The sequence below is a fragment of the Jeotgalibacillus aurantiacus genome (assembly GCF_020595125.1).
GTDB lineage: Bacteria > Bacillota > Bacilli > Bacillales > Jeotgalibacillaceae > Jeotgalibacillus > Jeotgalibacillus aurantiacus.
In genome coordinates this window covers 633779-749121 of record NZ_JACNMS010000002.1, presented here as the reverse complement: position 1 = coordinate 749121, position 115343 = coordinate 633779, and the positions used below count along the sequence as shown (strand labels likewise).

The following is a 115343-nucleotide window of genomic DNA, read 5'->3' as shown; positions in this document are numbered from 1 at the left end:
GCTGAATTTCTGCTTCCATGACTTTAGTATAGGTCGGGTACGGGTTATTGGAGTCTTCATTCATCATTTGCAGGAAACCGGAAATGACGGTTAACGGATTTCTGATCTCATGTGTAACACCTGCCGCAATTTCTCCTGCAAGAGACAATTTTTCTGATTGGATCATATACTTTTCGGTTTCCACTTTATAAGAAACATCACGAATGATGGCCGACATGGCAATCACCTGATCATCGTCATCGAAAATCGGTGATAAGGTAATTTCGACATCCACAAGCGAGCCATCGCGCCGCTGATCTTTTGTTCTGAAGGTCGAGAAGCTTTCTCCCTGCATCATTCGCTGTGTTCGATCAGATGCTTCCTCCAGTCTTTCTTTTGGTACAATCGGCAGGCGTTTTCCGATCGCCTCTTCTTTTGCCCATCCGTAAATCTTTTCAAATGCAGGGTTAACTTCAACAATGATCTCCTCAAGGTTATAAACAATGATGGCATCCTGGGCATGCTCAAACAATAAATTCTGATAGCCTTTTTTGGAGGTCAGTTCTTTTTTTGCCTGCGTTTCTTCCTGCTTGAGTCTTTTATGGATCTGCTGAATATAGGATGTATAAATCAAAAGAAACGTGGTCAGTAAAATAAGAAACAACAGCAGGTATAACAGATCTGCGCGGCGGAAGCTTTCAGAGATCTCATTGAAATGTGTCAGGAAAAAATAACTGATTAAAACAGAAGAGAGACTGCTCGAAATCATCAGCACTTTTCTGTTTAAATAAAACGACGACGCCAATATCCCAAAAAAGAAAAAGAGTATATTAACCAATAGCGGGTAATTAAGATTGAAGTACAAAATGTATAAATATAGTCCGCCAAGCACGATCCACATCCCAATAACCGGCTGTTTGATCAACAGGACGAGTGCGGTTGTGAATGAAATGATGATAAACCCATGAGGCTGAAGGGATTGTTCGATCCGCTGGTCAACTATAAAAAAAGACAGTACTTGAAGACCGTAAGCGATCCATAATATAAAAAGCATTCTCTTATTTCTTTCTGTAATAAATTGCTCTTCAGACATTTTTTCACCTCTCTTAAAACAGGATGATTCGACCACCCTGTGCAGATTGTATTTTATTTTGTCTATAGTACACTATACTAGAATATAGTAATAAGCGAAAAGCCTAACTCAGGGGGATTCTTATGTATACACCAAATACCAAAGAAACAATGAATTTATTAAAAGACCTGGTCTTAATCCCAAGTCCATCCGGCAATACATACGACATTATTCAATTTATACAAAAATGGCTTAAAGAACGTCATGTTCCGTCGAGGATCACTAATAAAGGCGGGCTCATTGTGACGCTTCATGGAGAGGATACTTCCCTCCACAGAGTGCTGACGGCGCACGTAGATACGCTCGGCGCTATGGTGAAAGAAATAAAATCAGATGGAAGACTGAAGCTTTCAATGATCGGCGGCTTTCGCTGGAATGCGGTTGAGGGAGAATATTGCTCAGTCGAGACCACGACAGGAAATCGCTTCAGAGGAACGATTCTGATGCATCAGGCATCCGTACACACATATAAAGATGCAGGTTCGGCTGAAAGAAGTGAACAGAATATTGAAGTGCGTCTCGATGAAGTCGTCCACTCGAAAAAAGATACAGAGGATCTTGGGATTTCTGTGGGGGATTTTGTTTCATTTGATCCTCGTCCTGAAATCACCAAAAGCGGATTTTTCAAATCTAGACACATTGATGATAAGGCAAGTGTTGCCATGCTTTTAAAAGTCATCGAATCTATTGTGGAAAATAAAGAAACGCTTCCTTATACAACCCATTTTATTATTGCGAACAATGAAGAAATCGGTTACGGTGGAAACTCGAACATTCCTGTTGAGACCGTTGAGTATCTGGCGGTTGATATGGGTGCACTCGGTGATGGACAGGCTTCAGATGAATTTACGGTTTCAATCTGCGCAAAAGACAGTTCAGGCCCATACCATTACGGACTAAGGAAACATCTGGTCAGATTAGCCGAGGAGCATCAGATTGATTATAAAATTGATTTGTATAACTATTACGGCTCAGATGCTTCAGCGGCAGTCCGTTCAGGTGCAGATATTAAGCACGCATTGATCGGTGCTGGGGTTGATGCTTCCCACGCAAATGAACGGACGCATGAAAAGTCCCTTTATCATACTGAATCACTGATCAGCCGGTATGTATTCTCACAATTGGCTGAATAACAGGAAACCATATTAAGACGAGCGAGGATTACTTATGAAAACGACAACACTTTTTCATTCATTAAAGATAATTAAACAAATTGGAGAGCTGCCTGAAAGAATTACGTCTCTTGAAACTGACTCAAGGAAGGTGCTTGCAGGTTCAGTCTTTATCTGTATTAAAGGATATACAGTGGATGGACATGACTATGCACGCCAGGCTGCAGAAAATGGAGCAGCAGTTATCGTTTCTGAAAAGGAGCTGGATCTTGAAGGAGCTGCCACTCAAATCGTTGTAAAAAGCACTGAGCGGACGCTAGCTATTTTGGCTGACCGGTTCTTTCAGTCACCTTCAGAAAAAATGACCGTCTTTGGTGTCACAGGCACAAACGGGAAAACATCCGTAACGAATCTGATCCATGCATTGCTGAAAGCTTCCGGGCAAAAAGCTGCACTATCTGGGACAATCGGCTTCAACCTTGACGGTGAGCTGCACCAGAGTGCAAATACAACGAGCGATCTTCTCACGACTCAGAGAATGATGCAAACAGCCATTGACCACCGGATTCCAAATATGATTTTTGAAGTGTCTTCACACGGTCTGGTGGAAGGCCGGCTCTGGGGTGTTGACTTTGATGTAGCGGTCTTCACAAATCTAAGTCATGATCATCTCGATTACCACGGGACGATGGATCATTACGGCTATGCCAAGGGACTCCTGTTTTCACAGATGGGGCAGGATTTATCCAAAGATAAAGCAGTTGTCCTTAATCTTGATGATGAGTGGTTTGAACGTTATGCCCAAATGACACCATTTGATGTGATCAGCTACAGCATGGAGAGACCTGCTGACTTTTATGCTGAAAATATAGAGTACTTATCAGACCGTACGCTATATACACTTCATTCTCCAGACGGCGTGTATCAGCTTGAAACACAGCTTCTTGGAACCTTTAACGTTTCAAACACACTGGCAGCAATTGCAGCACTCTATGCAAAAGGCTATAAGGTCAGTGAGCTGGTTGAACACCTTCGTACCATTGCCCCGGTTTCAGGTAGAATGGAGAGGGTACCAACGGATGCGCCTTTATCAATTTATATTGACTATGCCCATACACCTGATGCCATTGAAAAAGCCATTAAATCGGTTATGCCGTTTAAGAAAAACCGGATCCTGTTTTTAATTGGTACCGGAGGCAACCGCGATAAATCCAAGCGGCCGGCTATGGCAGAAATGGCCTCACTCGCAGATTACGTTGTTCTGACAACAGATGACCCGCGCTATGAGGACTATGACAGCATCACAGGCGATCTTGAAAAAGGAATGACTCACAATCAATACGCATGCATCGGTGATAGAGGAGAGGCTGTCCGTCACCTCATGCAACAGGCAGAACCGGACGATATCATTATCTTCGCAGGAAAGGGTCACGAAGACTATCAGATTATCGAAAACACCAAATACCCACACAGTGACAGTGGCATCGCACTTGAAGTCATAAAAGAACGCTTCTGAATTCAGTCATATATTTAGTAGACTTTATATTAAAAGGACCGAAACTAATCTGGTCCTTTTAACTACCTGCAAAAAACATCCGCATGATTATTGACTTAAAAAGGGTCAGGGACATCCGCAGACTCCTACGGCAGAGGAGCGACAGGTGAGACAGTGCAGTGCGTAGCGCAAGCTGGCTCACCGCGCGGCCACAGAAAAGCGAAGGCGACTCGTCCAGCCCCGACAAGCATAAGGCGAAGATGAAAAGAGGGCTGATCTTCGCCCTCTTTCATCTTTGACTTATGACCTCGAGGGGCTAGTCGCCGCAGCTGGACAAAGGAAAGCGGAGGATGTCCCTGACCCGATTTATAATAACCCGCTATTTAAAAAAGCGTCACAACCTTATGAGTTGTGACGCTTTTTCGGTACATATCTGTAAAAAAATAACCTCTGAGAATTAGAAGAACATACCTGCAATCGCAGCGGATAGCATTGAAGCAAGCGCTCCGGCTGCAACAGCACGAATACCCATACGCGCAATATCAGGACGTCTGTTAGGTGCAAGGTTACCAAGACCACCCAATAGAATCGCAAGTGAAGAAATGTTTGCGAATCCACAAAGAGCAAACGTAATGATTGCAACTGACTTTTCAGAGAACTGATCAATCTCAGGTGCAAAGCTCGCATAAGCTACAAACTCATTCAGAACAAGCTTCTGTCCAATGAAGTTACCCGCACGGATCGCTTCATCCCAAGGAATACCAATCGCAAACGCAAGTGGTGCAAAGACATAACCAAGGATCAGCTCAATAGAAAGCTGGTCAAATCCAACAAGACCACCAATTCCACCTAAAATACCGTTCAGCAAAGCAATGAGAGCGATAAAGGCAATAAGCATCGCACCAACATTTAATACAAGCTGCAGCCCAGTTGCAGCACCGCGTGCAGCCGCGTCAACCACGTTCGAAGCTTCTTCATCGGCTTCCATATTAAAATCTTCAGGGTCAGGACGATTATCTGTTTCAGGTACAAACATTTTTGCCATCACAAGACCAGCCGGAGCGGCCATGAAGCTCGCAGCTAATAAATATTCAAGTGGTACACCAAGCAATGAATATCCAATCAGAACAGAACCTGCTACCGAAGCAAGTCCACCTGTCATAACGGCAAACAGTTCAGAATCAGTCATTTTAGCAATGTAAGGTTTAACAACAAGAGGTGCTTCAGTTTGTCCTACGAAGATATTTGCAGCAGCAGACATGGACTCAGCTTTTCTTGTGCCAAGTAACCATGATAGTCCGCCACCAAGAATTTTAATGACAAACTGCATGATCTTTAAGTAGTAAAGAACCGAGATTAAAGACGAGAAGAAAATAATAATCGTCAACACGTTAATCGCAAATACAAATCCGCCTTCCTGCTGCTGATAAGCAAATCCGCCTAATACGAAGTCAATACCGGCATTCGCATAACCAATGATGTTATTGACACCAAAAGTTAATGCTTCAAGGAAGCTCGCTCCAATACTCGTTTGGAGAACGAGAAAGGCAAATGTCAGCTGAATTGCAAGCCCGACTAATACCGGACGCCACTTGATGCTCTTACGGTTATTAGAAAAGAGGAAAGCGATTCCAAGAATGGTCACAATACCAGCTAATCCCCAGAGAATATTCATTATTTTACAGCTCCTATCTTATTTATATGCGCATTCTTGTCAAAATGCTGATATCATTCTACAATGCAAATGCAAGCGTTTCAATATCCGTCACAGAAACGTCAATAAAAGTATGATGTCTGACATCAGAGGAGATGAACTACTTGAAAATTAGAAAAAGCTATGGTTCAAACGGACAAAGGTCCGTATTTATTCATGAAAACAGAAAAGAGGAAACGATCCTGATCGCGATACCATCTGTCCATTGGTCCTACTTGTACAAATACGAGGAATCTGGTGAAGAAACCAGCCGGAACATTAGAGAATCATTAGAAAAGGTCATGACACAGGAAGAAGCAAGTGAACTGAGCCAGAGAATTAAGCAGTGGACGTCTGAAATGTAAAGTTTCTTAAAACAAACAGACCTGCACCTGCTATCCGTGAACGGGTAGCAGGTGCAGGTCCGTCACATTCTTTGAAAATGCGAAATTACTAAGCTGCTGAATCTGATTTTAATTCAGTATACACAACCATCCGGTCAACATAATTTCTTATGTCACGATCAAAATAACCGGTACATGTAATCAGGTTCAGTTTTTCTTTAGAGGATACGCCGAATATTTCCTGAATTGGCGCTTCATTGCGGTCATAAATTTCGGTTTTCGTTACAACGTAAGTGAGCATTTTTCCCGATTCATCGTAAACATGAATTTCGTCACCTTCAGTAAGTTCCTTCAGATCCCAAAAGACAGCAGGTGCTTTTTCGCTGTCTACATGTCCTGCAAGGACTGCGTTCCCTTTTTGCCCCGGTTTATATCCAGGTTCATACCAGGCGACTTCTTCACCGTTATCAGGTACTGCCATGCCACCAGACTCCGGATCTAATCCATAAGGGTTAATGACTGCATCAACGTTGATAGCCGGAATCACTAATCTTGAAGGGGTAATCGTCTGTTGTTGAGCGGCAAGAAAAGGATTGGGTGCATCTGAAACCTGAATCCGGTTTTCGTTCTGCTCCTGTTCTTCCTGAACAGCGGTTGATTCTGTCTCACTTTCTGCAGCCGGAGCGGTTTCAGGTTCTGCAGAAAAAGGTTGATCGCCTGCTGAGCATGCACTCAGCAGGAAGATCAACCCGATTAATAAAGCTTTAATTTTCATTTAATTAGTTATTGTGAGCACGTCTGCGTACTGCGAAAACAATAACCGCTCCACCCATTAATGCAGCTGCTGCAGCATATAGCATGAATGAATTGTTTTCCTCAGCAGCCATTCCACCCATACCTGTTTCAGGCATTTCAGATGGCATAGCGTTTGCAGCTGGTGCAGTTAATACTAATGCTTCAATGCTGTCAAGTGTGTTTACAGCATATACACTGTAAGCCATTCCAGCTTCAAGCTGAGTTCCTGAAAGGTCAAGAACCTGGTCACCTTCTGGAGTACGTACTTCAAGGTCATAAGATCCAGCTTCCAGCTCAGCAAAATCAGTTACAGCAGGGAATTCAGCTCCGCTGAATACAGCGTCTCCACCGATTAGACCTACATCAACTGCAGGTGCATCAGGTGAGAAGTGTCCTGCACGAACTTTTGTCATGCCTTCGCCAATTGTCAGATCGTCCTGAGTTACGTTAAGTGAAATGCTGTCAAGAGTTCCGATTGCAGATGCAGTGTAGTACATTCCGCTTTCAACAGTTAATGTTTCAGAAATAACAGCCGTTTCTGTGTCGCCTGCCGGGAAGATTTCCACTTCATGGTCACCAGCAGGTAGTGCTAAGTAATCTGTGTAATCTTTGAATGCCGCGCCTTCAACTACTGCTTCACCATTTACATAGACGTCAACAGCCGGTGCGTCTGGAGATGCGTGAAGGATTCTAACCCAACCTTCTCCACCTTCATGGTTGTCAGCAAGAGCTGCGCCTCCCATCATAGCCATCATCATGACAGCCGCTAACAATGAGCCTAACAATTTCTTCACATTTTCCACTCTCCTTGTTTTTTTGTTCGTACAGCTTTTGTACAATTTATTTATACAACGTGTACAGTTTTTCTTCAATTCTGAATGTGCTTTTTTCTGTTGACTGAGTGTTAGTATGTGCTGAAAGTGAGATTGCATTCTCTTCTTTGAACTACTATTATGGATGAAGGAATGAAATGAAGAGAGGAAATAAAATCATGACATTAAAAGAAGAAGTTTTATCCAGAAGGACTTTCGCGATTATTTCTCACCCGGATGCAGGGAAAACGACATTAACTGAGCAGCTTCTATTGTTTGGTGGAGCCATCAGGGCAGCGGGAACAGTAAAAGGGAAAAAGTCAGGAAAGTTTGCCACTTCCGACTGGATGGAGATAGAAAAGCAGCGTGGCATTTCAGTAACATCATCTGTCATGCAGTTTGATTATAATGGAAAAAGAATTAATATCCTTGATACACCCGGACACCAGGATTTCAGTGAGGATACGTATCGTACTCTAATGGCGGTTGACAGTGCTGTCATGATTATTGATGCAGCAAAAGGGATTGAAGCACAAACACTGAAGCTTTTCAAAGTATGTAAAATGCGTGGTATTCCGATTTTTACATTTGTCAATAAGCTTGACCGTCAGGGAAGAGAGCCGCTTGAGATTATGGAAGAGCTTGAAGAAGTCTTAGGAATTGAATCATATGCGATGAATTGGCCGATTGGAATGGGGAAAGAGTTTTTAGGCATTTACGATCGTCATCATCACCGTATTGAACAGTTCCGAACGGATGAAGCAGATCGTTTTCTTCCATTAAACGAAGAAGGTGAACTCGAAGGAGATCATACCATTAAAGAATCTTCATTATATGATCAGGCACTTGAGGATATAATGCTGCTAAATGAGGCTGGTAATGAATTCACGGAAGAAAGACTTGCCAATGGCGAAGTAACACCGGTGTTTTTCGGGAGTGCCCTCACAAATTTCGGTGTTCAGACATTTCTGGAAACCTACCTTGAATTTGCCCCGTCACCGCAGCCGCGTGAAACAGATATCGGCAGCATAGATCCTGTCAGTGAAGAATTTTCAGGTTTCATCTTTAAAATTCAGGCAAACATGAACCCTGCCCACCGTGACCGGATTGCTTTCCTTCGTATCTGCTCCGGCCAGTTCGAAAGAGGAATGCCTGTCCAGCTTAGCCGGACAGGAAAAACGATTAAACTGAGCTCATCCACATCATTTCTGGCAGATGACCGGAACACAGTCGATAATGCAGTAAGCGGAGATATTATCGGTATTCATGACACCGGAAACTACCAGATCGGTGATACGCTGACCGGCGGTAAAAGAAGCTATCAGTTCGAAAAGCTTCCTCAGTTCACTCCTGAACTCTTCATGAGGGTAACGGCGAAAAACGTGATGAAGCAAAAACATTTTCATAAAGGAATCAATCAGCTCGTTCAGGAAGGTGCCATCCAGCTCTACCGCACACTCAGAACAGAAGAAGTGATCTTGGGAGCAGTCGGTCACCTCCAGTTCGAAGTTTTCGAACACCGCATGAAAAATGAATACAACACGGATGTTATGATGGAAAACATCGGATCAAAGATGGCAAGGTGGATTGAAAACGAAGAAGACATTAAAGACTCCATGTCATCTCAAAGAAGCCTGCTCGTAAAAGACCGCTACGACAAACTCGTCTTCCTTTTCGAAAACGACTTCGCCATGAGATGGTTCTCAGACAAACACCCGGAAATCAAATTATACAGCCTGCTTTAATCAAGACTGAACTTTAAATTATTTTGAATGATAAATTTACATGCATAGTGCCTTGGTCATCCCTTTCACTTTCGGAAGGATGGCCAAGGCATATTTTTTCGAAAAACAAAATTTATTTCAATAAATCAAAGTGGAGGGGACATCCGAAGACTCCTGTGGCGGAAAGGGACAGGTGAACCCGACTGTGCGAAGCGCAGGCGGGTTCACCGCCCGGCCACGGAAAGCGTAGGATGTCCCCTCCACGATTTTAAAAAACTATGCATTTTGAAGTTGAAACATTTCATTAAAGAGTTGTTTCAACTTCAAAATGCATATAATCAAATTTACTCACCTCAAAAAAATCCTGAAAAATTCACAAAAAAAGTATTATCATTTTACTAAATAGGAATAAAGTATGTATATATAGGGTAGATGTATAAAAGTTAAAGCAATAAATAAGGGATGGGGAGTGACAGTAAAGATGAAATCACAATGCGTTCACTGTGGAGTATCTGTCAGCTTTGATGACAAAGGAACTTTTTACGTTAAGGCTAATGAAAGTGAGATCTCAAGACTGAGCTTCGACTTTGATCATGATAAAGGTATTTTTTACCGCGACTATACAAGCCTGAAGGAAATAGAAATGATACTCGCAGAAATGGAAGAGAAGCTTGACGCTGAAATTCAATGTGGCGTTTCAAGCAATGGTCATCTTACACGCTTTATGCCTATGCACTTATTTTCAGTAAGGCTGAGACATAGAAATACAGTACATTTCATTCAGCATGGCAAAATGGTCAGCCATCTGCAGCCAATTATGGATATTAAAAATGGAGAGCTGTATGGCTATGAATCACTGCTGCGTGCTGATAAAAATGAAAATCCTATATCTCCTTACGAGCTGTTTCAGGTGGCAAACGCCGCTGAAATGCATTCACTCCTGGATCAAAGAGCAAGAGAAGAAGCCATTAAGGCAAGAAAAGACAAAATTGACCCTGGCGTAAAGAGCTTTATCAACTTTCTGCCGTCAACCATTTATAACCCTGAATTCTGCCTCCGCCACACGTTTCAGATCGTCAATAAATATCATGTGGATCCGAGAGATCTTGTTTTTGAAGTGGTAGAAACAGAAAAAATCAAAGATGTCGATCATTTAAAGAAAGTTTTTCAGACTTATAAACGTGAAGGAATGAAAGTAGCGCTTGACGATGTTGGAGCCGGCTTTTCAACAATCGAAATGTTAGAGATGCTGGAACCTGATTATGTGAAAATTGACCGGTCATACGTTTCATTCTGTGATCAGGATCATCAGAAGCAGGATTTTCTTCACCGTGTGTACCAAACTTCTGAACAACTTGGTATAAAGGTGCTTGCTGAAGGCATGGAAAGAAATGAAGAACTGGAAGTGTGTAAAAAAATCGGTTTTGATCTCGGGCAGGGTTACCTGATCGGAAAGCCTTCAGAAAAAGCGATCATACCGGAGCTTAAAAAACCGTTTGCATCCTAAAAAGACTTGACTGACCGTACAAATATGTTAATATAGCAGTATTCTTTATCGCTTAAAAGCGTTTAAGTGAAACAGTATATTGCGATGATCCGGCAGACGGAGTAGATGTAAACAGGCAAAAAGCAGAGACTGAGTGGCTGGTGGAAACTCAGGCCTTTTTATCATCGAATTACACCTGCTATAATGGATGTACGATTCAGTAAAGAGAGCGAAAGCTAATTTGGGTGGTACCGCGGAGAAACCTTCGTCCCAGTGTTAAGGGATGAGGGTTTTTTCTGTATTTTAAGGAGGATGTTTTATGGAGAAAATTAAAGGTGCAATGACACCAACACTTGGAGAAGCAATAGGATTGATTGCAGTTATTATAGGAGTGATGTCAGTTTCAATGATCGGATTTGGGGCGGTTCCACACATACCGATGATTGGATCTATCATCATCTTATTCATATATGGATTAGTTAAGAGAGTACCGTTTAAGCAAATGCAAACAGGGTTGGCTGAAGGTACTGCCTCGGGAATTAATGCTGTCTTTCTCTTTCTTTTTATCGGGTTACTGATTAGCGCTTTATTAATTTCAGGTGCAATTCCTACGTTAATGTTTTACGGCCTTGCCATGGCAGAATTGCCTTTTTATTTTGCCATTGTATTTGCCGTTACTTCTATCATTGGAATTAGTATTGGAAGCTCGTTAACGACAGCTGCAACACTTGGCGTTGTATTTATCAGCATTTCTTCTGCGCTGGATGTCTCGCTTGCCATTACAGCAGGTGCAGTTGTGTCAGGTGCATTTTTCGGGGACAAAATGTCACCATTATCTGATACGACCAACCTTGCTTCAACGGTAGTGGGAGTTGATCTGTTTGAACACATTAAAAATATGTCATGGACAACGGTACCTGCTTTTATCATTTCTATTGTCATGTTTATGATTCTTTCTCCCGGACGATCAGCTGCAACGAGTGAAATTGAGCTGATCAGAAGTGCCCTGGAGCAGTCCAATCTGATCCATCTATACAGTTTGTTGCCGATTATTCTGCTGTTTATTCTGGCTCTTCGGAAGGTGCCTGCACTGTTATCTCTGATCATGACAAGCCTTTTCAGTATCGCACTTTCTTATATTCATACCTCAACTCCCGCTGAACAGCTTTTCGGCATTTTGTTCTCAGGCTATTCTGCAGATACGGGAAATGAAGCTGTTAACTCATTGCTTTCAAGGGGCGGACTGGAGTCTATGTTCTTTACAATTTCACTTGTTCTGTTAGCACTTGGCCTGGGTGGAATGCTATTTAAAACGGGTATTATCCAAAAAATGTTTTCAACCATCCGCTCAGATGGAAACCAGGGAAAGGTTCTGCTGCAGGCGGGTACAACAGCTGTTGGCACAAATGTGCTTGTAGGAGAGCAGTATTTATCCATCCTTTTAACAGGTGAAACATTTGCCAAAAGAGTGGATGAATCGGGACTGAAACGAAAAAATCTTTCAAGAGTACTGGAAGATGCGGGTACGGTCATTAATCCGCTTGTACCATGGGGTGTTTGCGGTGTGTTTTTAACAGATGTTCTCGGAGTGGCGACATTGGATTATCTTCCGTTTGCCTTCTTTTGTTTGATCTGTCCGCTGCTGACAATCGTGTTCAGTGTAACAGGCTGGACCCTGACAAAAGCTGATTAATTAAAAGCATTTGATCATATTGTGAACAACCGTATTTAAAATTGATAAACGACACACGAGTCAGTATAGTGAAAGATAGAGTAAAATGCTGGTTTTGTGTAATCAGCGGAAGGGGCGTTAACCGTTGAATCTAAGTCAATTTTCAATTAAGCGGCCGGTGTTCACCATTGTCACAATGCTGCTTGTTATTTTACTGGGAACCATCTCTCTTACAAGGATCCCAATTAAACTGATCCCGGACATCAGTCCGCCTGTTGCGGTGGTCGTAACCTCATATCCAGGGGCTGGACCGACAGAGGTACTTGAAAAAGTAACGAAGCCGATTGAGTCACAGGTCGCGCTGCTGCCGGGTCTAAAAAATGTTTCATCTACATCTGAAGAAGGATCAAATCTGGTCTTTTTGGAATTTGACTTTGCAACGGATATAGATGAGATCGAAAGTGATATCCAGCAGGCTGTCTCTCAGGTAGAGGTGCCTGAAGGAGCAAATGATCCGCGGGTGCTGAAATTTGATCCATCTCAGTTTCCGGTCATTCAGCTCAGCCTTCGTTCTTCTGATACTGAAACAGATATCAGAGAGCTTGCTGAAGAACTTGAACTTGAGTTGACCAGAACAGAAGGTGTCGCAAGTGTAGACATTTCCAATTCACTTGCAGAAGAAGTCCGCATTCAGCTCGATCAGGATCAGCTGCAGGAATTCGGTCTTTCACAAAACGATGTTCTGCAAACGATTCAATCAAATAATGTATCCTTCCCGGGAGATCCCGTTGAAACAGACGGTAAAAATCTCACTACCCGTATATTAAGTACGTTGACGTCTGTTGAGGATATTGAAGCATTGCCTATTACCGTAGATCCGGTTTCCGGTGAAGATATCACGGTCGCTGATGTTGCGGAAGTGACGTTTGGTGAGGCGGAGCAGAACGTGATTACACGGGCCAATGATGAACAGGCTGTTTTGATCAGCGTACTGCAGGAATCAGATGCAAATACAGCTGACGTGTCCACAGCTTTTAAGGAATCACTGGATGAATTACTTGCTGAAGACCGATATGAATCAATCACAGCAGATGTGTTGTTTGACCAGGGGGATTATATACAGCTGGCAATCGGCAACATCGGAAATTCACTGATTGTCGGTGGACTGTTTGCCATGATTGTCCTGTTTCTTTTTTTAAGAAATGTAAAAAGTCCAATCATTATCGGGGTTGCGATTCCTTATTCAGTAATCGTAACGTTTGTGCTGATGTTTTTCTCTGACTTTTCATTGAACATCTTTACACTAGGTGCATTAGCACTCGGAATCGGGATGCTTGTCGATAACTCTATTGTTGTACTTGAAAACATTTACAGGCACCTGTCAATGAAAAAAGAACCTAAAACAGCAGCTGCTGATGGAGCGAAAGAGGTTGCAGGTGCCATTACGGCATCTACCTTGACGACAGTGGCAGTTTTTGTGCCGGTTGTCTTCATTGAAGGATTGATCGGAGATCTGTTCACTGAGTTCGCATTGACCATTTCATTCAGTTTATTTGCTTCACTGGTTGTGGCATTGACCGTTGTACCGATGCTTGCGAGTAAGCTGCTTAAGGAACCAAAGGAAAACCTGGAGAAAATCCGCAGGGAATCCGGTTTTCTGAGAAGATTCAATGAAACGGTCAAATGGTCTTTACGTAAACGCTGGATTCCAATTTTAATCATGATTGGCTTGCTTGGGGTTGGAGGATACGGCATATCTACTGTAGGGACACAATTCCTGCCTGCAACGGACGAAGGTTTCTTCAGTATCCGTGTCAACCTTGAAAATGGAACGGCCATCGAAGAAACTGAACGGGTAGTAGCAGCCATTGAAGAGGAACTTCGTCAGGAGGAATCCATCGATGTATATGTCAGCCAGATCGGACAAACACAACAAGGTTCATTTGACGGAGGTGCTGACGGTTCGATTGCAGATATTTCTGTGAAAATGGTTCCTTTAGGTGAACGTGACCTGTCAGTATTCCAGCTCATTGAAAATATTACAGATGACATTGAGGATGCTGCACTGGCTGTAAATGAAACAGCTGAAGTATCTGCATCATTGCAGACTGCTACCGGAACTTCACCGCAGACACTGTCATTTGATGTGCGTGATACGGATGAAAGCCGCCTCGATGAATCAGTGGCACGCATAGAGGAAGCATTGCTCGAAATGGATGCGATTACCGAAGTCGAAACGGACCTTGAAGATACGGTTGAAGAAGTACAGCTTGAAATCAACCGTGATGAAGCAAGAGAGTATGGATTTGTACCTGCTCAAATCGCTCAGGAAGTAAATGCTGTTACGAGAGGAACACTTGCTACGCAGATTATTACAGACGACTCACAGGTTTACAGTGTTTTTATTCAGTATGAGGAAGAAATAGCGAATACGCTTGAAGGACTTGAGCAGCTGGCGCTCCGTGCACCGAGCGGTCAGTTTGTTGAACTGCAGGAGCTGGCTGATATTACGATTGCAGAAGGACCAGTGTCCATTCAGCGTATTGATCAGCAGTCAGCAGTTGGATTTACGGCAACCTATACCTCTGCTACAAACCTTGGTGCTATTTCAACTGAAGTGGATGAGGTCATTGCTGATCTTGATCTGCCTGAAGAAACGGAAGTAGTATTTGGAGGAGACCGTGAGTTACTTGAGGATTCCATTAACGATATGCTTTTAGCCGTTGTGCTGGCGATCGTTCTTGTTTATTTTGTGATGGCTGCACAGTTTGAATCCTTCAAATATCCATTTGTTATCATGTTTACAGTGCCGCTATCCGTTATTGGCGTTGCGATTGCCCTGTTTGTCACACAGACTCCGGTGAGCGTAACCGCGATTATCGGTTTACTTGTTCTGTCAGGTATTGTTGTTAATAATGGGATTGTTCTTGTTGATTACATTAATCAGCGAAAAGCTTCAGGAATGAGCAGTTATGACGCCATTGTCACCTCAGTACGCGACCGTGCAAGACCGATTCTGATGACTGCACTGACAACGATTCTAGGTCTGGTACCACTGGCTGCAGGAATCGGTGAAGGGACCGAGATAAACCAGCCGATGGCGATTACAGTTATTGGCGGTTTAATCAGCTCAACGTTCCTGACACTGTATATCGTTCCGATTGTATACAGTTTTGTAGATAAAGAAACAAGAAGAATGAATAAAAAGAATAAAACTGCACCAAATACAACGACTGAATAAAACCGTTTTGCTGCAGTAAAATGAATAAGTGCCTGAAAACCGTTGTTTTTATAGTGAGTAATATGACGCCTCCATTATGATGGGTGTATGATTTCGCTATCTATTAACAACGCGGTTTTCAGGCGCTTTTGTTATTTGAATCAATTGAAAAAGATCTGCAGCTGATTCGTACATACCAGCTTGATTTTGTATAATAACACCAAGGGGGAATGTGAATTGAAAACCGGTTATTTTGTGACAGGATTTCCAGGCTTTTTGAGCGAGCAGCTTTTAAAGGAATGGATTTCAGGAAGTGGGTCAAAAAGCATTTATCTGCTCGTCATGCCGTCTATGCAAAAACAGGCTTCAGAACGACTGGAAGAATTGAAAAAAATCAATGAATCCGAATCTGTCTTTCATATTGTGCAGGGGGATATTACAAAACCGGAATTGGGGATGACGCATTCGGCATCAGCGTATCTGAAAGATAAAATTCATTATGTGTGGCACCTGGCTGCTGTATACGATCTTGCTGTGCCAAAATCCACGGCATTTCAAGTGAATGTTACAGGAACGCACCATGTTAACGAGTGGGTGCGTACACTCCCAAATATCAGGAGATACGTTTATTTCAGCACTGCCTATGTCGCAGGTAAGAGAAATGGTGTCATTAAAGAAACAGAGCTGATCAGACCTGACGCGTTTCGGAATCATTATGAACATTCAAAGTTTGAGGCGGAAGTACTTGTTGAAAAAATGAAATCGGAAGTTCCTGTGACCATTATCAGACCTGCTATCGTCAAAGGCTCAACCAAAAGTGGAGATACGACAAAGTTTGACGGGCCCTATTATCTTATGAATATCATTGATAAAGTAAAGTCCATTCCTGTTATTCCGTATATGGGGAAAAGCAGCGCTAAATTAAATGTGGTTCCGTACGACTATGTCATACAGGCAGCAAACTATCTGGCACATCTACCTGAAGGAGAAGGGAAAACCTATCATTTAACTGATCCGAATCCATACCCTGCCAGGGAAGTATACCGGTTTATTATGCAGGAGCAGGCTGGCAGAACACCTTCTTTTACGATGCCTGTAAAAGCAGTTCAGTTAACATTATCGATTCCTTCTGTACGAAAATATATAAAAGCTGAAAAGGAAGGGCTTGATTACTTCTTTTGGGAAGCTGAGTTTGATCAGAGTCAGTCAGAGAAAGATCTGCGACAGTCGGGGATAGAATGTCCGGATTTTCTAAAAGCGATTCCATCGATGGTCCGTTTTTACGAGGAAAACAAGCACGACAAAAGATTTCATCGTGAAATAAAATAAAGATTGCTTTCTTTTACCAGCATGATATAATATCGTTAATCGAATATCACTCTGACAGTTGTCAAGGGGGAGTAGCTGTAGCTATGGATCGTACATAGCTAATTATGGTCGTCATGACATGAACATTGCCGTTCATCGGCCATAATGGCATTTATTTGCTTAGCAAGACCTTTGCCTTTATTAGGTGAAGGTCTTTTTTGCTGTCTAAAAAGGCGATTCGGTTAAAACAAATTTGGAGGAGATTTTATGGATGCAGCATTGTTGCTGGAATACGCATGGGTCCTGCTGATCCTGATCGGGTTAGAAGGAATTCTTGCGGCCGATAATGCGGTTGTAATGGCTGTAATGGTCAAGCATTTACCGGAAGAACAAAGAAAAAAGGCATTATTTTACGGATTATTCGGGGCGTTTGTTTTCCGGTTAGCTTCTTTATTCCTGATCGCTGTATTAATCGATGTATGGCAGGTACAGGCAATAGGAGCAGTTTATCTTCTTTATATTTCGATCAGTCATATTGTTAAGCAGATCGTTACCAAAAATGATGAACTGACAGACGCGGCTGAAGCGGAGAAAGCAGTGAAGAAAGGGTCAGGCTTCTGGATGACAGTATTGAAAGTTGAGCTCGCTGATATTGCATTTGCCATTGATTCGATGCTTGCTGCGGTTGCTTTAGCCATTACGTTACCAGCAGTTGGTGCATTTGAAATTGGCGGTATTGATGGCGCTCAATTTATCGTTATTTTCCTTGGAGGACTCATTGGTCTGATTATTATGCGTTTTGCTGCCCACTGGTTCGTTAAACTGCTTGGTAAATACCCGTTATTAGAAACAACAGCATTTTTGATTGTTGGTTGGGTAGGGGTTAAGCTTGCTGTACTAACGCTTGGGCACCCGAACCTTGCTTTAATTGACACTCATTTTCCACACTCAACAACATGGAAGCTGATTTTCTGGTCTGTTTTAGTCGTGATCGCGGTAGGAGGCTTCCTGCTTGCAAAGAAGCGTGGCGGACAGGAAAATACAAGCACTGCTCATTATTAAAATAAACACCACGGCTGTTATAGCTGTGGTGTATTTTTATACAGAAAATATAATTGTTCAATATACCCCCATAATTCAATCTTTCATCACCGAATGTTTATATAAAAGAAAGCTTTATCTTCCATTCTTCGGAATTTACCGTTACAATTCTGCTATAACAGGTTGAATTGAGGTGAAGATGGTGATTCCATTTCTTTTACTAGGTATTTATAAATTCTCAAGCCAGTCTTCACTCGAAGACAAAATCGTCGTTATTCAAAATGGAGATCAGGAATTACTTAACGAAGTACTTAAGGATTATAAGCCGTATATTAAAAAAACAGTGTCCAAAGTATGTAAAAGATATATTTATGACACAGATGATGAGTACAGTATTGGTCTCATTGCCTTCCATGAAGCCATCATGAATTATCATCCGGACCGTGGAGCTTCATTGTTAACATTTGCTGAGATTGTCATCAGAAGAAAATTGATTGATAAAATCAGAAAGGATCATAGGGAAAAAGCGGATCTGACCTATGACAAAGCGGACAGTGAAGAATCGGTAATGAAAGCTCATGAATCCTGGCAGGCGATGGAACATTTTCAGCTTGAAAACACAATTAATGAACGTAAAGAAGAGATTTTGTATTATAGTCAGGCTCTGTTACCCTATAAACTTTCGTTCAAAGAACTGGCTGAAAACGCGCCAAAACATTCAGATGCAAGGGAAAATGCGATTTTTATTGCCAGGCTCGTTCAATCAAACAAAGATTGGTTACGGGAACTGAAAGAGAAAAAAAGGCTGCCAATTAAGAAAATAGAGAAAGAAATTGATTTGAGTAGAAAAACGATTGAAAGAAACCGCAAATATATTATTGCAGTAGTTGTATTACTTGATGGAGATTTTCCGTATCTGCAGGAATATGTGAAGGAGAGTTTGCAATGAAAAAAGGATTGGTCATGGAAATACATAAACGTCATGTTGTGCTGATGACAAGAAATGGGGAGTTTTGTAAGGTTGCAAAACCTTCCGGATCTCTTTCAATAGGGGAAGAAGTAGTCTCTTATCCTCTGGAACGAAGGATCCCAGGCGGATTGTCCTCGATTGGAGCGATGGCAGCAGTTGCAATGATTATGTTTTTTCTCGTGAACCCTTACTTCAATGAGGAAACCTATGCACATATTGCTGTAGATATTAATCCGAGCTTTGAGCTGATGATTAATGAAAAAGCCGAAGTAATTCAATGGACCAGTGTGAATGAAGATGCTGAGAAATTAGAGAATCAGCTTAACCTGAACGGGGAGAGCATTCAGGAAGCAATGTCTGAAATCATTGCTGTCAGTGGTGAAGCAGGCTTTATTAATGAAAACAACGAAACGGTTACGATCTCTGCAGTTTATACAAATGAATCTTCCACTAACTTTCAAAAAGTGTTGAGAGAGAGGCTTGATGAATGGTCTGTTCAGGAAAATAAAGTGAACAACACTGCTTCCATTTCTATACAGGAAGGTGCGGTTTCAGATCTTGCTGCTGCAAAAAATCAGGGAATTTCCTTTGGTAAATTGATTACCCAAAAAAAGAATGTACTGACTATGATGCCTTTGAAAGAACAGCCTATTCTGCCTCCGCTCGAAAAGACGGAAGTGGATAAAATCTTAACAGAGACCCATGAAAAAGATGTAACAGAAGCATCTGGAATTCATGGACCTGATCACTCAGAGCAAAATGGGCAGCCTGAGGAGTCAGCTGAAAATAAAGACCACTTACCATCTGCTGCATCTCATGGGCAGAATATGAAAGAACAAAAGCAGGAACGGAATGAAGAAAGAAAAGAAGATAAACAAAAAGACGATCCAGAAAAGGCAGCCACTCCTGTAAAGACAGAAAGTGAGAGCGATCACAATAAAAATAAAGAGAACCATCATTCTGGCAACGCTAATAAAAGTCCTGATAATAAGGACAATAAAAATAAGGGCCCGGGTAATAACAATGGAAATGGAAAAAAAGAAAAAGATGAAGAACATCCCGGCAATGGTAACAAAAAAGATAAAAATGAGTGAAATCATCGTTAATTGGGAAACCGGTATTCACATTAAAAACTGTGGATACCGGTTTCTTTTTATTGAATTACGTTGTTCAGAAAAACTACATGGAAAAATCATTTCAAAACCGGTGAAAATCAGATAAGCTTAAGTATAGATTTTACGGTATTCTTTGATCCTGTAGGAAAGAGTGAACAACATGAGATTTAACGGGATTGACTGCTGTTCAGTAAGACCATGATATAGAAAATGATCAGTTACTTAATTATTGTGTTTCAGAAAGGACTTATATTATGTGGCAAAGGTTTAAAAACAGAATCAGAATGCTAAAGCCTGCTCAGTTAATAGTAGCATATTACTTTTTTGCGATCAGTTTGTCGTTTGCTTTATTAAGGTTACCGGGTGTACATAAGCCGGGACAGGAAGTTTCGCTTATTGATTCATTATTTACTGCAGTCAGTGCGGTTAGTGTAACTGGTTTGACAGTTATTTCTATTTCCGAAGAATATACGGTATTTGGCATTGTCATGGTGATGCTGATCCTCCAGTTGGGGGGGATTGGGATTATGTCTCTCGGGACCTTCGTCTGGCTTCTGATTGGGAAGAGAATAGGTCTGAGGGAAAGACAGCTGATCATGGTGGACCATAATCAGTACAATTTATCAGGAGTTGTAAAGCTGATTATTGAAATTATTAAAATTCTTCTCCTGATTGAAATAATAGGGGCTTTATTCCTGAGTGTTTATTTTACCCAGTTTTATGATACATGGAGAGAGGCACTTCTTCATGGACTGTTTGCTTCTGTTTCAGCGACTACAAACGGGGGATTTGATATAACCGGACAATCATTGATTCCATATGCAAACGATTATTTTGTTCAGATTATTACCATTTTCCTTATTATCCTTGGTGCGATCGGCTTTCCTGTTTTAATTGAATTAAAACAGTTTTTGGCGAACAAATCCGGGCATTTCAGGTTTTCACTATTTACCAAACTTACGACATTAACGTTTGGTATTTTAATGGTCGTGGGAACAGTGCTGATTTTTGTTATAGAATACAATCAACGATTTGCAGATGTCAGCTGGCATGAAGCTTTTTTCTACTCATTATTTCATTCAGTTTCTACGAGGTCCGGTGGACTTACAACACTCGATGTGAGCACTTTTTCAGAGCCTACTCAACTTGTTTTAAGTCTTTTAATGTTTATTGGAGCATCGCCGAGCTCAGTTGGTGGGGGAATTCGAACCACAACACTTGCGATTGCTGTTTTATTTTTAATTAATTTTTCAAGAGGCAGAGAGCAGATTCAGGTTTTTGGCCGTGAAATACATCTAATTGATGTTTTCAGATCATATGTTGTTATTATTTTGGCAACCACTATGTCGATGCTGTCCATACTGCTTATCATGATTTTTGAACAACAAAGTCTGATCTCTGTTATTTTTGAGGTTACTTCCGCTTTCGGAACTTCAGGTATGTCAATGGGGATTACACCATCCTTATCTACTCCAAGTAAAATTATTTTAATGATACTGATGTTTGTAGGACGCGTTGGGCTGATTTCTTTCCTCTTTATGATTGGTGGAAACAACAAGAAAGAGAAATTCCATTATCCAAAAGAGCGGGTTATTATTGGGTAACTTTTAAAGTTTTTATAATCGTGCAGGCGACATCCTTCGCTTTCCGCGGCCGCGCGGTGAGCCAGCTAGTGCTACGCACTACGCTGTCTCACCTGTCGCTTCTCTGCCGCAGGAGTCTACGGATGTCGCCTGCACTTTTTTAGTATTACTAAGGATAATTTCTTATAACAGACCAATTGACTAAAATGAAAAATGTGAGCGTTTTAAACTGAAATTAAAAAGGGATGAAACAATATTTTGTCTCACCCCGTTAAAAATAATTAAGTGGTTTTAAGTTTTATACCATCATGGTCAAAATCATACATTTCAGGTGAACCCTGAGGCGGGTAGTAAGCAAGAATGTAACGGTCATTAAAACCTTTTTCAAGTACGGTATGTTTATGAAGATCTTTTTGACTCAGGTTTAATTTTTCGAACTCTGAACCCGCGATTGACGGTTGATTGAATAATAGACCGTACAGTTCTTTTTGCCACTCATCATTTTCATTTTTAACCCACCATGCTTTACGTGGCTTTTGTTTTTGGTTCATCAGATAATCTTTTTTCATCAGATGCTCAGCATACGGGACGGCATCAGGTTTAGCTGTTTTCAGGAATGTGTGAAGTCTGATGAAGAGATCCTCCAGCTGATGTCCAATTCTGGCCCAGCCCTGACGATCCCAGAACGTCCCGAAATCCTGAAAGAAATCAAAAGGCGTATCGAATACTTCTGATGTAAGGTAATGAATCGTCTGATCCATTCTGTGATCATTCCAGTACTTCTCGAGCACGTCTTCAACGTGTTTAATTCTGATCATATCATCAAACGACAGACAGTTATTTTTTAGAATTTCGTAAGGCGCATGGTCCATATAAACGTAATCGTGGTTAGCTGCATTAATTCGCAGACCAGTCCCTCGAAGCATTTTCAAAAATCCCAGCTGAAGCTCTTCGGGTTTCATAGCAAATACATCGTTAAAGGTCTTTTTAAAAGAATGATAATCCTCTTCCGGTAAGCCGGCGATTAAGTCAAGGTGCTGATCAATTTTCCCGCCATCCCGAACCATGGTAACGGTTCTTTTCAGTTTTTCGAAATTCTGTTTTCGTTTTACAAGTTCATTTGTTTCATCGTTCGTTGATTGTACGCCAATTTCAAACCGGAAAAGACCGTTTGGAGCATGATCATTAAGGTATTGAATCACTTCAGGCCGCATAATGTCTGCTGTGATTTCAAATTGAAATACAGTTCCGGGAAGGTGTTCTTTGATCAGGAAATCAAACATTTCAAGTGCATAGCTCCTGCTGATGTTAAAAGTCCGATCGACAAACTTAATGATTTTTGCCCCATTATCCATAAGAAAACGAATCTCTTCCTTCATCGCTTCACGATCAAAATAGCGTACGCCGACTTCGATTGATGATAAACAGAACTGGCACTGGAATGGACAGCCTCTGCTCGTTTCTATATACGTAATCCTTTTTGATAAATGAGGAAGATCCTCTTCGAACCTGAATGGAGATGGAAGTTCCTTCAGATTGATTTTATTGGTTTGAGGATGAACTTTTACCTTACCGTCTTTAAGGTAAGCAATGCCATTTACCTCATCAAGTGTCAACTTACCGTGAAAGTGATCGAGCAATTGATTAAAAGTCTCTTCACCTTCACCAACTGCAATGTAATCAATTTTATCGTCAAGACGTTTTAACCAGTAGGGAACGTCATAGGAAACTTCAGGACCGCCAATGATGATTTTTGTTTCAGGTGAGATTTTTCTGCACATTTCAATAACCTGAATCGTTTCTTCGATATTCCATATATAACAGCTGAAGCCGAGAATATCGGGCTTTTCTGAATACAGGTCTGAAACGATATTAATCAGGGGATCTTTTATCGTATATTCTTTCAGCTGAATAGGATAATCTTTGGAATAGCTTTTTAAGTATCGGATGGCAAGGTTGGTGTGAATATATTTAGCATTTAATGTGGATAGTACAATTTTCATTTGAAGACTCCTTTTTTGGCAATACGCTCTTATTTTACACGAGGAGTGCTTTGGGGACAATGGGAGGGTGGATCGTTCTTTATAATGAATATTTTGTTAATGACTGTTTATTTTTTCCTCATCTGATGTTAAAATAGGAAAAAATGTGAATAGCGGCTTATTATGCCGCTATTTCACATCAGGCTTTTTAACTAAAAGTTTTCGCGCTTTTGCTGCCCTAAGCTCTACGATCGGCTGGCTGATTGCCGCCACCCATTTTGAGGACAGAATGATCGTCAGAGCAATGGATGCAGTGAGGATGATGAAAAGGGACATATATGGATTTACAATTAAATCGATCCCGCTTTCCCTGTACAATTGAATAATAAAGCCGTGGAAGAGGTAAACGTAGAGCGTATTAACTCCCCACTTTGTAAAAAAGGTTTTTGATTCCGGTGCCAGTGAAAAGAAAGCTGCTGTTAAATAAAAGCTCATTGCATATATACTTAATCTCAGCAACGGGCTCGTTTCAACCGGCATACCAAGGTCTTCGTAGGAATGGGAGCCGAACAGCCACTTACTGCTAAACTCCGGAAGAACAATCATAAATAAAAATGCGATAATAAGAGAAAAAGCAGAAACGAGCTTTAAATTTCTTGATTTGATCCGTGTGAAAAATGATCGGTCCAGGTAAAATCCGGCAAGGAAAAATGGGAAAAATACAAATGTCCTTGATAAACTCAGAACCGAAGAATAATCGTTTACAAACCCGATCAAAAGTCCAATTCCAATACTGATCAGCATAGCTGCTTTTGGTTTGAGCTTCAGTACATGATTAAACAGTAATAAAAGCAAACTCCAAAAAAACATACTGATGAGAAACCACAGTGACCATTCGGGGTTAAGCGGGTCAATTTCAAGGTTTTGCTCATTTCTCAGGAAATAGTAGTAAACAGAATAGATCACCTGAAAAATGAGGTATGGAATAATCAGCTTTTTAAACAGCTTGAAAAGAAGACCGCTTTTATAAACGCCCTTTGCAAAATAGCCTGCAATCAGAATGAATGCCGGCATGTGAAAAAAGTAAATTGTCTGGTAAACCCCCATTAAAAGAGGGTCCTCCTGCGTAATACTTTGGATAGCGTGACCAAACACGACAAGAAATATTAATAAAAACTTAGCATTATCAAAAAAATAATCACGACTGGACATATAATCACCACTCTTTTTTGCTTGTCATTTTGTTTCATTACCCGTTTACCATAAGAATAAATCTGGTGAAATTGGCATAAATCCTAATCAGGATAGTATCTTTAAGGAAAATGAGGGATTAAAATGCGATTATCCAAAAGAATAGATCAGCAGGAATCTGATCAAAGCCTCCTGAATAACGGGAATGAACTTTCAATCGCCAAGACGATTTTACACCATATGAAAGAAAGTGCCATTCTTTTTAATCAAAAAGGAAATATTCTTTTTGTAAATTCGAGCACTAAACATGAATTTGCAGATTATTGGGCACAGGGTCAAAACCTGTTCCAATTAATGGATACAAAAAGCACAGCATGGCTGAGGAACAGTGTAAACCAGCTGAAAGAAAGTGACTATCATCTGAATATCCAAAGGGATGGTAAAGAAGATTTGCTGATCAAGTTTTCTTTTGTCCCACTGCAATTTCAAAATGTGAATATGCTGATCCTGGAAAAGGGAACAGCTTTTGATTTTGCTGAGCAGGAAGCACTTGCAAATATATTTGATAAGGCAGTTCACGGTTTATTAGTCGTGAATAAACAGCATAAGATTGTAAAGGTAAACAGATTCGCTGAAAAACTTTTTCGCATTTATACTCAACAGGATAAAGATGCTTTTGATTTGCAAAGTATGCTTGAAAAACATCATCATTCTATCAGTACCAAACGTTTTAAACAACAGCAGGATATGTATCGGCCAAACGGATTATCGACAAGAGTCATAACACTGAATGATAATTTCTATGAAGTCAGCAGAGTTGAGCACATTTATCAGCAATATGATTTATACGTGATGCGAGACATAACAGGCATCATCAGTATTTTAAATCAGGTGGACAGAAATGATACATTGAAAGTCGTCGGTCAGCTGGCAGCAGGTATTGCTCATGAAATCAGAAATCCTATGACTTCATTAAAAGGGTTTATCCAGTTACTTGAAGCGGCTCTAAAAACGGAACATTCGATGTATTTTAATGTAATTACATCGGAACTCCAGCGTATTGAATCGATCATGACTGAATTTCTAATGCTCGCTAAACCAAAAGATAGCAAGAACGTACGTTTTAATTTATCTCATGTATTACAGGAATCGGCTGAATTAATGAAGCCGCAAGCTGTCATGCATGATATTGAAATTAATATGCTTTCCTGTTGTGAAAACGCTTTCGTAAAAGGGGATCCTCACCGTTTGAAACAGGTTGTGATTAATCTGATCAAAAATGGTATTGAAGCGATTGAAGAAAAAGGATTTATTGAAATCCATATTGAAGAGGATCAAGATCAGGTGATCGTGATGGTGCGGGATAATGGCTGTGGCATACCGGAAGAAAAACTAAGCAAGCTAAATGAACCTTTTTATACAACAAAAGAGCATGGTACAGGTCTTGGATTGCCAGTAAGCTTTAAAATTATTGAAGAGCATAGCGGCTATGTAGATGTCAGGAGTAAGGAAGGGGAAGGGACTGAGTTCCGTTTAACTTTTCCGTTGGATGTCTGATAAAAAAGTGGAATGATTCATTTGATCATTCCACTTTTCGGTTATATGCAATTTAATAAAAATCAGGTCTGCGATCTTCAAAAACGGGAATCCTGTTGCGGACTTCCTGTGATACTTCCAGATCAATCCGCGCGTATAAAATATCTTCCTGATCTGATCCGGTCACGATTTCTTTTCCCCATGGATCAATCACTATAGAACGACCGCCAAAAACATTTTCGTGATCTGAGCCAACCCTGTTACACGCGACAACATATGATTGGTTTTCGATGGCTCGTGCTTTAAGAAGAGTTAACCAGTGGTCAATTCTTGGAGCAGGCCATTCTGCACTTACGACGATCACTTTGGCTCCGGATAATACGGGTTTTCTGATCCATTCAGGGAATCGTATGTCATAACAAATAAAACCGGCAAAATGAGTGTTATCCATTATAAATCCCGGTTCATCATTTCCCGGCTGCAGGAAATGATGCTCATTCATTAGTTTGAACAGATGAAGCTTACTGTACTCGTGAATGATCACTCCTTCTTTGTCCACCACGACCATTGTATTGAAAATCCCCTCGTCCGTCTGTTTGGCATAGGAGCCTCCAATTATATTAACGCGGTAGGATTTAGCAAGATTCTGCAGAAATGCTGTAGTTCGTTTTCCATCTTTATCACTGATTTCATCTAGTCTAGTAAGGTCATATCCGGTTGTCCAAAGCTCCGGAAGAACGATGGTATCTGTCTCATCCGGATTTATTTTTTTCATCCACTCGTTCACTTTTTCGTAATTTTTTTCAGGATTTCCAAACGCGATATCCATTTGAAAAATGGCAATGTTAATAATGTCCACCCGCTTTCCATAATAATCTTTACATTCGCACTTTTCCGTTATAACATTTACAGCAAAGATTGGAAAGTGGATAGGAGTGTCATTGTGAAGAAATTTGAAAAAGCATCACGAATTCATCAGTTACCTGAACAATTTTTTGCTAAGCTTTCCTCTAAGGTCGCAAAAAAGGTCCAGGATGGGCACGATATAATTAATCTTGGCCAGGGGAATCCGGATCTTCCAACACCGGATCATATCGTACAAAGACTTCAGAAAGCCGCTGAAAACCCTTTGAACCACAAGTACTCACCATTCAGGGGAATGCCATACATCCATCAGGCTGTTGCAGATTTTTATAAAAGAGAGTATGGGGTTTCAATTGATCCTGAAACAGAAGTGGCTGTTTTATTTGGTGGCAAGGCTGGCCTTGTGGAGTTGCCGCAATGCCTTGCGAATCCAGGTGACATCGTACTTGTTCCGGATCCGGGTTATCCGGATTACTGGTCAGGGGTATCTCTTGCGGAAGCTGAAATGCATATGATGCCTTTATTGGAAGAGAATCAATTTCTACCGGATTACAGCAAAATTCCTGCACATATTGCAGATAAAGCCCGTTTACTTTTTATTAATTATCCTAATAATCCAACAGGCGCAACCGCTGATGAGTCATTTTTCAAGGAAACCATTGCGTTTGCAGAAAAGCATAACATTTGTATCGTTCATGATTTTGCTTATGGATCGATCGGTTTTGATGGGGTTAGACCGCCGAGTTTTCTGCAGGTTAAAGGAGCAAAGGAAAATGGTCTCGAAATTTACACGCTGTCAAAGACCTTTAATATGGCTGGCTGGCGGGTTGGTTTTGCCGTAGGTAATCCTTCAGTTATTGAGGCCATCAATGTTCTGCAGGACCATCTGCATGTCAGTTTATTTGGTGCTGTACAGGAAGCGGCTGAAGAGGCACTGATTGCTTCTTATGAACCTGCTCTTGATTTGTCTGATATCTATGAGAGCAGAAGAAATGTCATGGTACAGGCTTTCACAGAAGCTGGCTGGGATGTCACAGCACCAAAGGGTTCTTTTTTTGCCTGGTTTAAAGTACCTGAAGGTTTTACTTCTGAGTCATTCAGTGATTATCTGCTGGAGCATGCCAACGTTGCAGTAGCACCTGGTGTAGGGTTTGGTGAAGCTGGTGAAGGATATGTGAGGGTTGCCCTGCTGGCGACTGAGGAAAGAATTAAAGAAGCAGCAAAAAGGATTCAACAACTCGGTATTTTTTCTCCTGTAAAATGATTTTCAGAGCCTAACGCCGATATGAAGAGGAGGGATCAGGATTGAAAGCAGATCAGACTGAAATTGTGATTCTTCAAACGGGTGATGTTCATGGGCATGTCAGAGATGCCACCGTTTGGGGTTCTGAAGAATCTTCTCATGGAATGGCAAGAATCAGCTCATTTGTCAAAAAGGAAAGAGAAAAAGATCCTGATCTTCTTCTTTTTGATAGTGGAGATATGCTTCAGGGAAGTCCGCTTGCTTTTCATTATGCTCATTTCAACGACTATATGCCAAATCCCCTTATTTCAGTGATGAACCATCTGGCATACGATGGAGCAGTTATAGGTGAACATGATTTTGACTATGGTTTATCATGCGTGAGCAGGGCAGTCAGCCGATCTTTTTTTCCATGGCTGTCTGCAAACGTTGTTCATAAAGTGACAAAGGAGCCTTATTTCGGTTTTCCCTATACGATCAAAAATATCAAAGGGGTTAAGATCGCAATACTTGGCATTACAGCTTACCGGGAAAGCGGGAATCAACCATGTACCGTAAATGATGTACTTTATGAAGACGCTTTCGACGCTGTGAAACGCTGGGTTCCTTTTATACATGAAACAGAAAAGCCTGATCTTGTCATTCTGAACTATCATGGCGGAATGAATGACGCAGCATGCGATCATAAATCCGGTGCAGTCGATCAGGGGTTGGAGATCGCGCAATCAATTGAAGGGATTGATGTGATGCTGACCGGGCGGCAGCATCAGCTGGTCTGTAAGAAAATCCACGATAAATGGATGATTCAGCCTGGAGCTTTTGGACATCACGCAGGTAAAGTGTCGATCCTGATGACTAGAATGGGCAACTCATGGAAAATTGAACAAACATCAGGGCAACTCGTTACGATGGAAGAATATGCGCCTGATCCCGTAATTGAAAAGCTCGTTTATTTTCAGGAGCTTGAAGCAGGAAGATGGCTGAATGAAAGTTTAATGAATGAAATTGAAGTTTCAAAAGACATTGGTATTAAAACGAAGGTGTCTGACTGGATAAAAAAGGCATCACCTGAGGATTTTATTGACTTCTTTTAACAGGCCCGACTATACTTTAAAAGAAGATGAGACAAAGGACTGACAAAAATGACAGAAGCTACGGATTACAAACAGTCGTTGAAGCTTTTTATCGTGCTCTCACGCGCATATAAGGCGATCAATGAATCGAGTAACCAGTTTTTTCAGGCGAAAGGTCTGAATCCTACTGAATTTGCCGTATTGGAGCTTTTATACCATAAAGGCAGACAGCCACTTCAGAAAATCGGAGGAAAAATCCTCATTGCGAGTGGCAGTATTACGTATGTAGTGGATAAATTAGAGAAAAAAGGGCTAATCAGAAGAATCGCTTCTCCAAAGGACCGCCGGGTCACTTATGCTGAAACGACGGAAGAGGGAAATCGTTTTATGAGGGAAATTTTTCCGGATCATGAAAAAAACCTGCATGAGTTAATGGCAGCATTGACGGATGAAGAACAGAAGCATGCGATTGAACTTTTAAAAAAACTGGGTCTCTCCATTAAGGATCTATCCTATTAAACCCGTTGACTTCTATACATACGGGTTTTTTTCAGTGTTAAAATATATTTCATCTGTTTCATTGAAAAAACAAGGGGGAAGAATTGATGCAAACATTTAATGATTATGAATACAAACGCCCGGATTTTGCAGAAGCAAAAATGACTTTTGAAAAACTGCTGGCTTCGTTTACAGAATCAGAATCAGCTGATGAACAAATGACGATTATCGATAAGCTGAATACATATCGCAACACCATCTCAAGTCAGTACAATCTGGCGATGATTCGGGCATCAGTTGATACAAATGATGAATTTTATCAAAATGAAAAGAACTATTTTGATGAAGTGATGCCACAGTTTTCAGAGCTTGAAACGAATTACTATAAAGCGCTTGTCGCATCTCCGTTCAAAGATGAACTTGAAATGAAATATGGAAAGCAGCTGTTTGAGCTCGCTGATTTTTCAATTAAAGGATTCTCACCTGAAGTCATTCCATTGCTGCAGGAAGAAAATAAGTTAACATCTGAATACTCTAAACTTGTCGCTTCTGCTGAAATTGAGTTTGAGGGAAAAACGCTGACGCTCGCTCAGCTTGATCCTTATACAGAATCAACAGACAGAGACATGAGAGAGAAGGCAGTACAAACAAAATTTAATTTTTTTGCAGAGCACGCGGCAAAATTTGATGATCTTTATGACCGTCTTGTTAAAGTAAGACATGACATTGCACTTAAGCTTGGTTACAAAAATTTTGTTGAGCTCGGCTATATCAGAATGCTGCGTATAGATTATGATGCTGAGATGGTGCAGACTTTCAGAGATCAGGTGAAAGAATTTATTGTACCGCTAGCAACGAAATTGAGAGAAAGGCAGCAAAAAAGAATCGGTGTTGAAGAATTGAAATTCTGGGATGAATCGCTGTCCTTCCTGTCAGGAAATGCAGCCCCTAAAGGAGATCCACAGTGGATCATTGACCGTGGAAAAGAAATGTACAGTGAACTATCTCCTGAAACAAAAGAATTTTTTGATTTCATGGATGAGCGGAAACTGATGGATCTTGAAGCGAAGAAAGGGAAAGAAGCAGGAGGATACTGCACCTTTATTGAAGATTATGGATCACCGTTTATCTTTTCTAACTTCAATGGTACATCCGGAGATATTGACGTGTTAACTCATGAAGCAGGGCATGCTTTCCAGGTATATATGAGTCGTCAACTGGAAGTACCTGAGTATAGATGGCCGACTCATGAATCAGCAGAAATTCATTCCATGAGTATGGAATTTTTCACATGGCCGTGGATGGAAAGGTTTTTTGAAGAACAAACAGAAAAATATAAGTTTTCACATTTGAGCAGCTCACTACTGTTTCTTCCGTATGGTGTAATGGTGGATGAGTTCCAGCATACCGTCTATGAAAATCCGGAGATGACACCTGCTGAGAGAAAAGCAGCGTGGAAAGAGCTTGAGAAAACATATCTTCCTCACCGTGATTATGGTGATCATGGTTATCTTAACGAGGGTGGATTCTGGCAGCGCCAGGGACATATTTATGAAGTGCCGTTTTATTATATTGACTATACACTTGCTCAGATTTGTGCGTTTCAGTTCTGGAAAAAGTCACGTGAAAATCACGCGGCAGCCTGGGCGGATTATCTGCATTTATGCAAACTTGGCGGGTCTCTTCCGTTTACAGAGCTTGTAAAAGAGGCGAACCTTCTTTCTCCATTTGAGGAGGGTTGTGTGGAGTCAGTGATCGGGGAAATTGAACTCTGGCTTTCATCAGTGGACGATCAGAAGCTTTGATTTAGAGGGGACTGGGTTTGTTTGTAATTAGAAAACCCGGTCCGGACTCACCCTCCGCTTTCCGTGGCCGGGCGGTGAACCCGCCTGTGCTACGCACATTCGGTTTCACCTGTCCCTTTCCGCCACAGGAGTCTACGGGTGAGTCCGGACCTCTGAGAAATCATTTTTTTACCCGTTACCTCAAATCGTTTTGAAAAAAATGAGTCTTTGAGTTTATCATCCTGTGATATTTTTAATACAAAAGTGAGTGACACGGAAAGCGTCCGTCTGGAGCGGAACTCACTGGCTGAATCATATTAGACTGGAACGACTCTATTCAAGGGTTGTTCCAGTTTTTTTATGCTCCAAACAAAAAACTTGAAAGTCAAAAAAGGTCAAATTATAATAGAGCCATAAGGTCAAAGAAAGTCAAATTAACATTTAATCATTAAAGGAGGAGTCACAATGATTTGTGAAAAGTGCAGTACAAATCAGGCAAATGTTCAATTAAGAGTCCAGCTGAATGGCAGCATACAGGATTTTCATTTGTGCTCCGACTGCTATAAAGAAGAGCGCGCAAAATTACATTCTGCTATGAATGGCTATAATGGCGCTGGTCAATCACCAAAGCGTGACAAAAAAGAAGAAAGTACTGAACAGGCACAAAAAGAAGCCGGACTTCTTGGCGAGTATGGCAGAAATCTGACCAACCTGGCAAAAGCCGGGCTGATCGATCCAGTGATTGGACGTGACGCAGAAATCAGCCAGATGATTGAAATTTTAAATAGAAGAAACAAAAACAACCCAGTGCTGATTGGAGAACCGGGAATTGGTAAAACTGCGGCAGCTGAAGGGCTTGCATTGAAAATTGCTGACGGCACAGTGCCTCAGAAGTTGAAAGGTAAGGAAGTCATCCTGCTTGATGTAGCATCCCTTGTGACCAATACGGGCATCCGGGGTCAATTTGAAGAGCGAATGAAACAGCTTGTTTCAGAGGTTCAGTCCCGTAAAAACGTCATTTTGTTTATTGATGAAATACACCAGATTGTAGGAGCTGGATCTGCTGAAGGTTCCATGGATGCAGGGAATATTCTTAAGCCGGCCCTTGCGAGAGGCGAGCTTCAGCTTGTCGGTGCAACGACGCTGAAGGAATACCGGAAGATTGAAAAGGATGCTGCACTTGAACGCCGCTTCCAGCCTATTCATTTAAAAGAACCAACAGCTGATGAAGCGTTTGAGATTCTGAAAGGTCTTGCATCACGCTATGAGGAGTATCATAAGGTTACTTATAGCGAAGAAGCGCTTAAGGGCGCAGTCCAGTTATCAAAACGTTATATTCAGGATCGTTTCCTCCCGGACAAAGCGATCGACCTCATGGATGAAGCTGGTTCTAAATTGAATTTAACAGTGGATCATCAGGATAAAGAAGAAATCCAAGAGCGCCTGAAGCATATTCATTTAGAGAAGGAAAAGGCTTTAAAGGAAGAAAATTATGAGCTTGCAGCAAAGCTTCGTGACGAGGAAGAAGCGCTCGAGCACAAGCAAAACGATTCTTCATCAGCGGAATATCCTGTTGTTGGCCTTGAATTGATTCAAAAGCTGGTTGAACGTAAAACCGGGATTCCAGTTGGTAAACTTGAACAGGACGAACGGGTGAAGATGTCCATTCTGGAAGAAAACTTAAACAATAAAGTTATTGGTCAGCATGAGGCTGTGAAAAAGGTGGCAAAAGCAGTCCGCAGAAGCAGAGCAGGACTAAAATCGAAAAATCGTCCTGCTGGTTCATTCCTGTTTGTCGGACCAACAGGTGTAGGTAAAACAGAGCTTTCCAAAACGCTTGCTGAAGAATTATTCGGATCAAGAGACCAGATGATCCGCCTGGATATGAGTGAATATATGGAAAAGCACAGCGTTTCAAAGCTGATTGGTTCACCACCAGGGTATGTCGGTCACGATGAAGCAGGGCAGCTTACTGAAAAAGTAAGACGTAACCCTTATTCCATTCTGCTTCTTGATGAAATTGAAAAAGCGCATCCTGATGTGATGAATATGTTCCTTCAGATCATGGAGGACGGTCGTCTAACAGATAGTCAGGGCCGCACGGTTCAGTTCAAAGACACCGTGATTATCATGACAAGTAATGCAGGAGTCGGGGGACGGAAAAAAGCGGTTGGTTTCGGCGCAACGGAAGCCGCAGATGAAGCATCGATCCTGGATTCATTAAGCAACTTCTTTAAACCCGAGTTCCTTAACCGTTTTGACAGCATCATTGAATTTAAACCGCTTGAAAAAGCGCATCTCGTGAAAATTGTTGATCTGATGCTTGAAGAATTAAACGAACTGATTGAGGAACAGGGTATGGAGCTTACTGTTTCAAAAGAAGTAAAAGAACAGCTTGCAGAGCTTGGCTATCACCCTGCATTCGGTGCACGCCCTCTGAGAAGAGTCATTCAGGAATACGTGGAAGACCGGATCACAGACTTTATGTATGACAATCCGGATTTAAAGAATGTACGTGCTGAATTAATTGAAAATGAAGTAACCATTGTTTCTAAGTAAAAATAGAAAAAAAATGAGGGTGGGTCATTTCTGACTCACCCTCATTTTTTATTGAATCGTTTCAGCCATTTTTAGAAAAGCGTCCTGTGTGCCGGTGTCGGCTTTTGAGTACATTGTCATTTTAATCAGTTTATCACCCTGTTTTGCCAAAAGAGAGTGATAGTCAGTGTCTTCTGTCTGTGTTGAGTAACCCGCAATGACCTCTTCGAATTGACTGCTTTCAGGCATCCAGTCGGCAGCGTTTTCTGCATTGACTGCGTCACGCTGGCCAGCCATCTGATCCTGAACAAATGTAGTGTCAGTTTCGTTTGCAGGGAATGTTTCGATTCTCATGTATTGAGATGGATCTTCATTAAAGAAAACCTGGTCAACGTTCGGTTCTTCCGGTGTATAAGTAAAGCCGTCCAATACATACATACTGTATCCATTGTTTGTGTTTTCCTGAAGAAACGCTGTTTTGTCCATTGATTCTCCATTTAATTCAACGGTCATTTGCTGTTCGAGCAGGCGCATTCCATTTTCTTCACCGGCAGCTGTTTCCTCTTCAGCCGTTTCTTCAGCAGCCTCTTCTTCTTCAGCAGGTTCTTCTTCTTCAACAGCAGCTTCATCTTCTGTTTCTTCAGCAGGCTCTTCTTCAACAGCCTCTTCTTCGGTCGTTTCCTCATTGTCCACTGTTTCAGATGTGCCGTTTGTTCCGTCCTCAGATGCAGGTTCAGCTGTTTCTGTACCGCATGCCGCGAGGATTAATGTTAAAATCAGTGCAAAGATCAATAAATGCAGCTTTTTCATTTCATTCCCTCCAGTTTGATTCTATATGTTGTCAGTATAGTAGACGTTTGACAGAATGAAAAGTTTCAAAATAGGATGAAAGTGATAAATCTGCTGAGAAAAATAATACGGCTTGAGGTGTGTAGCGTGACAAAAGAAGAAATCAATCAAATGTTTGAGCAGCTGAAAAATAAGGAAATAAAAGAAGTGTTTGTTAAAAAGGAGCAGTTCGATGAGGTGAGGGAAGTGCTTGTGGCAAGAGAAGACTTCAAGCATTTCAGAGGAATTGCAAGACATAATGGCCATACTGTATATACCTATCTGGATGAGCCAAGAAGTTAAAGGAGTGGATCGTAAATGAGAGTAGCGGTTGTAACAGGTGCTGCTAATGGGATTGGACTAAGTGTCGCAAGAGCATTTGCCGGAAAAGAGATGAAGGTATACATGCTTGATGTGAATGAAGAGAAGCTCAAAATTGAAAAGAAACGTCTATTGGATGAAGGGTTTGATGTCATCACTGATGTACTTGATGTATCAAAGCATGAAGAAATTGAACGCGTGTTTTCTAAGATCCACGAGGAGGAAGGCTCTATTGATATATTGATTAATAACGCGGGCCTTTCGGAATTTAAATCGATCTGGGAAGTAACGGCAGAGGATTGGGAAAAAGTGATACATACGAATCTTTCAAGTGTATTCTTTTGCTCAAGAGAGGCAGCCAGACGAATGAATGGCGGTGCAATTATTAATATTTGTTCGACGAGGGCATTCATGTCTGAGCCGAATACAGAAGCGTATGCAGCTTCTAAAGGCGGCATTCATGCATTGACTCATTCACTTGCTGTTACATTAAGTGAAAAAAACATCACAGTGAATGCAATCAGTCCCGGCTGGATCGCAACAGAAGGCTATGATCAGCTGAGAGGCGTTGATCACAGTCAGCACCTTTCCAACAGAGTAGGAAAACCTGAGGATATCGCAAGGGCATGTTTGTTCTTATCTGATCCTGAAAATAACTTTATTAATGGTGAAAATCTTATTATTGATGGTGGTATGACGAGAAAAATGATTTATGAGCATTAATCAAAATGGTGAATGCTGATTCGGTATAAGATCCCGGCAGTCTGAGGAAACTTTGGCTGCCGGGATCTTTTGTTATATCGGGAAAGTATATCGTTGATTAACTCTATTTTTCCGAATTTTTGGTATAATAAGCGTATATCATCTGTCAGGTGGAAGAAAATGAAACAGTTAGTAAATAAAGAGGTAAGTAAGACCGTTATTGGACGAACAAAAGAAACAGAACTCTTACTGATTGCATTGCTTCAGGGAGGACATGTACTGATTGAGAGCGTTCCCGGGACGGGTAAAACGTTATTGGCCAAAACCTTTGCCGGAGTGGCGGGAGGGAAATTCAAAAGAATTCAGTTCACACCGGATGTATTGCCATCAGATGTAACAGGGCTCCATTATTTTAATCCGGAGACGCATAAGTTTGAATTAAAAAAAGGGCCTGTCATGACGAACTTCTTATTAGCCGATGAAATTAATCGAGCCACGCCAAGAACGCAGTCGAGCCTGTTGGAGGTAATGGAGGAAAGACAGGTCACGATTGACGGTACGACTATTCAGGTGGATTTTCCATTCATGGTCATTGCGACTCAAAATCCTGTTGAGTCACAGCAGGGAACCTTCACGCTGCCTTTTGCGCAGTTAGACCGATTTATGTTTAAGCTGCCAGCTGATTATCCGTCTTTTTCAGAGGAAACGGACATTATTAATCAGTGGATTAAGCAATCTGAAAAACAGGAACCTGAGTCGATTCTATCAGTCGATACACTTGAAGATGCAGTCAGAAAAGTAAGAGAGGTTATGGTACATAAGGAAATGGCGGATTATATTGTTGAGTTGATCAGGGCGACCAGAGAGCATGTTTCTGTTGAGTGGGGAGCAAGTCCCCGTGCAGGGGTTGCGCTCGTTAAAGCGGCTCAAGGATCTGCATTTCTGGAAGGTCGTCATCATGTCGTACCTGAAGATGTTAAAAAAATGCTCCGCTATGTACTTGCACACCGGCTGCAATTAACAGCAGAAGCTTCTTTGACAAAATCAACGGATCAGGTGCTTGATGAGATCATCCAGTCAGTGGATACCCCGGTTGAGCTGAGGCTTTGATATGTGGGAACGTGAATCCGTTGAAAAAAAGAGAATACTCGCAGTTGAATGGCTTGCATTTTCAGGTATTCTGTTTTCTTTGTTTGGTGCCCAGTTTGAAGCGATGTCATTAGGAATTGTCATCCTGATTTATATCAGATTTCACTTGCGTTATCTTGATAAAGTCGGCGAAGGGCTTACCATTATAAAAGAGAGGTCAGCTGAAAGACTTCATATAGGGGAAAGTTCCGAATGGTTCTTAACGTTTCAAAATGGGAAGTATCCGATAAAAAATGCAAAACTGCAACTGCTTTTATCTGATCATATCGAACCGTCAGAAGGGGAGTGGTCGGTAAACGGCTCACTCGTTGAATGGGAAACGGATGTTTCGCTGGAAAAGTATGAGAATGTTACCGTCTCTATACCGATCCGATCGATTAGAAGAGGGAAGGCTAAAGTGGTTTCTGTAAGACTGAGAATTCCACACCTGTTTGGTTACGGTGATACGGTTCTCAGGTATAATAGCCATCTTTCTCATTCAAAGCTGATTTATCCGGAGATTGAAAAAGTTTTGTTTCAATCATTATCTCCGGTTTTTAAATCAGGTGAGAATCTTTCTTCTCATTCACTGTTTGAGGATCTGACCATGCCGGCTGGTACCCGTGAGTATAGGCTGGGAGATACGATTCAGCGGTTGAATTGGAATGCCTACGCTAAAACGGGTGAACTTCAGACGAATGTTTATGAACGCGTGACAGAAGAAAAAATGATGATTTTACTGAATGTTTCCCACGGCCATGCGAAAAACATTGAATTTGAAAAACTGATCCGTCAGGCTGCCTTTCTTGTGACAGAAGCCCATCGCAATAATCGTTCGATCGGACTTGCAGTCAATGTAAGGACAAAGGGATCACCCCACTTTTACTTTCTGCCACCCGAGAAGGGGACAAGTCACAGCAGAAAACTTCTTGAAATGCTGAGTGTATTATCGATTGGTGACGTAACATTGCCATCTCATCTTGTTATTAATCAGCTGAATCTGATGCAATTACAGGCGAATGATGTCATACACATCGGGCAAATGGATCAGGCATCTGCCGGGAGACTGTCAAAAATGAGCGGAAGAGTCTGGATCATCACTGGGTCAGGGGGGACTGCGGTAAAATGGAACAATCTGCAAAAAAACATACAATAAGTTCAGTCGCTTACATATTATTCAGTTTTCTGTATCCGGCTTTGGTGCTCTCGGCTTTTTCAGAGAACGGGATATTTCCTCTTCATGTAGCGTCACTCATATGGGGAGTATTACTGGCAGCCGCCTTTCCTTTCGTTATCAGAATGAAAAACTGGCGGGCTGTTTATGGAATATTGACAGCTTTACTGTTTACGATCAGTTTTTTGATCGGAGATTGGCCTGTTTTACTTCTGGCAGCATTAGCCGCTTATTCAATCTGGATTGCTGTTAAAGTGTGTACAGGAGAATCCACTCAGATCACATCCGGTAATCTGATGATATTTTTTATCGTTTTCATCTGGTTTTTTATCTTTCAGCTTGTTTACGAAACGGTTCAGGCATCAGAGCTTCTGCTGTTTTTGATTACAGGCTTCATCTTATACAGTGCGGGCACGTATCTGAATCATTACTTTGCAGACAGGAAAGATAAAAAGAAACGCGCGGGAAGAGAACTGTTAAAATGGGGGAGTTTGTTTTCAGGAGTGGCGGTTCTTCTGTATTTTCTCGCTGCACCTTTAAGAATTGGCTTTTATCAGGTTTTTGACGGTATTATCTGGGTATTTACGTTACCTCTTACTTTAATCGGTTTAGAGATTGATCGTGCTGAAATCTCTGATATGCCGGACGGGGAGAGTGGTGAAAGCGGAAGTCTGGAACAGGGGCTGGTGACGGGGAACAACGAATTTCAGGAAGTCCTTGGTGTAGAGTCCATTATCACGTTTTTGGTGATAACGGGATTAATTGCAGTATCAGGGATCATTATTTACCTTCTGATCGTTAAGGCGAAAAAGGTTATTTTGATACCTGCAGCAGCTGAAGCCTCCTACGTAAAGTCAAATATGGTTATGAAACCTGAAAAAGAGGGTAATCATAAGGAACCCTTAAATAAAATACGGAAAGCGCTGTTTAAACTGGAAAGGAAGCTTTCCGGAAAAGCTTCAGGCAGACAGAAGTCAGAAACAGTCAGGGAATGGTTCGAGAGACTGGAGATACCCCGGCTGAATGACTGTGCATACATCTATGAACGAGTCCGTTATGGCGCTATGGATGTGACGAATGATGAAGCTGAGTATTTTAAGACGGTTTTAAAAGAAGCTGATAAAGAGTTGAGCAGCCGCAGAGATGGTTAGATAGTGTGGACGGCAAAATCGTTGTACTAACGGTGTTGACATGCTATTCTTATTTCTTAGAAACATACAGAATCATCACTTAAATTGTTTGTATTGACGCGGATGCGACAATCCGATAATTTAGTATGGTGATGTTGTAAATACAAGTTACAGAAAAGGAGAAGATTTAAATGGCACAAAAACAATTTACAGTAACAGCAGAAACGGGTATTCACGCACGCCCGGCAACGATTCTTGTTCAAACAGCAAGCAAGTTTGATTCTGATATTCAGCTTGAGTACAAAGGTAAAAAAGTAAACCTGAAATCAATCATGGGTGTTATGTCTCTTGGAGTCGGACAGGGAGCTGAGATCGTGATCTATGCAGATGGAAGCGATGAAGAGGAAGCGCTGGCAAGCCTTGAAGAAACACTTAAAAAAGAAGGTCTGGCATAAGCATGTCTTCTGTATTAAAAGGTATTGCAGCTTCAAGTGGCATTGCGATTGCAAAAGCATATCGCCTGGTAGAACCGGATTTGTCATTTGAGCAGACTAAAGTAGACGACCCAGCTCAGGAAGTACAGCGTTTTCAGGAGGCTCTTGAAACATCAAAAGGTGAATTGGCGGTGATTCGTGATCGTGCCAAAACAGAACTTGGTGAAGATAAAGCAGCTATTTTTGAAGCTCATCTTCTTGTACTGAGTGATCCTGAACTCATTTCACCAATTGAGGACAAAATCAGTCAGGAAAGTGTTAATGCTGAAGCAGCATTGAAAGAAACGGCTGATATGTTCGTCATGATGTTTGAGCAGATGGACAATGATTATATGAGAGAACGTGCAGCGGATATTCGTGATGTAACGAAGCGTGTTCTGTCACATCTGCTTGGCGTAAAAGTGTTAAATCCAAGCATGATTTCCGAGGAAGTAATTGTGATTGCGGATGACTTAACGCCATCAGATACTGCTCAGCTGAACCGTGAATTTGTTAAAGGATTCACAACAAACATTGGAGGCCGTACTTCGCATTCAGCGATTATGGCACGTTCAATGGAGATTCCTGCGGTCGTGGGAACAAAAGAAGCAACAAAAGAAATTGAAAACGGTGACTTTGTTATTGTTGACGGATTGAATGGCGAAGTTCATATCAACCCTTCTGATGACATTATCAGCCGTTATAAAGAAGAAGCAGCAAAGTTTGCTGATCAGAAAGCGGAATGGGCTAAGCTTGTGAATGAGCCGTCTGTATCTGCTGATGGTAAACATGTAGAACTGGCAGCCAATATTGGTACACCTGCCGATCTTGAAGGCGTTATCAATAACGGTGGTGAAGCCATTGGACTTTACCGGACTGAATTCCTTTATATGGGACGTAACGATCTGCCGTCAGAAGATGAGCAGTTTGAATCCTATAAAGCCGTTCTTGAAGGCATGAAAGGAAAACCTGTTGTTGTCAGAACACTGGATATTGGTGGAGATAAGGAACTTCCGTATCTTGACCTTCCGGAAGAAATGAATCCATTCCTTGGATACCGTGCCATCCGAATGTGTCTGGACAAAACGGATCTTTTCCGCGTTCAGCTCCGTGCACTTCTTCGTGCAAGTACTTACGGGAATCTGAAAGTAATGTTCCCGATGATCTCAAACCTGAGCGAATTCCGTGAAGCGAAGTCTTTACTATTAAAGGTGAAGGAAGAACTGATTGCGGAAGGAACAGAGGTTTCAGATTCTATTGAAATCGGCATCATGGTTGAAATTCCATCTACTGCAGTACTGGCTGACCAGTTTGCAAAAGAAGTGGATTTCTTCAGTATCGGTACGAACGATTTGATTCAGTACACGATGGCAGCTGACCGGATGAATGAACAGATTTCTTACTTATATCAGCCATACAATCCGGCGATTCTCCGTCTGATCAAGATGGTGATCGATGCTTCTCACAAGGAAGGTAAATGGACTGGTATGTGTGGAGAGATGGCTGGAGATGAAATCGCGATTCCGATTCTTCTTGGGCTTGGACTCGATGAATTCTCAATGAGCGCAACATCAATCCTGCCTGCGCGTTCACAAATCAGTGGTCTTTCTCAGGAAAAAATGAAAGAGCTGGCTGAAAAAGTGCTTAACCTCTCAACGAATGAGGAAGTCATTGAAGCTGTAAAAAAAGAAATAAATATGTAACGCAAATGTAACTTATTAAAGGAATAAATGTTTGAAGATGGGGGAAGTATATTAGTAGTACAAGCATACTTTTTCATTCTGATTTCCCTTTTGTGAACCGGATTCCCCCCATAATCCGGTTCTTTTTTTATGCCATTAATTTAAGAATGGGTTTTTCCAAACCATTAAAACGGCATGATCAGCAGATTCTTCATCCTCGAGGTAACCTGGCAGCAATCGCTCCGGTACCCGGCCGGACTTCATTAAAAATGTCACAACTGGATCAGAAATCTCTCCGCTTTTAACTTTTTCAAAATACTCCTCAGGTGACATCCCTGGCTGATAATCGATATATCCCGGCATTCTGCTTCCGCCAGCAAGCTGTTTTACCCCTAAATAAACAACCGTTTCGTACATAGCACGCATTAATTCTTTTCCGAGCCCTAGTCCCCTGAAGGCTGGATCTACACAAATATCCACAATATAAATCGTATCACCGTCCGGCTCATGATTGGTTATGTACCCTTCAGATGTGATTTCATCCCATGTATGATCCTGATCAGTACGGTTTGTTCTTAAAGCTGTAATAGACCCGGCAATTTTTCCATCTGCTTCAATACATAATGCGCCCTCGGGAAACCGGGTAATATGTTCAGTCAGCTGATCCCGGTTCCATAAAAGTTCCTGTGGGAATGGAGGAGGAAAAGCTTTCCGCTGAATATGAATAAGGCTTTCAAAATCCTCTTCTTTGTAGTTTCTAATGTGGATGTCCATTCTTCTTGAATCATTGAATACAAAAAACGTTTTCTTCATCATTCTCACCTCCATCCCATCCTATCAATCAGCTATAACGTTTGCAATTTTCAGAACTTGATAAGAAAATAGGGAGTGGGAGTGATGAAAATGCAATCATTAAAAGTCGGTTTTATCGGTACAGGTGTCATGGGTGCCTCTATTGTAAGGCACCTGTTGAAAAATCATGAAGTACATATTTATACGAGAACAAAGTCAAAGGCTGATCCACTTGTGGATGCTGGTGCAATCTGGCACGAATCTGTTGGAAGTCTGGCAGGTGAATGCGCTGTTGTGTTCACCATGGTCGGTTATCCGCAGGATGTAGAAGAAGTGTACTTAGGTGAAACGGGTATTTTTAATCGGGCAGGGGAAGGGACGATTTGTGCTGATTTAACTACATCCACACCTGCTTTAGCGAAAAGATTATATAAAGAAGGGAAAGAGAGAGGAATCGCGATGCTTGATGCCCCTGTATCCGGAGGTGACCTTGGAGCTAAAAATGGTACATTGTCCATCATGGTCGGCGGGGAAGAATCATCATTTGAAACATTAAAGCCTCTGTTTGAACTGTTCGGGACCAATATTGTTTTTCACGGATCCTCGGGCAGTGGTCAGCATGCGAAGATGAGTAATCAGATTGTGATCGGTTCCACGATGACAGGCGTTTGTGAAGCAATCGTTTACGCCATTAAAGCCGGTCTTGATCCAGAGAAGGTTCTGGCGAGTATTTCGCAGGGAGCAGCAGGTAGCTGGAGCCTGAGCCATCTTGCGCCGAGAATTCTGAATGGTGACTATGAACCGGGGTTTTATATCCATCATTTTATTAAGGATCTTCGAATTGCGTTGCAGGAAGCAAATACGTTGGGAATTGATTTGCCCGGCCTGAAGCTTGCGCTGCAATCTTATGAAGAAACAGCAAATGCCGGGTTCGAACTTAAAGGAACCCAGGCGTTGTATAAACACTATGAGAAGCAGTTGTAATAGATCGTATTAATTGCGTTCTGCCTGAACAAAACAGTGCCGGGCCATTCCGAAGTTGAGGAATGGCCCGGCACTGTTTATACATTTATCGGCGCTTTTTATCGAGATACTGTTCTATTCTAATAAAAGCCTCTTGAAGCTGGTCCATAGAACAAGCGTATGAAATTCTTACATATCCTTCCCCAAAAGGGGCAAATGCAGTTCCGGGAACCACACCGACACCTGCCTGCTCTGCAAGCTCAACGGCGAAGTCAAATGAGGACAATGAAATATCGTCCGGAATACCCGCTAAAAAGTAAAAGGCACCATCGGGATGAACCGTTGTAAACCCGAGTTTAGCTAGATGAACTGCAGTGAAATCACGCCTCAGTTTATATTCATTTCTCATCGGAATTGCGTCATCTATGCCGTCCGTAAAGGCCGCAACAGCTGCGTGCTGTGAAATGGACGAGACACAGGAAACTGTGTACTGGTGAACTTTCAGACACTGTTCTGCAATCCCGGATGGAGCCATAAGCACACCAATACGCCAGCCTGTCATCGCATGTGATTTTGACAGTCCGTTAATTACAATGGTTTTCTCTTTATACAGTCTGCCGATCGAAAAATGCGGCCTGTCATAAACGAGTTCACTGTATATTTCATCTGCAATAATGTACAGATCCTTCTCCTTTGCAAGATGTGCAATTTCAGTGATCTCGTCCTCTGTCAAACTTACACCTGTCGGATTTGACGGGTATGGCAGAACGATGCATGTTGTCTGATCGGTTAATGTTTCCCTGATCAGGTCAGCAGTCATTTTAAAGCCCGTTTTTGTCGTATCCGCAAACACAGGACGGGCACCGCACTGTTTAATCACAGGAACATACCCCGGATAAACCGGTCCTGGAAGAATGACATCCTGTCCCGGGCTTAAAATGGTTCTGAGTGCAGTATCAATCGCCTGTGATGCACCATTCGTGATAATAATCTCATCCTCAGCCTGATAATCAAGTTCATATTTCTTTTTCATAAACGCTGAAACTGCCTTGCGAAGCTCAAGTATTCCGGCATTATGCGTATATGTCGTCTGATTTTCCATGATGGCTTTTGCAGCTGCTTCTTTAATGTGGGTGGGTGTATGGAAATCAGGCTGTCCAATCGTAAGAGAAATCATATTCTCAATATGCTGGATCCGGTTGAAAAATTGTCTGATTCCTGATATTTGAAGCTGACTGACTGTTTCGTTCATTACTTTCACACCTTTACTGCTTCTTTTTGATATTTTACTATTGTAACGTATTTTTATCTCCGGGCACATGATTAAACTCAGGTGATTAAGGCTAAATAATAATATGCTTAATAGAGAAAGGTGGGAGCAGTTTGATCCGGATTGCAGGTTTGGAAAAAAACGGAGAATTAAAAACGTATAAAACGATAAAAGAAGCAAAAAAACAGGATCTGCACTGGTTCTGGGTTGATTTTGATCAGCCGGCGGACCGGGAAGGAAAAGAACTTGAGCGCTCTTTTTCCTTTCACCCGCTCGCCTTAGAAGACTGTATGGAAAAAGAATATCAGCGTCCCAAGTTTGATAATTATGATCAATATATTTTCCTGACCTTTCATCATCTGCCCAAACATACATATGAAGCACAGGAGATTGATACATTCGTTAATAGCAACATGATCGTAACCTGGCATTACGAAAAAATTCCGTTTATTGATGAAATGTGGGAAGACCTGGTGAAAGGAAAAGAAGTTATCTCTGAACAAAGTCCGATTTCCATTCTTCATAAAATGATGGATGCGGCCGTTGATGATTATTTTCCGTATGTGTATGGAATCGAGGATGAATTGAACAGGATTGAAGAATTGACAGATGAGAATTCATCACACGATCTGATGGACAGGCTTTTTGATATCCGGCACGATATGCAAAAGCTGAGGCGGTCGCTTGTCCCGACGAGAGATCTGTTGTACCGTCTGCTAAATGCCAACAGGACGGCACTGACGAAAGAACAGCAATTATATTTTTCAGATGTATATGATCACGTCATTAAGCTGAATGAGATGCTCGAATCATACCGGGAATTTTCATCAGATATCAGAGACAACTATATTTCAGTCAGCTCAGATAAAATGAACAATATTATGATGACATTGACCGTCATCACGACAATCTTTATGCCATTATCCTTTCTGGCCGGTTTATACGGCATGAACTTTGTTTATATTCCTGAGCTTGAATTTGAATACGGTTATTTTGTTCTGCTGGGCGTAATGACGATGATTGCCGGCGTCATGTTTGTCATCTTCCGTAAAATCGGCTGGCTCAGATTCTCAAGATCCAAAAAGAAAAAACGCAGAAGAATCTTTAATCGCCGTTGAAATATTGTTTATATGAAAGCCGTGCCGGGGCATTCCTTCGCTAACGTCCATATGTGCTTCTCTAACGCTGTGGTTCTGCAGAATGCTCTCGGTATGGTTTGTTCACAAAATTAATCAAAAGTTGTTTGAGATAAAGGGGCGTATTCCCCCGAAGACTCCTACGGCAGAGGAGGGAAAGGTGAAACCATTGTGCGAAGCACGAGGGGTTCACCGCCCGGCCGTGGAAAGCGAAGGGGGAATACGCCCCGGTTTGAAAAAGGCAGATGCCGTTTCGGTGGGATCTTTAACTATGTAAATTAGTTAAAATGATCAATTTTTACACTCATTTGAAGAAGTTGTGATTAAGCACAATAAAAGTGCCTGGTCATTCCGAAGACTCCTGCGGCAGAGAAGCGACAGGTGAGACAGCGTAGTGCGGAGTACTAGCTGGCTCACCGCGCGGCCGCGGAGCGAAGGAATGACCAGGCACGGTTTTGAATTAGGCTGTCTCTGTTATCAGAGCGGCCTTTTATTAATGTTAAATTAACAATTCATAAGAAGGAATAAGTATAGGGAAAAGGGAATGTAACAGGAAAGGTTGTACTTTTGAAATGGGGGTTTTTATATGCAGCAGGTTCATCATCCACCGAGAAGTGGAATGAAATTGTTTTTTACATTGCCGATTTTATCGTGGGCTTTATATGACTTTGCCAATACGATTTTTTCATCGAACATTAATACGGTCTTTTTTCCTTTTTATCTTGACGCACAGATTGGCGGAAGTGCGGAGATGGAACAGGTGGCGAGCACATTTATATCGTATGCCAACGCACTGGCCAGTTTTCTCCTGGTAATTTTTTCACCGTTATATGGTGTGTGGATTGACCGGACGGGACAGAAAAAGAAGTATATCGTCTGGCTGGCTTCGTTTTCCATTGCGTTTACTTTTTTAATGGGGATTTTTGCACAGAGTAATGTCTTCGGGGAATGGTTTAATCTCCCGGCAAATTTGATTTTGGTCGTCATTGCTTTTGTCGCAGCTAAGTTTTTCTTTAACAGCAGTCTTGTTTTTTATGACACGATGCTTGGCGATCTTGGAACGAAACAGGAAATACCACTTATCTCAGGATTTGGCGTTGCGGTCGGATATCTTGGGACAATCGTTGGTTTATCTGTTTATCTATTCGTTAATGAAGCTAATCCTGAACAGGCATTTATCCCAACGGCTGTGATGTATCTGTTATTTTCTTTACCGCTCTTTTTTGTCTTAAAGGATCCACCGAAGAAACCGATCGCTCAAAAAGCTTCATTTTTCTCGGGTTATAAATCGATTTATCGGACTTTTAAGGATATGAAAAATTTTAAAAATGTTTTTACGTTTATGATTGCTTACTTCTTTTTAAATGATGCGATTGCGACAACCATTGCGATTATGGCTATTTATGCTACGGCGGTAGTCGGTTTTTCGGGAGGTCAGTTTATTATTCTATATCTCGGTTCAACTATTGCTGCTGTTATAGGATCCTTTATTTTTGGGTATATTACGAAACGTACAGGAGCAAGAAATGGTGTTGTGATTGTCGCCTTTATTCTCATCGCCGCTCTGACGATTGCAGCACTTGCTACTGCTCAGTGGATGTTCTGGATCGCTGGAGCATTGATTGGGGTCGCACTGGGCTCGATGTGGGTAACGTCGAGAACGCTTATTGTAGATCTGACACCAGTTGAAAAAAGGGGAGAGTTTTTCGGACTTTTTGCATTTTCCGGGAAAGTGTCCTCCATTATTGGACCCGCTGTTTATGGAACCATCACGCTGAATCTCAGGGAGTACGGAGAACTTGCAAGCCGTATCGCATTATCATCTCTGATCGTCATGGCTGTTATTGGACTCATTATATTGTTCAAAGTGAAACAGGTTGATTCGGTCAGTGCTTGACTCTGACTGTCGTAATTTCTATAATGGAAATTGTGTTTTTTAATAATGATTTTAATTTGGTCCTTTATACGGGTTAGTTTTATTCGTGATAGGACGAGTCGCTGCAGGGAGGATTTTTATGAAGTTAAGAGAACCTATGCCGGAATTGTCCGGTGCAACAGCATGGCTGAACGATGAAGTAACAAAGGAAGAACTGGTCGGAGAAAAACCGACATTAATTCACTTCTGGTCAGTAAGCTGTCACTTATGCAAGGAAGCAATGCCTGAGATCAACGAACTACGCGATGAATATGAAGATGATTTGAACGTTGTGGCTGTCCACATGCCACGTTCAGAAGATGATTTGGATATGCAGGTCATTGAACAGGTAGCGCAGGGACATGATATTTCACAGCCTGTCTATGTAGACAGTGAACATAAACTGACTGAAGCATTTGAGAACCAGTATGTACCAGCTTATTATGTATTTGATAAGGATGGTCAGCTTCGTCATTTTCAGGCCGGCGGAAGTGGCATGAAAATGCTTCGCAAGCGCCTGAGCAGAGTGCTGCAGACTGAAGAAAAATAAGATAAGACAATTTTCCTAATATCGCTTAAGATCAAGCCTTGTTATTCCGATAAAAGGAGTAACAAGGCTTTTTTGCTGTGCTGAAAAACCTATGTCTGTTTAAGGAGAGAATATCATGAACAATAACGGGATCCTGCTTGAAAGCGGAACAAATGAACTGGAAATTGTCGAGTTTGAAGTAAACAATAATAAATACGGCATCAATGTCATTAAGGTGAAGGAAATTATTCAGCCGGCTGCTGTGAATCAGGTGCCCCATTCCCACCCGTTTATTAATGGAATTATTCAGCTGCGGGGTGAGGTGCTTCCTGTCATCGATATGCGATCGGTACTTGGAGCCGTCAAAAAAGAAACATCACCTCAGGAGAAATTTATCGTGTCTGAGTTTAATAAACAAAAAGTGGTCTTTCATGTGGATAATGTCTCTATGATTCACCGTATTTCGTGGGATCAGATTGAAAAACCGTCTGATATGTATCAAAATGGCGATACTAAAATTATCGGGGTTATTAAGCGTGAAGATGATATGCTTCTTCTGCTTGATTTTGAAAGCATTATTCTTGATATCAACCCTGAATCAGGCATCAATGTCGGCATGGTGAAAAAGTTAGGGAAGCGTGACAGATCCTCTAAACAGCTGGTCGTAGCAGAGGACTCACCACTGTTAAGACGATTATTGTCAGACACACTATCTGAAGCCGGTTACGATAACGTTGAATTTTTTGAGAACGGAAAAGATGCCTACAGCTACCTGGAATCTTTATCAGTGAGTAACGACAACGTAGAAGACAGCGTTCAGCTTGTGATAACAGATATTGAAATGCCTCAAATGGACGGACATCATTTGACAAGGCGGATCAAGGAGCATGCAAGCCTTAAAAAGCTGCCGGTTGTCATTTTCTCATCTTTGATTACAGATGACCTTAAGCATAAAGGGAACCAGGTTGGGGCTGACGATCAGATCAGTAAGCCTGAGATTAATCAGCTTATTACAACGATTGACCGTCTGATTTTGTAACAGACAGAAAGACAAGTTGGCTTTCCTGAATGGTCACGGACATAATAAACCCCCGGGTATCTTCCGCTGCAGCAGGGAGAGTCTGATGTGCGAAGAGCACGGGACTCACCTTCCTTGTTGTGCGGGCCGGGGGTTTTCATCTTATTCTCCGAGCCTTTTAAAAACAGGCTTTTGATATTTGGCGGGCTGTCTATGTTCATTTGGTCTGGTGACCTTATGGCCTGTGTATGCCTGAAGGGTCAGTTTTGCTTCCTTCAGACTCATTCTCGTTTTTGGGTTTCTGACATGATCGGATAGTTTACCTAGGTGAGGGAGCTCCTGAAAGTCGCTTTTCTGGGGTGGGATATGGAATTGATAGCGTCCGCATTCAATCAGCAAATCAGACCGCTGCTGGCTAAGTCCGGGATTTCTTGAGAACTGAAGTCCGATTTTCCTGGCTTTTTTTTCTAAAATCAGCTTTTCTATGGCTGCCTTTTTCAAGTCATACAGCGCTCTGGAATCCGGAGCGGTTTTGGCATGTTTGTTCACTGTAAAGATTGCCTGGGCAATTAAATCAGGGTCATCTGTCTTATAATCATGGTCCATCTTTTCATCACTCTCTTTCGTTAAATATTTGGTAAAGTATACATCAAATTTGTGTGAAAGAAAAGTTATTCTCTACTCCGACAGGGAAGAGTGAACTATAATGAAAACAAAAAATCCTCGTGGGGTGACGAAATGAGAAACAAAACTGCAGTCATTGATATTGGATCTAATACCATCAGACTGGTCATTTATGATTATGAGCCGAAAAAAGGGATGCGAGAAATTGAGAATATTAAAACCGTTGCCCGTCTGAAGAGCTTTTTGGATGACGATAACAAGTTAAATGAAAAGGGATTGACACTTTTAAAAGACGCACTGCTCGCATTTAATGAAATTATTGATTATCACGGCATTCAGGATGTACGGGCTGCGGCAACGGCTGCTATCAGACAGGCCGTGAACCAGCAGGAAATTGTCAGCAGAATGAAAGATGAAACAGGTGTGCAGATCAATATTCTGACCGAGGAAGAAGAAGCATACTTCGGTTATCTGGCCGTTATTCATTCTACACCTGTTTTATCCGCAGTAACGGTCGATATTGGCGGAGGAAGCACGGAAGTTACCTATTATGAACATAAGCAGCTGATACACTCTCACAGCTTTCCTTTTGGAGCGGTCTCTCTGAAAAAGGATTTTATGGAGGGGGATCAGATGACTCAGAACGAACATAAAAAGCTGATCCGGTTTTTAAAATCTGAATTTAACAGCCTCGGATGGCTTAAAAATAAAAAAGTTCCGATTGTGGCGATTGGGGGAAGTGCTCGTAACGTTGCGCAGATTCATCAGCAGCTCATTAAATATCCGGTGGCTGGTGTGCACCAATACTGGATGGAGGAAAAAGATCTCCAGGAGACAAATGATATGCTGACCGCTATGTCGAAAGAGGATCTTGAGAAACTGGATGGTCTGTCGAGTGACCGCACCGATATTATTGCCCCTGCTTCTCAGGTATTCTGCGAGCTTTATAAAATCGTCGATGCCAAAGGGTTTATGTTCAGCAAAAAAGGCCTTCGTGAAGGAATAGTTTTAAAGGAACTGATGAAAAGATATACAGCCCCTTTAAGCAAAGACAATGTGTTTATGGAAAGTCTGAATGAACTGGCATTTGATTATTCCATCAATAAAGAGCAGGCGGATCAGATGGTTTCCCTGACGACAGAATTATATTCCCATTTATGCGCGCTCAATGTTCTTGAAGAAAACGAGGAAGACTTGAAGCTGATTAAAAGAGGGGCTTATTTATATTATCTAGGCGATTATATTGATTCAGACTCGAGCAGTCAGCACACTTTTTACATTATAGGCAATCGATCAATTGATGGTATCCTTCACCGGGACCGGATTAAAATTGCTGCTGTAGCATCTTTTAAAAGTAAGTCCATGCTTTATCAGTTCCTTGAGCCTTTTCAGGAATGGTTTTCTGATGATGAGCGCGAGAAAATGCGGATTATTGGTGCACTGGTGAAATTTGCTTACAGTTTGAACGGGTCAAAAAGAAATATTATTTCTCAGCTTGAAATCAGGAAAAAAGGTGAGGGGTTATTAGTTACTCTCTTTGCTGAGGGGAGAACAATAGCAGAGGAATATCAGGCAGGAAAGCAGAAAAAGCACCTTGAAAAAGCATTGAAAACGAACATCGAGTTGGACTTCAAAAAAATGGTCATTATTTCAAACAGGTAATGCGGAGGGATAAAAGTGGGGCACGATAAATCAACATTTGACCAGGCGGAGTTTTTTAATAACAGAGAACTAAGCTGGCTGGCGTTTAATGAAAGAGTGTTATATGAAGCACTTGATCAGAACAATCCTTTATTTGAACGATTAAAATTTCTGGCGATTTTCAGCTCGAATCTGGATGAATTTTTTATGGTACGCGTAGCGGGACTTAAAGATCAGGTTAAGGCTAATTTCAATAAGCCTGAAAATAAAGCCGGTTTAACACCAAAGGGTCAGCTCGTAAAAATTTCTGAGTATAACCAAAGGCTTGTCAGGCTGCAGGATCAAACCTTTACGGGTGACCTTCTGCCTGCTTTAGAGAAAGAAGGCATTCAACTGAAAGTGATGGCTGAATGTACCCACAAGCAGAAAAACTATTTAGAGCGTTATTTCAATGAACAAATTTTCCCTGTTCTGACGCCGCTTGCAGTAGATGCATACAGGCCCTTTCCGATGCTGTTAAATAAAAGTTTAAATATGATCGTCCGTCTCGAGGCAGAAAGCGGAAGCCAGATGGTGGCAATCGTTCAGGTACCATCCGTATTACCTCGTTTCATTAAACTGCCTACAGTAACCGGGGCGGAATATATTCTTCTTGAGGAAGTAATCAGGTTGTTTATTGATAAATTGTTTATAGGGTATGATGTCAGGTCTTCCATGCTCTTTCGTATTACCCGTAATGCTGACCTCACGATACATGAAGAAGGGGCCCGTGACCTTCTGCTCGAAATTGAAAAGGAACTGAAAAAACGTAAATGGGGAGCAGCTGTCAGGCTTGAGATTGTGGATGGAATGCAGGATGATGACCTTCTTGCCTACCTGCTGCAGGAATTAGAGGTACATCCGGATGACGTTTATCGGATAAAAGGTGCTATTGATTTATCGTTTTTATTTTCTTTTGTTAAAGAAGTGTCCCCAAATAAGGATCATTTATTATTTGATACTTTTATTCCACAGCCGCCTGAAGATCTTTCATCAGGAGAAGATTTATTTGAAAAAGCATTACATCAGGATCTGTTTTTTCACCACCCTTATGAGTCATTTACACCGATTGTCGATTTTGTTGCTGATGCTGCAGAAGATCCGGATGTATTGGCAATCAAGCAGACCCTTTACAGAGTCAGCGGGGACTCACCTGTAATCAATGCGCTGAAAAAAGCTGCAGAAAATGGAAAACAGGTAACGGTCCTTGTTGAACTAAAAGCTCGTTTTGACGAAGAAAATAATGTTCAGTGGGCAAAAGAGCTTGAAAAAGCAGGCTGTCACGTGATTTATGGTATGACGCTCCTGAAAACACACAGTAAAATTACGTTGATTGTCAGAAAGCGGAATAATAAAATTGAACGGTTTGTCCATCTTGGAACAGGAAACTATAACGATCAGACAGCAAAAATTTATACAGATATGGGTATCATCACAACGAAACGCAAATTCGGAACAGATGCCACCAACTTTTTTAATTATTTGAGCGGTTATACAGAAAAACCTTCTTATCATCATCTTGTAGTTGCCCCTTTTTCAATAAGGGATGAATTTATGAACATGATTGATCAGGAAATTGATTTTCATAAAAAACATAAAAATGGACATATTATTGCAAAAATGAATTCCCTGACTGATAAATCACTGATTATAAAACTGTATGAAGCATCAACTGCCGGTGTGAAAATAGATCTGATTGTAAGAGGGATTTGCTGTTTAAAGCCTGGCATTAAAGGAGTCAGCGAAAATATTCACGTCAGGAGTATTGTGGGAAGATTTCTTGAGCACAGCAGAATTTATTATTTTTATCATAACGGAGAAGAAAAGACGATGCTGTCTTCTGCTGATCTGATGACAAGAAACATGGAGAAAAGAGTGGAACTGCTATTTCCAATTATTGAAAAGAAGCACAAAAAAAGAATTAAAACGATTCTGGCACTACAGCTCAATGATAATACGAAAGCAAGGGTACAGGATCAGAACGGTCAATATCATTACGTACAAAGTAACGGGAAAGAAGTGATTCACGCTCAGGAGCAGTTGTTAAAAAAGGCTTACCGCTTACGAGAAGATGAAGAATGAGGGTATATATGACTAAAAATATACCCCTATATCGTTACTAAAGTTGTGATACAGTGTTGACAGACTATAGGTTATTTGAAATGATGGAACTATTACAAGAATCATTTGTTACTGACGCTGCTGTTAATATGTTGGAAGGATGAACCTATGGACACCTCATATTCCGGAATAGAATTGAAAGAGAGCGCAGATGCCGCTCTGATGATCCCGAGTGTACTGGAACAATTAATTACGATTCATGCATCCGATGCTATTTACATGATGAAAGCGGATCATAAGGATCAATTTATTTATTTATACGTGAACAATGCAGCCCTGCGTTCCATGAACCTCCGACGCGAGGATGTTTTAGGAAAATCCATTCTTCAGGTCATGGGTGAAGAGACAGGCAGAAAAATTCACAATTATTATTTGAAAGCTAAAGCATCAAAAAAGAATCTCCGTTATCGTGACAGGATCAGTGATGAATCAGGAACCAGTACGTTTGAAACGAGTATCACGCCTATATTCAGCGGAGAAATGAATGAAAACTACATGGTCGCTGTGGCAAGGGATGTAACGAGAGAGCAGATTGAAAGGGACAGGCTTCAGACTCTTGAACAGCGTTACCGTTCAATTATCGAAGAAAACCTCGATGCAATACTTACACTTTCCCGGGATGGCATCATGGAATCAGCAAATGAAGCTGCCAAACAAATTTTTGAATGTGACCTTTCTTCCTTACCGGGTAAGCCTGTATTATCACTGTTTCATGAAGAGGAGCTCAATAAAGTTAAACAGGCACTGAATCGCTCTATGGAAGGAACGCCTACGGAAGTCAGCTTTTTAGAGGCTAAAACTTTCTTAGAAAAACCGGTTATACTTCAGGCTAAATTTGTTCCGATAAAGCTTGAGGGATCAGTGCAGGGAGTTTATTTAATTGCAAGGGATACAACTGCTGAAATTGAGACGGATGAAAAAATTAATTACCTGCATTTTCACGATAGGTTAACCGGTCTTCCTAACAGACAGGCATTAAAAAGCAGGATTGCTGAAATGACTGCGAATCAAAAAAATGAATCACACGCAATTCTCTGTCTTGACCTTGATAATTTCAAAGCATTGAATGAAGCACTTGGGTATACAACTGGCGACGAACTGCTCGTAAAGGTCGCTAAACGTTTGGAAGGCTACAGTGGATTATCAGATAATCTTTTCCGTCTCACTGCAGATGAATTCATTATGACAATGGAGAGAACATCAAAAGAAGAAATCGAAAAAATGGCTTCAGGTGTAATCCGCCTTTTCGCTGAACCATTTGTGATCAGGGGACAAGAATACTTTATTTCAGCAAGTATTGGCATCAGTCTTTTTCCACAAGATGGCATGGATGATGACAGCCTGGTCAATCATGCGGGTCATGCACTCCAGATGGCTAAACGAAAAGGACGGTCTCTGTACCAGTTTTATAATGTCGAAATGAATAAATCATCATCAAGAAAAATGATGATGGAGAACCATTTGAGAAGAGCGATTGAGTTTGACGAGCTTTCGCTTGTGTATCAGCCGCAGGTTAATCTTAAAAATGGTGAAATTAACAGTGTAGAAGCTTTACTCAGGTGGAATAACAGGAAGTTTGGGCATGTGTCACCAGGCGAATTCATCCCGGTTGCGGAAGAAAGCGGTCAAATCCTTCCGATCGGCTTGTGGGTCATTGATCAGGCGTGTCAACAGCTGTTTAAATGGACAAGCCAAGGAATCAGGCATACCCGGATCGCCATTAATATTTCACCTAAACAGTTTGCACAGGAAAACTTTGATGAAATGATTATGGAGTCTCTCAAAAAGTATGATGTAGATCCAGACCTGCTGGAGATTGAGATCACTGAGAGTGCGATGAGTAATATGACAGAAACACTGAGTATGCTGAAAAAACTGAAGAACATCGGAGTGAAAATTTCCGTTGACGACTTCGGAACAGGATATTCGTCCCTTAACTACCTCCGCCAATTTCCAATTGATATTCTGAAAATTGATCAGTCATTTGTAAAAGAGCTGAGATCTGAAAAAAAGGATGCGGCAATTACTAAAACGATTATTCACCTTGCACATAGCCTAGGGCTTGAAGTGGTGGCTGAAGGGGTGGAAGAGCCTTTTCAGGTGCGTTTTCTGCAGAATGCCCAATGTCAAAAGGGGCAGGGTTATTTCTTCAGTAAACCGTTGCCATCGTGTGAAATGGAAAAAAAGCTCCTTTCAATCGGCTAGGACAATCTGATGATTGACATAAGCTTTGCTGTAAGTTAACGTAAAATTATTGTGCAAAATAATGAGATTACGTTAAAAGGAGCTTTTACATTGAATAAAGGAATTGCGCTTCAACTGTTACGTATCCCTACAAATGCTGGAACAATTGTGGCTTACATCGAGGGGTTTCAATCAGTTCAGGATAAAGGAACCGTCTTTGCTGAATTAAACGGTAAAGCAGTAACAGCATCAGGCTTTAATCGTAAAAAAACAATTGTTCGTGCGATCGCAAAGCTTCATCAGCAGCATGCCATCCAGCAGGACTTTACAAAATAAAAAAACCTGGTCAGGTAATCTAGTGTCAGATCACTATTTTACAGGATCAGGCTTTTTTATTTTCACAATAAAGAGTATAATGAATGAATAGTCATTCATTATAAGGGGGATGTATATGTCAAAAGTGTATATTGTTACAGGCGGTTCAAACGGGATGGGGAAATATATGGCGCAGCGTCTGGTGAATGATGGCCACTCAGTGCTGATCACCGGACGGGATGAAGAAAAGCTGATCGCTGCTGTAAATGAATTGAAAAGCGGTCAGGGAAACATCGCTTATTTTCAAATGGATGTAAGGGAGCCTGAGCTCGCTGAAGCAATGGTGCAAAAGGCAGTCGATGAATTTGGCACGCTTCATGGGTTGATTAATAATGCAGCAGGAAACTTCATCTGTCCTGTTGAAAAAATGTCAGCTAATGCCTGGAGAGCTGTTATTGATATCGTTTTAAACGGTACCTTTAATTGTACGAAAGCTGCAGGAGACTATTGGATTAAAAATGATATTAAAGGTGTTATCATCAATATGGTGGCTACATATGCATGGAATGCCGGAGCGGGAGTTGCACATTCCGCAGCAGCAAAAGCAGGGGTTCTATCACTAACAAGAACAATTGCAGTTGAATGGGGTCATAAATATGGTATTCGTGCGAATGCCATTGCGCCTGGACCAATTGAAAGAACAGGCGGAGCTGAAAAACTGTGGGAATCTGAAGAAGCTGCAAAAAGAACCCTTCAGTCTGTACCGTTAAAAAGACTTGGTAAGCCTGAAGAGATTGCTGCGCTGGCAGCCTTTATGCTATCTGATGATGCAGCATATATGAATGGTGAATGTATAGCACTTGATGGCGGACAGTGGCTCAATGCATTTCCATTTTAGATCCCAATAAACACTGGATTTTTAAAATTGATGAATGAAAAATCCACTTTTCACTCACCCTATAGAAAAAAGGTGTGTGAAAAATGGATGCAGTTACGGTTGGTCTGATTATTCTTATTACCGTTATTCTTGCAGGATCCTTAATCATGACGCTCAGAACCGCTTATTGGGTTAAGAAAAGGGAAGCCGTTCAGGATGCTGAAATTTCAACGAAAGTCAGGGAGCACAACCTGTTTTTAAACCCGGTATTCCTAACATATGTTTTTGCAGGGATTGTGTGGGCCGGGACTGTCATTTATATGGTGCTGGCTTACAGCTGAACAAAAAAACCAGTGAGTCCGGACTCACTGGTTTTTTGTTGGAGTGCATAATGCATTACTCACAAACAATATTTAGTTTTCCGGCGAGTTCTTCCAGATTAAATCCTCTAACTACTTCAGCATCATTAATAAGTACCGTCGGGGTAGAGTAGGATGCGAGCTGATCTATCATAAACTGTCTTGATTCAACATCGGTTTTAATATTGATTTCCTCGAACTGGATTTCATGTGCCCTGAAAAATTTTTTAACAATTTCGCACGGTGGGCATTGGGGCTGTGTATATAAAACAACCTTTGGCACAACCATCACTTCCTTTTGCTTTTAAACTTACCTTTAGTTTCTCTTATAAGGCAGACAGTGTCAAAAGATTTGCAGGCAAACACAAGAAATCCCTGTTCTCATATTGTATTGTGTGGTATAGTAATCCTTGTTTTGTAATAGCCGAAAAAGGGAATCATGGTTGATATGGACGTGAATTCATACGCTAATGGACATCTGAAAAGTTCCCATATCTTATTAATGGCGTTATAAAGAAAAGAATCGTTTACTTTTAATAGAAGGGAGAATACCACATGTCTCAGTTAATGGGGATTATCCAACGTTTAAAATCGTTACAGGAACAAGATCAGTCAGGTGAAGTACCTTCCCGTTTCTTCGAACTGAACGGAAAACGCGTTTGTCAGGTAAAATACTTTGGAGCAAACGACACATTTGAACTTGAAGTATATGACAAAGATCAGAAAGCTCAAAAATATCCATTCGACAACATCGATATGACAGCCATCGAAATTTATGAGCTGCTTCAGGAAGAAAATAATCAGTAATCACACCAAACCGGGGCCACCCCGGTTTTTATTATGGATAAAAACGGACATATGACCTCGAGGAGCTAGTCGCCGGAGCTGGACAATGGAAAGCGTGGATGGTCCTGGTCCTTGTATAATGTTAACGTGAGTTTAAATTTTCATACCCAGGGCATGGGGCATCCGAAGACTCCTGCGGCGGAAAGGGACAGGTGAAACCGATGTGCGAAGCACAGCGGGTTCACCGCCCGGCCTCGGAAAGCGTAGGATGGTCCAGGTCCGGTTCAACTCTGGAAATTAATGATAAAAACCAGCCAATATAATAGAGAACAAATTTACCATTATGTTATGATAAAGGCAGTGAGATTTAAAAAAGGGGTTTATACAATGATTACCATCGACCATAAGGAATTTCTTGAAACAGCCATTGAACAGTACATCATTCCATCTGAAAAAATTGCCCATGTTCAGGAACTGAACACAGCAGAACATGCATTGCTCGTGTTAACAAAAAGCGGATACTCAGCCATACCGGTGCTGGATGCAACCTACCATCTGAAAGGCCTGATTAACGTACAAATGATAACGGATTCAATGCTCGGAATGGAGCAGATTGAATTTGATCGTTTAAACGAAAAGAAAGTGCAGGATATTATGCAAACGAATATCCCTTGTCTGAAAATGACTGATCAGTTTCAATACGCTTTAAACCTTCTTGTCGACCATCCGTTTCTCTGTGTGATGGATAAAGACGGTTATTTTGAAGGGATTCTGACGAGACGGGTCATGTTAAAACAATTACAGCGTCACATCCATAAACAAATTCAGCGTTCTTAAAGCAGCCGGGAGCCGACAGATGAGCCAAACAGAACATGATCAGAAAATAATTAAATACAGACCTTATATACTCGCATCCGTCATGCTTGCCATGTTTGTCGGCGCGATTGAAGCAACGATTGTTTCTACTGCCATGCCTTCTATAACGGCAGATCTTGGAGGATTCCAGCTCTATAGCTGGGTTTTTTCTTCTTATCTGCTGATGAGCACCGTAACGGTTCTGCTGTACGGAAAACTGTCTGATTTATTCGGACGCAAACCGGTCATGACGCTTGGGATGTCACTCTTTTTAATTGGTTCTATTTTGTGCGGATTTGCTGAATCAATGGAGTGGCTGATTGCGTTCAGATTTATTCAGGGGCTTGGAGCAGGTGCGGTTTTACCTATCGCAACAACCATTGTCGGAGATATTTATACGAAGGAAGAACGGGCTAAGATCCAGGGCTACCTGTCGAGTGTGTGGGGAATATCAGCTGTAATGGGGCCTGCAATTGGCGGTTTGCTTGTTGAAACAGTCGGCTGGCAATACGTATTCTGGGTGAACATTCCGCTTGGATTGCTTTCACTCACAGGTTTATGGCTGTTTTTAAAAGAGGATGTAGAAAAAAACAGATCTCCAATTGATTATAAAGGTGCCATCCTTTTAACGCTGGCGCTGACCTTTCTGTTATACCTTCTGGTTGAAGGTGGCGTGTCTGTTTCATGGACTTCGGTGCAGGCTATCGTATTACTTGTTCTCGCTGCCCTGCTGTTAGTCTGGTTTGTCCTGCATGAGCTGAAGGTGGAGGATCCAATGATGCCATTTTCCATCTGGCAAAACAGGGCCATTTTTATTGCTAATGCAGCTTCACTCATGACGGGTGTCCTGTTGATCGGCATATCGAGTTATCTGCCGGCATTTGTCACAGGCGTCATGGAAGAGGATGCGAGGACAGCGGGGTTTACATTAACAGCTATGTCAATTGGGTGGCCAATTGCGGCTACAATAGCCGGAAGACTGCTGATTAAAATTGGCTATTATAAGACGAGTCTGATGGGCGGTTCTGCACTCATTCTAGGAACACTTCTGTTTGTTCTCATGAAGCCGGAATATGGTCCGTGGTGGGCAGCGATGTCGTCATTCTTTGTCGGCGTTGGGATGGGATTAACAACGACATCCTTTATCGTTTCCATCCAGAGTGCGGTGCCATGGAATTTGAGAGGTGCTGCAACGGCTGCCAATATGTTTATGAGAAATCTCGGTAGTACGATTGGTGTAGCATTGCTCGGAGGCGTACTGAATGCTTCTATTCAGCGGTCTTTTACGGCAGATGAAAGTGATGAGCTTAACGGATTAGGTGTGGAAGCAGTGAACAGTCTTCTAGAAGAAGAACAGCGCAACACCCTCGATCCTGACGTGCTTGCCGGACTACAGGAAGCCATGACGGGTGGATTAAGCACGGTTTACCTCATTGTATTCGGCTTCGCGGTTGCTGCCTTTATCCTTTTATTCTTCCTGCCAAAAAATGAATAATGTTAGAAGGAGAAGATAAATGAACCGTTCAGATTACCGTCTTCTTGATATTCTTGCTCAGGAAATGAATATGCGAAAAGCAGCAGAGCGTCTTTTTGTATCTCAGCCCGCATTATCACAAAGACTTCAGACGATCGAAAAGGAATGGCAAAAGCCATTGTTTATCCGTTCTCAAAAAGGACTCACCCTTACACCTGCCGGAGAAATGATTGTGAACCTGTCAAGGGAAGTTCTGGCAAAAGAAGAGGGCATCAAAGAAAAGCTTCAATCACTTGATTCCCAGGTGTATGGAACGCTAAAGATCGCCTGTGCTTCAATCGTCGGTCAGAACTGGCTGCCAAAGGTGCTGAAATTGTTTGTAGAGACAAATCCTCATGCGAGAATTTCGCTTATTACCGGATGGAGCAGTGAAATTTTGCAGGCTGTTTATAATGGGGATGTTCATATAGGCATTATCAGAGGGACACCTGATTGGAAAGGGCCGAAAATGCATCTCTTTCAGGATCAGCTTTATTTAGTGGATCGGGAAATCCGCAGAATTGAAGATCTGCATTTGACTAATCGCCCATTTATACAGTTCAAAAGTGATTCCACTTACTATCAGGAAATTCAGGAGTGGTGGAACCGTCAATTTCAGATTACGCCGAGGCAAAATATTCTGGTGGATCAGATTGAAACGTGTAAGCAAATGGCATTAAATGGTATTGGGTATGCCATCCTTCCATCAATTACGCTGACAGGTGAGGAGGATGTGTATACAACAGCATTGAATATGGAGGATGAGACTGCATTGAAAAGAGATACGTGGCTGCTTGGATATCAGTCTGCATTTGAGCTTCCTCAGGTCGAGGCATTTATTGAATCCGTCAATCTGCACCTTGAAAAAACGAACAAAAACTGATCACTTGTCTACACATGCTGTGATCTGATAAAGTAAAAGAGGATTTATAATTATTCAAACAATTGAGAGGAGAATGCAACAATGAATCAGATGGATGCAAATGAAATCATTTCTTACATACAGAATGCGAAGAAGTCAACACCTGTAAAAGTATATGTAAAAGGTGCTGACCTTCACAAAATTAATTTTGGTGATGCTTCTCAGACGTTTTTATCAGAAGGATCAGGCGTTGTTTTCGGAGAGTGGGCTGACATTGCACCTGCACTTGAAGAAAATAAAGATCAGATCTGGGATTATGTCGTTGAAAATGACCGTCGTAACTCTGCGATCCCGATGCTTGACCTGAAAAATATTAAAGCCCGTATTGAGCCAGGTGCAATTATCCGCGATCAGGTTGAAATCGGTGACAATGCAGTCATCATGATGGGCGCTTCTATTAACATCGGATCAGTAATCGGTGAAGGAACAATGATCGATATGAACGTCGTAATGGGAGGCCGTGCAACAGTAGGTAAGAACTGTCATATCGGAGCAGGTTCTGTTCTTGCCGGAGTCATCGAGCCGCCATCAGCTAAGCCGGTTGTCGTGGAAGATGATGTTGTCATTGGTGCCAATGCCGTTGTACTTGAAGGTGTAACCGTTGGTAAAGGTGCTGTTGTTGCAGCAGGCGCAATTGTTATTGAAGACGTAGAACCTTATACAGTTGTTGCCGGTACGCCTGCAAAAATGATTAAGAAAATTGATGAAAAAACAAAGTCAAAAACAGAAATCAAACAGGAACTCCGTCAGCTTTAATACGGGATTTCATATAAAGAGGCTGGAACGACTCTGATGAGTGCTGTCCCAGCCTTTTTTCTGAAGCAAATGATGTGTGGATATTCCTGCAGTCAGTGACCATTAAGGATGGTTGGAGATCCTGACTGCAATGAAGTGATGTCCGTTTAACAGCGCGAAAGGAATGAAATAAATGAACTCATTTGTTCAAATCAGAAGAGATTTACACAAAATTCCTGAAATCGGCTATCAGGAATTTAAAACACAGCAGTATTTGCTCCGTTATATAGAAAGCCTTCCTCAGGAGCGAATCGAAATCAAAAAGTGGGAAACAGGTCTCTTTGTACGGCTGACAGGTTTGAAACCTGAATCCAAAACGATTGCCTATCGGACAGATATTGATGGACTGCCGATCACAGAGCTGACGGGACTTGATTTTGCTTCCGAGCATCCTGGCAGAATGCATGCGTGCGGCCACGACTTTCATATGGCGATCGCACTTGGTATTTTGACCGAGCTCGTTAATCAGCCGCCTGAAGTAAATGTTCTGTTTATCTTCCAGCCGGCAGAGGAAGGACCTGGCGGAGCGGCCAGAATGCTCGAGTCAAAAGAAATGCAGGAGTGGATGCCTGATGAAATTATGGGTCTTCATATTGCGCCTGAATACAAAGCGGGCGTGGTCGCATCAAAGCCTGGACTTTTATTTGCCAATACATCAGAACTGAAAATCACCATGAAAGGAAAGGGTGGACATGCTGCTTATCCTCACAAAACGAGAGATATGATTGTGGCGGGTGCCCATTTAATTACACAGCTTCAAACCATTGTGGCACGTTCAGTGGATCCGCTAGACAGCGGTGTCGTAACGATAGGAAAGCTTGAAGCCGGTACTGTCGGCAACATCATTGCTGAAACAGCAGAATTAAACGGAACAATGCGAAGCCTGGACCCGGAAACGATGGAGATTTTAAAAAGCCGCGTTCGTGCAATCTGTGAAGGAATCAGCGCATCCTTCGAGTGTGAAGTTATTCCGGAGTTTAACCAGCCGTATTATATGGTTTATAACGATGAGGAATCGGTGAACGACTTTATCACTTTTGCTGAATCTTACGAGGGTGTTGAGTTTGTTCATTGTAAAAAAGCGATGACCGGCGAAGATTTCGGATATTTTCTTAAAGAAATCCCGGGCTTTATGTTCTGGCTTGGTGTGGATTCAACGTACGGATTGCACCATGCGAAATTAAACCCTGACGAAAAGGCGATTGGTATCGCGATCGGGTTAATGAGAGATTATATACACACTAAATAAATCAGTTTTAATGTTGTCGAAATTCTAAATCGTGCCAGGTCATTCCTTCGCTTTTCGCGGCCGCGCGGTGAGCCAGCTAATGCTCCGCATTACGCTGTCTCACCTGTCGCTCCTCTGCCGCAGAAGTCTACGGAATGACCTGGCACTTTTTGTGTGGAAACCCTCTACTTCAACAGCCCTTTAATTATCACTTTTGAGAGTGATCTTAATTTAATGTCACGAAAATTAAAGTTTGTCTTTTAAAATTCAACACTCTAAAAACGACCTGATTGTTAAAATCAGGTCGTTTTTTGGGTTATTTTTTTTCGACATACACTTGATGAGGGAACGGGATTTCGATTCCGTTTTTATCAAGTGTTTCTTTTAATACTTTGCGTAGCTCGCGTTCGACGCCCCATTGCTCGTTATTAACTGTTTTGGCAATCACGCGGATGACGACATCTGATGCACCAAGTGTCTGAACGCCAAGTACGTTTGGTCCTTCAACGATCATGTCATTTGATGCTGCCACTTCATCACAGGCAGCCTGCATCACGGCAATAGCTTTATCGATATCATCGTCATAGGAAATGCCAATATCGATCAGAGCGCGCATGTTGCCTCGCGAGTGGTTGCTCATTCCTGTAATCTCACGGTTTGGGACAAAATGAAGTGTACCATCAAATCCGCGGATTTTCGTCTGTCTCAATCCGACTTCTTCGCAAATGCCTGAAAAACTTCCTGTTGTAATATAATCACCTACGTCAATCTGCTTCTCAAGCAAAATGAAAAAACCGGTGACCACATCACTGACGAGCCCCTGAGCACCAAAGCCGATTGCGAGCCCTATAATACCGGCTCCCGCAATTAACGCAGTGACATCATAGTTGAAAACCTGAAGAATCGTCACAACCAAAATGAAGATCAGTGCATAACCGAATACATTTTTTATCAGGCTTTCGAGTGTTTTTGCCCGACCAAGTGAAATATTTTCTTTTTCCTGATATTTTTCGAAGACATTTGATAGGATCCGGTTACCGATCGACCGGACAATTAAAAAGGCAATAATAATACCAATAATCTTTAAGGCACCAATCCCGATGGCGATCAGGAGTGCTCCCCACTCGTAGTCAGCCAGCCGGCTGCCGAGTGCATTGAACAATAAAGTTTCCATCGACTCACCCCATTAAAAAATATGTAGATTTTTTCACTATACCCTTATATCAAACAATGTAACGTAGATTCAAGTAATTCGGGTTAATTCCATTGGATTTGGACCATACTTTAGAAAAAGACTCACCTGCAGTTTCATTCAAATTGATTCTGAATTAAATTGACTATGCTATGGCAATCATTTATCATGAACAACGTGAGTTTTTTAGAGGTGAACGATTTCACCTTGATGCAGATTATTTTTGGAGGGATTTCTTATGGCAGAACGTATGGTTGGCAAGCAGGCTCCACGCTTTGAAATGGATGCTGTTCTTGCAAACAAAGAATTTGGCAAGGTTAGCCTTGAACAAAACATGAAAGAAGACAAGTGGACAGTACTTTTCTTCTATCCAATGGACTTCACTTTTGTATGTCCAACTGAAATTACAGCAATGTCAGATCGTTACGACGAATTCGAAGACCTTGATGCAGAAATTATCGGGGTTTCTACTGATACAATCCATACACACCTTGCATGGATCAACACAGAGCGTAAAGACAATGGTCTTGGCGAACTGAAATATCCACTTGCAGCAGATACAAACCATCAGGTATCACGTGAATACGGTGTCCTTATTGAAGAAGAAGGAATCGCACTTCGCGGACTATACATCATCAGCCCTGAAGGTGAACTGCAGTACCAGACAGTGTTCCACAACAACATCGGCCGTGATGTAGATGAAACACTTCGCGTACTTCAGGCCCTTCAAACAGGCGGACTTTGCCCGGCTAACTGGAAGCCAGGCCAGAAAACTCTATAATTCAAACATAACCAAAAAGAGACAGCTCGTGATATAGAGCTGTCTCTTTTTTTGCCGATCCACCACAGATAAGTTCCCTAATATACCAGGACAATGTCTATCCATACCACTCTAGCGCTTCTGATTTTGACCTGTCCATTAAACTAAAGGTGTTCATTTTCTATCTAAATCCGCCTTCAAAGCACCGGAAGGAAAGGGAATACTATTTGCAGATCTCTATTCTGCACTCCTTATTTTTGAAAAACCTCAAAAGTGCAGGGGGCATCCGAAGACTCCTGCGGCAGAGAAGCGACAGGTGAGACAGCGTAGCGCGAAGCGCTAGCTGGCTCACCGCGCGGCCGCGGAAAGCGAAGGATGCCCCCTGCACGTTTTTAGCTAAATGATAACTTATGTGAAAACTTAGAGGTCTGCCTCTAGCGAAGGATGGTCCTAGACCGGCTCTTGCTAATATGATCTCAGTCATTCGACTGATCATTTATATTTCGATATCCTATATAATCAACAAGTGTTAGAAAATAAACAAATGATAAAAAATTCAAAATAAAGGTGGAAAAATATTTCGATAACCGATATATTTAATAGTATGCTTTAACAGGAGAGGGGGAAAACACATGGATGTTTTTCAGAAATTAAAAGAGTTTTACTGGCCTCATAGACGTCATTTTATTATTTCCATTATCTTTCTATTTGTGATGACGCTGATCACGGTCGTTTATCCGATCATTCTCCAATTAACCATTGATGAAGTGGTCGGTCAGGGCAGGTATGAGATCGTACCTTACCTGGCATTTGGTTTTATCGGGCTGATGGCTGTAAAAGGGGTAGCGACCTTTATTTCTCAATATAATGGTGATTTATTTGGCATTATCTCTGTATATGATTTGAGAAAGCGCTTGTATGATAAGCTTCAGAGCCTGCCATTTCAGTATTACGATAATGCGAAGACCGGGGATATTATGTCACGTCTTACCGCGGATGTGGAAGGTTTCCGCTTTTTCCTTTCGTTCGGATTTGCAGAATTGATCCGGCTGATTTTACTGCTTGTTGTCACAACTGGACTCATGCTTTATTATTCAGTGCCATTGACGATTGTGACGATGATTTCAATTCCATTTTTAGCGATCGCAGTATATAAGTTTGATAAAAAAGTACATCCGGCGTTTCGTGGCGTCCGTCAGTCATTCGGACGGCTGAATACAAATGTTCAGGAAAATATCAGTGGGATCAATACGGTTAAATCACTTTCGAGAGAGGAACACCAGATTGGAAAATTCAATTCTTCCAATGAAGATTATAAGGAAAAGTATATATTCACTTCGGATGTCTGGGCGAAGTATTTTCCACTGATGGAGTTTCTCGGAAATGTAAGTGTCGTCCTGCTGCTTGGGTATGGTGGCTTTCTTGTGGTGAACGGACAGTTGACTCCGGGTGAGCTTACCGCTTTTTACAGCCTAGTTGGATTTATTATCTGGCCGATTATGAACCTCGGTTTTACGATTAACCAGTTTTCACAATCCAAGGCTTCCGGTGAAAGACTGCTTGAAATTCTTGAAGCGGGAGAAACCATAAAAGAACTAGCGCATGCCATCGAAATGAAAAACACAGATGGAGAAGTTGAATTTGACAATGTCACACTTCGTTATACTGAGGATGTTGAAAAAGCGCTGGACCAGGTTTCCTTTAAAGTGAGAAGTGGACAGACGGTTGGTCTGATTGGGGCAACAGGTTCAGGAAAGACGAGTATTACACAGTTAATGACGCGTTTTTATGAACCGAGTGAAGGAAGCGTGCTGATCGACGGTAAAAACGTCAATGAGTACACGGTCCAGTCTTTAAGAAAAAATGTTGGTTTTGTTCTGCAGGAGTCATTTCTTTTTTCATCAACAATCAAATCAAATATCGCATTTGGAAATCCAGGCGCGACAATGGATCAGATTGTTGAGGCAGCAAAACGTGCGCAGGCTCATGATTTCATTATGGAGCTTCCTAAAGGCTACGATACGATGCTGGGAGAAAGAGGGCTCGGATTATCAGGAGGGCAGAAACAGCGTATTGCGATTGCGAGAGCGATCTGCCTTGATCCGGGGATTTTAATTTTGGATGATGCAACAAGTGCGGTGGATATGCAGACTGAATTTGAAATTCAAAAAGCATTAAAGGAAGTTATGCGCGGAAGAACAACCTTTATTATTGCGCACCGGATTTCTTCATTAAAACATGCTGATGAAATTTTTGTTTTTGAAAATGGGCGCATCACCCACCGGGGAAAACACGATGAATTGATCAAAACAGAAGGACAGTACAGAAGAATTTATGATATTCAGTATAAAGATCAGATTGAACTGGCGGCCAGTATGAAAGCGGGGGCAAGCCGATGAGTAAAGCGTCAAATGCAAAAGAAAGATTTCATTATTCCACCGATCAGGTGATTGAGAAGCCGTTTAACTGGATGCAGCTTTGGAGGCTGCTGCACTATTTGAAGCCTTATACAAAAAAGCTTCTGCCTCTTTCTGTTTTAATGGTTTTAATTACAACTGCAGTCCGGCTTGTGATTCCAATTATGATCGGGATTTATGTGATTGATGAAGCGATCATGTCAAAGGACGGAGACTTGCTTCTCCTGCTTGTTGGTGTCATCGCAGGGCTTTATATTGTTAACTATGTAGCCAATATTTTCAGGATAAAATGGATGAATATACTTGGTCAAAGTGTGATTTATGATTTGAGAAAGCATTTATTTACGCACGTACAGTGGCTGAGTAACCGCTTCTTTGATCAGCGTTCGGCGGGATCTATTCTGGTCCGGATTATGAATGATATTAACTCCTTACAGGAATTGTTTACGAATGGGGTTATTAACCTGCTGATGGATGCGTTGATGCTGATTGGGATTTTCATTATCCTGTTTACGATCAGCCCGCAGCTGGCGCTTGCCGTCATGATTGTTCTGCCGTTAATGTTTTTGATTTCAACTAAATTGAGAAAGAAAATCAGACGTTCATGGCAGACGGTGCGTCTAAAGCAGTCAAAGCTGAATTCTCACCTGAATGAAAGTCTTCAGGGAATGCGTGTAACACAATCCTTTACGCAGGAAAAAGAAAATGCAGCTTATTTTAATGGTGTAAATACGGAAACGTTTGAAAGCTGGCAGGATGCGACGAAGAAGAATGCAACCTTCCGGCCTCTCGTTGAAATGACAAATGCAGTAGGGTCGGCGATTCTCATCTGGTATGGTGCCTACCTGATTCAAAGCGGCAGCTTGCAGATCGGTGAATTTGTTACGTTTGCCTTCATGGTAGGCATGTTCTGGGAGCCGATTTCAAGACTTGGTATGGTCTATAACCAGTTGTTAATGGGGATGGCTTCTTCTGAGCGGATCTTCGAGTTTCTGGATGAAAAACCGAACGTCGCTGAAAAAGAAAACGCTGTTGAGTTGAAAGAAATTAAAGGGAAAATTGACTTTGAAAACGTTGAGTTTGCTTATACTGAAGATCGTAAGGCATTAAATAAGCTTTCACTGTCTATTAAAGCCGGTGAAACCATTGCCTTGGTTGGTCACACTGGATCGGGTAAAACGACGATTGCCAACCTTGTTACCCGCTTTTATGATCCAACTGCCGGTTCTGTTAAAATGGACGGCCATGATTTGAAAGATGTGTCTTTAAGAAGTCTCAGGTCTCAAATTTCGATCGTATTGCAGGATACATTTATTTTCTCGGGTACCATTAAAGATAATATCCGGTTTGGTTTTCCTCATGCAACGGATGAGCAGATTATTGATGCTGCCAAGGCAGTTGGGGCGCACGGATTTATTGAACGGCTGCCTAAAGGGTACGATACAGAAGTAGAAGAGCGTGGCAATATCCTGTCGGTAGGGGAAAGGCAATTAATTTCATTTGCCCGTGCACTGCTTGCTGACCCGAGGATTATCATTCTGGATGAGGCGACGGCTTCTATTGATACAGAAACTGAAGTGATCATTCAGAAGGCGCTGTCCACTCTTCTTGAAGGACGTACAGCCATCATTATTGCGCACAGACTGTCAACTATTCGGGATGCTGATAAAATTTATGTTCTTGATCACGGGAACCTGATGGAATACGGCAATCATCAGGAGCTGATGGAACGCAAAGGCATCTATCACGGTCTGGTTCAGTCACAGTTCACGATGCAAAAAGAAGCTTAAATGAAATTTTGACAAATTTATAAACAGATAAAGCCCTCTGATACATTTCAGAGGGCTTTATTCATTGATTTTTTTTATGAGCAGGATGTATACTATAAGCAAATAGTTTGTGAAGGATGTCACAAAATATTCATGTTCAACATATCACAAACATTCTTCCTGTTATATGGTGATGATCGCTTAGTGGTATAGTAAAGATAACAATAAGTTGGAAATCGGGAGGGAATACCAGTGCTAGATTTAGATGGCGTTACGCTCACCAGGCTGCTCACGGCAGCAACATTAATGTTTCACGTAATTTTTGCAACGATAGGTGTCGGAATCCCGGTCATGATTGCCATTGCGGAATTTTTGGGTATAAAGAAAAATGACCCACACTATCTTCTGCTTGCAAGACGATGGGCAAGAGGCTTCACAATCACAGTAGCGGTTGGAGTTGTGACCGGTACAGCAATTGGTCTGCAGCTGTCATTACTGTGGCCGAGCTTTATGCAGCTGGCTGGACAAGTAATCGCACTGCCGCTGTTCATGGAAACATTTGCTTTCTTTTTTGAAGCAATCTTCCTTGGAATCTATCTTTACACATGGGACCGTTTTAAAAACAGATGGCTGCACTGGCTGTTGAATATACCGATTGTGATTGGGGCTACTTTATCAGGGTTCTTCATTACAACGGTAAACGCATTTATGAATACACCGCAGGGCTTTGATCTTCTTGATGGAGAAGCGGTAAACATTGATCCGCTCGCAGCGATGTTTAATCCTGCGACACCGACAAAAGTATTTCATGTTTTGACATCGAGTTATATGACATCGGCTTTAATTCTTGCTGCAATAGCAGCATTTATGATTTTAAAGAAAAAAGGCAGCTTTACTTACCATAAAAAAGCGCTGAAAATGACGATGATTGCCGGTTTGATTTTTACAGCCGGTACAGCGCTCGCAGGTGATCTTTCAGCTAAGTTCCTTGCTAAAGAGCAACCTGAAAAATTAGCTGCTGCCGAGTGGCATTTTGAAACTGAGTCCAATGCGGATCTCATTGTCTTCGGAACCATTGATGAAAACAATGAAATCAGTAATGAAATCCGGATTCCTGGCGCATTGAGTTTTCTTGCGGGTAATTCGTTTGATACCGAAGTCATCGGTCTAAATGAATTCCCTGAAGAAGAGCGCCCACCTTTATGGGTACACTATGCATTTGACCTGATGGTTTCAATCGGTATGTACTCCATGTTTATCGCAGGAATTTTCGTCCTGTTCAGCTTTATTAAACGATTTAATGAACATAATAAATTCCTGCTGATGGGGATCATTGCGAGTGGACCGCTTGCAATGCTGGCGGTTGAATTCGGCTGGGTTTACGCAGAAGTTGGACGTCAACCTTGGATTCTCAGAGGGATCATGACGGTGGATGAAGCAGCAACCACTTCAAGCTCAGTGGGTATTGCATTCGGATTGTTCCTTGCACTGTATGCTGTACTTGGCTTCTTCTGTGTACGTGTACTGTTGAAGATGTTCAGAAACAAACCGGCTGAAGCAGAACTGGAACAGCGCTTCCCTGGAGGTAAACTGTAAAACAGGATGACAACTGATTCTGCATGTGCAGAATCAGTTGTTCCTGTGCTTATACATAAAAGATGGGAGGGAATATCATGAGCTTGGAAGTCATCGGGATTTCGGTATTATGGCTCTTTTTATATGGATATTTAATTGTAGCATCGATTGATTTTGGGGCCGGTTTTTTTGCTTATTATGCAAGGGTCTCAAAACGTGAACATATTATGAGTAAGTTAATCAGCCGTTACTTGTCACCTGTGTGGGAAGTAACCAATGTATTTTTTGTCTTTTTCTTTGTCGGTCTTGTCGGGTTCTTTCCTGACACAGCCTACTACTACGGAACAGCACTGCTTCTGCCGGGATCAGTGGCGATCATATTAATTGCGATCCGCGGATCCTTTTACGCATTCGGAAATTACGGATCAAAAGACAATACCGTTTATCTGTTTTTATACGGCGCAACAGGATTATTGATACCGGCAGCTTTATCAACGGCATTGACCATTTCTGAAGGAGGATATCTTGAAGAAACTTCTGAAGGTGTTGTCTTCCTGGCAGGTGAACTTTTCACCAGTCCGTATTCATGGAGTGTAGTTGCGCTGGCGATCGTTTCTGTTCTATTTATCAGCGCATCATTTCTGACTTATTATGCAGACCGAGCCGAGGATGTTGATTCGCGTGCGATCATGAGAAAGTTTGCACTATGGTGGAGTGCACCAACGATCGGGGCAAGTCTTCTCGTTTTTGCTGGACTGCGCGATCATAACGTGGAGCACTTTAGAAGAGCCCTGGATTTATGGTGGATGTTCGGACTTTCTCTATTATTTTTCCTGATCGCTGCATTTTTAATTTACTCAGGAAAAAGATACGGTACTGCGTTCATCATGGTGATGCTTCAATTCTTCTTTGCATTCTTTGGTTACGGGGCTTCGCACTTGCCTTATATCCTGTATCCATTTATCACGATTGAAGGTAGCGTTGTTAACGAAACGATGGGTACAGCACTCGTTATTGTCTTTATACTTGGCCTGTGCCTGCTTATTCCGTCTTTATACCTGCTGATGAGACTATTCCTCTTTGATGCAGATTACGTAAAAGGGAAAAAATAATTTCATTTTCTGAAATTTCCTGTGATAAAATAAGAGCAGGATTCAGAAAGTGGAGGAATGGCTAGTGAAAAAAGAATTTGTGGTGATCGGCCTCGGCCGATTTGGAGGCAGTATTGTACGTGAACTCGTTGAACAGGGCATGGAAGTTATGGCCATTGATAAGTTCGAGGATAAAGTCGACGAATTCTCAAACATTGCCACACATGCGGTAATGGCAGATTCAACGGATGAGTCAGTTCTCAGAAGTCTTGGGATTCGTAACTTTGACCATGTCATCGTAGCGATAGGTGATGATATTCAGGCCAGTATCCTAACAACACTGATGTTAAAAGAAATAGGTGTTAATAAAGTAACGGTCAAGGCACAAAATGATTATCACGAAAAGGTGTTGCGCAGAATCGGTGCAGATAAAGTAGTACACCCTGAACGTGACATGGGTAAACGTATTGCACACAATATCGTCTCAAATAACGTGCTCGACTATCTTGAACTGTCTGATGAACATTCTATCGTTGAAATCGCAGCTAACAGCCTGCTCATCGGCAATACCATCATTGATCTCGATATCCGTGCAAAATACGGAATCAACATTGTCGCCATCAAAAGGGGAGATAACATCATCGTGTCCCCACAGGCAAACGATGTCATAGAAAAAAATGATATCCTGATCGTCATCGGAGCAGATAATGATATCAACCGCTTCGAAAAACGCGTCATGCAAAGCTCCTGACAAAATCCGGACCACAATCAACATCACGTGGTCCGGATTTTTTTGTATGGTAAGGAGCGGAGAACTTAGTATTTTTAGGCTCCTTGTTTCATGAAAGTGACATTTGAAGCCTTTTGGGTTAATGGATCGGCAATGCTGTTAGCGTATTAAATCTGTTTTAAGTGATTTATTCCAATTAATTACCATTTTAAAATATTGTTATTTATAAATGAGGGGAGGTTCGCATCCGCAGACTCCTGTGGCAGAGGAGCGACAGGTGAGACAGCGTAGTGCGAAGCACTAGCTGGCTCACCGCGCGGCCACGGAAAGCGGAGGATGCGAACCTCCCCGGTTATTTAAATTCAAAAAGGGAGACTGCATTGTGAGCAGTCTCCCTTTTTTATACTTCCATAATAATCGGTAAAATCATCGGACGGCGTCTCGTCTTTTCATAAAGGAAAGGCTCAAGCGTATCCGTAATTTCATTCTTAATCTCAGACCACTGGCTCGTCTTATTCGAAAGCACCTTATTCAGATGCTTCTGGAGCAAATACTGCGCCTGGTGAATAAGTTCGCCGGATTCCCTCATATAAACAAATCCGCGGGAGATCAGGTCAGGTCCTGAAACAACTTTGTGCTCATTCAGGTTCAGGCTGACTACGACAACGACAAGGCCTTCCTCAGAAAGAATTCTTCTGTCGCGAAGAACGATATTTCCGATATCACCAATTCCGCTGCCATCAATGTATACATTTCCGGATGGGATCTTACCTGCAACCGATGCCTCTGTACTGCTTAGTGCAAGAACATCCCCATTTTCCATGACAAAACAGTTTTCCTCCGGAACATCACAGTCAACAGCAAGGTTTACGTGCATCTTCTGCATTCTGTATTCACCGTGAATCGGCATAAAGAATTTTGGCTGAATCAGACGCAGCATCAGCTTCTGCTCTTCCTGAGAGCCGTGACCTGACGTATGGATGTCGTTCAGTGAACCGTGAATAACATCGGCTCCTGCGCGATACAGAAGGTTAATCGTCCGGTTTACGCTGATGGTATTTCCAGGAATCGGTGATGATGAAAAGACAACCGTGTCCCCAGGAATAATCTGAATCTGACGGTGTGTACCATTTGCAATTCTTGAAAGAGCTGCCATTGGTTCACCCTGACTTCCAGTACAAAGAATCACGACTTTGTCTGACGGAAGTCTGTTCAGCGTATGTGCATCAATAAACGTATCTTTTGGTGCATTCACATAGCCGAGTTCATGTCCGATGTTAATCGCATTTTCCATACTCCGGCCGAAAACAGCTACCTTACGGCCGTGTTTCACAGCAGCATCCGTGACCTGTTGAAGGCGGTAAATATTAGATGCAAACGTAGCAAAAATAATTCTTCCGTTCACTTTCTGGAAAATATTATCGATGCTGTCTCCAACCTTACGTTCTGAAAGCGTGAAGTTCGGTACTTCACTGTTTGTGCTGTCTGAAAGAAGGGCAAGGACACCTTCTTTTCCGATCTCAGCCATTTTCGTCAGGTTGGCAGGTTCTCCAACCGGTGTGAAATCAAACTTAAAGTCTCCGGTATGAACAATGTTACCTGGAGGAGTTTTCACAACAATTCCATAGGAGTCCGGAATACTGTGCGTTGTTCTGAAAAAGCTCACGGCTGTTTTTCTGAACTTGATGACATCATCTTCGCCAATTGGATGAAGTTTTGTTGTACGAAGCAGTCCGTGCTCTTCCAGCTTGTTTTTAAGAAGGCCCAGTGCAAGCTTACCACCGTATACAGGAACGTTAACCTGTCGGAGTAAGTATGGAATTCCGCCAATATGATCTTCGTGACCATGGGTAATAAATAGTCCTTTGATTTTATCCACATTTTTTTCTAAATACGTGTAATCAGGGATAACATAGTCGATTCCAAGAAGATCATCTTCAGGAAATTTAATACCGGCATCAATCAGAATAATTTCATCCTGAAACTGAACGCCGTACGTGTTTTTTCCGATCTCACCCAGTCCGCCGAGGGCAAACACAGCGGTCTGGTCATTTTTTACAAATTTCATTTATTAAAGCTGTTCCAGACGATAATTTTCATGGTTTTGTTCATATTCCAAGTATTTGCCCTCTAACTTTTGAACAAGTTCAATATTGTAATTACGTCCGCTTAGTTTTTTACGTACTTCTTCTTCAGTCTCTGCCTCAACATAGATTGCCTTTGTTTTCTCCCTTACTGGCACCTCTGTTGCTTCTTCCTGATAATACACTTTAAAAATCATTTTTTATTCTCTCCTTCTATATAAAGTACTAAAAAGCGGAAAAATTCCGCTCTTATTATCATTTCATTTATCAGTATAACCAGCTTTTACATAACCTTTCCCTGAACATAAAGAACAGCCCTCCTGAAATGAAGGGCTTACAGGGACTCAGGCAATTGTCTTTTTACGCAGCATGTCTCTCCACTGTCGTGCAAGCTTTCGTTTAAGCTTCTTCAACATCGCGGATCACTCCTTACCTATATCATACCTCTGTTCAGGCAATCTGTAAAGATAAGGTTCTTGACAAGACCATGTAATGAATTCCGTAAATACTATCTTTCAAGCGGTTCTGCATCAGTTGGTTCGAAAAAAGGATCCTTCTTATTAATATGGTCATAAAACATAATGCCATTCAGGTGATCCATCTCATGTTGCGCAGCAATGGCAGCAAGCCCCTTTAAACGCAGCTTTACTTCTTTGGCATCCTGATCAAATCCTTTAATTGTCACGCGGGAATAGCGCACGACGTATCCGGGAATATTTTCATCAACAGATAAGCAGCCTTCTCCGGAAGTCAGGTAAGCCTTCTCGACAGAATGACTGACGATTCTCGGGTTGAATAAGGCGAAGCTATATGTGCGGTTACTCCCGTCTTCAAGGTGCAGGGCAAACATCCTTTTAGATACATTGATTTGCGGAGCTGCAAGTCCGATCCCTGGTCTCAGCCCATATTTCTCGGCAATGTCCGGATCCTGACTGTTTTTAATGTAATCCAGCATTGAAAGCAGTGTCTGCTTGTCCTCTTCACTGGGCGGAAGGGAGACTTCTTCTGCTTTTTGACGAAGAACAGGATGTCCGTCTCTAACGATATCTTCCATTGTAATCATATTGTTTTATCCTCCTGTGCGTGTTTATACAGCCTGTTCCTAATCATATCAGATTTCGTGTAAACAAAAAACGCCAGTGGCTTTATCAGAACAGGAAAGTCGCTCAAAAGGGATTGAAGTTTAAGGGAATCATCTATATGATATTAATTGTTATCAATTGAGGGGGTTACAATTCGTGAAAACATACATATTCAGCACTCTTTGCGTGTCTTCAATATTTTTAAGCGGCTGTGTTTTCGGTTCGCAGGCTGAAGAAGAGATAGGTGAAATACTGGAAAGCGCTGTGACAGAAGAAGAAGGTTATGTTCAGGCGCAGAATGAATTAAGAGAACTTGAGGCAGCTGAGCAGGAGCTATACAATGAAATCATGGCCTTAAGCATGGAAGAATTTGAAACAGTGAGTGAACTGGCTGATGAGGCGCTGGCCAATCTTGATGAAAGAGAAGAGCAGCTGAACGCTGAAGCGGAAGCTGTGAACCAGTCATCTGAAGTCTTTCAGGACGTTGAACCGCTCATTGAAGATTTAGAGACTGAAGATCTGCAAAACCATGTTAAATCAATGGTTGAAACGATGAACGAGCGTTATGCACTGCATGAGGACTTATCGGCAGCTTACACAGAGAGCCTTGAATTGAACCGCGAACTTTATAATATGCTTAAAGAGGAAGACCTTGAGCTTGAAGAGCTGGAAAATCAGATCACGCTTGTAAATGAACAGAATTCCGCGATTATCGAACTGAACGATGCTTTTAATGAAGCGACAACAGAATACAACGAACTGAAGTCAGCATTTTATGAGATGGCTGAAATCGAAACAGAAGAGTAGGGAGACCTGCTCTTTTTATATTGTCATATTTAGTTGCATATTCCGATTTGGAGGAGAAAATTAGACATATAACAGAAATGAAAGTGTTCGATTATACTAGTACAGTTTTTTGGTTTTGGTGAAACAGATGTTAAATAGGATTGTTTTTAACTGGGAAAATAAGTGCGGGAATTCACATAGCACTTTATCGTTGACGTCAATAATACTCTCATGTAAACTTTAAATCGTGAGTTAAGTTGTATTACTCCGAATCAGGCGTAAAATAGTACAGAGGAACAAATTTAACCGTTTAGGTTTTCTGCGGCCTGATTTGTGGAAAAATAAAAAGTAATTGTGTTTTTTGGCGAAACGCCTGGCACGAAAGATCAAACAAACCCGAAAGGATAGGTGGACTGAATGGCTTCTAAAAAGAAGACTCCATTTGATGCTGTAACAGTATTGGAGCAAATCGAAGACAAATTTGAGATGTTCCAGATTTTAGATGAAGAAGGGAAAATCGTTAACGAAGATGCAATGCCTGACTTAAGTGATGAGCAGCTTCAGGAATTAATGAGCCGCATGGTTTATACACGTATTCTTGACCAGCGTTCTATTTCTCTTAACCGTCAGGGACGTCTTGGTTTCTACGCGCCGACTGCGGGACAGGAAGCGTCACAGATCGCTTCTCATTATGCACTTGAAAAGGAAGACTGGGTTGTTCCGGGTTACCGTGACGTTCCTCAGATCATCTGGCACGGCCTGCCGCTTGCACAGGCATTCCTGTTCTCACGTGGACACTTCAAAGGAAACAACTCTCCGGAAGGCGTTAACGTACTGCCTCCACAGATTATTATCGGAGCACAGTATATTCAGACAGCCGGAATCGCACTTGGTCTTAAAAAGCGCGGTAAAAAAGCAGTAGCCATTACATACACAGGTGATGGCGGTTCTTCACAGGGTGACTTCTACGAAGGAATCAACTTTGCGGGAGCATACGGTGCACCAGCGATTTTCGTCGTTCAAAACAACCAGTTTGCGATCTCTACACCACGTGATAAGCAGACAAAAGGAAGAACGATTGCTCAGAAAGCAGTTTCTGCCGGAATTCCAGGTATCCTTGTTGATGGAATGGACCCGCTGGCTGTTTATGCAGCAACTCGTGATGCCCGTGACCGCGCCGTTGCAGGTGAAGGTCCAACACTGATTGAGACATTATGCTACCGTTACGGACCACATACAATGGCTGGTGATGATCCAACCCGTTACCGTACGGATGATATGGATACTGAGTGGGAAAAGAAAGATCCACTAGTTCGCTTCCGTAAGTTCCTTGAAGAAAAAGGACTATGGAATGAAGAGAAAGAAAACGAAGTAATCGAAAAAGCAAAAGAAGAAATCAAAGCTGCAATTAAAGAAGCAGATGATACACCAAAACAGAAGGTTACGGAACTAATGGACATTATGTACGAAGAAATGCCGTTTAACCTGAAAGAACAATATGAAATTTATAAAGAGAAGGAGTCGAAATAAGCCATGGCACAAATGACGATGATTCAGGCGATCACAGACGCTCTCCGCACAGAACTGAAAAATGATGAAAATGTACTTGTGTTTGGTGAGGACGTTGGTTTAAACGGAGGCGTATTCCGTGCGACTGAAGGTCTTCAGAAAGAATTCGGGGAAGATCGTGTATTCGATACACCTCTTGCAGAATCAGGTATCGGCGGCCTTGCAATCGGACTTGCATTAGAAGGCTACCGCCCAGTTCCTGAAATCCAGTTCTTCGGATTCGTATTCGAAGTAATGGATGCAGTGAGCGGTCAGATGGCACGTATGCGCTACCGCAGCGGCGGCAAATACAGCTCTCCAATCACAATCCGTTCTCCATTTGGAGGAGGCGTACACACGCCTGAGCTTCACGCAGACAGCCTTGAAGGTCTGATGGCTCAGCAGCCTGGTCTGAAGGTAGTTATTCCTTCAACGCCAACGGATGCAAAAGGACTTCTGATCTCTGCAATCCGCGACAACGATCCGGTTATCTTCCTTGAGCACATGAAGCTTTACCGTTCATTCCGTGAAGATGTACCTGAAGAAGAGTACACAATCGAAATCGGAAAAGCGGATGTTAAGCGCGAAGGTACTGACCTTACAATCGTAACGTACGGTGCAATGGTTCACGAATCATTGAAAGCAGCTGAGCAGCTTGAAAAAGATGGTCACTCAGTTGAAGTTATTGACCTTCGTACGATTCAGCCGCTTGATATCGAAACAATCATCAAGTCTGTTGAAAAAACAAACCGTGCAATCGTGGTTCAGGAAGCACAAAAGCAGGCTGGTATTGCAGCAAGCGTTGTAGCTGAAATCAACGACCGTGCCATTTTAAGCCTTGAAGCACCTGTTCTGCGCGTAGCAGCAGCAGATACTGTGTTCCCATTCTCTCAGGCTGAATCAGTATGGCTTCCAAACGTTAAAGATGTAGTAGCTACAGCTAAAAAAGTACTTGAGTTTTAATTGAAACGGAGATCCATTCTCCGTTTTCCCTTTCCATAAAGAAATGATCACCAACGTGTGATCTGCGATATACATTTAAAAATTAATTTAAGCAGGAGGTTGAAGACATTGTCATTTGAATTTAAATTACCTGATATTGGTGAAGGAATTCACGAAGGTGAAATTGTAAAATGGTTCATTGCTGTCGGAGACAAGGTAGAAGAAGACGATGTACTTTGTGAAGTGCAAAACGATAAAGCGGTAGTTGAGATTCCTTCTCCTGTTGCAGGAACAGTAGAAGAAATTCTTGTTGAAGAAGGAAGCGTTGCGGTAGTAGGCGACACGCTCATCAAATTTGACGCGCCTGGTTATGAGGACCTTAAATTCAAAGGTTCTGACAGTGATGATGACGATAAGAAGGAAGAGCCGAAAAAAGAAGAGCCTAAGCAGGAAGAAAAGACAGAAGATAAGCCTGCAGAGGAAAAATCAGAGCCTGCTGCTGAAGCAAAACCTGCTGAAGACGTAGATCCAGACCGTCGCATTATTGCAATGCCTTCTGTGCGTAAATATGCACGAGATAACGATGTGGATATCCGCTACGTATCAGGTTCAGGTAAAAATGGCCGTATCACAAAAGAAGATATCGATTCTTATTTGAAAGGTGATACTGCTGCACCGGCAGAAGCGAAGTCTGAAGACAAGCCTGCTGAGCAAAAAGAAGAAAAAGCAGCGAAATCAACTCCTTCTGTACCTGAAGGTGACTTCCCTGAAACACGTGAGAAGATGAGCGGAATGAGAAAAGCAATTGCTAAGGCAATGGTTAACTCTAAGCACACTGCCCCTCACGTAACACTTATGGATGAAGTAGATGTTGAGAAGCTTGTTGCACATCGTAAGAAGTTCAAGGAAATCGCGCTTGAAAAAGACATCAAGCTGACATTCCTTCCATACGTGGTAAAAGCACTTGTTTCTGCATTGCGTGAGTACCCTGTACTGAACACATCACTTGATGATGAAGCACAGGAAATCATTCAGAAGCACTACTACAACATCGGTATCGCTGCAGACACTGAAAAAGGTCTTGTTGTACCAGTTGTTAAAAATGCTGATCGCAAATCTGTATTTGGTATTTCTGATGAAATCAACCAGCTCGCTGGTAAAGCGCGTGACGGTAAATTGTCCGGTGATGAAATGAAAGGTGCATCATGCACAATCACAAATATCGGATCTGCCGGAGGCCAGTGGTTTACACCGGTTATCAACCATCCTGAGGTTGCAATCCTCGGAATTGGTCGAATTGCGGAAAAACCTGTTGTAAAAAATGGTGAAATTGTAGCCGCTCCTGTGTTAGCATTATCATTGAGCTTCGATCACCGTATGATTGATGGTGCAACGGCTCAAAATGCGTTGAACCACATCAAACGTTTATTGAACGATCCAGAACTTTTACTAATGGAGGCGTAAAACCATGGTAGTTGGAGATTTCCCTATTGAAACAGATACTCTCGTCATTGGATCAGGTCCCGGAGGATATGTAGCTGCAATCCGTGCAGCTCAGCTTGGACAAAAAGTGACAATCGTCGAGAAAGAAAACCTTGGCGGTGTTTGCTTAAATGTCGGCTGTATCCCATCAAAAGCGCTGATCACAATCGGTCACCGTTATGAGCAGGCTCAGCATTCAGACGATATGGGTATCGTTGCTGAGAACGTTAAAATTAACTTTGAGAAGGCTCAGGAATGGAAAGCCGGTGTAGTGAAAAAGCTTACTGGTGGAGTTGAAGGACTTCTTAAAGGAAACAAAGTTGAAATCGTACGCGGCGAAGCTTACTTCGTTGATAACGAAACAGTTCGCGTAATGGATGACAGCTCTGCTCAGACGTACAAATTCAAAAATGCGATCATTGCAACAGGATCGCGTCCAATCGAAATCCCATCTTTCAAGTTCTCAGACCGCGTTCTTGATTCTACAGGTGCACTTGCGCTTAAGGATATTCCTAAGAGCCTTGTTGTCATCGGTGGAGGATACATTGGAACTGAGCTTGGTTCAGCCTATGCAAACATGGGTACTGAAGTAACAATTCTTGAAGGTGCTGACGATATCCTTGGCGGATTCGAAAAGCAGATGACAACGATTGTTAAAAAAGGACTTAAGAAAAAAGGCGTTAATGTCATTACAAAAGCAATGGCTAAAGGCGTTGAAGAAACAGACAGCGGCGTAACGGTTAAGTACGAAGCGAAAGGTGAAGAAGTATCTGTAGACGCTGAATACGTTCTTGTAACAGTAGGACGCCGTCCAAACACAGATGAAATCGGTCTTGATCAGCTTGGTATTGAAATGTCTGACCGTGGCGTAATCAAAACTGACAAGCAGTGCCGTACAAGCGTTGACAATATCTTCGCAATCGGAGATATCGTAGACGGACCACCTCTTGCTCACAAAGCTTCTTACGAAGGTAAAGTGGCAGCTGAGGTAATCGGCGGCGAGAAGTCTGAAGTTGACTACCTTGCAATCCCTGCAGTATGCTTCACGGATCCTGAACTGGCAACAGTCGGATACAACGAAGCTCAGGCGAAAGAAGAAGGCATTGAAGTAGTAGCTTCAAAATTCCCATTCGCTGCAAACGGACGTGCACTTGCACTTAACCAGACTGAAGGTTTCGTTAAGCTTGTGACACGCAAGGAAGACGGCCTGATCATCGGTGCTCAAATTGCCGGTGACGGTGCTTCTGATATTATCGCAGAGCTTGGTCTTGCAATCGAAGCTGGCATGACAGCTGAAGACGTTGCAATGACAATCCACGCTCACCCGACATTAGGTGAAATTTCAATGGAAGCTGCAGAAGTAGCCCTTGGAACACCAATCCACATCGTAAAATAATGTAACACCAGCGGGACAACCCTTACACGGGTTGTCCCGTTTTTAATATCTCTTCAATGAAGATAATGCGTAATTATAAGTGTCCGAAGAATAACCGGTTCGGTCGTCCCCTTCGCTTTCCTTTGTCTAGCTCCGACGGGCGGGGACGTACAAACTTCCCGTCATCTAGTTCGATAATTCAACAAGGAAGTATATTAATAACAACAAGGGCTGGGCCTATCCGAAGACTCCTGTGGCGGAAAGGGTCAGGTGAAACCATTGTGCGGAGCACAAGGGGTTCACCGCCCGGCCACGGAAAGCGTAGGATAGGCACAGCCCGACTTTTTAGACTGAATTAAATTCCACCGGAAATGAAAGTAAAATCTATGCTACACTTGGGTTATACATATTGGAAAGGTGAGGTTACAGTTGAAATATTTAGTCCCTGCAGCCGTAACGGCAGTTCTGCTCACAGCAGCCTGCAGTTCAGAAGAAGCAAGCACAACAGAAGAAACAAACACATCCGAAGAAGCACTCGAAACAGTGCAGACAGAAGACGTCGAATCTGCCGGGGAACAAACGGAGCAGACAGAACAAGCTCCTGAAGAAACAGAAGCTTTACAGGAAGAACCGGAAATGACTGAACCTCAATATGAGATCAATCCAGCGATCTGGACTGTAGAACCTTTAAGTGATGCGCCATCCAACGTCGTTCTTTTAACGATTGATGATGCACCTGATCAGTATGCAGTTGAAATGGCTCATACGTTAAAAGAGAAAGACGCACCTGCTATCTTTTTTGTAAATGGGCATTTTCTTGATACGCCGGAAGAGGAAGCGATGCTGAAGGAAATTCATGAACTTGGTTTCCCGATCGGTAATCATACATATTCCCACCCGAATCTGAGAGATCTTACAGAAGAGGAACAGCGTGAAGAGATCGTATCATTAAGTGATCGCGTTGAAGAAATTATTGGGGAACGTCCTGTCTTTTTCAGGGCTCCGTTTGGTGCCAATACTGACTTCAGTGAACAATTGGCTGCACAAGAAGGTATGGTGCTGATGAATTGGACTTACGGATATGATTGGGAAGCGGATTATCAACATGCAGCCGCTTTACAGGATATCATGGTCAATACAGAATTTCTGACAAACGGAGCGAACCTGCTGATGCATGATCGGGAATGGACGAATGAAGCGTTACCCGGTATCGTGGATGGACTTCGCGGAAAAGGATATGACATTGTGGACCCTGTGTTAATTAAAGGGATTGACCGCTAAAAAAGCTGTTGTATCTTTCAGGTATTTGGGTTAAAATAGCAGGGAAGCGCTTACAAACATATGGGGATGGGAGTAAGTGAAACGGCTTAGCGACGCAATTAAGTGTCCGTCATGAATAAAAAGGGGAAAAAGAGACTGATGAAAAAATGTCAGTCTCTTTTTGTTTTCTATTTAATAGCGCGATGTTCTTTAATGACGCGCAGTTTTTTAAGTGTTTCATCTTCAGGACCCTGTACAGGAAGTCCTGCTGCTATATTTTCATGGATATAATTCAGGTTTTCCTCCGTAATAATTTCACCCGGAATAAAAATCGGGATTCCTGGAGGATAGACCATAATAAATTCAGCACATATTCTGCCGGCAGTCTCTTCTATAGGTAAGAGCTCTGTTTCAGAATAAAAAGCATCACGTGGACTGAGTGCCAGCAGTGGAATATCGGGAAGCATCACTTCAGGGATATCAAAGTCTTTACCGTGTCTGTATTCAATCGACAGTGCATGCATGGCTTCGATCAGAATAGACGCTTCATGCTCCGTATCTCCAGGCGTCACGATACATAAAATGTTATACAGGTCAGAAAGCTCAACTTCGAGATTAAAATTCTTTCGCAGCCAGAGCTCTGCCTGATAGCCTGTGATACCAAGCTCTTTAATAGAAATAATGATCTTTGTCGGATCGTAATCGAACGTTGCGGGTGTACCGAGAATTTCTTTCCCGATGCAGCGGATCTGTTCGATGCCGGATAATCTTTCTCTAATAGACTCAGCAAGTCTGATTGTCTGATCAATCAGCTCTTTTCCTTCCGTAGCCAGCTGTCTTCTCGCTGTATCCAGAGAAGCAAGAAGGGGATAGGAGGTGGAAGTGGTTGTCAGCATGCTTAAGATCGTTTGAACTCTTTTAGAAGAAACAAGCCCTTCCTTTACATTCAAAACAGAACTTTGTGTCATGGACCCGCCAAGTTTATGAACGCTTGTTGCAGCCATATCTGCTCCCGCCTGCATGGCTGAAACAGGAAGTTCATCATGGAAATGAATATGGACACCGTGTGCTTCATCAACGAGAACCGGAACGTGGTTTGCATGTGCTATTTTCACGATTTCACGCAGGTCCGCTGCGATCCCGAAATAAGTCGGGTTAATCACCAGTACACCCTTTGCATCAGGGTGCTGTTCGAGTGCGTGTGAAACGGACTCAGGTGTAATACCGTGAGAGATACCAAGTTCTTTATCTACTTCCGGATGAACAAACACCGGGATCGCACCGCAAAAAACAATCGCGGACATCACCGATTTATGAACATTTCGTGGAACAATGATTTTTTCGCCGGGACCACATACGCTCATGACCATCGTCATAATTGCGCCTGATGTTCCCTGAACAGAAAAGAATGTATGGTCAGCACCGAATGCTTTGGCAGCAAGGTCCTGTGCGTCTTTAATCATCGCCTTTGGCTGATGCAGATCATCAAGTGGTGCAATATTAATTAAATCAATTGATAATATATTATCTCCAGCAAATTCTCTGAACTCCGAATCCATGCCTGCACCTTTTTTATGGCCTGGAATATGAAATTGTACTGGATTTCGTTCACTATGCTTTTTCAGTCCTGTAAAGAGCGGCGTATCATACTGTGTCAGTGTACGGTCTTCACGAAGTACATTTAATAGTGATGAAGGTGTGCTAGACAATTGAATATTCACCTCATTAAGGGTATTGTTACCTTATAGACAACAGAAGAATTATAGCATTTCCTGCAGTAAATGAAAATAAATCTCTGCGGGTGTTTTTGAAAGGAAGCGTGAAAAATGGAATATCAATACCCTATTTCAATGGATTGGTCGACAGAGGAGATCGTTGACGCTGTTAAGTTTTATGGAGCAGTGGAAAGAGCTTACGAGAAATCGGTCAACCGTGATGACTTTATGACCCTTTACAGACGGTTTAAAGAGATTGTTCCCTCAAAGTCAGAAGAAAAAACCATAGACAGGGAATTTAGCGAAATGAGCGGTTACTCAATTTACCGGGCTCAAAAAAAAGCCCGTGAAACGGAAGCGGGACAAAACTTTTCGATGAAATAAAAAGCGGCCGGTTACATGGGTTCACTTATGTGAGTCCCGGGTAACCGGCCGTTTTATTTATTTCTGCTGGGCAGTCAGCGCAAGCTTGTACAAAGGAATCAGCTCTTTAAATGTTTCTTTAATGAGTGGAATGAGCTGATCAGGATCTGACACAATGTCAGACTCTTTGTTAATTCTTCTCCCGGCAAGAAACTCAGCTTTTTTAATGTTTTCAAACCGTTCAAGCACGTGAAGAAAATCTCCTTCATTCATTTCGCTTATTTTTTTCGCCTCTTTTTTCGTGTGATCTACTGAAATCCATCCATCCTCAGGTAAAATCTTTACGACCTGGTCAAATGATTCAATCATTTCCCTCGCGATATTCTGTTTTTCAGGAAGCTCATAAATAAATGCAACCCAGATAAACAGATGGTCATCCCATAATCCAACCTGGAAGTGCGGTAATTTTTTGTAGCCCCGTTTATTAGGTGAGACGGCCATCCACGTATCCTTTGGCGGATTGACAGACCGTCTGGCATGTTTAGCAATATGAAGATAAAGCTCTTCGTCCAATTCCCGCTCCAGGTATGGCACCAGCTCTTCTCCGAGTGATCTGAATACAGGCTGAATACGTTCTCTTATTAACTCCATTCTTTCATCAAGACCGGGAGTAAGAAAGACATCAAATTCTTTTTCTGTGAATGCAGTTTTCATGAAAAAACCTCCGTTATATGCTCCAAAAACAAACTGGCAGTTTGAGTTGTCTGAATTATGGCTATAATAAAATTAACGGACCAGCCTGTCAGGCAAAGATTAAATTTATTCTAGCACAGGCATTCACCGTGAATAAACTGAAGTGTACTGAATAAGATGCTGTAAAGAAGATCAAAAAGAGAGAGGAGTGCATGGGCATGAAACAGGTCATCCAGGTAACAAGAAAAAGAGACTACAAACAGGAAAGACTGGCTGTGCTTCGCATGGAACTGGATTACGAACTGGCTGTGCTTTTTGAAGCAATGGAAAATGAGGACAGAGCAGCTATGGACCGGGCAAAAGATAAACTCTTTTCCATCCGTCGCGAACTCCTCGATCTCAATGGTTTTATCGCATGAAAAACTTAAAGGATGTTATTGTTCAGCAAGGCTAAGACGAACGCTTTTACAAAAGCGTTCGTCTTAGCCTTGCTGAATTTAGCCGTTTTCCTTGCCTTGAGACAGTCATTCAGCTACTGTATAGGCAAGATATCATTGGCAGGAGGTACCCCTTTATGAATCAGACCCGGAATGAAATGGACCGTTTTGCAAAGGAATTAATTAAAAAAGCCGGTCAGACCATTATTAAATCGTTTGATGACGTTCTTAATATAGAAACAAAAAGTAATGCAAACGATCTTGTAACGAATATGGACAAACAAATCGAACGCTTTTTTGTAAAAGAAATACAGGGTAAGTATCCAGATCATAAAATTCTCGGTGAAGAGGGCTTTGGAGATCAGGTTACATCACTTGATGGTACCGTGTGGATTATTGATCCAATCGACGGAACAATGAATTTTGTTCATCAGCAGCGGAATTTTGCGATATCAATTGGCGTGTACGAGGAAGGGGAAGGCGTTCTCGGATATATTTATGATGTGGTTCATGATGAATTATATTGGGCTTCAAAGGGAGAAGGAGCTTATTTAAATGACAGGAAGCTCTCACCGTTAAAAGAGGTGAAGCTTGAGGAATCAATTCTGGCATTGAATGCTACATGGGTAGCTCCTCATGAAAGAATTCCGTTCGAAGCGTTTACTCCGCTGGTCAGAAAAGCACGTGGAACAAGGTCTTATGGTTCAGCGGCCCTAGAGCTTGCATATATTGCGACGGGTGGTATTGATGGATATATGACCATGCGTCTTGCGCCTTGGGACGTAGCGGGAGGAAAAGTCATCATCGAGGAAGTTGGGGGCAAGATGACGGATCTGTCAAACCACCCACTGAATCTGATCGACAGCTCTCCGGTGTTTGCCGGTAATGCGACCCTTCATGATGAAATTTATACTGAATATCTGAGTAAATATTTTAATCATAAAACAATAAAAGAAGACTGAACCATCCACTGGTTCAGTCTCTTTTTTTGCGGTTATTCAGCACTCTGCTCCCGCATTTTCTTTTTTGTTTTAAATCCAAGTCCGAATATCATGATAAATACAACCAGAGAAATTAAAATGCCCGTAACGCTGCGCTCAGCAATCGCGATCCCGATCGCAGACATTGCAACGACAGCAAGAATCGCTAAAAAAAGAAAAATTCCGTTACCGTTTTTCATCGTCATCCTCCTCATATACGTATATTTTACATAATCCATTTCTTTATTTCCACCTATTGTGATACAATAGTACAGTTAGAATAGATTAGAACGTTAAAACAGGAGTGAAATAATGACTAATATCAGGCAAGACCTTCGAAACATTGCAATCATTGCTCACGTTGACCACGGAAAAACAACTTTAGTAGACCAGCTTTTAAAACAATCAGGTATCTTTCGTTCAAATGAGCATGTAGAAGAACGTGCAATGGATTCGAATGACCTTGAAAGAGAACGCGGTATCACCATTTTAGCAAAAAATACTGCGATTCAATATAAAGATACCCGCATCAATATTCTTGATACACCGGGACACGCAGACTTCGGAGGAGAAGTAGAACGGATCATGAAAATGGTTGATGGCGTTCTGCTTGTTGTGGATGCATACGAAGGCTGTATGCCTCAGACACGTTTCGTATTGAAGAAAGCCCTTGAACAGAACTTGACACCAATCGTTGTCGTAAACAAAATTGACCGTGACGCTGCACGTCCAGCTGAAGTAATTGATGAGGTTCTTGAGCTGTTTATCGAGCTTGATGCTAACGAAGACCAGCTTGAATTCCCGGTTGTTTACGCATCGGCTATTAATGGAACAGCAAGTCTTGATCCGGAACAACAGGATGAAACGATGGAATGTCTGTATGACTCGATCGTTGAAAACATCCCTGCTCCAGTAGACAACAGCGAAGAGCCGCTTCAATTCCAGATTGCTCTTTTAGATTATAATGACTATGTAGGACGTATCGGAATCGGACGTGTATTCCGCGGAACAATCGAAGTAGGTCAGCAGGTTTCGCTGATGAAGCTTGATGGATCATTCAAAAATTTCCGTGTGACAAAAATCTTTGGCTTTATGGGGCTGAAACGTGTTGAAGTTCAGTCTGCAAAAGCGGGAGATCTAATTGCAGTTTCCGGAATGGAAGATATCAACGTCGGTGAAACGGTATGTCCGGTTGATCACCAGGATGCACTGCCGGTTCTTCGTATCGATGAGCCAACTCTTCAGATGACTTTCTCTGTTAACAACAGCCCATTTGCAGGCCGTGAAGGGAAATTTGTTACTGCCCGTAAAATTGAAGAGCGTCTTTTAGCGCAGCTTGAGACAGATGTCAGCCTTCGTGTAGACCCGACTGATTCACCGGATGCATGGGTTGTATCAGGACGTGGTGAGCTTCACCTGTCTATTCTGATCGAAAATATGCGTCGTGAAGGATATGAGCTCCAAGTATCGAAGCCTGAGGTTATTGTCCGTGAAATCGACGGTGTGCGCTCTGAGCCGGTTGAACGCGTTCAAATTGATGTTCCTGAAGAATACACAGGCTCAATTATTGAATCAATGGGTGAGCGTAAAGGTGAAATGCTTGATATGATTAATAACGGTAACGGACAGGTGCGTCTTGTATTTATGATCCCTGCACGTGGCCTGATTGGTTATACGACTGAATTCATGACGCTTACACGTGGTTATGGAATCATCAACCATTCATTCGACAGCTACCAGCCGATGCAACAGGGCCGTGTAGGTGGACGAAGAGAAGGTGTACTTGTTTCTATGGATAAAGGGCAGGCGTCACAGTATGCCATCCTTGGTGTAGAAGACCGCGGTACGATATTTATCGAACCAGGTACAGAAGTATATGAAGGAATGGTTGTCGGACAGCACACGCGTGACAATGACCTGACTGTAAACGTTACGAAAATCAAAGCAGCCAACAATATCCGTTCTGCCAACAAAGAGCAGACAACGACCCTTAAAAAGCCAAGACTGATGACGCTTGAAGAATCACTTGAGTATCTGAACGATGATGAGCTTTGTGAAATCACGCCTGAGTCCATCCGTATCCGTAAAAAGATCCTGGACAAAAACGAGCGTGAACGTTCTCAAAAGAAAAAGAAATACGCTGAAATGGGTAACTAATTAAGAGGAGTTGAAAGTCTCCATGGTCAATGTGGAAGATCGTCTCTCGTTTTTCCCGGCACTGTACCGTGTAGATACAAATCCTGATGTAGGTATGTGGTATCTATACATCACGATCGTGCTTCTATCAATTTTAGTTTATAAGCTTGGCTTTGCGAAAAAGCTGCCATTGCTTAAAAATGCTTTAATCTACCTTTTCCTGATCACAGGCTGTACCGTTCTGACGTTCCTGGCCATTTTCCTGCCGGTTACAGAAGGACTGATCATTGCAGCTCTCATTCTGATCATTTACAAGATCAGACTGCGACGTGAACAGGCTAAAGGTAACGTATGATATGTAAGAAGGATCGACACGCGTCGATCCTTCTTTTTTTATTTCAGTCATGTGTTTCAGCTCATTCTGCCGCAGTAGACTCTTTAAATCATTCCATCGTTTCAAAAATGTATTCTTTCTAACTAAAGAATAATTCAATCACTCCCCCGCAAAACCGCATTATCTCATCATTCCATCCATTCGACTAATCGCCCGTCTGCGGGAGAGATGCCTCATGTCAATTTCCCGTTAGAATTGTTATCAGATTTTTTAAAAAATCTAGAGGACCGGGGGCATCCGTAGACTCCCTCGGCAGAGGAGCGACAGGTGAAACAGCGTAACGCGAAGCGTTAGCTGGTTCACCGCGCGGCCGCGGAAAGCGAAGGATGCCCCCGGTCCGGTTTTATAAAACCTCCCCTCTCACACCTCACATAGGCGCGTTAAATAAAAAAATTTTAAAAAATTCAAAATCCCTCTATATCAATCATGAAAACGCATACAATTTAATTAAATATTCTAATTTGTCTAAAAATTATAAATTAGCCTGTTGACGGACTTGTATATCCGCGTTATGATTGTCAACAATTCAAGCATATCAAGCACTGATACTCGATATTATGTTGATGGAAGGAGTGAATAAGGTGAGTGAACAATTAATCTTTCTTGACGGCGAATACGTCACAAAAGAAAATGCGAAAATTTCCGTTTATGACCACGGATTCCTATATGGCGATGGGGTGTTCGAAGGGATTCGTTCCTATGATGGAAATGTCTTTCGACTCGAAGAGCATCTTGTCCGGTTATATGATTCAGCAAAGTCAATTTTGCTTGAAATCCCTTATACGAAAGAGGAAATGAAACAAATTGTCATTGAAACACTCAGAAAGAACAACCTGACAAACGGTTATATTCGATTAGTTGTTTCACGGGGCGTTGGCAATCTTGGGCTTGATCCTTTTACTTGTAAGAGACCGAGCGTCATTGTCATTGCAGAATCCTTAGCACTATTTCCGAAGAAGCTTTATGAAACTGGAATTGAAATTGTAACGGTTGCGAGCAGAAGAAACCGTTCTGATGTATTAAGTCCTAAAGTGAAATCACTGAATTATTTGAACAACATTCTCGTTAAAATCGAAGCAGGTCTCGCTGGTGTTCCTGAAGCCCTTATGCTGAATGACCAGGGATATGTAGCTGAAGGTTCTGCCGATAATATATTCATTGTTAGAGGTAATAAGATTCTCACGCCGCCAGGATATGTTGGGGCGCTGGAAGGTATTACAAGAAACGCAATCATTGAACTGGCTAAGAAAAAAGGTTATCAAATGGAGGAAGCTGTTTTCACAAGACACGATGTGTATGTGGCAGATGAAGTTTTCCTTACTGGAACAGCTGCAGAAGTGATTGCAGTGGTTAAAGTGGATGGGCGCCAGATTGGTGAAGGCGAACCGGGTAAAGTGACAAAAGATCTTTTAAAAGAATTCCGTGAACTTGTGATAGAAGACGGAGTCAAGGTATATAATTCAACATTACATGCAGGGTAATTCATTTATCTATCAACTTTTGTGAGTTAAAGCAATCATACGTTAAATCATTGATGAGGTTAAAGTATTCAGTAAGCGGTATTTACAGAGAGCCGAGGATGGTGGAACCCGGTATTACTAGCTGAGTATGACATCCCCTCGGAGTGGGGCACTGAAATTTTCAGTAGGTGCTCACGGACATGAAAGTGTTCGTTATCAGTGAACAGTTTATCTGTTCAGGAGGCAGCAACAGCTGCGAAGTAGGGTGGTACCATGAAAAGTCTTTCATCCCTATACAAAGGATCCATGATCTATTTGTATGGGCTTGAAGGACTTTTTTTATTTTGATTATAAAAATAAAACAGATGAAACGTGATTGAAGGAGGCGCTAATCGATGAGCGTGCAGGTAAACGAAAAGCATGATCAGATGAAAGCACTTGGTGGAGATGTGGAAAAGTCAGCGGCACAGGGTGCAGATGTATTTATACAATCCCTTCAAAATGAAGGGGTGGAAATGATCTTCGGTTATCCGGGTGGAGCTGTACTTCCTATCTATGATGCTCTATACAAGAATCCGATTCCTCACATTCTGGCCAGACACGAACAGGGGGCCATTCACGCGGCTGAAGGGTACGCAAGAGTCTCCGGTAAGACGGGGGTTGTAATTGCAACATCAGGCCCTGGTGCAACGAACCTGGTAACAGGCATTGCTGATGCCATGATGGATTCCCTGCCGCTTGTTGTATTTACCGGTCAGGTAGCCAGTGCAGTCATCGGTACAGACGCCTTTCAGGAGGCGGACATTGTAGGCATTACACAGCCAATCACGAAGCATAACTATCAGGTCAAGGATGTAAACGATCTTCCAAGAATCATTCATGAGGCATTTCATATCGCTTCTACCGGCAGACCTGGACCTGTTCTAGTCGATATTCCTAAAAATGTTTCAAATGAAATTTTCACGCTGTCAGAAGTAAAGCAGACTGAAGTGGATCTCCCGGGTTATCAGCCGACAACATCGCCAAACTTTCTGCAGATTCAAAAGGTGGCACAGGCGATCCAGAAAGCGAAAAAGCCTTTGATTCTGGCTGGAGCAGGTGTGCTGCACGCCAAAGCGTCTGAAGATTTAGTGAAATTTGTTGAACAGTCAAAAATTCCAATTACAAACACACTGTTAGGATTAGGAACCATCAAAGGGGATCACCCTCAGTTTCTTGGAATGGCAGGTATGCATGGAACCTATGCAGCCAACATGGCCATTTGTGAATGCGATTTACTTATCAACTTCGGTGCAAGATTTGACGACCGGTTAACAGGAAATCTTGATCACTTTGCACCGAATGCACACATCGTTCATATCGATATTGATCCAGCTGAAATCGGAAAAAACGTTCCAACGGATATCCCGATTGTGGCAGATGCAAAAGAGGCGCTTCAGTCCCTTTTAAATCTCGGTGTTGTAACAGATGGATTCAGTGAATGGACCAATCACCTGAATAAGCTGACAGAGGAGTTTCCTCTATTCTACAAGCAGTCTGAAGAAGGAATCCTTCCTCAGCAGGCGATTGAAATGATCCACAAGCATACCGGCGGAAATGCCATCGTCACAACAGATGTTGGACAGCATCAGATGTGGGCAGCTCAATATTATAAATTTAACAACCCGGATCACTGGGTAACCTCAGGAGGGCTTGGAACCATGGGATTTGGTTTCCCGGCAGCGATCGGGGCACAGCTGGCAAAACCGAAAGAAACGGTTGTTGCGATTACAGGTGACGGAGGATTTCAGATGACGCTGCAGGAGCTGTCGCTGCTGCAGGAAAGTCAGATTCCTGTCAAAGTCATCATTTTAAATAATCAGTGTCTGGGAATGGTTCGTCAATGGCAGCAAACCTTTTATGAAGAAAGATATTCTGAATCACTGATGCCTTCCCAGCCTGACTTTGTAAAACTTGCTGAAGCTTATGATATCGAGGGCTATAAAGTGAGCACGGTTGAAGAAGCTGATCAGGTATTTGAAAAAGCATTAAAGTCCAATAAGCCGGTATTGATCGATTGCCGGGTTAAACAGATTGAAAATGTTTACCCGATGGTTGCACCAGGCAAAGGGCTTCACGAAATGTTAGGGGTGAAAGAATGAAGCGAGTTATCACGACTACCGTGATCAATCAGAGTGGCGTGCTAAACCGCGTCACAGGGCTGCTGATGAAAAGGCAGTTCAACATCGAAAGTATCACAGTCGGACATACAGAGCAACCGGGCATCTCGAAAATGACATTTGTCGTTCATGTAGAAGATCAAAGGAAACTTGAACAGCTGTTAAAGCAGCTTCAGAAGCAAATTGATGTGTTAAAGGTAAATGACATTACGGACAAAGCAATTGTCACAAGAGAGCTGGCACTGATTAAGGTGCTTTCACCTCCGGCAGTCCGGAGTGAAATCACCAGTATTATTGAACCTTTCCGGGCAACCGTTATTGATATGAGTAAGAATGTCATAACGGTACAGGTAACAGGTGATCCGGAAAAGGTTGAAGCCTTTATTGATTTAGTAAGACCATATGGAATTAAAGAACTGACAAGGACGGGAGCAACAGCTTTTGTCAGGGAAAACCAGAAAACACCGTCACAGCAATTATCTATTTTATAAACCCACATACTTAGGAGGAATTTATTATGGTAAAAGTTTATTACAATCAGGATATCAACGGATCTTTAGAAGGTAAGAAAGTAGCCATCATCGGGTACGGTTCACAGGGTCATGCACACGCCCAGAACCTGAAAGATACAGGACATGACGTTGTAGTTGGCGTACGTAAGGGAAAATCATGGGAGCAGGCAGAGCAGGATGGACTTGAAGTAAAGTCGGTCCGTGATGCAGCTGAAGAAGCGGATATCATTATGGTCCTGCTTCCGGACGAGCGTCAGACCGCTGTTTATGAAGAAGAAATCAAACCGGGCTTGCGTCCAGGAAAATCTCTCGTTTTTGCACACGGATTTAATGTTCACTTTAATCAGATCGTTCCACCTGAGGACGTAGACGTTTTCCTTGTAGCGCCAAAAGGTCCGGGACACCTTGTACGCAGAACTTTTGAATCAGGAGCTGGCGTACCTGCACTATATGCTGTTTACCAGGATCGATCAGGTCACGCCGAAGAGACAGCTCTTGCTTACGCGAAAGGAATCGGAAGTGCGCGCGCAGGTGTCTTGAAAACAACCTTCAAGGAAGAAACGGAAACGGACCTGTTCGGTGAGCAGGCAGTATTATGCGGCGGGTTAACATCCCTTGTAAAAGCAGGCTTTGAAACGCTTGTGGAAGCTGGCTATCAGCCGGAACTAGCCTACTTTGAATGTTTACACGAGCTGAAGCTCATTGTGGATCTGATGTATGAGGATGGCATGAGCGGTATGAGATATTCGATTTCAGATACAGCACAATGGGGTGACTTCGTATCCGGTCCGCGTGTTGTAGATGCAGATACTAAGGCACGCATGAAGGATATCCTGACTGATATCCAGACAGGTAAATTTGCAAAAGGCTGGCTGCTTGAAAACCAGTTGAACCGTCCTGAGTTCACAGCGATTGAAAACAGCGAAAAGGAACATCAGATCGAAAAGGTGGGACGTGAGCTGCGCAGCATGATGCCGTTTGTTAAAGCCGGTAAAAAACAAGAGAAAGAAGTGGTCGCGAGTGCGAAAAATTGATGTCTTTGATACAACACTTCGGGATGGCGAACAGTCAGCAGGAATAAACCTGAATACAGCAGAGAAACTGGAGATTGCAAAGCAGTTAGAGCGATTTAACGCTGATGTGATTGAAGCGGGCTTTCCCGCTTCCTCACAGGGCGATTTCGAAGCCGTTAAGAAAATTGCCCAGACCGTAAAAGGCTCGATCGTCACAGGGTTGGCACGGGCTGTTGAAAAAGATATTGATACTTCCTGGGAAGCGCTCAAATACGGTGAACAGCCGCATATTCACATTTTTTTGGCCACTTCACCAATCCATATGACGCATAAACTCAAAAAAACACCTGATCAGGTCGTAGAAATTGCAGTTGAATCAGTGAAACGGGCGAAAAAGAACTTTCCTCTCGTGCAATGGTCAGCAGAAGATGCTTTCCGTTCTGATCCTGAATTCCTTGCACGGATCGTAAAGGAAGTCATTAAAGCAGGAGCGACAACGATCAACCTTCCGGATACAGTCGGTTACGCAACACCTGCAGAGTACGGAGCGATGTTCCGTTATCTGAAAGAAAACGTGACAAACATTGACCGTGTTAAGCTTTCAGCACACTGTCATAACGACCTTGGGATGGCAGTGGCCAATACAATCGCTGCAATTGAAAATGGAGCCGACCAGGTTGAGGGAACGATTAACGGACTCGGTGAACGCGCCGGAAACGCAGCGCTTGAAGAATTAGCGGTTGCGCTGCATATCCGTAAAGACATCTTTAACTTTGGCACAGATGTCAAACTCGATGAAATCAAACGCACGAGCCAGCTTGTCAGTCAGTTGACAGGAATGGCGATTCAAGCGAATAAAGCCGTTGTCGGTAAAAATGCTTTCGCACATGAATCCGGTATTCATCAGGATGGCGTGCTGAAGGAACGTTCCACTTATGAAATCATTACACCTGAACTCATTGGGGAAAGCTCAAACCGGATCGTGCTCGGAAAACATTCCGGCCGTCACGCATTTAAAGACAAAGCCATTGCACTTGGCTTTGAACTGAGTGATGAAAAAATTAACGAAGCATTTAAAGCATTTAAAGCACTTGCTGATAAGAAAAAGGAAATTTCAGAAGATGACCTGTATGTGCTGTTAACAGATCAACAGATTCAGGAAGAGGAAGTTCCGGTATACGAATTGAAATCCGTACAGGTTCAATACGGTAATGGAAGCATTCCAACGGCATCCGTTTCAGTTGTATCACCTGAAGGTCAGCTTCTTCAGGAGGCTTCAACAGGATCAGGAAGCGTAGAAGCGATCTGTAACACGCTGGAGCGCCTAGTAAAAGGAAAAGTTCATCTGCTGGATTATCGTGTTACATCAATTGGTAAAGGAAGAGACGCACTTGGGGAAGCGGTTGTCAACATGACTTATAACGGACAATCCGTCACTGGACGGGATGTGGCGCAGGATGTACTGGAAGCATCAGCTAAAGCCTATTTAAACGCCATCAACCGCCAGCTTGTAAACGAACAAAAACGCGCATTAGCCAAAACCGTATAAAGGGGAGAATACATCATGAAAAAAACAGTAGCAGTTCTGCATGGAGATGGAATCGGACAGGAAGTAACAGAATCGGCCGTGAAGGTCCTCCAATCGATTGGACGCCGGTTTGATCATACGTTTCAGATTGAAAAGGGTCTGATTGGCGGAATTGCTATTGATCAGACAGGAAATCCTCTGCCAAAGGAAACGGTAGAGCTTTGTGAAAAAAGTGACGCAGTACTATTAGGAGCAGTCGGCGGTCCGAAATGGGATCAGAACCCTTCTGAGCTGCGTCCGGAACGCGGGCTTCTCGGGATCAGAAAACACTTCGGATTATTTGCCAACCTTCGACCTGTAAAAGCGATTAAAGGAATGAGTGAAGCCTCTCCTTTAAAGGATCATCTGTCTAAAGATGTTGATATGATGATCGTTCGTGAACTGACTGGTGGTCTTTACTTCGGTGAACCAAAGCGTAAAACGCACAATGGTGCCGTTGATACAATGAGTTATTCCAGAGAGGAAGTCGAGCGGATCGTTGAGCAAGGCTTTGAGCTTGCCAGACTCCGTAAAGGAAAAGTGACATCAGTGGATAAAGCCAATGTGCTTGAAACAAGTAAGCTTTGGAGAGAAGTCGTTGAGGAGAAAAAATCGCATTACCCGGATGTGGAAGTTGAACATCTGCTTGTAGATGCAGCGGCCATGAAGCTGATCACACAGCCAGGCTCATTTGATGTTGTCGTAACAGAAAATCTTTTCGGTGACATTTTAAGTGACGAAGCTTCTGTTTTAACCGGATCGCTCGGCATGCTGCCGTCAGCAAGTATCCGTTCAGACGGCTTTGGCCTTTACGAACCAGTCCACGGGTCAGCACCTGATATTGCAGGCTTGAACATTGCGAACCCTTCCGCTGCAATCCTGTCTGTTGCCATGATGATGAAATACTCTTTCGGAATGGAGACAGAAGCAGCGGCGGTGGAAGCGGCAGTATACAGCGTTTTTGAAGATGGATACTGTACAACCGACGTCCAGAAATCCGGACATAAAGTTTTATCAACAACAGCATTTACAGATAAAGTAGTAGAAGAGCTTGAAAGGGAATTTGTATCAGATCACATTCTATCTGCTTATGTGTAAGAATGGGAGGCACTTTAAATGGCGAAAACAATTATAGAAAAAGTCTGGAACAACCACGTTGTTCATCAGGAGTCCGGTAAACCGGATCTTTTATATATTGATCTTCACCTGATTCACGAGGTGACCTCACCTCAGGCGTTTGAAGGTCTCCGCCTTAAAGGGAGAAAGGTAAGACGTCCTGATTTGAGCTTTGCGACAATGGACCACAATGTCCCGACAAAAAATCGTGATGTAATTAAAGATCCCATTTCCAAACAGCAGATGAGCACGCTTGCTGATAACTGTAAGGAATTCGGTATTCCGCTTGCACATATGCACCATCCGGATCAGGGTATCGTTCACGTTATCGGGCCTGAGCTTGGGTTAACACAACCCGGCAAAACAATTGTATGCGGAGACAGCCATACATCAACACATGGCGCTTTCGGGGCACTGGCTTTCGGGATTGGAACAAGTGAAGTGGAGCACGTTTTATCCACACAGACACTTTGGCAGTCCAAGCCGAAAACAATGGAGATCCGAATTGAAGGTGAGCTTGGTTTCGGCGTGACAGCAAAAGATGTCATTCTTGCAATCATCGCAAAATTCGGTGTGGATGCCGGAACCGGTTATGTAGTGGAATACACGGGTGACGCGATTCGTAAAATGACAATGGAAGAGCGTATGACCATCTGTAACATGTCCATTGAAGCAGGAGCAAGAGCGGGTCTGATCAGTCCGGATGAAACGACAGCGGATTATCTGAAAGGACGTGCACATGTTCCGGATGACGAATATGAAGCATTAAAAGAAAAGTGGCTTGATTATGCTACGGATCCGGGTGCCGAATATGACCGGACGCTTAAGATTCATACAGATGAAATCGAACCGTTTGTAACGTGGGGGACCAACCCTTCGATGGGATCAGGTATTTCATCAGCCATTCCACACGCGGAAGACTATGATGATGCAGGAAAACAAGAAGAATTAAAGCAGGCACTCGAGTACATGGATCTGAAGGAAGGCCAGGCTCTTTCAGATATAGAAATCCAGCACGTCTTCATCGGTTCGTGTACAAACTCCCGCATTGGCGACCTACGCGCTGCAGCTAAGGTGATTGAAGGACGCAAGGTTCATCCAAACGTCACTGCCATTGTGGTTCCGGGATCATTTACCGTAAAAATGAAGGCTGAACAGGAAGGACTCGATCAGGTCTTTAAAGAAGCTGGATTTGAATGGCGTGAGTCCGGATGCAGCATGTGTCTTGCGATGAATGATGATATCGTTCCGGCAGGGGAGCGCTGTGCCTCCACTTCGAACCGTAACTTTGAAGGCCGCCAGGGAGCAGGAGCGAGAACGCATCTCGTCAGCCCCGCTATGGCAGCAGCGGCAGCTGTAAACGGACGTTTCACCGATGTCAGATCAATGGTCAACGTACACGCATAGAAAGGAGGCTGACAGATGGAGCCTGTAAAAAAACTGAGCAGCACGATTACACCGCTTGACCGTATAAATGTTGATACGGATCAGATCATTCCAAAGCAATTTTTAAAAAGAATTGAACGTACAGGGTTCGGTCAGTTTCTCTTTTATGGCTGGCGCTTCAACGCTGATGGTTCTCCAAACGAAAAATTTATTCTGAACCAGCCTCCCTACAAGGATTCAGAGATTCTTGTTGCGGGACATAATTTCGGGTGCGGGTCTTCACGTGAACATGCACCATGGGCTCTGCAGGACTATGGTTTTAAAATCATTATTGCTCCAAGCTTTGCCGATATTTTTTACAACAACTGTGTAAAAAACGGGATACTCGCAATCCGGCTTGAGGAAAGTAAAGTGAAACAGCTTTTAGAAGGTGGGAAAGAAAAGCAAAGTGTCACGGTAGACCTTGAATCACAGAGTATTCACTACAATGGGGAACAGTGGACATTTGATATTGATCCTTACTGGAAACAGATGCTGTTAAACGGCTGGGATGAAATATCGATTACATTCCAATACGAAGACGCAATCAGGCAGTATGAAGAGCAGCATCATTAAAACGGATAACATTTGAGAGGATGATCGACTTGGGAATTTCTACGACACAGGTGCATTATTTGACGCAGCAGAAACATTAAGCGGTGTTGTTCACAGGACACCATGTAAACAATCACTTACCCTGAATCAAAAAACGGGTCAGGATGTATGGATGAAGCTTGAAAACCTTCAGAAGACCGGCTCTTTTAAAGTAAGAGGTTCGTACAATAAAATCGCTTCATTAACTGAGCTAGAATGCAAACGCGGCATTATCGCGGCTTCAGCCGGGAACCATGCCCAGGGTGTTGCACTCGCCGGTAAGAAAAGAAATGTACCGGTTACGATTTTTATGCCTTTATCCACACCGGATTCAAAAGTGAATGCGACGAAGGAATATGGCGCAGAAGTCGTTTTGACAGGTGAATCTTTTGATGAAGCATATGCTGAAGCCATGAAGCGTCAGTCTGAGACCGGAGCGGTGTTTATACATCCATTTGATGATTTGAAAATCATTGAAGGACAGGCGACAGCAGCACTGGAAATGCTTCAGCAATGTCCGCATCTCGAGAGAATTTTCGTACCGGCAGGCGGAGGAGGGCTTCTTGCAGGAACAGCACTTGCTGTAAAAGCAATCAAACCTTCCGTTAAAGTGATCGGGGTTCAATCCGCTTCAGCACCTGCAATTGCGGCTTCCTTTTACGGTCAGGACAGCCTTGGTGTACCGTTTTTACCAACCATCGCTGAAGGGATTAAAGTGAAGTCTCCCGGTGAGCTGACGTTATCGATCATCAGAAAATATGTTGATGAAATGGTAACCGTTACAGAAGCAGAGATCGCAGAAGCCATTCTATTTATGCTTGAAAGAGAAAAAATGTTAGTGGAAGGCGCAGGAGCGGCGGGTGTTGCAGCCATCCTGAGCGGGTCTTTACCTTATACATCCGGGGAGACAGGAGTGATTGTCAGTGGAGGAAACTTTGATGTATCAAAGCTTGTGCAATGCCAGGAGCTCGTCAGCCAAACGAAAAAACCGAAAAGCAAGTTAATCATTTGATCAAAATCATAACGGATCAGTTTTTATAAAACCGTGCCGGGTCATTGCCAACGGAATGACCCGGCACATTTTTGTAGACTTGCTTTGGATTTTTGTATGAAACTATGTCGTTTGGAAGTTAAGCGAACATAAAGTACGGAAATGCAATGATGGAAAAACTTTTCTCATTTTGGTGACGCGGACCTTAATGTCGATAGCATGGTCATTTATGTCGCTATGCAAGCTGTTTATGTCGATATTCACATTGTTTATGTCGATAAACTATTACAAAGGGGTCAAATTGTTATAAAGATAAGAAATTATGTTGATAGACATTTGATTTATGTCTCTAACACTCCGGATTATGTCGAAAGCATCATAGAATCTGTTTAAAGAGGATTCGGTTACATTATTCATCCTTATTTCCGGAAATGAACCTCCGATCATCGTAAGCAAATCACTTCAGTATATCCATTGTATACCATACCTTTTGAAAATTGCACGCTGTCATTCCAATACAAAAACAGGACGGCACCTATGATGGTGCTGTCCTGTTTTCTGTTTAAAAATCTTTTTCAATTTTTCTTGAGCTTTTATAAAACTTGAAATTTCCGGTGGCAACCCGCTTTTTCGTTTTTTGTGCAATTCTTTCATTGCAATCTTCACAAAGGTAAGTGTGAATCGGACGATTACGCAGTTTTTTTGCCAGCGGACTGAAATCTTCGATGGATTCAATTTTATCACAGATAAAACATTTTACCCTCATTATGAGAAACTCCCCTCAGCTGTCTGCTTTTCATCAGTATATCATTAATCGGTCTATTTACATAACTGTGTCCGGATTATTCTGTCAGTCGCTTTTGAAATAAGATATAATAAGCAGAAAAAGGAGTGGAACATTATTGGCAAACCGTGTAGAGGATAAACTTATTCCTTCTTTATATGAAGAGTTTTTACATGAGCGATTTGTTCAATTGGCAACAGTGGATCATCAATCTGGCGGTACGAATGTTGCTGCGCTATCATGGGTTCATGCTAAAGATGAGTCGACCATTCTTTTTGCGGTTGATCACCGTTCGCGAATTATTCAAAACATTAAGAAGCAGCCTCTTTGCTCTTTATCTATTATTGCTTCCGGAAGTACATTTTCGATCAGTGGAAAAGCACAGGAGGCTGGACAATCTTCTTCAGATGTGCCAATCGGGCTATCAATCATTCAATTGTCCATTGACGAAGTGAGGGACGTTATGTTTTATGGGGCAAAAATTGTGACTGAACCTGCGTTTGCGAAAACGTATGATGAAGAGGCGGCGAGAAGGCTTGATGAGCAGGTGATGGAGGAGTTAAGAAAATATTAAGTCAGAAAAATTTACTGAACAAAAAAGATGATGCGGCGTGCTGCATCATCTTTTTTGTTAGGAAACGGTGATTTTTCTTACATTCCTGATCGGGTTCGATTTGTTAGAACCATCAGGGTAGAGAATGTGAATAGGTCCATCTTCGCGTAAAGGCTTTCCTTCTTCTGAAAAGGCAGCAATCAACTCAAAAGCTTCCTGAATGCTGAAGGAATGGACACTGTCTTTTGTTGAAATGACGACTTTACTTGCGTAAGACTCAGGCTCTGCATTTAAGATGAAAGGTTTCAGTTTTATTCCGAATGTTCCTGTCATCAGCTTTTCTTTTTCATATTTCTTCTGGTTACCTGATCCCTGCTTTGGGAGCTGTGCCCCTTCTTTAATTTCGCGTGAAAAGTGTTCTGCTACTGCTTTTGAATACTGCTCAATTTCATCAATTTCCACCTGTTCTGTATCGAAATAAGTTTTAAGATCAATTTTCCGGTCATCAAAAATCCATACACCCGGATCCAGTGTCAGCTGATACTTTACTGCACCGGATAAAGGAATGATGTCGCTCATGTTAAAGCCCCCTGTTCTGTTTCTTCTCATAAAAGTATACATGGATTATGGAAGCTTGTCACATTCGTCTGTGTACAATAAGATCCTCTTAAATTCTGACTGAGTGAGCGCGGCGCCGCTTGCAATTTTGCCGTTAAAACGCTAAACTTTATGAAAGAGCAGTCATCAAAATGGTGAATTGCAACAAGAATGGATTGGGGGGATCAGTGTGACATCAGAGATGAAAATCGATCATCGTGAAAAAGCCTACGAGCTTTTACGCAAAGATGCCGAAAAAATAGCGCAGCTAATCAAAGTTCAAATGGATAACTTAACGATGCCCCAGTGTCCATTGTACGAAGAGGTATTAGATACGCAAATGTTTGGGTTATCCCGTGAAATAGAATTCGCCGTCAGGCTCGGGCTTGTGGATGAAGCAGATGGAAAATCGTTAATGGATTCTCTTGAAAAAGAGATGTCGGTTCTTCATGATGCTTTTACCAATAAATAATCAATTACCGCTCAAACAATATTTTTTGATTGTTTGGGTTTTTTTATATCGAAAATAGAGGATTTTTAACGATTCTCGTTGAATAAATATACAAGATGGGACTGATCGCAATGTCGACCATTCTGAAAAGAATGTTCAGGTCTTATGACTATTCATTAATGGCTGTATACATACTTTTAGCAGTATTTGGAGTTGTCATGGTCTATAGTGCGGGAATGGTCCACGCTGTGGAAGTGCTTGACCTGCCACCCGACCACTTTTATCAAAACCAGCTGAGGCATTTAATCATCGGCATCATCGGCTTTATGGTGATGGCATTTATTCCTTATAAGATTTACAAGGAAAAGGGAATGCTGATGTTGATTTTTGGCCTGATGTTTGGACTATTAGTTCTTGTTCATATCATTGGAACAGAAATCAACTTCGCTCAGAGCTGGATTGTGATCGGTGGATTCAGACTGCAGCCGTCTGAATTCGCGAAACTGGGGATGATTGTTTATTTAGCTGCGGTTTACGCTAAAAAGCAGTCCTATATTGATGAATTTAACAAAGGGGTTATGCCGCCGATTGTCGTGCTTGTCTTTGCCTGTTTTCTGGTTGCAACGGAACCGGATTTTGGTACAGCAGCGATTATTTTTGCTATCGGATTGAGCGTTATTATTGCGTCAGGAATGAAGGTTAAGAGCATGCTGAAGGTTGCAGGACTAGCCGCAGGTTTCATCACAGTTATTGGCGGGGTATTGTTATTGTTTAAACGTGATCTTTTTCAGACGATTTTTTCCGAGGAAAGAATTGGAAGAATAGCGGCTTATCAGGATCCATTTGCTCATATTAGTGATAACGGCTGGCAGCTTGTCGGATCTTATTACGCAATAGGTAATGGTGGAATATGGGGAACCGGGCTCGGTCAGAGTGTTCAGAAGCTGGGCTTTCTGCCGGAACCACATACGGATTTTATCATGGCCATCATTGCTGAGGAACTCGGAATCCTTGGGGTCGGTTTTGTGCTGATTGGTCTGATGTACATAGTACTCAGGGGGATTGTAACAGGTATGAAAAGCAGAGACCGTTTCGGCCGGATGCTCGCAGTGGGAATTTCAAGTATGATCGGGATTCAGGCCTTTATCAATCTCGGCGGAATGTCCGGGCTGATTCCAATCACAGGTGTGCCACTTCCATTTATCAGCTATGGAGGTTCTTCACTAATTCTGCTGTCCCTTTCAATGGGGCTTTTGCTGAATGTATCAATGTTTGTGAAATATGAGGAAAGGTACTTTACCAACAACAAAAAAGAAGCCCCTGTGCCAGTTCAGGACAGTAAACCTGTGTATGCACAAAAGAGAGTTGGAAGAAATCAGTTTCAATAACAGCTTATGATCTTGTAGGAGGTAGATTTGATGAAGAAAATCAGTAAGGTATTAGTAGCCAATCGTGGAGAAATTGCGATTCGAGTATTCCGTGCATGTACGGAACTGAACATAAGAACGGTCGCTGTCTATTCTAAAGAGGACAGCGGTTCGTTCCACCGCTTCAAAGCAGATGAAGCATACTTAGTAGGAGAAGGTAAAAAACCGATTGATGCATACCTGGATATTGAGGGTATCATTGAAATTGCAAAACGTGCAGGCGTTGATGCGATTCACCCGGGATATGGATTCCTGTCTGAAAACATTCATTTTGCCCGACGCTGTGATGAAGAAGGAATTACGTTTATTGGACCGACTTCTAAACATCTGGATATGTTTGGAGATAAGGTGAAAGCGAGACAACAGGCTATTAATGCAGGTATTCCGGTTATTCCGGGTAGCGATGGCCCGGTTTCGAGCCTTGAAGAAGTTGAGAAGTTCGGTGAAGAACATGGCTTTCCATTTATTATTAAAGCATCACTCGGCGGAGGCGGACGCGGCATGCGAATTGTCCGTTCAGCTAAGGATGTAAAGGAATCCTATGACCGTGCAAAGTCTGAGGCAAAAGCTGCGTTTGGCAATGACGAAGTATATGTGGAAAAATTCATAGAAAATCCTAAGCACATTGAGGTGCAGATTCTTGGTGATCATGATGGTACAATCATTCATCTGTATGAGCGTGACTGCTCCATTCAGCGACGTCACCAGAAGGTTGTAGAAGTGGCACCGTCTGTTTCTCTTCCTGAAGGACTCCGCGATGAAATCTGTGATGCGGCTGTTAAGCTTGCAAAGAATGTTCAATATGTAAATGCAGGGACAGTAGAATTTCTTGTAGCAAACAATGAATTTTTCTTTATTGAAGTAAATCCACGCGTGCAGGTTGAACACACGATTACAGAAATGATCACGGGCGTTGATATTGTTCAGTCCCAGATCATGATTGCTGAAGGGCATTCACTTCATGGTGAAAAGATGGGAATCCCTGTGCAGGATAAGATCCAGCTGAATGGCTTTGCGATTCAGTCGCGTGTAACAACTGAAGATCCATTAAACGGGTTCATGCCTGACTCTGGAAGAATCATGGCCTACCGTTCCGGAGGAGGATTTGGGGTTCGTCTGGATGCAGGTAACGGCTATCAGGGTGCTGAAATTTCAGCTCATTATGATTCACTTCTTGTTAAAGTATCGACCTGGGCATTGACATTTGAGCAGGCTGCAGCCAAAATGGTCAGAAATTTGCAGGAATTCCGAATTCGTGGAATTAAAACGAATATCCCATTCCTTGAAAATGTAGTGAAGCATGAAAGCTTCCTGAATGGTGAGTATGATACATCCTTTATCGATACGACGCCGGAGCTTTTCCTGTTTCCTAAGCGGAAAGACCGCGGGACAAAAATGCTTGCTTACATCGGAAATGTAACGATAAATGGGTTCCCGGGAATTGATAAAGGTGAAAAGCCGGATTTTGGACAGCCAAGAATTCCGAAAGTCAATTTGCTTGCTGAACCTCCTGCAGGAACAAAACAGATCCTGGATGAGCGTGGAGCTGACGGATTAAAGGAATGGGTAAAAGAGCAGAAGGATGTTCTCGTAACGGATACAACTTTCCGTGATGCGCACCAGTCCCTGTTGGCGACACGTGTAAGAACTGTAGATCTGAAGCATATTGCAGATGCATCTGCACGTATGCAAAGTGAGCTGTTTTCATTTGAAATGTGGGGAGGGGCAACCTTCGACGTTGCGTACCGCTTCCTGAAGGAAGACCCTTGGATGAGGCTGCTAACGCTTCGTGAAAAAATTCCAAATGTACTGTTCCAGATGCTCCTTCGTGCATCAAATGCCGTCGGCTACAAGAACTATCCTGATAATGTGATCCAGGAATTCGTTCAGAAATCAGCCTATGCAGGAATCGACGTCTTCCGTATCTTCGACAGCCTGAACTGGGTCAAGGGAATGGAAGTAGCGATTGAGGCTGTACGTGACTCTGGTAAAGTGGCTGAAGCAGCCATCTGTTATACAGGAGATATTCTTGATCCTACAAGAACAAAATATGATACTGATTACTATAAAGCACTTGCCAAAGAACTTGAAAACCAAGGCGCACATATTTTAGCAATCAAGGATATGGCTGGACTGCTTAAGCCTGAGGCAGCATACCGCCTGATCTCAGAGCTTAAAGATACGGTTGATCTTCCAATCCATCTTCACACGCACGATACGAGCGGAAATGGGATTTTCCAATATGCGCGCGCCGTTGAAGCCGGAGTAGACATCGTTGATACAGCACTGGGCTCAATGAGTGGACTGACTTCCCAGCCGAGTGCAAGTTCATTGGCATATGCACTGAAAGGAAATACACGTCAGTTGAAAGTGGACGTAGATCATTCCGAGACGCTTTCTCATTACTGGGAAGACGTTCGTAAGTATTACGCACCATTTGAAAGCGGCATGAATTCTCCTCACTCTGAAATTTATAAGCATGAAATGCCGGGCGGACAGTATTCGAACCTTCAGCAACAGGCGAAAGCTGTCGGACTTGGCGGCCGTTGGGAAGAAGTGAAGGATATGTATGCACGTGTAAATCAGATGTTTGGAGATATTGTGAAGGTAACACCGTCTTCAAAGGTTGTCGGTGACATGGCACTGTTTATGGTGCAAAACGATCTGGATGAGGAGAGTGTAATCGCAAAGGGGAATTCAATCGACTTTCCTGACTCAGTCATTGAGTTGTTCTCAGGTTATCTTGGACAGCCTCACGGAGGTTTCCCAGAAGATCTGCAGAGAGTGATTCTAAAAGGTAAAAAGCCGATCACGGTTCGTCCGGGTGAATTAATGGAGCCGGTTGATTTTGATAAGCTGAAGGAAGAAATGTTCCATGAGCTTGGCCGTCCTGTTACGAACTTTGATGCACTGGCGCATGCCCTGTATCCAAAGGTGTTTAAAGAATATACCGAAATGACACAGCAGTTTGGTGACGTTTCAGTCATTGATACGCCAACCTTCTTCTATGGCATGAAGCTTGATGAGGAAATTGAAGTCGAGATCGAAACAGGTAAGACGCTGATTCTTAAGCTTGTATCAATTGGTGAGCCGCGTAAAGACGGCACGCGCGTTCTGTATTTTGACTTAAATGGTCAGCAGCGTGAAATTGTGATCCGTGATGAAAGCATTAAGTCCACGGTTGCAGTGAAGCAGAAAGTGGATCCTTCGAATCCTGAGGAGCTCGGGGCAACGATGCCTGGAACAGTGCTGCAAGTTGTTGTATCTAAAGGTGATCAGGTCAAGCAGGGTGACCACCTGCTTATTACGGAGGCCATGAAGATGGAAACAACGGTACAGGCACCATTTGATGGAACGGTTGAAGACATTTTCGTTGAAAGCGGCGAAACACTATCGCCGGGAGATCTTCTTATTAAGTTGAAGAAAGACAGTTAATCTGCATAAAACCGGGCCTAGATAAAGGAAAGCGGAGGAGTCCCCCGTTACGGTTTTAAAAAAAATCAAAAAAAGAAGCTGATATCAGCTTCTTTTTTTGATGTTTATTTTACTTCTTGATATGAGTAGCAGGAAGTAGCTTAGTAAACCGAATAATAGAGAGATAATTAATGCGTGGGTAAGGGCGAGCAGCAGGTTGAGTTTTGTTACGACAACGAGTGCGCCTGTAATGACCTGTGCAGTGACGAGACCGAAAGCGATCATCCATCCGTAATACATAACCTTCTGATGTTTATAGTTTTTATAAACAATATAAGCTACGTAAGCAATCCATATAAAAATTAGTGCCGCAGCCATGCGGTGTCCCATCTGGATCCACTGAAGGTAGTTCAGGGAAACGGAGGACCAGCTGTCGTTTACGCAGAATGGCCAGTCTGGGCAGGCAAGGCTTGCTTCTGTATGGCGGACGAATGCACCTGAATAGACCACACCGAAAATGTAAACCATCAGGCCGACGGTATGATATCGGATCCGTTTGTCAATGACTAAAGTAGACGCATCAAATTTTTTGTCTACTTCAAAGATTAATAGTGTTAAAAGTAATACGGCTGCAAAAGAGATTAAGGAGATCCCGAAGTGAGCAGCCAGGATGATATCTGAGTGCCCCCAGACAACGGCTCCTGCACCGAGTAAAGCCTGCAGCATCAGGAAGAAGAAAGCCAGTATAGCAAGGAAATTGGTTTCCCTGATATGTCCAATTGCACGCCATGACCAGATTGATAAAGCAAGGACGAGAAAGCCTGCACCTGCTGATACAACACGGTGAGCGAGTTCGATGATGGTTTCTAGGGGCAGTTCGTCAGGAATGATCTGCCCGTGACAGAGTGGGAAGGACTGACCACATCCCTGTCCGGAATCTGTTTTTGTTACAAGTGCTCCGCCTAACAGGACCATCAGCATGACAACTGTGGTCGTTACGGCTAAAAGCTTCAGCCATTTAGATTGCAAATTCAGTCACCTTCTTACTTATAGTAAAGTCCATAAAGGACCGTCCGTTTCATTGCATTAGTTCTATTATGGTACAGAATGGACGTCACGTGTAGCTTTTTTCATAAATAGACACAGATTATTCAACCGTTGTGACATATAACTTTCACATTGAGGATCATTATACAAAAATAATTCGTTTTCTCTATTTTTCAAAAAGATGTGAAAGAATTGTTACATTTACGTGCAGGCTGTAAATGGGAAGTTGTCTGAATTTCATTTTAAATATAGAAATCATGTTCGCTATCCTTTATAGTAGATGTAGTATAATGTATTAGCAAGTTTGGAGAGGAGGGGAAAATGTGTCAAATAGTCGAGTTGTGTCGGCTGTAAAAGGGGCAGATTTTTCTGAAACAACTGCTTGGAAAGATTTCCTCGCTCTTATCAAAATTGGGATTGTGAATTCCAATTTTATTACCACATTTACAGGCCTATGGCTGGCATTGTATTTTACTGAAACTGCTTTTGTCAGTTCCATAGATGTTATGCTACTCACACTGATTGGTTCTTCTCTGATTGTTGCCGGGTCATGCAGCATTAACAACTACATAGACCGGGATATTGATCCTTTAATGGAACGGACAAAAAACCGTCCAACGGTAACAGGCCGTGTTGCACCTTCACGAGCGCTTGGACTTGGAATCGGATTCATCATTCTTGGTGAAATCATGCTGTTTATGACAACAGCCATGGCAGGTCTGATCGGTCTTGCTGGTGTGTTCGCCTATGTTGTGCTGTACACGATGTGGACTAAACGTAAATATGTGAGCAATACGATTGTAGGCAGTGTATCTGGTGCTGTGCCACCGTTAATCGGATGGGCCGCAGTTGACCCGGGTCTCGGGGCAATGCCGCTTGCACTGTTTTTAATTATGTTTGTATGGCAGCCGCCTCACTTTTATGCCATTGCGATGAGAAGAGTGGAGGAATACAGAGCGGCTGGAATTCCTATGCTTCCAGTTGTGAAAGGGTTTTCGAGAACAAAGAAATCGATGCTTTTATGGGTCGTTGCACTGTTCCCGCTGCCGTTTCTGCTGCCTTCGCTGGGCACCATTTTTATCGTGCTTGCAACAGTATTGAATATTGGCTGGCTGGCTCTGGCGTTAGCCGGAAATAAAATGAAAAATGATCATAAGTGGGCAACGCTCATGTTTGTTTACTCACTGAATTATTTAACCATTCTGTTTACCAGTATGGTGCTGATTACTTTCATTTAATGAACACTGGGAATTCTTTCTTAATAAGAAATCCATATAGAACAATCTCCATCACTAGAAATATTCAAATGAAAGAGGGGTTTAATTAAGCTATGAAAAATGGACTGAAGAAATGGCGTTTCCTACCGCTTGTAGCGGCGTTAGCGTTTATCTTGTCCGGCTGTGGAGAGCCGTTCCTGTCAACACTTCAGCCTGCTGGTGAAGTGGCTCAGAAACAATTTAATCTGATGATGCTTAGTGTAGCAATTATGGTTCTTGTAATCATTGTTGTCGCAATTGTATATGTAATTGCCATTACTAAGTTCCGTCGCTCTAAGCTGGGCGAGGATTTTATTCCAAAACAGGTTGAGGGAAGTCACCGTCTGGAAGTCATCTGGACAGTTATTCCGATTATCCTTCTGCTGATTCTAGCAGTACCAACTGTTGCATTGACATTTGAACTCGGTGATACACAGGGTATGGAAGTTGAAGATGAAGAAGGCAACCGTGAAGCACTAGTTGTTGACGTGCGTGCAAACCTGTACTGGTGGGAGTTCTCCTACCCGGATCAGGGAATTGTAACAGGTCAGGAGCTTGTGGTACCTACAGATGAGAACGTTTATTTTAACGTGATTGCATCTGATGTAAAGCACTCATTCTGGATTCCTGCTGTAGGAGGAAAGATTGATACAAACGTTGATAATATGAATACGTTTTACTTAAGCTTTGATGGTGAGAAAGCACAGGACGCAGACAATCTGTTTTACGGTAAATGTGCTGAGCTTTGCGGTCCATCACATGCTCTTATGGACTTTAAGGTAAAAACGCTGAGTCCTGACGAGTTTGACCAGTGGGTTGCGTCTATGCAGGAAGCTGGAGAGCAAGGAGATCCTACTTTTGATGATGAAACAGTAGCGCGTGGATACGAAGTGTACCAGGAGCAGAATTGTATCTCCTGTCACGCTGTAAATCCGACTCAGGGTGCTGGAGTAGCAGTTGCACCTAACCTGACTACATTCGGTGAGCGTTCTTATACTGCCGGTATTCTTGATAACCGTGAGTCAGAAGAAGTAAGAGCTGAAAATATTAAAAACTGGATCCGTAATTCTTCTGAGCTGAAGCCTGGCAACAAAATGCCTGTCTACAATGAAGATAAGCTTTCAAATGAGGATCTTGATGCTTTAACTGAATACTTAATGAGCTTAAAAGTTTATAGTGAATAATTGATTTCAAAAGGGAGGTATAACGTGTGAGTACCGTTGCACAAAAAAGAGGTTTTTTATCAGTCCTATGGGACTACCTCACAACGGTCGACCATAAGAAAATCGCGATTCTTTATCTGATTTCTGGCGGATTTTTCTTTCTGGTTGGCGGATTAGAAGCCATGTTTATCCGTATTCAGCTTGCTGTACCTGATAATGATTTTGTCAGCGCAGGGCTGTATAACGAATTACTTACGATGCATGGAACCACGATGATTTTCCTGGCAGCCATGCCTCTGCTCTTTGCATTTATGAATGCTGTTGTTCCACTTCAGATCGGAGCACGTGACGTTGCATTCCCATTCCTGAACTCGCTTGGTTTCTGGCTGTTCTTCTTCGGAGGAGTATTCCTTAACCTGTCATGGTTCATGGGGGGAGCACCTGATGCAGGTTGGACGTCCTATGCATCACTTTCTATTGAATCACCTGGACACGGGATTGATTTTTATGTACTGGGACTTCAGATTTCCGGTGCAGGTACGCTGATTGCTGGAATTAACTTCCTTGTAACCATCATCAACATGCGTGCACCAGGTATGACGTATATGCGTATGCCGCTGTTCACATGGTCAACATTTGTAGCATCTGCACTTATTCTTTTTGCATTCCCGCCACTAACGGTTGGACTGTTCCTGATGCTGTTTGACCGTATGTTTGGGGCGAATTTCTTTGAAGTATCAATGGGTGGTAATACGATTATCTGGGAGCACTTATTCTGGATATTCGGTCATCCGGAAGTATACATTCTGATTTTACCGGCATTCGGTATCTTTTCTGATATTATCTCTACATTTTCTAAAAAGCGCCTGTTCGGATACGCTGCGATGGTATTCGCAACGGTTCTTATCGGGTTCCTTGGATTCATGGTATGGGCTCACCACATGTTCACAACGGGTCTTGGGCCAACAGCTAACGCAATTTTCGCTGTTGCGACAATGGCGATTGCTGTACCGACCGGGGTTAAGATCTTTAACTGGCTGTTAACGATGTGGGGAGGAAGCATCCGTTTCACAACGCCAATGCTATATGCAGTTGCGTTTATTCCTTCATTCGTAGCAGGTGGGGTTACAGGGGTTATGCTTGCATCAGCTGCAGCTGACTACCAGTACCACGATTCCTACTTTGTAGTTGCTCACTTCCACTATGTAATCATTGGTGGGGTTGTACTTGGACTTCTTGCCGGAACGCATTTCTACTGGCCGAAAATGTTCGGTACGATGCTGAACGAAACGTTAGGTAAAGTTACATTCTGGTTATTCCTGATCGGTTTCCATGGAACGTTCTTTGTACAGCACTTCCTTGGTCTGATGGGGATGCCGCGTCGTATCTGGAAATACCTTCCTGGACAAGGTCTTGACCTGTTCAACATGATTTCAACCGTAGGTGCTTTCTTCATGGCACTTGGTGTCCTTGTACTTCTTTACAACATCGTCATTACACAAATTAAGAATGTACGTGTTGGAAACGATCCTTGGGGAGATGGACGTACTCTTGAGTGGGCAATTCCATCACCACCGCCTTATTACAACTTTAAGCAGCTTCCATTAGTCCGCGGACTTGATCCATTATGGATTGAAAAAATGGAAGGTCGTACTGAAATGACACCGGCTGAGCCGCTTGGTGATATTCACATGCCGAATAACTCGTTTATTCCATTCGTAATGTCACTTGGTCTGTTCATTGCTGCATTCGGAGCGATGTATCAGATTGACTGGCGTGAATCAGGTGGGGAAGAATTTGTATGGTCACTGCCAGTATTAATTATCGGTATGCTGATTACACTTGGATCAATGGCTGTGCGTTCATTGAAAGATGATCACGGTTACCATATCCATAAAGAAGAGTTAATGGATGACACGGATAAAGGGGGTAAGGAGTAATGGATGATATGAATCAGAAATTCACGTCCAGAACGTGGCCGGAATCTCCTGAAAAAACAACCCTTGAAGGTAAAAACAAATTTCTAGGTTTCTGGCTCTTCCTTGGTGGAGAGACTGTACTGTTTGCTTCTTTATTTGCAACGTATCTTGCGCTTAAAGACAGTGTTCCAAGCTCGGACCACTATCTTGCAGCAGATATGTTTGAACTGCCGCTTGTATTCATTATGACAATGCTTCTTTTAACATCGTCATTGACAAGCGTTTACGCAATGTATCATATGAAAAACCATAACTATAAGAAGATGCAGACATGGTTACTGATTACAGTATTCCTTGGTGCTGCCTTCCTTGGATTTGAGATTTATGAGTTTAATCATTATGTTCATGAATTTCATCACACATTTACCAGTAGTGCCTTTGGATCAGCGTTCTATACACTTGTAGGATTCCACGGAGCTCACGTTGTTGTGGGTCTCGGCTGGTTCACTCTGTTACTGGTACGTAATGCCAAGCGTGGTTTGAACCTTTACAACGCACCGAAGTTCTTTGTAGCTTCACTCTACTGGCACTTTATCGACGTTGTTTGGGTATTCATCTTCACGGTTGTATACTTAATGGGAATGGTGGGATAAACTGATGGCACATGAATCAACTTCAGCGAACCCTAAAGTAAACTACGAGTATAGAAGACGTAAAGCACGCGATGAGATGCGCATGCAGGTGACTTCATTCGCAACAATGATCTTTATGACGTTTATTGCGTTTATTGTTGTCATCGCGGATTTTGACAAGTATTATGCGTTTCCTTTATTGCTTCTGCTGGCAGGAGCACAGGTTGTTCTTCAGCTTTATTACTTTATGCACATGAGTCATAAAGGGCATGGAACAGCTGCATTGTTCTTATATTCCGGCGCGTTGATCGCCTTTATTACTGTTTTGACTTTCCTTACGATTGTCTGGTGGTAATGTTAAAAAACCGGCCTGTTTTGGCCGGTTTTTTGATTTTAAAGGAGCCGGGTCGGATTCACCCTTCGCTTTCCGTGGCCGGGCGGTGAACCCGCCTGTGCTTCGCACAGTCGGTTTCACCTGACCCTTTCCGCCACAGGAGTCTACGGGTGAATCCGACCCTGAGAGAATTATGTCATTTTTATATTAAGCTTACGAATCTCTAGGTACTACTGTATTGTTTAAGACAATAACATGTGCTGTGATTTATGAGACCGTTCGTGTGGCTAGATCACAGGAGTTGTTTTTTAGGAACATAAAGCGGTTTATTTGTATGATCAGAGTCGTACATGGGACTTACTTTGTTTTTTTGACAGTGAAGTGCGGTCTATTGATCAATCGGAGTGTGCTGTATGGGCTTTTGTTCAATAAACCGTCATCTGGTCGCGTTGAAGTTGTTTGCGGGTGGACTTATAATAGGGAAAGAGAGACTTTACCCGGAAAGGAAGGTGCCTGATGTCGATTAGCATATTTGGGTTCCAGGCGTTATGGAGTCCTTACTTTTTCATCGCATTAACTTTGTTAACAGTGCTTTTCTTTTTAGCTGC

Annotated in this window: 99 protein-coding genes, 1 pseudogene and 1 other annotated feature (2 of these 101 running past the window's edge); of the genes and pseudogenes, 78 read left to right on the top strand and 22 right to left on the bottom strand. The window is 42.4% G+C overall.

What is annotated here, in order from left to right; all coding sequences use genetic code 11:
• On the bottom strand, positions 1–1072 hold the 5' portion of the coding sequence (locus H7968_RS08475; RefSeq protein ID WP_227395721.1) for a two-component system sensor histidine kinase NtrB. It extends 515 nt beyond the left edge of the window; only the first 1072 of its 1587 coding nucleotides appear in the window; it begins with the start codon at positions 1070–1072; its stop codon lies off the left edge, out of view.
• Positions 1073–1194: 122 nt separating this feature from the next.
• On the opposite strand from H7968_RS08475, the gene H7968_RS08470 reads away from it, so the two are divergent.
• Together H7968_RS08470 and H7968_RS08465 are read left to right on the top strand one after the other, a co-directional pair.
• On the top strand, positions 1195–2244 hold the full coding sequence (locus tag H7968_RS08470) for a M42 family metallopeptidase (protein WP_227395720.1): 1050 nt from the start codon (positions 1195–1197) through the stop codon (positions 2242–2244).
• Between the two features lie 34 nt (positions 2245–2278).
• The gene (locus tag H7968_RS08465; protein WP_227395719.1) at positions 2279–3739 is read left to right on the top strand and encodes a UDP-N-acetylmuramoyl-L-alanyl-D-glutamate--2,6-diaminopimelate ligase; all 1461 of its coding nucleotides are present in this window, start codon (positions 2279–2281) and stop codon (positions 3737–3739) included.
• A gap of 436 nt (positions 3740–4175) precedes the next feature.
• Here H7968_RS08465 and H7968_RS08460 read toward each other — a convergent pair whose 3' ends face one another.
• The gene (locus H7968_RS08460) at positions 4176–5393 is read right to left on the bottom strand and encodes a NupC/NupG family nucleoside CNT transporter (RefSeq protein WP_227395718.1); all 1218 of its coding nucleotides are present in this window, start codon (positions 5391–5393) and stop codon (positions 4176–4178) included.
• A 143-nt stretch (positions 5394–5536) separates the two neighbouring features.
• On the opposite strand from H7968_RS08460, the gene H7968_RS08455 reads away from it, so the two are divergent.
• On the top strand, positions 5537–5776 hold the full coding sequence (locus tag H7968_RS08455; protein WP_227395717.1) for a YueH family protein: 240 nt from the start codon (positions 5537–5539) through the stop codon (positions 5774–5776).
• Between the two features lie 88 nt (positions 5777–5864).
• Here H7968_RS08455 and H7968_RS08450 read toward each other — a convergent pair whose 3' ends face one another.
• Both H7968_RS08450 and H7968_RS08445 read right to left on the bottom strand, forming a co-directional pair.
• Positions 5865–6530, bottom strand: coding sequence for a class F sortase (locus H7968_RS08450; RefSeq protein ID WP_227395716.1), 666 nt, complete (start codon positions 6528–6530; stop codon positions 5865–5867).
• 4 nt (positions 6531–6534) lie between these two features.
• Entirely contained in the window at positions 6535–7344 is an 810-nt protein-coding gene (locus tag H7968_RS08445) for a DUF4397 domain-containing protein (protein ID WP_227395715.1), read from the bottom strand.
• A 197-nt stretch (positions 7345–7541) separates the two neighbouring features.
• Between H7968_RS08445 and H7968_RS08440 the strand changes: the two genes are divergently transcribed.
• The 9 genes from H7968_RS08440 to H7968_RS08400 all read left to right on the top strand — a co-directional run bounded on the left by H7968_RS08440 (position 7542) and on the right by H7968_RS08400 (position 21502).
• Positions 7542–9107, top strand: a complete 1566-nt coding sequence (locus tag H7968_RS08440) for a peptide chain release factor 3 (protein WP_227395714.1) — start codon at positions 7542–7544, stop codon at positions 9105–9107.
• 460 nt (positions 9108–9567) lie between these two features.
• Complete coding sequence (locus H7968_RS08435) at positions 9568–10593, top strand: EAL domain-containing protein (RefSeq protein WP_227395713.1); 1026 nt, start codon at positions 9568–9570, stop codon at positions 10591–10593.
• 298 nt (positions 10594–10891) lie between these two features.
• Complete coding sequence (gene nhaC / locus H7968_RS08430) at positions 10892–12265, top strand: Na+/H+ antiporter NhaC (RefSeq protein WP_227395712.1); 1374 nt, start codon at positions 10892–10894, stop codon at positions 12263–12265.
• A gap of 124 nt (positions 12266–12389) precedes the next feature.
• Entirely contained in the window at positions 12390–15485 is a 3096-nt protein-coding gene (locus tag H7968_RS08425) for an efflux RND transporter permease subunit (RefSeq protein ID WP_227395711.1), read from the top strand.
• A 216-nt stretch (positions 15486–15701) separates the two neighbouring features.
• Complete coding sequence (locus H7968_RS08420; RefSeq protein WP_227395710.1) at positions 15702–16793, top strand: SDR family oxidoreductase; 1092 nt, start codon at positions 15702–15704, stop codon at positions 16791–16793.
• 246 nt (positions 16794–17039) lie between these two features.
• Positions 17040–17834 carry a TerC family protein gene (locus H7968_RS08415; RefSeq protein WP_227395709.1) on the top strand — a complete coding sequence of 265 codons (795 nt, stop codon included), beginning with the start codon at positions 17040–17042 and terminating at the stop codon, positions 17832–17834.
• Between the two features lie 178 nt (positions 17835–18012).
• Complete coding sequence (gene sigI, locus H7968_RS08410) at positions 18013–18762, top strand: RNA polymerase sigma-I factor (RefSeq protein ID WP_227395911.1); 750 nt, start codon at positions 18013–18015, stop codon at positions 18760–18762.
• Entirely contained in the window at positions 18759–19877 is a 1119-nt protein-coding gene (locus tag H7968_RS08405; protein WP_227395708.1) for an anti-sigma factor domain-containing protein, read from the top strand. The genes sigI and H7968_RS08405 overlap by 4 nt, the downstream gene beginning before the upstream one ends.
• A 275-nt stretch (positions 19878–20152) precedes the next feature.
• Positions 20153–21502, top strand: a complete 1350-nt coding sequence (locus H7968_RS08400) for a TrkH family potassium uptake protein (protein ID WP_227395707.1) — start codon at positions 20153–20155, stop codon at positions 21500–21502.
• Between the two features lie 260 nt (positions 21503–21762).
• On the opposite strand, the gene H7968_RS08395 is transcribed toward H7968_RS08400, so the two are convergent.
• Both H7968_RS08395 and H7968_RS08390 read right to left on the bottom strand, forming a co-directional pair.
• On the bottom strand, positions 21763–23484 hold the full coding sequence (locus tag H7968_RS08395) for a B12-binding domain-containing radical SAM protein (RefSeq protein ID WP_227395706.1): 1722 nt from the start codon (positions 23482–23484) through the stop codon (positions 21763–21765).
• A 168-nt stretch (positions 23485–23652) separates the two neighbouring features.
• Positions 23653–24675 (bottom strand): acyltransferase family protein, encoded by a 1023-nt coding sequence (locus H7968_RS08390; RefSeq protein ID WP_227395705.1) that lies wholly within the window; start codon positions 24673–24675, stop codon positions 23653–23655.
• Positions 24676–24798: 123 nt separating this feature from the next.
• On the opposite strand from H7968_RS08390, the gene H7968_RS08385 reads away from it, so the two are divergent.
• Positions 24799–26211 (top strand): ATP-binding protein, encoded by a 1413-nt coding sequence (locus H7968_RS08385; protein ID WP_227395704.1) that lies wholly within the window; start codon positions 24799–24801, stop codon positions 26209–26211.
• A 52-nt stretch (positions 26212–26263) separates the two neighbouring features.
• On the opposite strand, the gene H7968_RS08380 is transcribed toward H7968_RS08385, so the two are convergent.
• Positions 26264–27091 (bottom strand): carbon-nitrogen family hydrolase, encoded by an 828-nt coding sequence (locus H7968_RS08380; protein ID WP_406566399.1) that lies wholly within the window; start codon positions 27089–27091, stop codon positions 26264–26266.
• A gap of 42 nt (positions 27092–27133) precedes the next feature.
• Between H7968_RS08380 and H7968_RS08375 the strand changes: the two genes are divergently transcribed.
• From H7968_RS08375 to H7968_RS08355, 5 genes are all read left to right on the top strand, one after another.
• Positions 27134–28318, top strand: a complete 1185-nt coding sequence (locus H7968_RS08375) for a pyridoxal phosphate-dependent aminotransferase (RefSeq protein ID WP_227395703.1) — start codon at positions 27134–27136, stop codon at positions 28316–28318.
• A 41-nt stretch (positions 28319–28359) separates the two neighbouring features.
• Entirely contained in the window at positions 28360–29391 is a 1032-nt protein-coding gene (locus tag H7968_RS08370; RefSeq protein WP_227395702.1) for a bifunctional metallophosphatase/5'-nucleotidase, read from the top strand.
• A 48-nt stretch (positions 29392–29439) separates the two neighbouring features.
• The gene (locus H7968_RS08365) at positions 29440–29889 is read left to right on the top strand and encodes a MarR family winged helix-turn-helix transcriptional regulator (protein ID WP_227395701.1); all 450 of its coding nucleotides are present in this window, start codon (positions 29440–29442) and stop codon (positions 29887–29889) included.
• A gap of 86 nt (positions 29890–29975) precedes the next feature.
• Positions 29976–31673, top strand: coding sequence for a M3 family oligoendopeptidase (locus H7968_RS08360; protein ID WP_227395700.1), 1698 nt, complete (start codon positions 29976–29978; stop codon positions 31671–31673).
• 444 nt (positions 31674–32117) lie between these two features.
• Positions 32118–34211 carry an ATP-dependent Clp protease ATP-binding subunit gene (locus H7968_RS08355; RefSeq protein ID WP_227395699.1) on the top strand — a complete coding sequence of 698 codons (2094 nt, stop codon included), beginning with the start codon at positions 32118–32120 and terminating at the stop codon, positions 34209–34211.
• A 48-nt stretch (positions 34212–34259) separates the two neighbouring features.
• Here the strand turns inward: H7968_RS08355 and H7968_RS08350 are convergent, their stop codons facing one another.
• Positions 34260–35000: a hypothetical protein gene (locus H7968_RS08350; RefSeq protein ID WP_227395698.1), complete on the bottom strand. Its 741-nt coding sequence runs from the start codon at positions 34998–35000 to the stop codon at positions 34260–34262.
• 126 nt (positions 35001–35126) lie between these two features.
• Here H7968_RS08350 and H7968_RS08345 point away from each other — a divergent pair, with 126 nt between their 5' ends.
• The 7 genes from H7968_RS08345 to ptsP all read left to right on the top strand — a co-directional run bounded on the left by H7968_RS08345 (position 35127) and on the right by ptsP (position 41649).
• Complete coding sequence (locus tag H7968_RS08345) at positions 35127–35321, top strand: abortive phage infection protein (protein ID WP_227395697.1); 195 nt, start codon at positions 35127–35129, stop codon at positions 35319–35321.
• A 15-nt stretch (positions 35322–35336) separates the two neighbouring features.
• Positions 35337–36062: an SDR family NAD(P)-dependent oxidoreductase gene (locus tag H7968_RS08340; RefSeq protein ID WP_227395696.1), complete on the top strand. Its 726-nt coding sequence runs from the start codon at positions 35337–35339 to the stop codon at positions 36060–36062.
• A 159-nt stretch (positions 36063–36221) separates the two neighbouring features.
• Complete coding sequence (locus H7968_RS08335) at positions 36222–37151, top strand: AAA family ATPase (RefSeq protein ID WP_227395695.1); 930 nt, start codon at positions 36222–36224, stop codon at positions 37149–37151.
• A 1-nt stretch (position 37152) separates the two neighbouring features.
• Complete coding sequence (locus tag H7968_RS08330) at positions 37153–38325, top strand: DUF58 domain-containing protein (protein ID WP_227395694.1); 1173 nt, start codon at positions 37153–37155, stop codon at positions 38323–38325.
• Positions 38295–39494, top strand: a complete 1200-nt coding sequence (locus tag H7968_RS08325; protein ID WP_227395693.1) for a hypothetical protein — start codon at positions 38295–38297, stop codon at positions 39492–39494. Before H7968_RS08330 ends, H7968_RS08325 begins: the two co-directional genes overlap by 31 nt.
• Before the next feature lie 170 nt (positions 39495–39664).
• Complete coding sequence (locus H7968_RS08320; RefSeq protein ID WP_227395692.1) at positions 39665–39928, top strand: phosphocarrier protein HPr; 264 nt, start codon at positions 39665–39667, stop codon at positions 39926–39928.
• 2 nt (positions 39929–39930) lie between these two features.
• Positions 39931–41649, top strand: a complete 1719-nt coding sequence (gene ptsP, locus H7968_RS08315) for a phosphoenolpyruvate--protein phosphotransferase (protein ID WP_227395691.1) — start codon at positions 39931–39933, stop codon at positions 41647–41649.
• Positions 41650–41784: 135 nt separating this feature from the next.
• Here the strand turns inward: ptsP and H7968_RS08310 are convergent, their stop codons facing one another.
• A complete protein-coding gene (locus H7968_RS08310; protein ID WP_406566392.1) occupies positions 41785–42441 on the bottom strand; it encodes a GNAT family N-acetyltransferase in 657 nt (218 codons plus the stop codon).
• Between the two features lie 90 nt (positions 42442–42531).
• Between H7968_RS08310 and H7968_RS08305 the strand changes: the two genes are divergently transcribed.
• A complete protein-coding gene (locus tag H7968_RS08305; protein WP_227395689.1) occupies positions 42532–43404 on the top strand; it encodes an NAD(P)-dependent oxidoreductase in 873 nt (290 codons plus the stop codon).
• Positions 43405–43489: 85 nt separating this feature from the next.
• Here H7968_RS08305 and H7968_RS08300 read toward each other — a convergent pair whose 3' ends face one another.
• Complete coding sequence (locus H7968_RS08300) at positions 43490–44635, bottom strand: aminotransferase A (protein ID WP_227395688.1); 1146 nt, start codon at positions 44633–44635, stop codon at positions 43490–43492.
• Between the two features lie 131 nt (positions 44636–44766).
• Here H7968_RS08300 and corA point away from each other — a divergent pair, with 131 nt between their 5' ends.
• The 4 genes from corA (at position 44767) to H7968_RS08280 (ending at position 49272) form a co-directional block, all read left to right on the top strand.
• A complete protein-coding gene (gene corA, locus H7968_RS08295; RefSeq protein WP_227395687.1) occupies positions 44767–45771 on the top strand; it encodes a magnesium/cobalt transporter CorA in 1005 nt (334 codons plus the stop codon).
• 604 nt (positions 45772–46375) lie between these two features.
• Complete coding sequence (locus H7968_RS08290; protein ID WP_227395686.1) at positions 46376–47686, top strand: MFS transporter; 1311 nt, start codon at positions 46376–46378, stop codon at positions 47684–47686.
• Between the two features lie 118 nt (positions 47687–47804).
• A complete protein-coding gene (locus H7968_RS08285) occupies positions 47805–48254 on the top strand; it encodes a TlpA family protein disulfide reductase (protein ID WP_227395685.1) in 450 nt (149 codons plus the stop codon).
• Positions 48255–48369: 115 nt separating this feature from the next.
• Positions 48370–49272: a chemotaxis protein gene (locus H7968_RS08280; protein ID WP_227395684.1), complete on the top strand. Its 903-nt coding sequence runs from the start codon at positions 48370–48372 to the stop codon at positions 49270–49272.
• Between the two features lie 141 nt (positions 49273–49413).
• Here H7968_RS08280 and H7968_RS08275 read toward each other — a convergent pair whose 3' ends face one another.
• Positions 49414–49857 carry a YkyB family protein gene (locus tag H7968_RS08275; protein ID WP_227395683.1) on the bottom strand — a complete coding sequence of 148 codons (444 nt, stop codon included), beginning with the start codon at positions 49855–49857 and terminating at the stop codon, positions 49414–49416.
• Between the two features lie 132 nt (positions 49858–49989).
• Here H7968_RS08275 and H7968_RS08270 point away from each other — a divergent pair, with 132 nt between their 5' ends.
• The 6 genes from H7968_RS08270 (at position 49990) to H7968_RS08245 (ending at position 57393) form a co-directional block, all read left to right on the top strand.
• On the top strand, positions 49990–51537 hold the full coding sequence (locus H7968_RS08270) for a Ppx/GppA family phosphatase (RefSeq protein ID WP_227395682.1): 1548 nt from the start codon (positions 49990–49992) through the stop codon (positions 51535–51537).
• A 9-nt stretch (positions 51538–51546) separates the two neighbouring features.
• Positions 51547–53637 (top strand): RNA degradosome polyphosphate kinase, encoded by a 2091-nt coding sequence (locus H7968_RS08265; RefSeq protein ID WP_406566398.1) that lies wholly within the window; start codon positions 51547–51549, stop codon positions 53635–53637.
• Between the two features lie 147 nt (positions 53638–53784).
• The gene (locus H7968_RS08260) at positions 53785–55881 is read left to right on the top strand and encodes an EAL domain-containing protein (protein WP_227395680.1); all 2097 of its coding nucleotides are present in this window, start codon (positions 53785–53787) and stop codon (positions 55879–55881) included.
• Between the two features lie 90 nt (positions 55882–55971).
• Complete coding sequence (locus H7968_RS08255; RefSeq protein WP_227395679.1) at positions 55972–56196, top strand: hypothetical protein; 225 nt, start codon at positions 55972–55974, stop codon at positions 56194–56196.
• 109 nt (positions 56197–56305) lie between these two features.
• Positions 56306–57073: a 2,4-dienoyl-CoA reductase gene (gene fadH / locus H7968_RS08250; RefSeq protein ID WP_406566391.1), complete on the top strand. Its 768-nt coding sequence runs from the start codon at positions 56306–56308 to the stop codon at positions 57071–57073.
• 83 nt (positions 57074–57156) lie between these two features.
• Positions 57157–57393: a hypothetical protein gene (locus H7968_RS08245; RefSeq protein ID WP_227395677.1), complete on the top strand. Its 237-nt coding sequence runs from the start codon at positions 57157–57159 to the stop codon at positions 57391–57393.
• A gap of 55 nt (positions 57394–57448) precedes the next feature.
• Here H7968_RS08245 and H7968_RS08240 read toward each other — a convergent pair whose 3' ends face one another.
• Complete coding sequence (locus H7968_RS08240) at positions 57449–57694, bottom strand: glutaredoxin family protein (RefSeq protein ID WP_406566390.1); 246 nt, start codon at positions 57692–57694, stop codon at positions 57449–57451.
• A 272-nt stretch (positions 57695–57966) separates the two neighbouring features.
• Here H7968_RS08240 and H7968_RS08235 point away from each other — a divergent pair, with 272 nt between their 5' ends.
• From H7968_RS08235 to H7968_RS08210, 6 genes are all read left to right on the top strand, one after another.
• Positions 57967–58218: a YkuJ family protein gene (locus H7968_RS08235; RefSeq protein ID WP_134372153.1), complete on the top strand. Its 252-nt coding sequence runs from the start codon at positions 57967–57969 to the stop codon at positions 58216–58218.
• 366 nt (positions 58219–58584) lie between these two features.
• Positions 58585–59034, top strand: a complete 450-nt coding sequence (cbpB, locus tag H7968_RS08230) for a cyclic-di-AMP-binding protein CbpB (RefSeq protein WP_134372151.1) — start codon at positions 58585–58587, stop codon at positions 59032–59034.
• A gap of 19 nt (positions 59035–59053) precedes the next feature.
• Complete coding sequence (locus H7968_RS08225) at positions 59054–60547, top strand: MDR family MFS transporter (RefSeq protein WP_227395675.1); 1494 nt, start codon at positions 59054–59056, stop codon at positions 60545–60547.
• 19 nt (positions 60548–60566) lie between these two features.
• A complete protein-coding gene (locus H7968_RS08220) occupies positions 60567–61448 on the top strand; it encodes a LysR family transcriptional regulator (protein ID WP_227395674.1) in 882 nt (293 codons plus the stop codon).
• 81 nt (positions 61449–61529) lie between these two features.
• Positions 61530–62243 (top strand): 2,3,4,5-tetrahydropyridine-2,6-dicarboxylate N-acetyltransferase, encoded by a 714-nt coding sequence (dapD, locus tag H7968_RS08215; protein ID WP_227395673.1) that lies wholly within the window; start codon positions 61530–61532, stop codon positions 62241–62243.
• A 172-nt stretch (positions 62244–62415) separates the two neighbouring features.
• Positions 62416–63531 (top strand): N-acetyldiaminopimelate deacetylase, encoded by a 1116-nt coding sequence (locus H7968_RS08210; RefSeq protein WP_227395672.1) that lies wholly within the window; start codon positions 62416–62418, stop codon positions 63529–63531.
• 295 nt (positions 63532–63826) lie between these two features.
• Here H7968_RS08210 and H7968_RS08205 read toward each other — a convergent pair whose 3' ends face one another.
• On the bottom strand, positions 63827–64684 hold the full coding sequence (locus H7968_RS08205; RefSeq protein WP_227395671.1) for a mechanosensitive ion channel family protein: 858 nt from the start codon (positions 64682–64684) through the stop codon (positions 63827–63829).
• Positions 64685–64940: 256 nt separating this feature from the next.
• On the opposite strand from H7968_RS08205, the gene H7968_RS08200 reads away from it, so the two are divergent.
• The 6 genes from H7968_RS08200 (at position 64941) to H7968_RS08175 (ending at position 73065) form a co-directional block, all read left to right on the top strand.
• Positions 64941–65483, top strand: coding sequence for a peroxiredoxin (locus tag H7968_RS08200; protein WP_134372139.1), 543 nt, complete (start codon positions 64941–64943; stop codon positions 65481–65483).
• A 611-nt stretch (positions 65484–66094) separates the two neighbouring features.
• Complete coding sequence (locus H7968_RS08195; RefSeq protein ID WP_227395670.1) at positions 66095–67861, top strand: ABC transporter ATP-binding protein; 1767 nt, start codon at positions 66095–66097, stop codon at positions 67859–67861.
• Entirely contained in the window at positions 67858–69669 is a 1812-nt protein-coding gene (locus tag H7968_RS08190) for an ABC transporter ATP-binding protein (RefSeq protein WP_227395669.1), read from the top strand. Before H7968_RS08195 ends, H7968_RS08190 begins: the two co-directional genes overlap by 4 nt.
• Before the next feature lie 231 nt (positions 69670–69900).
• Positions 69901–71244, top strand: a complete 1344-nt coding sequence (locus tag H7968_RS08185) for a cytochrome ubiquinol oxidase subunit I (protein ID WP_227395668.1) — start codon at positions 69901–69903, stop codon at positions 71242–71244.
• A 77-nt stretch (positions 71245–71321) separates the two neighbouring features.
• Positions 71322–72335 carry a cytochrome d ubiquinol oxidase subunit II gene (locus H7968_RS08180; protein WP_227395667.1) on the top strand — a complete coding sequence of 338 codons (1014 nt, stop codon included), beginning with the start codon at positions 71322–71324 and terminating at the stop codon, positions 72333–72335.
• A 64-nt stretch (positions 72336–72399) separates the two neighbouring features.
• Positions 72400–73065: a potassium channel family protein gene (locus H7968_RS08175; protein ID WP_227395666.1), complete on the top strand. Its 666-nt coding sequence runs from the start codon at positions 72400–72402 to the stop codon at positions 73063–73065.
• Between the two features lie 379 nt (positions 73066–73444).
• Here the strand turns inward: H7968_RS08175 and rnjA are convergent, their stop codons facing one another.
• The 3 genes from rnjA to def all read right to left on the bottom strand — a co-directional run bounded on the left by rnjA (position 73445) and on the right by def (position 76191).
• Positions 73445–75112 (bottom strand): ribonuclease J1, encoded by a 1668-nt coding sequence (rnjA, locus tag H7968_RS08170; RefSeq protein ID WP_134372127.1) that lies wholly within the window; start codon positions 75110–75112, stop codon positions 73445–73447.
• A 3-nt stretch (positions 75113–75115) separates the two neighbouring features.
• Positions 75116–75325, bottom strand: coding sequence for a DNA-dependent RNA polymerase subunit epsilon (locus H7968_RS08165; protein ID WP_134372125.1), 210 nt, complete (start codon positions 75323–75325; stop codon positions 75116–75118).
• Between the two features lie 311 nt (positions 75326–75636).
• Entirely contained in the window at positions 75637–76191 is a 555-nt protein-coding gene (gene def, locus H7968_RS08160) for a peptide deformylase (RefSeq protein ID WP_227395665.1), read from the bottom strand.
• A 175-nt stretch (positions 76192–76366) separates the two neighbouring features.
• On the opposite strand from def, the gene H7968_RS08155 reads away from it, so the two are divergent.
• The 6 genes from H7968_RS08155 (at position 76367) to H7968_RS08130 (ending at position 83624) form a co-directional block, all read left to right on the top strand.
• Complete coding sequence (locus H7968_RS08155) at positions 76367–77017, top strand: YkyA family protein (RefSeq protein WP_227395664.1); 651 nt, start codon at positions 76367–76369, stop codon at positions 77015–77017.
• Between the two features lie 396 nt (positions 77018–77413).
• Positions 77414–78526 carry a pyruvate dehydrogenase (acetyl-transferring) E1 component subunit alpha gene (gene pdhA, locus H7968_RS08150; protein ID WP_227395663.1) on the top strand — a complete coding sequence of 371 codons (1113 nt, stop codon included), beginning with the start codon at positions 77414–77416 and terminating at the stop codon, positions 78524–78526.
• 3 nt (positions 78527–78529) lie between these two features.
• A complete protein-coding gene (locus tag H7968_RS08145; RefSeq protein WP_134372117.1) occupies positions 78530–79507 on the top strand; it encodes an alpha-ketoacid dehydrogenase subunit beta in 978 nt (325 codons plus the stop codon).
• Positions 79508–79615: 108 nt separating this feature from the next.
• The gene (locus H7968_RS08140) at positions 79616–80950 is read left to right on the top strand and encodes a dihydrolipoamide acetyltransferase family protein (RefSeq protein WP_227395662.1); all 1335 of its coding nucleotides are present in this window, start codon (positions 79616–79618) and stop codon (positions 80948–80950) included.
• A 4-nt stretch (positions 80951–80954) separates the two neighbouring features.
• Positions 80955–82364, top strand: coding sequence for a dihydrolipoyl dehydrogenase (gene lpdA, locus H7968_RS08135; protein ID WP_134372113.1), 1410 nt, complete (start codon positions 80955–80957; stop codon positions 82362–82364).
• A 408-nt stretch (positions 82365–82772) separates the two neighbouring features.
• A complete protein-coding gene (locus H7968_RS08130) occupies positions 82773–83624 on the top strand; it encodes a polysaccharide deacetylase family protein (RefSeq protein WP_227395661.1) in 852 nt (283 codons plus the stop codon).
• 167 nt (positions 83625–83791) lie between these two features.
• Here H7968_RS08130 and H7968_RS08125 read toward each other — a convergent pair whose 3' ends face one another.
• Positions 83792–85261: an aminotransferase class I/II-fold pyridoxal phosphate-dependent enzyme gene (locus tag H7968_RS08125; protein ID WP_227395909.1), complete on the bottom strand. Its 1470-nt coding sequence runs from the start codon at positions 85259–85261 to the stop codon at positions 83792–83794.
• Between the two features lie 168 nt (positions 85262–85429).
• Here H7968_RS08125 and H7968_RS08120 point away from each other — a divergent pair, with 168 nt between their 5' ends.
• The gene (locus H7968_RS08120) at positions 85430–85702 is read left to right on the top strand and encodes a UPF0223 family protein (protein ID WP_227395660.1); all 273 of its coding nucleotides are present in this window, start codon (positions 85430–85432) and stop codon (positions 85700–85702) included.
• 57 nt (positions 85703–85759) lie between these two features.
• On the opposite strand, the gene H7968_RS08115 is transcribed toward H7968_RS08120, so the two are convergent.
• On the bottom strand, positions 85760–86395 hold the full coding sequence (locus H7968_RS08115; protein ID WP_227395659.1) for a YktB family protein: 636 nt from the start codon (positions 86393–86395) through the stop codon (positions 85760–85762).
• A gap of 197 nt (positions 86396–86592) precedes the next feature.
• Between H7968_RS08115 and H7968_RS08110 the strand changes: the two genes are divergently transcribed.
• Together H7968_RS08110 and H7968_RS08105 are read left to right on the top strand one after the other, a co-directional pair.
• Positions 86593–86793 carry a hypothetical protein gene (locus H7968_RS08110; RefSeq protein WP_227395658.1) on the top strand — a complete coding sequence of 67 codons (201 nt, stop codon included), beginning with the start codon at positions 86593–86595 and terminating at the stop codon, positions 86791–86793.
• Positions 86794–86948: 155 nt separating this feature from the next.
• Positions 86949–87773 (top strand): inositol monophosphatase family protein, encoded by an 825-nt coding sequence (locus tag H7968_RS08105; protein ID WP_227395657.1) that lies wholly within the window; start codon positions 86949–86951, stop codon positions 87771–87773.
• Between the two features lie 32 nt (positions 87774–87805).
• On the opposite strand, the gene H7968_RS08100 is transcribed toward H7968_RS08105, so the two are convergent.
• Positions 87806–88030: a YlaF family protein gene (locus H7968_RS08100; protein ID WP_227395656.1), complete on the bottom strand. Its 225-nt coding sequence runs from the start codon at positions 88028–88030 to the stop codon at positions 87806–87808.
• Positions 88031–88103: 73 nt separating this feature from the next.
• Here H7968_RS08100 and typA point away from each other — a divergent pair, with 73 nt between their 5' ends.
• The 11 genes and pseudogenes from typA to H7968_RS08045 all read left to right on the top strand — a co-directional run.
• Positions 88104–89948, top strand: coding sequence for a translational GTPase TypA (gene typA / locus H7968_RS08095; RefSeq protein ID WP_227395655.1), 1845 nt, complete (start codon positions 88104–88106; stop codon positions 89946–89948).
• Between the two features lie 22 nt (positions 89949–89970).
• Complete coding sequence (locus tag H7968_RS08090; RefSeq protein ID WP_227395654.1) at positions 89971–90282, top strand: YlaH-like family protein; 312 nt, start codon at positions 89971–89973, stop codon at positions 90280–90282.
• A gap of 620 nt (positions 90283–90902) precedes the next feature.
• Positions 90903–91802 (top strand): branched-chain-amino-acid transaminase, encoded by a 900-nt coding sequence (ilvE, locus tag H7968_RS08085; RefSeq protein ID WP_134372097.1) that lies wholly within the window; start codon positions 90903–90905, stop codon positions 91800–91802.
• Between the two features lie 41 nt (positions 91803–91843).
• Positions 91844–92077, top strand: a binding site (T-box leader).
• Positions 92078–92209: 132 nt separating this feature from the next.
• Positions 92210–93922 (top strand): acetolactate synthase large subunit, encoded by a 1713-nt coding sequence (ilvB, locus tag H7968_RS08080; RefSeq protein ID WP_227395908.1) that lies wholly within the window; start codon positions 92210–92212, stop codon positions 93920–93922.
• Complete coding sequence (gene ilvN / locus H7968_RS08075; RefSeq protein ID WP_134372093.1) at positions 93919–94431, top strand: acetolactate synthase small subunit; 513 nt, start codon at positions 93919–93921, stop codon at positions 94429–94431. Before ilvB ends, ilvN begins: the two co-directional genes overlap by 4 nt.
• Positions 94432–94457: 26 nt before the next feature.
• The gene (gene ilvC / locus H7968_RS08070) at positions 94458–95486 is read left to right on the top strand and encodes a ketol-acid reductoisomerase (RefSeq protein WP_227395653.1); all 1029 of its coding nucleotides are present in this window, start codon (positions 94458–94460) and stop codon (positions 95484–95486) included.
• Entirely contained in the window at positions 95473–97014 is a 1542-nt protein-coding gene (locus H7968_RS08065) for a 2-isopropylmalate synthase (protein ID WP_134372089.1), read from the top strand. The genes ilvC and H7968_RS08065 overlap by 14 nt, the downstream gene beginning before the upstream one ends.
• Before the next feature lie 15 nt (positions 97015–97029).
• Positions 97030–98130: a 3-isopropylmalate dehydrogenase gene (gene leuB, locus H7968_RS08060; RefSeq protein ID WP_227395652.1), complete on the top strand. Its 1101-nt coding sequence runs from the start codon at positions 97030–97032 to the stop codon at positions 98128–98130.
• Positions 98131–98148: 18 nt separating this feature from the next.
• Positions 98149–99555, top strand: a complete 1407-nt coding sequence (leuC, locus tag H7968_RS08055) for a 3-isopropylmalate dehydratase large subunit (RefSeq protein ID WP_227395651.1) — start codon at positions 98149–98151, stop codon at positions 99553–99555.
• Positions 99556–99570: 15 nt separating this feature from the next.
• On the top strand, positions 99571–100149 hold the full coding sequence (gene leuD / locus H7968_RS08050) for a 3-isopropylmalate dehydratase small subunit (protein WP_227395650.1): 579 nt from the start codon (positions 99571–99573) through the stop codon (positions 100147–100149).
• Between the two features lie 94 nt (positions 100150–100243).
• A pseudogene (locus H7968_RS08045) lies at positions 100244–101179 on the top strand (threonine ammonia-lyase); the annotation flags it as partial.
• 541 nt (positions 101180–101720) lie between these two features.
• Here the strand turns inward: H7968_RS08045 and H7968_RS08040 are convergent.
• Positions 101721–101924: a YlaI family protein gene (locus H7968_RS08040; protein ID WP_227395649.1), complete on the bottom strand. Its 204-nt coding sequence runs from the start codon at positions 101922–101924 to the stop codon at positions 101721–101723.
• Between the two features lie 136 nt (positions 101925–102060).
• On the opposite strand from H7968_RS08040, the gene H7968_RS08035 reads away from it, so the two are divergent.
• Complete coding sequence (locus H7968_RS08035; RefSeq protein ID WP_227395648.1) at positions 102061–102516, top strand: pyridoxamine 5'-phosphate oxidase family protein; 456 nt, start codon at positions 102061–102063, stop codon at positions 102514–102516.
• Positions 102517–102573: 57 nt separating this feature from the next.
• Here H7968_RS08035 and H7968_RS08030 read toward each other — a convergent pair whose 3' ends face one another.
• The gene (locus H7968_RS08030; protein ID WP_227395647.1) at positions 102574–103074 is read right to left on the bottom strand and encodes a peptidyl-prolyl cis-trans isomerase; all 501 of its coding nucleotides are present in this window, start codon (positions 103072–103074) and stop codon (positions 102574–102576) included.
• A 208-nt stretch (positions 103075–103282) separates the two neighbouring features.
• On the opposite strand from H7968_RS08030, the gene H7968_RS08025 reads away from it, so the two are divergent.
• The 3 genes from H7968_RS08025 (at position 103283) to pyc (ending at position 108405) form a co-directional block, all read left to right on the top strand.
• Positions 103283–103564, top strand: a complete 282-nt coding sequence (locus H7968_RS08025; RefSeq protein ID WP_227395646.1) for a YlaN family protein — start codon at positions 103283–103285, stop codon at positions 103562–103564.
• 119 nt (positions 103565–103683) lie between these two features.
• Complete coding sequence (locus H7968_RS08020; protein ID WP_227395906.1) at positions 103684–104931, top strand: FtsW/RodA/SpoVE family cell cycle protein; 1248 nt, start codon at positions 103684–103686, stop codon at positions 104929–104931.
• 30 nt (positions 104932–104961) lie between these two features.
• Complete coding sequence (gene pyc, locus H7968_RS08015) at positions 104962–108405, top strand: pyruvate carboxylase (RefSeq protein WP_227395645.1); 3444 nt, start codon at positions 104962–104964, stop codon at positions 108403–108405.
• An 84-nt stretch (positions 108406–108489) separates the two neighbouring features.
• Here pyc and H7968_RS08010 read toward each other — a convergent pair whose 3' ends face one another.
• The gene (locus H7968_RS08010) at positions 108490–109419 is read right to left on the bottom strand and encodes a COX15/CtaA family protein (protein WP_227395905.1); all 930 of its coding nucleotides are present in this window, start codon (positions 109417–109419) and stop codon (positions 108490–108492) included.
• A 335-nt stretch (positions 109420–109754) separates the two neighbouring features.
• Between H7968_RS08010 and cyoE the strand changes: the two genes are divergently transcribed.
• The 6 genes from cyoE to ctaG form a co-directional block, all read left to right on the top strand.
• Complete coding sequence (gene cyoE / locus H7968_RS08005) at positions 109755–110669, top strand: heme o synthase (protein ID WP_227395644.1); 915 nt, start codon at positions 109755–109757, stop codon at positions 110667–110669.
• A 92-nt stretch (positions 110670–110761) separates the two neighbouring features.
• Positions 110762–111871, top strand: coding sequence for a cytochrome c oxidase subunit II (coxB, locus tag H7968_RS08000; protein ID WP_227395643.1), 1110 nt, complete (start codon positions 110762–110764; stop codon positions 111869–111871).
• Positions 111872–111897: 26 nt separating this feature from the next.
• Positions 111898–113790: a cytochrome c oxidase subunit I gene (gene ctaD / locus H7968_RS07995; RefSeq protein WP_227395642.1), complete on the top strand. Its 1893-nt coding sequence runs from the start codon at positions 111898–111900 to the stop codon at positions 113788–113790.
• Positions 113791–113798: 8 nt separating this feature from the next.
• Positions 113799–114422: a cytochrome (ubi)quinol oxidase subunit III gene (locus H7968_RS07990; protein ID WP_227395641.1), complete on the top strand. Its 624-nt coding sequence runs from the start codon at positions 113799–113801 to the stop codon at positions 114420–114422.
• Positions 114423–114426: 4 nt separating this feature from the next.
• On the top strand, positions 114427–114756 hold the full coding sequence (ctaF, locus tag H7968_RS07985) for a cytochrome c oxidase subunit IVB (protein WP_227395640.1): 330 nt from the start codon (positions 114427–114429) through the stop codon (positions 114754–114756).
• Between the two features lie 495 nt (positions 114757–115251).
• Positions 115252–115343: the 5' end (the start) of a cytochrome c oxidase assembly factor CtaG gene (gene ctaG / locus H7968_RS07980; protein ID WP_227395639.1), read on the top strand. It continues 826 nt past the right edge of the window; only the first 92 of its 918 coding nucleotides appear in the window; its start codon is at positions 115252–115254; its stop codon lies beyond the right edge, outside the window.

Excerpts from the sequence above, each read along its gene's own strand:
- H7968_RS08200 (WP_134372139.1), top strand. The coding sequence starts at position 64,941 with ATGGCAGAACGTATGGTTGGCAAGCAGGCTCCACGCTTTGAAATGGAT.
- H7968_RS08165 (WP_134372125.1), bottom strand. The coding sequence starts at position 75,325 with ATGATTTTTAAAGTGTATTATCAGGAAGAAGCAACAGAGGTGCCAGTA.
- H7968_RS08245 (WP_227395677.1), top strand. The coding sequence starts at position 57,157 with ATGGATGCAGTTACGGTTGGTCTGATTATTCTTATTACCGTTATTCTT.
- H7968_RS08470 (WP_227395720.1), top strand. The coding sequence starts at position 1,195 with ATGTATACACCAAATACCAAAGAAACAATGAATTTATTAAAAGACCTG.
- rnjA (WP_134372127.1), bottom strand. The coding sequence starts at position 75,112 with ATGAAATTTGTAAAAAATGACCAGACCGCTGTGTTTGCCCTCGGCGGA.
- H7968_RS08460 (WP_227395718.1), bottom strand. The coding sequence starts at position 5,393 with ATGAATATTCTCTGGGGATTAGCTGGTATTGTGACCATTCTTGGAATC.
- H7968_RS08275 (WP_227395683.1), bottom strand. The coding sequence starts at position 49,857 with ATGGACCATGATTATAAGACAGATGACCCTGATTTAATTGCCCAGGCA.
- H7968_RS08205 (WP_227395671.1), bottom strand. The coding sequence starts at position 64,684 with ATGGAAACTTTATTGTTCAATGCACTCGGCAGCCGGCTGGCTGACTAC.
- H7968_RS08390 (WP_227395705.1), bottom strand. The coding sequence starts at position 24,675 with ATGTCCAGTCGTGATTATTTTTTTGATAATGCTAAGTTTTTATTAATA.
- H7968_RS08220 (WP_227395674.1), top strand. The coding sequence starts at position 60,567 with ATGAACCGTTCAGATTACCGTCTTCTTGATATTCTTGCTCAGGAAATG.
- H7968_RS08440 (WP_227395714.1), top strand. The coding sequence starts at position 7,542 with ATGACATTAAAAGAAGAAGTTTTATCCAGAAGGACTTTCGCGATTATT.
- H7968_RS08435 (WP_227395713.1), top strand. The coding sequence starts at position 9,568 with ATGAAATCACAATGCGTTCACTGTGGAGTATCTGTCAGCTTTGATGAC.
- H7968_RS08360 (WP_227395700.1), top strand. The coding sequence starts at position 29,976 with ATGCAAACATTTAATGATTATGAATACAAACGCCCGGATTTTGCAGAA.
- H7968_RS08305 (WP_227395689.1), top strand. The coding sequence starts at position 42,532 with ATGCAATCATTAAAAGTCGGTTTTATCGGTACAGGTGTCATGGGTGCC.
- ilvC (WP_227395653.1), top strand. The coding sequence starts at position 94,458 with ATGGTAAAAGTTTATTACAATCAGGATATCAACGGATCTTTAGAAGGT.
- leuD (WP_227395650.1), top strand. The coding sequence starts at position 99,571 with ATGGAGCCTGTAAAAAAACTGAGCAGCACGATTACACCGCTTGACCGT.
- H7968_RS08270 (WP_227395682.1), top strand. The coding sequence starts at position 49,990 with ATGAGAAACAAAACTGCAGTCATTGATATTGGATCTAATACCATCAGA.
- H7968_RS08355 (WP_227395699.1), top strand. The coding sequence starts at position 32,118 with ATGATTTGTGAAAAGTGCAGTACAAATCAGGCAAATGTTCAATTAAGA.
- ctaF (WP_227395640.1), top strand. The coding sequence starts at position 114,427 with ATGGCACATGAATCAACTTCAGCGAACCCTAAAGTAAACTACGAGTAT.
- H7968_RS08285 (WP_227395685.1), top strand. The coding sequence starts at position 47,805 with ATGAAGTTAAGAGAACCTATGCCGGAATTGTCCGGTGCAACAGCATGG.
- H7968_RS08180 (WP_227395667.1), top strand. The coding sequence starts at position 71,322 with ATGAGCTTGGAAGTCATCGGGATTTCGGTATTATGGCTCTTTTTATAT.
- H7968_RS08210 (WP_227395672.1), top strand. The coding sequence starts at position 62,416 with ATGAACTCATTTGTTCAAATCAGAAGAGATTTACACAAAATTCCTGAA.
- H7968_RS08365 (WP_227395701.1), top strand. The coding sequence starts at position 29,440 with ATGACAGAAGCTACGGATTACAAACAGTCGTTGAAGCTTTTTATCGTG.
- H7968_RS08415 (WP_227395709.1), top strand. The coding sequence starts at position 17,040 with ATGGATGCAGCATTGTTGCTGGAATACGCATGGGTCCTGCTGATCCTG.
- H7968_RS08335 (WP_227395695.1), top strand. The coding sequence starts at position 36,222 with ATGAAACAGTTAGTAAATAAAGAGGTAAGTAAGACCGTTATTGGACGA.
- H7968_RS08350 (WP_227395698.1), bottom strand. The coding sequence starts at position 35,000 with ATGAAAAAGCTGCATTTATTGATCTTTGCACTGATTTTAACATTAATC.
- sigI (WP_227395911.1), top strand. The coding sequence starts at position 18,013 with ATGGTGATTCCATTTCTTTTACTAGGTATTTATAAATTCTCAAGCCAG.
- H7968_RS08090 (WP_227395654.1), top strand. The coding sequence starts at position 89,971 with ATGGTCAATGTGGAAGATCGTCTCTCGTTTTTCCCGGCACTGTACCGT.
- H7968_RS08325 (WP_227395693.1), top strand. The coding sequence starts at position 38,295 with ATGGAACAATCTGCAAAAAAACATACAATAAGTTCAGTCGCTTACATA.
- H7968_RS08320 (WP_227395692.1), top strand. The coding sequence starts at position 39,665 with ATGGCACAAAAACAATTTACAGTAACAGCAGAAACGGGTATTCACGCA.
- H7968_RS08260 (WP_227395680.1), top strand. The coding sequence starts at position 53,785 with ATGGACACCTCATATTCCGGAATAGAATTGAAAGAGAGCGCAGATGCC.
- H7968_RS08300 (WP_227395688.1), bottom strand. The coding sequence starts at position 44,635 with ATGAACGAAACAGTCAGTCAGCTTCAAATATCAGGAATCAGACAATTT.
- H7968_RS08340 (WP_227395696.1), top strand. The coding sequence starts at position 35,337 with ATGAGAGTAGCGGTTGTAACAGGTGCTGCTAATGGGATTGGACTAAGT.
- ilvN (WP_134372093.1), top strand. The coding sequence starts at position 93,919 with ATGAAGCGAGTTATCACGACTACCGTGATCAATCAGAGTGGCGTGCTA.
- H7968_RS08465 (WP_227395719.1), top strand. The coding sequence starts at position 2,279 with ATGAAAACGACAACACTTTTTCATTCATTAAAGATAATTAAACAAATT.
- H7968_RS08310 (WP_406566392.1), bottom strand. The coding sequence starts at position 42,441 with ATGAAGAAAACGTTTTTTGTATTCAATGATTCAAGAAGAATGGACATC.
- H7968_RS08105 (WP_227395657.1), top strand. The coding sequence starts at position 86,949 with ATGAATCAGACCCGGAATGAAATGGACCGTTTTGCAAAGGAATTAATT.
- H7968_RS08110 (WP_227395658.1), top strand. The coding sequence starts at position 86,593 with ATGAAACAGGTCATCCAGGTAACAAGAAAAAGAGACTACAAACAGGAA.
- dapD (WP_227395673.1), top strand. The coding sequence starts at position 61,530 with ATGAATCAGATGGATGCAAATGAAATCATTTCTTACATACAGAATGCG.
- H7968_RS08120 (WP_227395660.1), top strand. The coding sequence starts at position 85,430 with ATGGAATATCAATACCCTATTTCAATGGATTGGTCGACAGAGGAGATC.
- def (WP_227395665.1), bottom strand. The coding sequence starts at position 76,191 with ATGATTACAATGGAAGATATCGTTAGAGACGGACATCCTGTTCTTCGT.
- H7968_RS08100 (WP_227395656.1), bottom strand. The coding sequence starts at position 88,030 with ATGGATTATGTAAAATATACGTATATGAGGAGGATGACGATGAAAAAC.
- leuB (WP_227395652.1), top strand. The coding sequence starts at position 97,030 with ATGAAAAAAACAGTAGCAGTTCTGCATGGAGATGGAATCGGACAGGAA.
- ilvB (WP_227395908.1), top strand. The coding sequence starts at position 92,210 with ATGAAAGCACTTGGTGGAGATGTGGAAAAGTCAGCGGCACAGGGTGCA.
- pyc (WP_227395645.1), top strand. The coding sequence starts at position 104,962 with ATGAAGAAAATCAGTAAGGTATTAGTAGCCAATCGTGGAGAAATTGCG.
- fadH (WP_406566391.1), top strand. The coding sequence starts at position 56,306 with ATGTATATGTCAAAAGTGTATATTGTTACAGGCGGTTCAAACGGGATG.
- H7968_RS08225 (WP_227395675.1), top strand. The coding sequence starts at position 59,054 with ATGAGCCAAACAGAACATGATCAGAAAATAATTAAATACAGACCTTAT.
- H7968_RS08290 (WP_227395686.1), top strand. The coding sequence starts at position 46,376 with ATGCAGCAGGTTCATCATCCACCGAGAAGTGGAATGAAATTGTTTTTT.
- H7968_RS08405 (WP_227395708.1), top strand. The coding sequence starts at position 18,759 with ATGAAAAAAGGATTGGTCATGGAAATACATAAACGTCATGTTGTGCTG.
- ptsP (WP_227395691.1), top strand. The coding sequence starts at position 39,931 with ATGTCTTCTGTATTAAAAGGTATTGCAGCTTCAAGTGGCATTGCGATT.
- H7968_RS08385 (WP_227395704.1), top strand. The coding sequence starts at position 24,799 with ATGCGATTATCCAAAAGAATAGATCAGCAGGAATCTGATCAAAGCCTC.
- H7968_RS08280 (WP_227395684.1), top strand. The coding sequence starts at position 48,370 with ATGAACAATAACGGGATCCTGCTTGAAAGCGGAACAAATGAACTGGAA.
- H7968_RS08190 (WP_227395669.1), top strand. The coding sequence starts at position 67,858 with ATGAGTAAAGCGTCAAATGCAAAAGAAAGATTTCATTATTCCACCGAT.
- H7968_RS07990 (WP_227395641.1), top strand. The coding sequence starts at position 113,799 with ATGAATCAGAAATTCACGTCCAGAACGTGGCCGGAATCTCCTGAAAAA.
- H7968_RS08395 (WP_227395706.1), bottom strand. The coding sequence starts at position 23,484 with ATGAAAATTGTACTATCCACATTAAATGCTAAATATATTCACACCAAC.
- H7968_RS08235 (WP_134372153.1), top strand. The coding sequence starts at position 57,967 with ATGTCTCAGTTAATGGGGATTATCCAACGTTTAAAATCGTTACAGGAA.
- H7968_RS08145 (WP_134372117.1), top strand. The coding sequence starts at position 78,530 with ATGGCACAAATGACGATGATTCAGGCGATCACAGACGCTCTCCGCACA.
- H7968_RS08400 (WP_227395707.1), top strand. The coding sequence starts at position 20,153 with ATGTGGCAAAGGTTTAAAAACAGAATCAGAATGCTAAAGCCTGCTCAG.
- typA (WP_227395655.1), top strand. The coding sequence starts at position 88,104 with ATGACTAATATCAGGCAAGACCTTCGAAACATTGCAATCATTGCTCAC.
- H7968_RS08330 (WP_227395694.1), top strand. The coding sequence starts at position 37,153 with ATGTGGGAACGTGAATCCGTTGAAAAAAAGAGAATACTCGCAGTTGAA.
- nhaC (WP_227395712.1), top strand. The coding sequence starts at position 10,892 with ATGGAGAAAATTAAAGGTGCAATGACACCAACACTTGGAGAAGCAATA.
- leuC (WP_227395651.1), top strand. The coding sequence starts at position 98,149 with ATGGCGAAAACAATTATAGAAAAAGTCTGGAACAACCACGTTGTTCAT.
- coxB (WP_227395643.1), top strand. The coding sequence starts at position 110,762 with ATGAAAAATGGACTGAAGAAATGGCGTTTCCTACCGCTTGTAGCGGCG.
- H7968_RS08195 (WP_227395670.1), top strand. The coding sequence starts at position 66,095 with ATGGATGTTTTTCAGAAATTAAAAGAGTTTTACTGGCCTCATAGACGT.
- H7968_RS08450 (WP_227395716.1), bottom strand. The coding sequence starts at position 6,530 with ATGAAAATTAAAGCTTTATTAATCGGGTTGATCTTCCTGCTGAGTGCA.
- H7968_RS08115 (WP_227395659.1), bottom strand. The coding sequence starts at position 86,395 with ATGAAAACTGCATTCACAGAAAAAGAATTTGATGTCTTTCTTACTCCC.
- lpdA (WP_134372113.1), top strand. The coding sequence starts at position 80,955 with ATGGTAGTTGGAGATTTCCCTATTGAAACAGATACTCTCGTCATTGGA.
- cbpB (WP_134372151.1), top strand. The coding sequence starts at position 58,585 with ATGATTACCATCGACCATAAGGAATTTCTTGAAACAGCCATTGAACAG.
- H7968_RS08030 (WP_227395647.1), bottom strand. The coding sequence starts at position 103,074 with ATGAGCGACATCATTCCTTTATCCGGTGCAGTAAAGTATCAGCTGACA.
- H7968_RS08040 (WP_227395649.1), bottom strand. The coding sequence starts at position 101,924 with ATGAGGGTAAAATGTTTTATCTGTGATAAAATTGAATCCATCGAAGAT.
- pdhA (WP_227395663.1), top strand. The coding sequence starts at position 77,414 with ATGGCTTCTAAAAAGAAGACTCCATTTGATGCTGTAACAGTATTGGAG.